This window comes from Streptomyces sp. 3N207 (genome assembly GCF_052246355.1).
Taxonomy (GTDB): Bacteria; Actinomycetota; Actinomycetes; order Streptomycetales; family Streptomycetaceae; genus Streptomyces.
The window spans coordinates 401,189-516,531 of sequence record NZ_JBQQBV010000002.1 but is presented as its reverse complement, the minus strand read 5'-3'; the positions used below and the strand labels follow the sequence as shown (position 1 = coordinate 516,531).

The window sequence follows — 115,343 nt, the reverse complement described above, 5'->3', positions numbered from 1 at the left end:
GGGGCGGGCAAGGAGAGCTGCGCAGGGGGATACGAGGAGGCCACGGGTGAACGCCTTCCGTCTACCTGTGAGGGGAGGGGACGGCTGCCGGGAGGTGCTCCGCACAGGGCCCGGGAGGGCCTGCACACGCGCGCACCCGGGGGGCCATCGCCGGCCGGCCCTCCGGTGACGCGAGAGATACTGTGCGGCTCTGGTGCCGGAGCCTCATGAGCTGGGTCACGCTGTTCACTATGCGCAGCATCTTTCACAGATGGCAAGGGGAGTTCTGCAATTCGCAGAATCGCACGGGCAGTATGGCTGCTGCATTGGAGCCATGGCACACTGCTGACGCCAGGGTCCGCCAGGGGAGGCAGTCAAGGAGGCAATAGTGGCCGAGGCTCGTTCCGCGCCAACTGTGGGGCAGATAGTGCTCGGTCTACGCCTGCGTGATCTCCGTGAGCGGGCAGGTTGTTCCTTTTCAGAGGCCGCATATGCACTCAGTGTCAATACGACCACGGTGCGTCGTATGGAGAAGGCGGAAGTCGGCCTCAAGCCACCGTACGTCGAGAAGCTGCTGCGTATGTACGGCCTCTCCGACGAGGAGACGGCCTCGTTCCTGTCCCTGGTGGACGAGGCCAACCGGCCCGGCTGGTGGCACAGCTTCCGCGACGTCCTGCCGTCCTGGTTCAGCCTCTACGTGAGCCTGGAGGGCGAGGCCAGCCTGATCAGGGCGTACGAACCGCACTGCGTCCCAGGGCTGCTCCAGACCGAGGCATACGCGCGGGCTCTGCTGCACACCGGCTTCCCCGCGGCCGACGAGGAGGAACTGGACCGACGGGTTCAACTGAGGATGGGGCGCCAGCGGCTCCTCCACGATCCCGACGCTCCGGTTCTCTGGGCCGTACTCGACGAGCAGGTGCTGCGCCGCCACGTGGGTTCCCCTGCGGTTATGCGGGAGCAGATCGACCGGCTCATCGAGCTGTCCAAGCAGCAGAACATCACGATTCAGATCATCCCGTTCACTTCAGGTGCGCACCCCGGAATGTTCGGGCCCTTCCAGCTCTTCCGTTTCGATATTCCGGAACTCCCGGACATCGTCTACACGGAGGGCCTGACGGGCGCCACGTACCTGGATCAGCGTCCCGACACCGCCGCATATCTGGAGGTGCTGGACCGCATGGGCGCGCAAGCCGCGCCGGTACCACACACCGAGGCTGTTCTCGGTGAGATCCGCAAGGAGTTCTGAAGTATGGGTCATTCAGGCCACCCCCCACACATATACAACGGCATGCCTGCGAAGCACCTCGGTAACGAGGGCTGGCAGAAGCCCTGGAGCGGCACCAACGGCGGCAGTTGCGTCGAAGCGATGAAGCTCGGCGACGGCCGGGTCGCACTGCGGCAGTCCACAGATCCGGAAGGTCCGGCACTCATCTACACCACCCACGAGTTCGAGACCTTCCTGAAAGGCGCAAAGCAGGGCGTGGCCGACTTCCTGCTGGCCTCCGACTGACCGCACCACGACCTGGACCGGAGAACGGAGAGGCTGCATGACTGCAGAGGGGAACCTCCCCGGTATAGACACCACCAAGCCACACTCGGCCCGGATGTACGACTACTACCTTCGGGGCAAAACCCACTACGAGGCGGACGTGCAGGCGGCCGAAGCGGTCGTCGCGACCGTGCCGTTCGCCGGTGCCATGGCCCGCGCCAACCGTGACTTCATGATCCGGGCCACCCGCTGGCTGACGGCCGAGGCGGGCATAAGACAGTTCCTGGATATCGGCAGCGGCATTCCGACCGAGCCCAATCTGCACCAGGTGGCACAGTCGGTGGCCCCCGAGGCGCGGGTCGTCTACACCGACAACGACCCCATCGTGCTCCAGTACGCACAAGCACTGCTGCACAGCACGCCCGAAGGCCGTACCACCTATCTGCAGGCGGATGCCGCCAAGCCGGAGACGATCGTCGGCTCCGACGAGCTGCACTCCACGCTCGACCTCGGCCTGCCGGTGGCGCTCTCGGTCAACGCGCTGTTCCACTTCGTCCCCGACGAGTGGGGCCCGTACGAGATCCTCACCGGTCTGCTGGACCGGCTGCCCTCCGGCAGCTATCTGTGCCTCTCGCACGCCACGGCGGACGTCGACGACCCCGCGCTGGAGGCGCTGGGCCGCGAGGTGGTGGAGATCTACGCGAAGGGCGGCACCGCGCTGCGGCCCCGGGACCGCGCCGAGATCGCCCGCTTCTTCGAGGGGCTGGAGCTGGTGGAGCCGGGCCTGGTGATGGCGCACGACTGGCGCCCGGAGCCCGGAGGGACCGCCGAGCTCGAGGAGGGCCTGCCGAGCATGCTCGCCGGCGTGGCCCGCAAGCCCTGACCAAGGACCACGACAGGACTGCTGAGGGGGAAACCGCGATGTCCGAGCAGGGCGACGCACCACCGATCGACACGGCAAAACCGCACTCCGCACGCATGTACGACTACTACCTCGGGGGCAAGACCCACTACGAGGCGGACGTACAGGCGGCCGAAGCGGTGGTCGCCAAGCTGCCGGAGATCGTCACCGCGGCCCGCGCCAACCGCGATTTCATGGTCCGTGTCACCCGCACGCTGGCGGCCGAGTACGGCGTGCGGCAGTTCCTGGACATCGGCAGCGGCATTCCGACCGAGCCCAATCTGCACCAGGTGGCACAGTCGGTGGCCCCCGAGGCGCGGGTCGTCTACACCGACAACGACCCCATCGTGCTCCAGTACGCGCAAGCACTGCTGCACAGCACGCCCGAAGGCCGCACGACCTATCTGCGCGCGGACGTTACCCGGCCCGACAGCGTGCTGGAGGCGGCGGAACTGCACCACACGCTCGACCTGGAGCGCCCCGTCGCCGTTTCGGTCAACGCGCTGTTCCACTTCATCCCGGACGAGCAGCACCCCGAGCGGATACTGCGTACGCTGCTGGACCGCCTCGCACCGGGCAGCTTCCTGGCGCTGAGCCACGGCATCGCCGACGTGCCCGAGCAGGAGGGAGTCGACCGGATCAAGGAGGTCGTCGAGATCTACAAGCGGAACGGTACGGTCCTTGCGCCGCGGAGCCGTGCGCAGGTCACCGGGTTCTTCGACGGGCTGGAACTGCTGGACCCCGGCATCACCCAGGTGCACCTGTGGCGCCCCGACACCGACCCGCACGGCGGGCTGCCCGAGGGCACCATGACGTTGTACGCGGGGGTGGCGCGCAAGCCGTGACATGGGATGGCGCGGCGCAAGCCGTGCCGCGGGCGCGGCCCCCGGGCTGGTCCCGGGGCCGTTGACAGGGAGGGCCCCCGGGGCGACCATAAGCAAGCGCTTAGGAACCGAGCGCTCCATGCTCGCTGCCCCCGGGGATCGGACCACCCTCATGCCCTCACCCTCTCTGCTGCTCTCCCGCCGCGACCTCGAATTCCAGCTCTACGACTGGCTGGACGTCGAGTCGCTGACCCGGCGCGCACGCTACGCGGAGCACTCCAGGGAGACCTTCGACGACGCCCTGGAGCTGAGCGAGCGGATCGCCACCCGGCACTTCGCGCCGCACAACAAGAAGAACGACCAGGAGGAGCCCTGGTTCGACGGCGAGCAGGTGCACACCGCCAAGGAAGTGTCCGAGGCGCTGGGGGTGTTCGCCGAGTCGGGACTGCTGGCGGCAGCCATGGATGAGGAGTTCGGCGGCATGGGGATGCCGCAGACCGTCGAGACCGCCTGCTTCTCCTACTTCCAGGCCGCCAACGTCGGCACGTCGGCGTATCCGTTCCTCACCCTCGGCAACGCGCGCCTGCTGTGCGCCCACGGCACCCGCGAACAGGTCGACGCCTACGTCCGGCCGATGCTCGAAGGGCGCTTCTTCGGCACCATGTGCCTCTCCGAGCCGCACGCCGGCTCCTCGCTGGCCGATGTCACCACGCGCGCCGAGCGGCAGCAGGACGGCACCTACCGGCTGTTCGGCACCAAGATGTGGATCTCCGGCGGTGACCACGAACTGTCCGAGAACATCGTCCACCTCGTGCTGGCCCGCGTCCCCGGCGGACCGGCGGGCGTCAAGGGCCTCTCGCTGTTCATCGTCCCCAAGTATCTGGTCGCGCCGGACGGCACGCTCGGCGAGCGCAACGACGTGGTGCCGGCCGGGCTCAACCACAAGATGGGCTACCGGGGTACCACGAACGCACTGCTCAACTTCGGCGAGGGCGCGCACCACCGTCCCGGCGGCGAACCGGGCGCCGTCGGCCATCTGGTGGGCGAGGAGCACCGCGGACTGGCGTATATGTTCCACATGATGAACGGCGCCCGGATCGGCGTCGGCGCGGGCGCGATGGCGCTGGGCTACACCGGCTATCTGAAGTCCCTCGCCTACGCCCGCGAACGGCCGCAGGGCCGCCCGCCGACAGCGCGCGGCAAGGACGCCACGGCGCCACAGTTGCCGATCGTCGAGCACACGGACGTACGGCGGATGCTGCTCGCCCAGAAGTCCTATGTGGAGGGCGCGCTGGGGCTGCTGCTGTACTGCTCCCTGCTGGTGGACGAGCAGCGCTCGGCCGCCGCCGAGGAGGACCGGGCCCGCGCCGGGCTGCTGCTGGACGTGCTGACGCCGATCGCCAAGAGCTGGCCCTCGCAGTGGTGCCTGGAGGCCAACAGCCTCGCCATCCAGGTGCACGGCGGATACGGCTACACCCGCGAGTACGACGTCGAGCAGCACTACCGCGACAACCGCCTCAACCCCATCCACGAAGGCACCCACGGCATCCAGGGACTCGATCTGCTGGGCCGCAAGGTGGTGCAGGACGGCGGGGCCGGGCTGCGTGCGCTGGAGGGCGCGGTACGGGAGACGCTCGAGCGCGCCGAAGCCGCGGGCGGTGAAGCCGCAGAACTGGCGGCGACACTGCGCACGTACTGGGAGCGGGTCACCGCCGTGACGGCACGGCTGTGGGAGAGCAGCGATCCGTCGGTGGCGCTGGCGAACTCGACGGTCTATCTGGAGGCGGTCGGGCACGTGGTGGTGGCGTGGATCTGGCTGGGGCAGTTCCTCGCCACGCTGTCCAGCGGTTCGGGCGCCGAGGACGACGCTTTCCTCCAGGGCAAGCGGCAGGCGGCACGCTACTTCTTCCGCACCGAACTGCCGCGTACGGGCCCGCAGTTCGACCTGCTGGCGGCGTTGGACACCGTCGCGCTGGAGACCGACCCGGACTGGCTGTGAGCACGGCCGGACGCGGGGCGTGACCCGGACCGGGCATGCCCCGGCCAGTAGCGTGACCCGGACGGGCTCACACCTCGCCCAGGTCCCGCTGCTCCAGCGGCCGGGTCGCCGGGCCCTGTATCACCGAGCCGTCGGTACCGAAGCGGGAGCCGTGGCAGGGGCACTCCCACGCCGACTCCGCGTCGTTGAACCGCACCAGACAGCCCAGATGCGTACAGCGCGGCGAGACAGCGCGCAGCTCGCCCTCGGTCGTGCGATGCACCGCGCAGCGCCGCCCCTGCACCCGCACGATGGCGCCGGTCCCCGGCGGGATCTCGTCCACCGAGTCGACGTAGCTGGGCCGTAGCCGGTCTCCCACGAAGCGCCGGGCCACCGCCGACTGGAGACGCAGCAGCGCGGGCGCCTCACGGGGCCGCAGCCGCACCGGGTCGTACAGCCGCGCCCACGGCGGCAGCTGCTCACCGGTCAGATGTGCGGCCAGCAGCTGCCCGGCCAGCACTCCCGAGCTCATCCCCCAGCCGCCGAAGCCGGTGGCGACATAGACGTGCTGGGCGCCCGCGTGGAAACGGCCGATGTAGGGCACGCGGTCGGTGGTCTCGTTGTCCTGGGTTGCCCAACGGTGGGCGAGCCGGGCGCTGGGAAAGCGCTCGTACGCCCAGGCCGCCAGCCGTTCGTAGCGGGCGCCGACCGAGCCGATGCCCGGCATCCCGGGGGTGAACTTCTCCCCCGTGACGATCAGCAGCCGCCGCCCCGTGCCGAACGGGTACGGCGCGGTACGCACCGAGCGGGTGCCGCGCTCCGGCGAGAGATAGGTGCCGCCCGGGTCCTCGTCCTCGGGCAGCAGCGCGGAGATGACCAGCTCCCGGCGCGGCTCCAGCCGGGAGAACATCAACGCCCTGTCGAAGACCGGGTAGTGGGTGGCCACCACCACGTCACGGGCGACGACCTCACCCCCGTTCTCCGCACCGAGCAGGCATGGATCGCCCTCGTCGAGCGCGACGATGCGGGTACGTTCGAACAGCAGCCCGCCGTGTCGCAGGATGTCGTCCGCCAGTGCCAGCAGGTACTTGCGCGGGTGGAACTGTGCCTGGTTCTCGACCCTGACGGCAGCACGCACCTGGAAGGGCAGCCCTGTGTCGGTGACGAACGAGGCGGCCAGGCCCGCCTCGGCGGCGGCCTCCGCCTCGGCGCGTACCTCGTCCACATGGTCCGCCGACTCGACAAAGGTGTAGGCAGGCACCCGCTCCAGCTCGCACTCGATCCCCAACTGCCCGCCGACCGCGGCCAGATGATCGACGGCACCCTGCTGCGAGAGGGCGTAGAGCTGCGCCTCCTCCGCGCCCCGGTTGGCCCGCAGCCAGCTGTAGGTCAGCCCGTGCAGCGCGGAGAGCTTGGCCGTGGTGTGTCCGGTGACGCCGGCCGCCAGCCGGTCGGACTCCAGCACGGCGACGCTGCGGCCCGCGCGGGCCAGCTCCCAGGCCACCGAGAGACCCGCGATGCCGCCGCCCACCACGGCGACATCGACCTCGATCCGGCTGTCGGGCGGCAGCGGGGGGCAGGGTGCTCCCGCCGCGGAGAGCATCCAGTAGGACTCGTATCCGACGGGCAGTGTCGTCACCGCCGCCTCCCTTCAGCCGCGGATCGTCGTACCTGTGGTTCCCGTTGGCATGCCGCTCACCCCCGACGTTCCTCCGGCATAACGCATGGATTCGGCTGAAAAAGCGCTTCGCTGAAGGGTTTCCGGCAGCGGAATTCCCCCAACTCCTCCCCCACGGCGCTGTGGGGGCGCTACGGTTTGTGCGCGCGGGGACGGTCGGTTGTTTGCTGCACGCCGGGAGGGTTCCGCGATGGGCAACAAAGGGCACCTGACGCCTGTTCAGCACCTCGAAGAGCTGCTGACCCGCGCCCAGAACCCGTTCGACGTCCGCGACGAGGTGCTCGACCGACTACGCAGCGCTGTGATGTTCCAGGTGGAGCTGTACGGCTGGCGCCACCGCAATTCCCCGCCGCCCGCCTTGCGATGCAGCAGTTTTCGCCATGTCTTCCTGCTCGCCGACGGCAGCAGTCTACTGCTGTGGGAGCTGTGCTACGACAGCCCCGACAGTGCGGGCGAGCTGCACGAGGTGTACGACGACGCCGAGGCGCTGCGCCGCTCCGAACGCCGGGTGCACCGCCGGATGGGCGAGGAGTGCGAACCGGACGGTGCGGGCCATGGCGCCGTCTCGTTCGACTTCCTCACCGGCGCTCCGGGCACGGCCTACCCACGCCGGGAGTACCCGGAGGGCGACTCGGCCGAGCACGCTCGCAGGCTGCTGCGCCGGGCCGAGAACCCCGACCGGCCGGGCGAGGAGACGCTGCGGCTGCTCTCCTCGGCGCTCGGGCACCACATCATGCACGTGCCCGGGCCGCGGGTGCATGCCGGTGACTGCCAGGTGTGGTGCTCCGTCTACGAACACGCCTTCCTGCTCGCCGACGGCACCGAGCTCAGCCTGTACGAGCTGGAGCACAACATGACGGGCAGCGGGCGTCTGAAATGCGAGGTGTATCTGGACGAATCAGTCGCCGACCAGGCAGCGCACCGCCTCGCCAGGGAGCGGGGCTTGGACCTGTAGATCCCCGGCCACGGTTGTCCGTAGGCCGCCGACCAGCGAATCAACGGAGGTACCCCCCATGTCCATACGTGGACGCCACCGCCGCTATCAGCCTCGCGCCGTCTCGCGCGCCACCTTGAAGGTGACCGCGGGTGGCGCGGGGATAGCCATGCCCCTCGTCGGGGCCCAAGTCGCAGAGGCAGCGCCCGCAGACGTGTGGGACAACGTCGCCGAGTGCGAGAGCAGCGGCAACTGGAGGATCAATACCGGCAACGGCTTCTTCGGCGGGCTCCAGTTCACCCAGAGCACCTGGGAGGCATACGGCGGTACGGCCTACGCCGCACGGGCCGACCTGGCCACCAAGAGCCAGCAGATCGCGATAGCCGAGAAGGTGCTCAAGGGCCAGGGGCCGGGCGCCTGGCCCAACTGCGGCCCTCGGGCCGGGCTTTCGCGCGGCGACGCGGATCCCGGCGGCGCCCCTGCCGGCGGTTCGCAGGCCGGTGACGGGCAGGCGGGTGACAAGGCCGAGAAGTCGGAGTCGGAGAAGTCACAGGCCCAGAAGGCCCGCGCTGAGCAGGCTCGGGCGGCGAAGGCCAAGGCGGACCGGGCCAGAGCCGAGCGCAGCAAGAAGCAGACCACTTACGAGGTGGTCAGCGGCGACACCCTCTCCAGCATCGCCGATGAGCTGGGCCTTCAGGGTGGCTGGCGCTCCCTCTACGACGGGAACCGCACCACCATCGGCGACGACGCCGACCTCATCATGCCCGGCCAGCGGCTGAGCGTGAACGGCGCCCCGCAGGGCGAGGAGCGCGAGAAGTCACAGCCCACGAGGTCCGAACGCGCCTCCAAGACACCGTCCGCACAGCAGCAGACGCCGCAGAAGCAAGCCCCCAAGACGCAACCGCAGAAGCCGGCGCCGAAACCGGCCCCCAAGCACAGGGCCCCCTCCTCCGCCGCCACCGCGCCGGTCGCCGGCGTCAGCCCCGGCACTCCGTACGGTGCGTCGGGCGGCAGCTGGTCCTCCGGGTACCACACAGGCGTCGACTTCCCTGTCGGCACCGGCACTCCCGTCAAGGCCGTCACCAACGGCACGGTCGTCTCGGCGGGCTGGGGCGGCGCCTACGGGTACGAGGTGGTGGTGCGGCACAAGGACGGCAAGTACAGCCAGTACGGCCATCTGTCGGCCCTCTCGGTGCGCTCCGGACAGGCTGTGGAGACCGGGCAGCAACTCGGCCGCTCCGGCTCGACGGGCAACTCGTCAGGGCCCCATCTGCACTTCGAGATCCGCACCGGCCCGGCCTACGGCAGCGACATCAATCCGCTGACGTATCTGCGGGCACACGGAGTGCGGATCTAGGAGCCGTACCGCCCCGGGCGCCGACCGGCTGGTCCAGTTCGACCGTGCGGTCGCACCAGCGCTCCAGCAGTGTGCGGTCGTGGCCGACGGCCAGCAGTGCCGCGCCGGAGCGCTGCCGGTAGTCCTCCACCACGGCGACGAGCGCCGCCGTGGTGGAGGCGTCCAGCATCGCGGTCATCTCGTCGCAGACCAGCACCCGGGGCCGCAGCACCAACGCGCGTGCCACGCAGGCGCGCTGGAGCTGTCCGTCGCTGACCTCGTGCGGGCGGCGGCCCAGCAGGTCGCCGCCGAGGCCGACGGCGTCCGCCAGCTCCGCGACACGCTCGGCCGCCTCGGCGCGGCGCCCCGTGGCGCGCAGCGGTTCGGCGATCAGCGGGGCGAGGGTGAGGCGGGGATCGGCGGCGAGCCGGGGCTGCTGGAAGACGACGCCGACGGCGGTGCGCTGGGCGCGCGGCGCCCGGTGCCGCCAGCCCCTGGCCGGTTCACCGCCGAGCCGTACGGTGCCCGCGTACGGGCGGTGCAGCAGTGCCGCGACCTTGGCCAGGGTGGACTTGCCGCAGCCGCTCGGCCCCAGCAGGCCCACCGCCTCGCCCTCGCGCACGCTCAGCGAGACCTCGCGCAGCACGGGCGCGCGCCGCTCGTACCCCGCGGTGATGTCGTGCAGTTGCAGTGCGGGATGGGGTGCCTTGGTCATACGCCGCTCCCTTCGCGCACGCCGGAGGGGCAGCCGTCCATGACCGGGTGGTGGCAGGCCACACCGTCGGCCGGTACGGGCACCTGGGCGCACTCGGCGCTCGTGCGGGTGCAGCGCGGTGCGAACGCGCAGCCGTCCGGGAGGTCGCCCAGCTCGGGCGGCATACCGGGGATGGGGGTGAACGCGCGGTCCGGCAGCGCCGCCAGCAGGCCGCGGGCGTAGGGGTGGCGGGGTCCCGGCTCGCCGAAGAAGTCCCGCGCTGCGGCGAGTTCGACGACGCGGCCCGCGTACATCACCGCCACCCGGTCGGCGACGCGCTCGGCCGCCGCCAGGTCGTGGGTGATCAGCAGCAGGCCCCGCCCGTCGTCGGTGTGGGCGCGCAGCTCGTCGACGGTGCGCTCCACCAGATCGCGGTCGAGTCCGGTGGTCGGCTCGTCGGCGAGCAGCAGCGGTGCGTCGCCGACCAGCGCCAGTGCGGTGGCGGCCCGCTGGGCGAGCCCGCCGGAGAGCTGGTGCGGATACCGGTCCAGATGGTCGGCGGGGAAGGCGGCGCGGGCGGCTGCCGCAAGGGTCGCCTCGGTCAGCTCCCTGCCCCGCGCTCCGGTCAGCTCCCGTACGGTCTCGGCGAGTTGGGAGCGGACCGTGCGGACGGGGGTCAGATGGGCCGCCGGGCTCTGCGGTACGAGGCCGATGCGCCGTCCGCGCACCGTACGGGCGAGGGTGGCCTCGTCGGCCGCGAGCAGATCGAGGGGCTTGTCCTCTCCTGCCCGGCCGGGAGCGGTGTCCTTGCCGGGGCCGTGCAGCAGTGCGCTGCCGCTGGTGCGGGAGTTGGCCGGGAGCAGCCCCAGCAGTGCGGAGGCGAGCACCGACTTGCCGCAGCCGCTCTCCCCCACCAGGGCCAGGCACTCCCCCGCCGCCAGGTCGAAGGAGACGTCGCTGACGGCGGCGATCTCGCGACCGCCCCGCATCCGGAAGCGTACGGACAGCTCCCGTACCCGCAGCAGCGTGCGCACGGTTGCGCCCTCCCCGCTCACAGCATCAGCTCCGATCGGCGCCTGGGGTTGATCCGTTCCCGCCACACGCCCGCCAGCGAGGCGATGGCGAGGGTGGGCAGGATGAGGAACAGACCGGGGAAGAGCGTCGGCCACCAGTCGCCGGCCAGCAGGGTGCCCCGCGCGCTCTGGATCATGTTGCCGAGGCTGGCGCGGTGGGTGGGCAGTCCGAGCCCGAGGAAGGAGAGCGCCGATTCGTGCCAGATGGCGTGCGGCACCATCAGTACGGCCGCCAGCCCCGCCTGCGGCAGCACACCGGGCAGCAGATGGCGTACGGCGATCCGCCGGCGCGAGGCTCCGCCGGAGACGGCGGCGTCGATGAAGTCCCTGGAGCGCAGGGACAGCACCTCGGCCCGGACGATCCGCGCGGTGGACAGCCAGTGGGTGAGCCCGACGGAGGCGACCACGGGCCAGACGCCGGGGCGGAACATCGCCACGATGAAGATGCCCAGCAGCAGGTGCGGTACGGAGGAGAAGACATCGACGACGCGCATCACCAGCCGGTCCGTCCGACCGCCCGCGCCACCGGCAGCCGCGCCCACGGCGGTGCCGATGACGGTCGCGGCCAGTGCGGCGACGACGCCGACCAGCAGCGAGACCCGCAGTCCGTAGACGCAGCGCAGCAGCACGTCGCGGCCCACATCGTCGGTGCCGAACGGATGGGCGGGCGAGGGCGGCTGGAGCTTGTTGGCCAAGTCGACGGCCTGCTCGTCCAGCGGGAACAGCAGCGGCACAAGAAGTACCGCCCCGAGCACGGCCACCAGTACGGCTGCCGAGGCGCGCAACCGCAGGGTGCGACCCGTCCCGGCTCCCGGTGCCGCGCCGCCCTTCAGTACGGCGCTCACATCTCCTCCAAGGCGACGCGCGGGTCGGCCAGTCCGTACAGCAGGTCGGAGAGCAGGTTCCCGGCGAGCACCGCCACCGTGGCCAGCGTGGTGAGGGCCGCCAGCAGCGGGAAGTCCGTCGCGGTGGCGGCCTTGACGGTGGCCGAGGCGATGCCGGGCCAGCTGAAGACGGTCTCCACCAGCAGTGCGCCCGTGATGAGTTCGGGCACCCGCGAGCCGACCAGCGTCAGCAGCGGCAGCAGCCCCGAGCGCAGCGCGTGCCGCAGCAGCACCGTGCGCTCGGCCAGCCCCCGGGCGCGGGCCCCGCGTACGGCGTCCTCCTCCAGCGCGTCGCCGACGCCCTGTCGTACGTACAGCAGGAACCACGGCACCTGCGAGATGCCCAGCACCAGTGCGGGCAGCGCGAGATGGCGCACCAGCGCGCCCGCGGTGACCAGGTCGCTGCCGGAGTCGGTGAGCCCGCCGGCGGGCAGTACGTCGAGCTGGACGGCGAACAGCCAGATGCCCAGCAGCCCGAGCCAGAACGGCGGTGCGGCCTCCAGGGTGTAGGCGAGCGAGGTGACGGCCCGGTCGAACACGCCGCCCCTGCGGCGCGCCGCGGCGACCCCCAGGGCCGTGCCGACCAGCACGGCGAAGGCGAAGCCCACCGCGCACAGCAGCACCGACCAGCCCAGCCGTTCGCCGATGACCTGCGCGACGGGCTGCCGCAGCGAGGTGGAGTCCCCCAGGTCCCCCACCAGCGCGCCGGTCAGCCAGTCCCACCAGCGCTGCGGAAACGGCCCGTCGACGTTCAGGTTGCTGCGCAGCTGGTCCAGCGTCTCCTGCGAGGCACTGAGTCCGGCGGAGCCGGCGTACTGCTGTACGGGGTCGAAGGGCGATGCGGCGGCAACGGCGAACACCCCGAAGGTGACCGCCGCCAGCACGGGTATCGCGGCGAGCACTCGCCGCCCCACCAGCCGTGCGGCGGCGCGTATGACTGTGTCAGTCACTTCTCCGGCTGCCAGTCCTGGAGGTCCCACCAGGGGCCCGCGCCGATGCCGTGGTCGTGCGGTTCCAGCTGGGTGGTGAGGCCGCGCCATTTGTCGTCGATGACGTAGACGTGATCGATGTGGGTGAGGAAGGTGTAGCCGGGGTTCTTCGCCAGAGCGCGCTGCACCTTGTCGTAGGCGGCCTTGCGCACCCCCGCATCGCGGCTGCGGCGGCCCACGTCCAGCTGTTCGTCGACGGTCTTGTCGTGGTAGTGGGCGAGGTTGTTCCAGCCGTCGCCGATCTGCGAGGAGTGCAGGGTCGGGTAGAGGTCGAAGTCGGGATCGGCGGGGAAGCCGTTGCCCATCAGCATCGCGTCGTGCTTGAGCTTGGGGCGGACGACCTCGCGGCTGCCGGCCTGGACCTTGATGTCGATGCCGGCTTTCTTGGCGTCGGAGGCGTACGCCAGGGCGTGGTCCTGGCGGAGCTTGTCGCCGGAGAAGTACCAGAGGGTGAACGCGGCGCGCCTGCCGCTCTTCTCGCGGATGCCGTCCTTGCCCGGCTTCCAGCCCGCGTCGGCGAGGATCTTCTTGGCGCGGGACAGATCGTGGCGGCGTTCGGTGCCCTTGGCGAACCAGGGGCTGTCGGTGGGCAGCGGGCCGTACGCGGGCTTGCCGGCGCCACCCAGGACGGACTTGACCATGGCCTTGCGGTCGACGGCGAGGTCGAGGGCGCGGCGGACGGACTTGTCCTTCGTGACGGGGTTGCCGCTGGGCAGGGTCACGGCGCGGTAGTCGGCGGTCTGGGCGCTGAAGGTGCGCTTTTCTGGGTCCTTCTCGTACGGCTTGGCGAGGTTGGGCGGGAGGATGGCGCCGTCCAGGTCGCCGGAGCGCAGCCGGGTGGCGCGTACGTCGTCGTCCTCGATGACGGCGACGGTGAAGCGCTTGATCTTCGGCTTGCCGCCCCAGTAGTGCGGGTTGGCCTTGAAGCTGAGCTTCTCGCCCTTGCGCCAGCTGGTGAGGACGTACGGCCCGGTGCCGACCGGCCTGGTGTTGTAGGAGCCGGTGTTGACATCGGTCTTCGCGGCGACGGCCCGGGAGGCGATGGGCAGGACGGTGCGCTCGGCGAACGCCGCGTAGGGGTACTTGAGCCGGAAGACGACCTGGTGTCTGCCCGCTGCGCGGACGCTCTCGACGGCGTCCAGCTCACCCTTGGAGGCGTTGTTGGTCTTCTTGTCGAGGATCGTCTCGTAGGTGTAGACGACGTCCTCGGAGGTGAAGGGCTTGCCGTCGCTGAAGGTGACGCCCTTGCGCAGCTCGTAGGTGTAGGTCCGGCCGTCCTTGCTCACCTTGGGCAGGTGGGCGGCGAGTGCGGGCTTCAGATTCATCTTGGCGTCGTGGGTGAGCAGGCCGTCGAAAATCTTCGAGTTGCCCTCCTTGCCGTACCCCAGCAGCGGGTTGAGGGTCTCCGGCTCCTGCGCCACACCTACCGTGAGGGAGTCCGTGCCGCCGGGACCGTCGCCGTCGCCGGGCGCGGAGCACGCCGTGGCCGCCGTGAGGACGACGGCGGCGGTGGCCATCGCGGTGGCTGTCCGTACCGTCCGGGCAGTCATGTGTGGCACACTCCTTGTTAAAGACCACTCGCTCTTGCAATCGATTCGCAATTGGCTTCGATTAAATCATGGCCCGTGCGGTGCGCTATGCCCCGATACCTCCCGGCACAGTTGTCAAGGGCGGGGCAAGATCCAGCCCCAGTAACGCTGTTTCCTTCCACGCGCCGCTTCTCGGTCAGTAGCCTCATGGGCCCGACCGGAACTCCCCGGTGAATGAAGCGAGCTGGAGACCCCTCGATGCAACGTCCCGCCTGGGCCCCGCAGGGCATCGATCTCACGGTGCCGAGCGTGTCGCGGATGTACGACTACTACCTGGGCGGTTCGCACAACTTCGAGGTCGACAGGGAGACGGCGCGGCAGGCGATCAAGGCGTGGCCAGGACTGCCGAAGATCATGCAGGCCAACCGGGCCTTCATGCGCCGGGCGATCCGCTTCGCGGCCCAGGAGGGGCTCACCCAGTTCCTCGACATCGGCTCGGGCATCCCCACCTTCGGCAACGTCCATGAGGTGGCCCATGCGTTGGACCGCGGCGCACGGGTCGTCTACGTCGACAACGATCCGGTCGCCGTCGCGCACAGCCGCGCGGTACTGGAGGGCGACAGCAGGGTCGGCATCGTCTCGGCGGACTTCCGCTCGCCGCAGGACATCCTCGAGAGCCCCGAGGTCGAGGACCTGCTGGACCTGGACAAGCCGCTGGTGCTGATGCTTGTCGCGCTGCTGCACTTCATCGAGGACCGCGACGAACCCCGCAAGTGCGTCGCGGAGCTGGCCCGCCATCTGGCGCCCGGCAGCCTGCTGGTGCTCTCCCACGGGTCCACCGAGGGCGGGCCCGTACGGGACGGCGGCCTCGCCCTGCAGGAGGTCTACAGCAGTGCGAGCGCCCCGCTGATCATCCGGTCCAAGGACGAAATCGCGCAGTTCTTCGAGGAGTTCGAGATGGTGGAGCCGGGTCTGGTCGCGCTTCCGCGCTGGCGCCCCGACAGTCCCATGGAGCACGAGGACCCCGTCGTCTTCAGCGGGTTCGCCGGAGTCGGCCGTAAGGCGGGACTCGCCGAGTGACCTCCCAGGACGAGACCGACGAACACGAGGGGCATACCAGCCCGGCCCAGGACGGCACCGGCGCGGCGAAGGGAGAGGACGGCCTACGCCGCTTCGCGCGGATCTGGAGCCGCGCCGTCTACCCCGCCACCCAGACCTCGCTCTCCCGCGCCGAGTTGGAGGACTTTCTCCATCCGCTGGCCGGCATGCTCGGAGAGGCCCTGCACGCCTACCCGTTCAGCCCCATACCCGGCCGGGAGGTCGGCGAGGTGCTGGTGAAGGAGGCACACTGCACCAGTTCCGACGCGCTGCCGCACATCCTCGGCGTCGTCGAGTCGTATCTGGTGCTCTACGCCGGAACCCCCGGCACGCTCGGCGTCGACGAGGCCCGCTCGCGCTGTGCCCGGCTCCAGCACGCCATCGCCGCCGGGTTCACGCTCGCCGTACAGGAGCGCACCCTGGCCGAGCAGGAAGCCCTCTCGCGTGCCGCGCTGGCCGCGCAGACGGCCGTCGAGGAAGCCCTGCACGCTTCGGAGACCCGGTTCCGCGCCGTCTTCAAGGAAGCCACGATCGGCATCGGCATCGCCGACATGAACGGCCGGCTGCGGGACGCCAACGGCGCCCTCGCCAGGATGTTCGGGCACTCCGAGGAGGAGATGCGCCGCCGCAACATCAACGACTGGGTGCACCCGGACGACGCCCCCGACGTCTGGCGGCTGCACCGCGAGCTGGCCGCCGGCCGGCGCGACCACTTCCGGGTGGAGAAGCCCTACCAGCGCCCCGACGGCACCGTGCTGTGGACCAACCTGACCGTCTCGCTGCTGCGGGACGCCGAGGGTGAACCCCGCTATCAGCTCGCCCTGATGGAGGACATCACCGAGCGCCGCCTGCTGCATCTGCGGCTGCGCTACGAGGCGACCCACGACGAGCTGACGGGGCTGCCGAACCGCACCCTGTTCGCCGAGCGTCTGGACCGCATCCTGACGCCGGGCAACGGGGTCGGCCGGTTCGGGCTGTGCTATCTGGACATCGACGGCTTCAAGACGGTCAACGACAGTCTGGGGCACGCCGTGGGCGACCAGCTCCTGGTCGCCGTCGGTGAGCGCCTGCAGTCCTGCACCACCGCGCCCGCGCATCTGGTCGCCCGGATCGGAGGTGACGAGTTCGCCGTGCTCATGTCCGACCCCGAGGGTACGGAGGAGGTCACCTGCCTGGCCCGGGCCCTGTTGGCGACGCTGGCGACCCCGATCTCGGTGGACGGGCGCGAGCTGTCCGTCCGCGCCAGCATCGGGATCGTGGAGGGCGCCTCGGGGCAGCTGGAGCCGGCCGAGGTGCTGCGCAGCGCCGACATCACCATGTACCGGGCCAAGGACGCGGGCGGCAACCGCTACGAGCTGGCCGACCCGGACTCCGAGGCCCGCGCGATAGACCGGCACAGCCTCACCAACCGGCTCCCCGCGGCACTGGAGCGGGACGAGTTCTTCCTGGAGTACCAGCCGCTGATCCGGATGAGCGACGGGAGTGTGGACGGTGCCGAGGCGCTGGTGCGGTGGAAGCACCCGGTGCACGGGCGGCTCGGCCCCGACCGGTTCATCCCGCTGGCCGAACACACCGGGCTGATCGTGCCGTTGGGCCGCTGGGTGCTGGAGCAGGCCGTGGCGCAGACCTGCGCCTGGTCGACCGGTCAGCCGCTGCGGGTCAACGTCAATCTCTCCCCCCGGCAGCTGCACCACCCGGACCTGGTGCCGGACACCATCGCCGTACTGGAGTCGGCGGGCGTGCAGCCCTCCTCACTGTGCCTGGAGGTCACCGAGAGCGCGCTGATCGGTGCGGACGAGGACGAGCTGAAGCCGCTGTGGCAGCTGGCCGAGATCGGCGTCGACATCGCGCTGGACGACTTCGGCACCGGCTACTCCAACCTGGCCAACCTGCGGAAGCTGCCTGCCACCACGCTCAAGCTGGACCGCTCCTTCACCCAGGGGCTCCAGCAGCACCCCGCCGACCCGGTCGACCTCACCTTCGTGGAGGGCATCGTCTCGCTCGCCCACGCGCTCGGCCTCGCCGTCACCGTCGAGGGGGTGGAGACCGAGAGCCAGGCCGACCAGTTGCGCGACCTGGGCTGCGACACCGCGCAGGGCTGGTACTACGCGCGCCCGTCCTCGCCCGGGGAGTTCGCCAAGGACTGGGCGACGGCGGGCTGACGGCCGACCGCCCGGGGCTAGGGCGCCAGGTCCAGGTGGCTCTCGAACCACTCCACGAGATCGGCCTCGACCTCGTCCCGGACGGTTTCGTTGAGGATCTCGTGCCGCGCGTCCTCGTACGCACGCCAGCTCAGATCGTGCGTGCCCAGGTGGCGGAAGTCCTCCAGCAGCTCGTAGACGAGCGTCATGCGCTGGTTGCACGGGTCCTGGTCGCCGACGGCGATGTGGACCGGCAGTGCGCGCGGAATGCGGGCGAACTGCTGCGGGTCGTTGATCTTGCGGGAGCCGAGCACCCAGTCCAGCGACAGCCCCGCGCTGAACGGGAAGCCGCAGCGCTCGTCCTGGGCGTAGATGTCGACCTCGACCTCGTCGCGGGAGAGCCACTCGAAGCCGGTGCGGTGCTCGAAGGGGTCGTTGAAGGAGCTGAACAGTACGGCGGTGAAGTCGGACGGTGCGTCCCTGCCCCGCTCGGCGATCTCCCGCTCCAGCTGCTGCACAGCGGTTTCGGTCTCGCAGCCGGGCAGCGAGCGGAACGTGCCCGACAGCACCAGCCCGGACAGCCCGGCGCCGTACTCCTGGGCGTAGTCACGGGCGAGCTGCGAGCCCATGCTGTGCCCGAGGAGGAAGAACGGGGCGTCGGAGGGCAGATGGGCGCGGGCCCGGTCGCCGATCTCCTTGAGATCGTCGACCGTGGCCCGCCAGCCCTCGGCACCCACGGCGCCGTAGCCGCCGGTGTGGGACGCCGTCGCACCGTGCCCTCGGTGGTCGGAGGCGACGACGGCATATCCGCCTGCCGTCAGCCGCCGGGCGAACCGGTCGTAGCGCAGCGCATGTTCGGCGGCGCCGTGTGCGATCTGGACCAGGGCGCGTACATCACCCTCCGGCAGCCAGGTGTAGGTCGCCACCGGTGTCCCGTCCGCCACGGTCGTGAAGTCGTCCCGCCGTTCCGCCACGCCCGGCTCCTTCCTTCTCGTCCTGCCTGCCGTGTGTGCTGCCGCGCGCGGATCACGGCACCGCGCGCAGGCGGTAACCGTAGCGGTAGGTGCGGTCGGCGTGAAGGAGGTGCTTCTCCAGCGCCGCTGCGCCCCGCGAACCGTGCGGCCTCAGGGCTGGACGGACTGCCGGGCGGGCGCCGTCAGAAACGGCCGCACCCGCTTGATCAGCATCGTCATCTCGTACCCCAGCACCGCGGGGTCCGCCTCGCGGGCGGCCAGTACGGCGAGGCGGGTCCCCTGGCCCGCCCTCGACACACACAGCAGCGAGTGGTCGAGCTCCACCACGACCTGCCGGACCCCGTCGCCCCCCGCCATCCGCAGCCCGAAACTTCGGGCCAGCGAGTGCAGTCCGGAAGCGAGTGCCGCCAGCTGGTCGGCGGCGTCGGGCTCCAGCCCGTGCGCGGACTGCGTCAGCCCGTCCGCCGAGAGCAGCAGCGCGCCGGTTGCATGCGGTACCCTCCGCACCAGATCGGCCAACAGCCAGGAAAAGTCGGTGTTCCGCCCGCTGTCCCGCTCGCCGCTCCGCCGCTGAGGGGCCTCATTCACCATCATCGCGCTCTTCTCCTTGAGGGCGCGCATGCCGCGCCACGGCCGTACGGTGGCGGCGGGGCGACTCCCCCGCCGCCACGGCCTCTTCGGGGTGAGGGTCGGTGTTGTCCGCCAGACTGCTGCCCCGCCGGAATGCGGCCATCAGCCCTGGATCGTGCGGCTCTTCGGACGGGCTGCCGTCAGCCCGACGCGGCCGTCCGGGCTTGCCCAGCTCCGGGAAGAGATGCTTGTGACGGCTCCGTACGGGCAGCGGCGGGCGATCCGCCTCGGCCCCGCCTTCCGTACGAGCACCGGGCGGCCCCAGCGGCAACGGTGTGGCAGGCCCCCGCTCCTTCCCACGGACCCGGGCCCGCGGCCGCGGATCGGGCCCGGACTCCGCGCCCGGTCGCGGAGCCGTCTTCGGGCCGGAGCCCGGGGTGAGCTCCGTATCCGGGCCGGGGGCGGTTTCGGGCGGCAGGGGGGCGCCTTGGTCGCGGCGCCGGCCGAGGATGCGCCGGGGCAGTACGGCGACGGCCTGCACTCCGCCGTAGATGTTGCTCTGCAGCTGGACGACGATGCCGTGGCGGCGGGCCAGCGCCGAGACGACGTAGAGGCCGATGCGACCGCCCCGCACCAGCTCGGGGACGTTGATCCGGTCCGGTTCGGCGAGCACCGCGTTGAGCCGGTTCTGTACGCCTGGGTCCATGCCTGGCCCCCGGTCCTCGATCTCGACCGCGAGCCCGGCGGTGACGCACTGGGCGCGCACCAGTACCTGGGTGTCCGGTGCGGAGAACACCGTGGCGTTCTCGACGAGTTCGGCCAGCAGATGGATGACGTCGGCGACGGCGTACCCGCGCACGGTGCCCTCGATCGGGGGCACCAACTGGGTCCGGGTGTAGTGCTCGACCTCCGCGACAGCGGAGCGCAGCACTTCGGAGAGGGAGACGGGGCGCGTCCAACTGCGGTGTGCGACGGCGCCGCCGAGTACGGCGAGGTTCTCCGCGTGACGCCGGGTGCGGGTGGCGAGGTGGTCGACGTGGAAGACGCCTTTGAGCAGTTCCGGGTCCTCGACCTCGTTCTCCAGCTCGTCGATGAGCTCGATCTCCCGGTACACCAGGGACTGCAGCCTGCGGGCGAGCCCGAGGAAGACCTGGGCCCGCTCCTCGTTGCCGCCGCGCGCCCCCTCCGCCGTCAGCGCGACGGCCTCGACGACAGCGGACTCCGCGGTGCACTGGGCGAGTGCGGCCTGGTGGCAGAGCAGGTCGAGCGAGTCGCCGACCGGCTCGGTTTCGGTCACACGGGTGCGGGTCACGGGGCGTTCGCCGTGCCGCAACGCCCACAGCATGGAACGGAGTTCGGCCTGTCCCCGCACCAGGGATTGCCGCAGTGCCGCACAGCGCGCGGCCGTACCGCGTGCTTCGGCCGCGGCGAGCACTCCCGCAGTGCCGAGCACCCCGCACACCACCAGTGCACCGACGGCCAGCACGGCCCACAGCGCGGCGCCGATCGGGTCCGAGCCGTCGCGGTCCGCCAGCAGACACCCGACGACGACGGCGCCGGTGACCGCGACCAGTCCCGAGGGCAGCACGGCGAGCCGTACCAGTCGGTGGCGTACGGCGGCGTCGCCCACGCTCTCGCGCGCCCGGGCCTGCGCCGGGGTCCTGCCGTGCCGCCGCCGCGCCGGAACGTTCCCCTCGGGAGGGCCGGACGGTGGGGCGGTCATGGAAACGGAGTTGGACGATCCTCTTCCGTTTTGCGCCGCGTTACTGGGGGGTTCGGCCATGGGTTCCTCGGGAGAGTTGAGGCAGGTGAGATGGGGAAGCGACAGGACGGGGAAGGCAGCGGGGCGTCGACGCCGTGGTCACGCTAGCCCGCGGCCCGGCCCCTCCCTGACCCCTACAACGAATTCGCCACGGTTCGCCAGCTCCCAAAGAGTGAACCCGTCCGGCTTCCGCTTGACAGGCCGCACGCGCTCAACTCGCCACGCCCCGCGCCCATTTCGTACGCGGCTCCGGCGGTCAGTACGCCCGGACGGTGACGTTCACCCGCCCCCGCAGCCCCAGTTCGGGCGGCGCCGAACCGGGCTCGGTGCGGGGGACGCCGTGGTACGCCGGCCGGGCCGGCCCGCCGAAGACGAAGGCGTCCCCGCTGCGCAGCTCCACGTCCCGCCACGGCCGGCCCCGCCCCTCGGTGTTCCCGAACCGGAAGACGCAGGCGTCCCCCAGGCTGAACGAGACGACAGGCGCGGCGGAGCGCTCGTCGCTGTCCCTGTGCATGCCCATGCGTGCACCGTCACCGTAGAAATTGACCAGCGCGATGTCGTACGGGACAGCACAGGGCCCCGCGCCGTACACCGGCTCCCCGGCCACCTCGGCCGCGGCGTCCACCGCGGCCCGCGCCCACTCCCCCAGCCAGCCGGGGAACGGCTTCACGGGCTCGCCGCCGCCGTCCACCACGGTCGGCGCGTAGCCGTACGGATACCAGTGCCGCCCCAGGCTCAGCTGGCGTACCGACATCTCGCCGCCGCTCGGCAGTCGCACGGTTCGCAGCCCGGCGGGCGGCTTCGACCACTCCCGGCACGCCGCAAGCAGCTTGTGCTGCTCCTCCTCGGACAACCGGTCCGGCAGGTGCACCGCGCCAGGAGCGACCTCCTCCGCTTCGCGCGGGAACAGATCACCTCGACCCATCCGTCGATTCTGCCGCAGCTGACGTCGAGCCGTTTTCTCGGACCTCGTCCTCCCCCGGCTTGAGCAGTGCCGGCAGCGCAGTCTTCGGTCGGTCGGTGGCAGTGGCCAGCAGCCGCGTGAATTCCTGAGCCCAGAACGCGATCGTCGCGGCGTCGAAGAGGTCTGTGGAGTACTCGAAGGTCACGGTGATGCTGCCGTCCCGGGGTTCGAGGACGACATACAGCTCGTTGCGGGCGACTCCGACGGTGGGCAGGCTCCGGATGGTTGTGGAGACTCCTCTCAGGTCGAGGGCCGGTGGCGGGGTGGTGACCACGGTGAACAGAACGGTGGGGTAGAGCCCGTCCGCCTCCTCGGGCGCCAGCAGCCGGACGACCTCGTTCAGCGTCAGTGCCTGGTGGTCGAGGGCGTTGAAGAGAGTCGGTCCCAGACTGGTGACGAGGTCCGCGAAGTCGGTGGCTTCGGAAAGGCGTGCGCGCAGCAGCACGGCGTCTCCCAGCAGGCCCACTGCTTCCTCGTGTTCCCGGCGGCCTGCGCGGTTGGCGCTGGAGGCGGCGAACACCACGTCGGTGGCGTGTCCGCAGAGCCGGGCGGCCCAGGTGGCGAACGCGGCGGCGAGGACCGTGTAGGGCGTGGTGCCGAGACGGGTGGCGGTCTCCGCGACGCGGCCCGCTACCGCGCCGTCGATGACCTGCTGGTGCAGGGCTCCCGCACCGGAGAGGGTGTCAGGGCGTGGGTGGTCGCAGGGCAGCTCCAGGCGCAGGGGTACGCCGTCAAGTTCGGACCGCCAGAATGCCTCGAGCCGTCCTCGGCGCTCGCCGTCGAGCTGTTCCCGTTCCCAGCGCGCATAGTCCGTGAACTGGGCGGCGGGCGGCGGGAGCTGCTGTGCGGAGCCGCCGTTGTAGAGCGTCTGCAGTTCCTGCCACAGGACGCCCATCGACCAGCCGTCACAGATCGCGTGGTGCAGGACGACGACCAGGACCCATCGGTCGTCGGCCGCTCTGCCGAGCCGGAAGCGGAACAGCGGCGCCTGGTCCGTCGCGAACGGGCGTCTCGCGTGGTCCTGGCACCATTGGTCGATCCCCGGGGAGTCGAGCCCGGTGAGGTCGCTGACGGGGAGTTCGACCGGCACCTCGGCCAGCACCTCGACCGCGAGCTCACCGTCGCGCCGCGCGGCCCTGCTGCGCAGCGCGTCGTGCCGTCGTACGAGTTCTTCGAGTGCGCGGGACAGAGCCTGCGGGTCCAGCGCACCCCGTAGATCGACCCGGTGGGCGACGTTGTAGACGCTGGGGTCGGCGCGCTCGTGGTGGCGGCGCCACAGCCTGCGCAGTGTGGCGGGCATGGGGACCGTCTCCGCCGGCCGCCGCGGTCCGGGATCGACGCGGTGGGCGACGGCGCGGATGGTCGGTGCGCGGAAGAAGTCCGCCATGGACAACTCGATACCGTGTTCCGTGGCCATCCGGTTCAACAACCGTACGGCGCTCAGGGAATGGCCACCGAGCTCGAAGAACGAGCGGGTCAGAGGCACACGGCGGGAGCCGAGTTCGGTGCACCACAGGTCGTGCAGTGCTTTCTCCAGCGGGCCTGCCGGTTCCTGGTACTCCTTCTCCGGCCCGTCCGCGGTGTCGTGGGGGTCGGGCAGTCGGCCGCGGTCCAGTTTCCCGGCGGCGTTCACCGGCAGCCTCGCCAGCCGTACCCAGCGCCGGGGCACCAGATGGTCGGGGAGCTCGGCGGCCAGGGCGGTGCGCAGTTCTTCGGTGGCGTCCGGGCGGTCCGGGCCGGCGAGTGCGACGTAGGCGACGAGTTCGCTCTCGCCGTGGCTGTCGGCGCGGGCCAGCACTGCGGCCTCGCGTACGCCGGGCTGCCGCGTCAGTGTCTGCTGGACCTCGGCGGGTTCGACGCGATGGCCCCTGATCTTGACCTGGTCGTCGATGCGGCCGAGATACTCCAGCGTCCCGTCGCTGCGCCATCGGGCCAGGTCTCCGGTGCGGTAGTACACCTCCTCGCCGGCGCCGAGCGGCTTGAAGGCAGCGGCCGTCTCCGCGGGGCGGCCGTGATAGCCGTACGACACCGCCGTACCGCCTACGTGGAGCTCACCGACGGCGCCCACCGGGACTTCCCTGCCCTCCGCGTCGAGCAGCCGGATCCGCACCCCGGGGATCGGTGTGCCGATGGGCGGGCGCGTCCCGTGGGCGGGGTCGACCTGGTGCGAGGTGACGATGACGGAGGTCTCGGTCGGCCCGTACTGGTTGAAGAGGGCGCACTCGGGATGGGCGGTGAGGAAGTTGTGGAACGCCGGCGTGAGCCGCAGTGCCTCGCCCGCGGAGAACAGCTCGCGCAGGGCGGGCATCCGGGGGGCGGTCTCCATCAGATACGTCAGCGGCGTGCAGGGCATGAACATCCGCTGCACGCCGTGGCGGCGTACAGCCTCGGTCAGTGCCGCGGGGTCGTGGCGCAGTTCGTCGTCGATGAGCACGAGAGCCGCCCCGGATGCCAGCGTCGTGAAGATCTCCTGGACGCTGACGTCGAAGGCGGGCGAGGTCCACTGCAGGGTCCGCAGCGCCGGATGCTGCTCGAGGTGGCGCAGCACCAGGTTGACGGGGCCTCGGTGGGGCACGACGACGCCCTTGGGACGCCCGGTGGAGCCCGAGGTGTAGATGCAGTACGCGGAATCCTCAGGGCGTACGGCGCAGACGTCCTCGTCCGGACTCCGGTCCGGTGTCTGCTCCTGGCGGGCTGCCTGCTCCATGGTGCGTACGGGCCACCGCTGGAGTGCGGGATGCCGGGTGAGCAGTGCCTCGGTCGTCAGGACCAGGACGGGACGGCCGTCGTCCAGGAGCTGTTCGATGCGGGCGGACGGCAGCGAGGCGTCGAGCGGCAGATAGGCCGCACCGCTTTTGAGCACGCCCAACAGCGCGCCGATCAGCTCGGGGCCGCGCGGCAGCAGGACCGCGACGCGTTCGCCACGGCCTGCCCCGTGCGGGCGGAGCCACTGGGCGAGCCGGTCGGCACGCTGGTCGAGCTCCCCGTATGTGAGCTGCCCGTGATCACAGAGCAGCGCGACGGCGTCGGGTGTCCGGCGCGCTTGCGCTTCGAACAGCCCGTGCAGGGTCTCCTCGACGGCGGGCAGGGGCTCCTGTTGCCGGCCGAGCCGCGCCAGGGTGCTGCGGTCGGCGTCGGTGAGCGCGGTGAGCGCCGAGAGCGGGGCACCGGGGTCGGCGAGGGCCCGCCGCAGTACGTGCTCCACATAGTCCACGAGCCGTCTCACGTCGCTCTCCCCGAACAGCTCCGTGTCGTACTCGACCATGAACCGCACGCCCTCGCTGTGGTGCGTCAGATAGATGCCGAGGTCGAAGGGTGCGCGTGCGGAAGGCGTGTCGAGAAGTGTGGCGGTCAGCTGCGGCGGGTCGAAGTCCACCTGCCTTTCGTTCTCGTACTCCACCATCACCTGGAAGAGCGGGTTCCGGCTGGGGTCGCGACGCGGATTGAGCGCGCTGACGAGTTCGTCGAAGGGGACGTCCCGGTGTTCGTACGCCGCCGTGCTGCGCTCGCGCACGCGGTGCAGCAACTCGGTGAAGTCCGGGTCGCCGGACAGGTCGAGACGCAAGGCCACGGTGTCGAGGAACATCCCGATCTCGTCCGCGGCCTCCTCCGGCCTGGCGGCGACAGCCGTGCCCACCACGATGTCCCGCTGCCCGCTGAACCGGCCGAGCACGGCGCCGATCGCACCGGTCAGCACCATGAAGAGGGTGGCGTGCCGCTCGGCGGCGAACTCCCGCAGCCGGGACGTCAGCCGGGCGTCCAGCTCATGTGTGAGGCTCTCGCCGGTGCCGGAGCGCACGGGTGGCCGGGGCCGGTCCGAGGGGAGGGTCAGCTCGGGTGCGTCCGTCAGCTCGCGCCGCCAGAAGGCGAGCGCCTCGGCCACCCGGGCAGGGTCTGCGGGCACGATCGGCCGCGCGACGAGAGGCCGCAGGCCGGGGTCGCCGTCCGGCCCGCAGCGGTAGTGGGCGGCAAGCTCGCGGGTGAACACCTCCGTGGAGGAGGAGTCGAAGATGATGTGGTGGGCCAGCAGGAACAGCAGGTGCCGCTCGTCGGACAGGCGCAGCAGCCGGGCCGAGAACAAGGGCCCGGTGCTCAGGTCGAAGATCCGGCGGCCCTCGGTCTGCAGAACGGCGCGCAGGGCCTGCTCCTCGGTCGCTCCGCTGTGGTCCTCCACCGGGCAGTCGACCGCGACGTCCTCCCGCGTCTCCTGGTACGGGACCCCGTCGGCGGTGCCGAAGACGGTACGCAGAGCGGGCTGGCGGGCCACGGTCCGGCGCAGGGCCCAGCTCAATCCCGGTACGTCCAGCGGGCCTTCCAGCCGGATCGCCTTGGGCTCGTGGTACATGCTGGTGCCGGGGTGCAGCTGCTCCATGAACCAGATCCGTCGCTGCGCGGGCGACAGGCACCTTCTGGCAGGCTCCACCGTGGCCGCGGGCGCCGCGCGGCCAGTGCGGGCGCGTAGGCGGTCGATCCTGGGAAGGGCGGCGAGCACCTTGTCCGCCGGGACACCGAAGTCCACGAAGCAGGCGATCTCGTCCGCTCCGGCTTCCGTCAGCCGCCGTACCGTCCCGGCCGCCGACTCCTCATCGCCGATCAGTGCACGCGAGTCGCAGTAACGCTGATAGGCCCGGCCGAGCAGGAAGTCCACATCCTCCTCCGGGGTGTTCTCCAAGTCGACTTCGAAGCCGAGACTGTTGGTGACCTGGTCGAAGAGGGAGAGCGAAGAACGAAGGTAGGAGACGAACGGCCGGTACGCCTCGGCACGTGCGGTCTCGGTGTCCGCGCCGAGGTAGGTGTGCACCAATACCACCACTCGCCCCGCGGCGGGATCATGACCGTGCTCGGCCCGGGTGCGCCGGTAGAGCGCGATGTTCTCGGTGAGCTGTTCCACCGACTGCGCCATCAGATTGGTGACGATTCCGAGGCCCTCCGCCGCGGCCCGGCGGTAGCTGTCGGGGTTGCCCACCACCGCGATGTACAGGGGCGGTTGGTCCTGTACGGGGCGGGGGCGCAGCTGGATCTCGACGGGTTCGCCGTCGCCGCCGGTCAGGCTCAGCGGCTTCCCCGACCAGAGGGTGCGTACGGTCTCCAGCTGCTCGTACAGCACCTCACGGTGCCGGCCGAAGTTCTCCGGAGCGAGCGCGAAGTCCGCGGCATGCCAGCCACTGGCGAAGCACAGGCCCGTGCGGCCGCCCGAGAGGTTGTCGACGACCGACCACTCCTCGGCAACGCGCACCGGATGGTGCAGCGGCAGCACCACGGAGCCGGCATGCAGCCGGACCCTGCTGGTGCGCGCGGCCAGTGCGGCAGCGAGCACCGAGGGGTTGGGGAACGGCGCACCGAAGGAGTTGAAGTGCCGCTCAGGAAACCACAGGGCGTGCAGACCATGGCTGTCCGCGAACTCGGCGGCCTCCATGATCAGTGCGTAGGTATCGGCTGTGCCGGTCTCGGGGTAGTCGCCGAAGAAGTAGAGGCTGAAATCGCATCCGGCCGAGGCGGATCGGGCCGGAGCGGACGAGGGCCGTGGCTCAGGGACTGCGCGTGGCACCTGCGGTACGGGGGCGGCGGTTGAGGGTGTCGTACCCGAGATGATCTCCAGTTGGCGGGACATCAGGCCGGTGACCTGGTCGACAAGCTGCCCGGCGAGCCGCAGCTGCTGCGTCAGGACGTCCTGAAGCTCGGCATCGTCGCCGCGTGCGGGTGCCGGTACTGATGCGGGTGCCGGTACCGATGCGGGGGCGTTGCGCGCGGTTCCGGTGTCCGGGGCCGGACCGCCGCGCTGTCGTACGACGAATTCGGCGAGCTTGCGCGGAGTGTCGGACTCGGTGAACAGCTCCCGGACCGGGACCCGCACTCCATACAGCCGCTGCAACTCCGTGGTCATGCCCAACAGGGCCAGTGAGTCGGCGCCCAGCGCGAAGAAGGACGTATCAGGCGCCACGTCCGCCTGGGTGGATCCCAGCTTCTGCGCTGTCAGTTCGCGAATGCTCTCCACGGCCTCGTCCAGTACCGGACTCCCGGCAGCCGGCGCCGCCGCCGATTCGGACACCGGTGGTGCGGCCGCACTCGCGGCTGCGCCAGCAACCGGGAAGCGGCGTCGGCGCAGGGGATGGCCGGGCAGCGGGACGCGACCGCCGTCGCGGGTCACCGCCCGCCAGTCGATGTCGGCGCCCCGGCTGTAGAGCTCGCCGAGCGAGGCCAGCACACCGTGCCACTGCCCCGTACCCGTACCGGTCTCCGGATCGGTGCCCTGGCCGGGCAGCCAGCGGCTGTCGGGCAGGCAGTGCATGCCCAGGCCGGTGAGTACGTTGCCCGCGCCGATCTCCAGGAAGTCCGTACAGCCTTGCCGGGACGCGGTCGCCATTGCCAGGTCGAAGCGCACCGGTTCGCGCGCCTGGCGTACCAGGTAGTCGGTATCGGCGGTCCAGCCGACCGGACGCAGTACGCCGTCGAGCGCGCCGGCCAGCGGAACCCGCAGCGGGTGCAGATCCAGCCGCTCGACGTATGAGCGGAGTTCGGGCAGTACGGGGTCGAGCGCGGCGGAGTGGAAGGCCCGGTCCACGGGCAGCGACCGCCATCGAATGCCCTCCTGGTCGAGCAGGCGCTCCGCCTGCCGCAGGGTTTCCGCCGGGCCTGAGAGCACGTGGGCGCGCGGCCCGTTGACCGCCGCCAGTTCGGCTCCGGCCGCCTGTGCGATGCGTCGCGCGGTCGCTGCGTCGGCGCGTACTGCCAGCATCGCCCCGGGCGGGCAGCCGTGCTGCATCAGCCTGCCGCGCCAGGCGGTGATCCGCAGCCCGTCCTCGACGGACAGCGCACCGGCCGCGCAGAGCGCCGCGTACTCCCCGGCGCTGTGTCCGAGCAGCAGTGCGGGGCGGATCCCGAAGGCGCGCCACAGCTCGGTGAGCGCCATCTGGTGGGCGAAGAGCGCGGGCTGGGCGGTCTCCGTCGGCCAGGGCGTATCGGGGTTCGCATCGGGTTCCGCGCCGGAGTCCGCATCGGGGTCCCCGGCGTTGTCGTCGAGGAGCGGAGACAGCAGGGTGCCGCCGAACTCCTCGGCGTAGACCTGCTCGCACAGGTCCAGGACCCGGCGGGCCTCGGGGTGGGCGGCGTAGATCTCGCGAGCCATGCCGGCGCGGGCACTGCCCTGCCCCGGATATGCGAGGGCCTGCGGTCCCAGCGGAGGGAGGGTGACGGCCGGACGTTCCAGAGCCCGGGTCAGCTCGCTGCCCGTGCGCCCCACCGCCGCCGTCCGGTGCTTGTGGTGGGGTCTGCCGAGGGCCAGCGTGGCGGCCAGGTCGGAAGGGTCGAGCCCGGGGTGTTCCCGGAGGTGTGCGCGCAGTGCGCCGAGGAGTTCGGCCAGGGCCTGCGGGTCCCGCGCGGAGACGGGCACGACCACCGGGCGGGCGGGAGTTCGCGGGTGGTGCCGGGGCGGTGCCTCCTCCACTACGACGTGCGCGTTGGTCCCGCCGACGCCGAGCGCGCTGACCCCCGCCCTGCGCGGCACGCCTGGCCGCGCGGCCCAGGGTTTCAGTTCCGTGCCGAGCACGAACGGGCTGCCGTTCAGCCGGAGGCCCGGATTGGGCCGGCGCAGGTGGAGCGTCGGTATGAGAGTGCGGTGCTTCAGCATCAGTACGGTCTTGATCAGCCCTGCCATGCCGGCGCAGCTGTCGAGGTGGCCGATGGACGGCTTCACCGAGCCGAGGGTGCAGAACCCGGTGCGGTCCGTGCCCTCGCCGAAGGCCCGCGACAGTGCCTCGAACTCCACCGGATCCCCGAGCTGGGTGCCGGTGCCGTGCGCCTCCACGTACGACACGGTGTCCGGCGGGACCGCGGCCTTGCCCAGCGCCTGCCGTACGACCTCGATCTGGCCCGCGACCCCGGGGGCGCTGAACCCGGCCTTGCCCGCCCCGTCGTTGTTGACGGCCGAACCGAGGATGACCGCGTGCACGGTGTCACCGTCGGCCAACGCCCGGTCGAGCCGCTTGAGCAGTACGGCGGCGACTCCGTTGCCGCCCACCGTGCCGTCGGCGTCCGCGTCGAAGGCCCGGCAGCGCCCGGTCGGGGACAGGATGGAGCCCGGGTGGCTGCGGTAGCCGGATTCCTGCGGGGTGTGCACAGCGGCAGCTCCGGCGAGCGCCAGGTCGGCGTCACCGCTGATCAGGGCCTGCGCCGCGAGATGGACGGCGACCAGGGAGGTCGAGCAGGCGGTCTGCACGCCGATGGCGGGCCCTGTGAGGTCGAGCCGGTAGGCAACTCTGGTGGCGAGAAAGTCCGGTTCGCGTCCCATGGCCGTCAGCAGGCCGGTGGCCGGGTCGCCGTCCGGGGGCGGGGATGTGGCGCCCGGCGCGTCCTGGTGGTCGTACAGATTCATGCCGGAACCCGCGAACACACCGATGCGGGTGCCGGGCGCCGAAGCCGCGTAGCCCCCTTCCTCCAGCGCCTGGTGGCAGCATTCGAGGAAGAGCCGGTGCGCGGGGTCGGTGAGCTGGGCCTCCTTGGGGCTGATGCCGAAGAAGTCCGCGTCGAAGCCCTCGATGTCGTCGAGGACACCGCCGACGGGTACATGATCCGGCTCGCTGCCGCGCGCGGTGAACGCGCTGACGCTGTCGACGCCTTCGCGGAGGTTCGCCCAGAACGCGGCGACGGACGGCGCCCCGGGAAAGCGCGCGGACATCCCGATGACCGCGATGCGCTGCTCCGGCGCTTCCGGGTCCGAGGTCTGGAACCGGGGCACTTCCGGGTCCGATACCGGGCCCCGGGGAGGTTCCGGCTCGGCCGCGGCCAGATACGCCGCGAGCGCGCCGACCGTGGGGTGTTCGAAGAAGGCCGACTGCGGTATCGGCCGGGCCAGCCGCGACTCCAGCCGGCCACGGAGCCGGGTGAGCGCCGGGGAGTCCATGCCCAGTTCGTAGAACGGCGTGTCGGTGTCCACCGCGTGCCCGAGCAGGGCGGCGGCGTCTTCGCGTACCGCGTGCAGCAGCTCGGTCCCGTCCCCCGGACCCGTGTCGAAGGCACCTGCCAGCAGCCGGTCACGCAGCTCCGCACGGCGTACCTTCCCCGCCGGGGTGCGCGGGAACTCGGCAGCGGCGGTCGGCACGGCGCGGGCGACGGTGAGCCGGAGTCCGGTGAAGACGGCCGCCTTGATGCCCCGGGCGATGCGCTCGTCCGCCTCCGCATCGCCGTGGCTGACGAAGAACACGACGAGCGACTCACTGCCGGTGTCCGGGTCGGGCACTCCGCAGGCGGCAATCTCCCCCGCCCGTACGCCGGGCACGGCGGCGGCCGCGTCCTCGACCTCGTGGCCGTAGACGTTGTGCCCGTTGAGAATGATCAGGTCCGTGCTTCTGCCGGTGATCGTCACCTGGCCGTCGGCGAGGAAGGCCAGGTCGCCGGTGTCGAGCCAGTCGGGTCCGTCAGGGAACGCGGCCCGGTCCGCCTCGGGGTTGTTGACGTATCCGGGGGTGACGCGGGCCGCCGACCGTATCTGGAGTCTGCCGATCCGCTCCTCCGGGAGGGGCTCCCCGCTGTGGTCGACGACGCGCACCTCCGCCCGGTGTGCGGGGGCTCCCACGGCGACGAGGGTCACGCGGTCCCGTTCCTCGGTGTCCTCGCCGACGCGCACCAGATCCCCGCCGAGACTGTCCTTGCGCACATGGTTCACGCCGCCCGCACCGCTGAGCCTGCCGTGGGTGATGGCCGTGACCGTCTCCGCCATCCCCCAGACGGGCACGATGTGTTCGTCCCGCACGCCGAACGGTCCCGTGGCGGCGAGGAACCGTTCCATCACCGGCAACGGGATCTGCTCCCCGCCGGATACCAGCGTCCGTATCCGGCCCAGGTCCCACCGTCTGTCCGGGTGTTCACCGACCGCGTCGGCGATCATCCGGTACGCGAAAGCGGGCGCCCAGCCGTGCTGCGCTCCGTGCTCCTCCAGCAGGTCCAGCCAGCGCAGCGGTGCGGCCAGCACATGGCCGGTCGTCGCGTGGACATTGGTGCAGCCCACGAACACCTCGAGGAGGTGGTAGAGCAGCAGCGCCCCGCTGTGATCCGCCGGAAGCCAGTTCACGGTCGTATCGCCGGGCCGCACATCCAGGATCCGCCGGCTGCTCGCCGCGAACTCCGTCAGCCCTCGGTGCGTGAGCTGGGCCGCTTTGGGCACGCCGGTGCTGCCCGAGGAGAGCATCAGCAGCGCCACATCGCAGCCGTCCGGCTCCACCAGATCCTCCGCGGGCGGGTGGCCCAGACAGTCCTCGGCAACCACCACCCGTACGGACACGGCTGCCCCGGCCACCATGGCCGCGCCCGCGCGGTCCGTCACCACCAGCGGATCGCCGAGCAACTCACAGGTGTGACCGAGGCGTTGCAGGGCCGGGGAGTCCGCCTCGGCCCGCTCCGCGATGGCGACCGGTCTGGCGCCGCCGAGCACACAGGCCCAGAACGCGGGAAAGAACTCGTCAAGGGGTAACCCGCACAGCACGATGTCGGCGCCGGGACGCAGGCCCCGTTCACGCAGCCCTGTGAGCATCCGGCGTGCCGTGGACAGCAGTTCCGGATACCTCTGAACGGTCGTGCGGCCGTCGTCCGCTACGGTCACGACGCCCGCGTCCGCAGAGCGCTCCGCCGCACGCAGCAAGGCGCTGACCGCGTTCTGCGGATCGTCGTCGGTCAGCTCCAGCTCAGGCCCTCGGTACAGAGCCGGTCCCCGTGCACGGGCCATGGATGTTCGCTCCTTCACTGTGTGACGGCTGTTCATACGGTTGCTCGTACGGTTGCTCGATCACCCGGCGCCGGGCGGCGGCGAGGGACAGCAGGAGAAACGCCAGCGCCCCGCAGAGCGCCACTCCGTGGAAGAGGCCCACGACCGCGAGCGCCGGCCAGGTCTCCAGCGCTGCCGCCGCGGCCACCATGCCGAGGGCGAATCCGGAGGTCTCCGCCGCGGCGGACAGCCCGAACAGCCGGCTGCGTTCCCGGTCCGGAGCCGCCTGCAGCCGTGAGGTGTACACGATCTCCGTGAACCCGTCGGCCAGCCCGGCCAGCCCGGCGACGGCCACGAGTACGAGGGGCGCCGGACCGGTGAAGGCCAGCACGAAGGAGAGCGACATCACGCAGGTGCCCACCGCGAAGGCATACGCGCCCCACCGGCCCTCCGACCACGACGCGTGCCGCCGCTTCAGTAACTGGTGGGCCAGGAAAGTGCCCACCGCCCAGGAGGCCCAGAACTGCGTCATGAACATGGCCGGGTCCCCCGGCGACTCCACCTCGGCCACCATGGGAAGAGCCACGTTGTGTGACGAAGAGGCGAGCGCGTCGACGCCCCGCAGCAGGACCATGCCGAGCAGCAGGGCGGGCACCGCGCTCAGCACCTGCCGCAGAGATGCGGCTCCCGGCTTCGGCACGGTCTGCGGAGCCGACCGGTCTTCCTCCATACGGGGCCGCAGCAGCGACAACGCCACCGCGGACACCAGGAAACTGGCCGCGTTCACGGCGAACGCGGCGCTGTGGCCTGCCAATTCGATGACCGGGGCGGCCGAAGCGAAACCCGCCACGGTGGCAAGAGAACGAGCCGTAGCCAACTGCCCGTTGGCCCGAACCCGCGCCTCCTGCCCCACAATCACCGGGACCGCGCTGCGCAGTCCGACGGTGAAGAACGTGTTTCCGGCACCGAGCACCACCACGACGACAGCCAGCAGCCACACCGGAGCCGACCCCGTCGCACACAGCGCGAGAACCACCATGGCCGCCGCCTGGACGAGATCCGCACCGATCATCAGGACTCTGCGCCCCACCCTGCCCGCCAGCGCCCCGGCCCCCAGCCCCGCCAGCACACCCGCGAACAACCGCAGCGCCATGAGCAGGCCCAGACCGAGACCGCTCCCCGTGACCTCGTAGGTGAACAGGCTCAACGCGATCAGATTGAGAAAATTGCCGTAGACGGACACCGCATACGCGCCCACAAGAGCGCGCACACGCCAATGCAGGTGACTCAATCCAGACTCCTCGCATGTAGGGCGTGAGCCGAATACGCGGCAGTGCAAAGGGAGTTGGGCGATACGCGGAGGCTACCGCGAGCCCGGCGTTCTGCCGCCGATGCTCATGGAATTGTTCACATCCGAACCACTGCGGCATGGGGGTGGTGAGCGTGGCTGTATCGCCATCGATCGGCGCCGCGTACGGGGTGAATCACACCCGGCCTCATCATCACCCTGAGTCACCGTCAGGCTACGGTCGGGTGCACGCATCCAAGGGCTGATCGCCTCAGGCATCCATGCCTTATGGTCGAACGGACGGTCGTCGCAAATGCTAGGAGCGCGCGTGAGTGTGGAGTCCGCCGATACGGTGCTGACCGGGGTACGGAATTTCCGGGACGTCGGGGGTCTGCCGACGGTGGACGGGCGCCGAGTGCGGCGCGGGATGCTCTTCCGCAGCGGGCACCTGGCACACGCGACGCCGGAGGACGCCGCCTTCCTCGGCGAGCTCGAACTGCACACGGTCTTCGACTTCCGCAACTCCACCGACCAGGCGCTCGACGGCCCCGACATCGAGCTTCCGGGCGTCCGCAACGTCAATCTCCCGCTCTCCGACCCGGCCGACGGGGCCGAGTTCTGGCGGCTGGTGCGGGACGGCGAGCTGGACCAGCTGCGGGCGATACTCGGGGACGGCCTCGCCGCCCAGCGGATGACCGACTCCTACCGCACCATGATCCGCGAGCGCACCGCCGAGCACAGCCGCATCCTGCATGCCCTCGCCGAGGACAGCGTGCCCGCCCTGATGCACTGCGCCGCGGGCAAGGACCGGGCCGGTCTGTCGATCGCCGTCACGCTGCTGGCGCTCGGCGTCGAGCGGGCCGCCATCGAGGAGGACTACCTCCAGTCCAACCAGCCGCACCGGCGCTACAAGATCTACCGCAGCAGCAAGTCCAAGGCCGGAATGTCCCCCGAGGTCCTGGAACTCCTCGCCCCTCTCTTCGACGCCCGCGCCGCCTACCTCCACGCGGCCTTCGCCACCATCGACGAGACCTGGGGCGACGCGGACACCTATTTGACGGAGGCCCTCAAAGTCTCCCCCGCCACCCGCACCAGGCTGCAGTCCCGCCTGCTGGAACCCTGAGCCAACTAGCTTGTGGGCAGGCGTTCCGCAACGGGCGGAACGGGTGGGCACAAGCGGCCGCACCCGCGCGACGGCCGCACCCCGCACCCCGCAGCGGGCGCCCCTCGGGTGCGGCCCGGTGGCCGGTGCTGCGCTTGCCCACCCTGCGCCCTGGGGGCACCTCCCGGCCGGAGGCTGGGGGAGCAGACTGCCCAAGCGCAGCAGGGGGCGACCCCGCACGGGAATCGCGGGCCAGCCCTCCCGCGACGGCCCCCCAGCTATGCTGGGCCGCGCAGCTGGTTCGCCCCGTCCGCCAGACGGGAGGCGTCGTAAGAGGGAACCCGGTGCAAATCCGGGACTGCCCCGCAGCGGTGAGTGGGAACGACCGCCGTCATACGCACTGGACCGACGGTCCGGGAAGCGACGGCCAGTAGGTGCCCGCCGGGAGACCGGCAGGCGCGCCCGCGAGTCCGAAGACCTGCCCGCTGCCCGTACGCGTCCACACGCGTACGGTCCTCCCGGAGACCTCGAGGGCGGGTCGGAGAGCACAGCGCACAAGGCGGCGGACACCAGCCACGCGTCGGCTCCGTCTTCCGTGCGGTCTCCCCCTTCGCATCCTCGTCCCGTTCTTCCGGGAGCGCTGGAGACATCTCGCGAAGGAGAGTTGCGTGACAGCGACAGCAGCGAACCCGGCCACCACTCCCCCGCCCGCACCGGTGCGTGCCACGGTGCACGGCTATCCCCGCCAGGGGCCGAACCGCGAACTGAAGAAGGCGATCGAGGGCTACTGGAAGGGCCGCGTCACCGCCGAGGCCCTGCACTCCACGGCCGCCGGACTGCGCAGCGCCAACTGGCGGCAGCTGGCGGAGGCGGGCATCCACGAGGTGCCCACCGGAGATTTCTCGTACTACGACCACATGCTGGACACCACCGTCATGGTCGGCGCCCTCCCCGAGCGGCACCGGGAGGCCGTGGCGGCGGACCCGTTGGCCGGGTACTTCGCCATGGCCCGCGGCACGCAGGACGCCGCGCCGCTGGAGATGACCAAGTGGTTCGACACCAACTACCACTACCTGGTGCCCGAGCTCGGACCGGGCACGGTCTTCCGCGCTGACGCGAGCAAGCAGACCGCCGAGCTGAAGGAAGCCCTCGCGCTGGGCCTGAGGGCGGCCCGGCCGGTGCTCGTCGGGCCCGTCACCTACCTTCTGCTGGCCAAACCGGCGCCGGGCGTCGCCCCCGACTTCGAGCCGCTGACACTGCTGGAGCGGCTGCTGCCGGTCTACGCCGAAGTGCTCGCCGACCTGCGCGCCGCGGGCGCCCAGTGGGTGCAGCTTGACGAGCCCGCGCTGGTGCAGGACCGTACGCCTGCCGAGCTGGAGGCGGCAGCACAGGCATACCGAGCGGTCGGTACGCTCAGCGACCGGCCCCGCCTGCTGGTCGCCTCCTACTTCGACCGGCTCGGCGAGGCGCTGCCGGTGCTGGCGAAGGCACCCGTGGAGGGCCTGGCGCTGGACTTCACGGGCCCGGCCGCCGGCAACCTGGACGCGCTCGCCGCGGTCGGCGGGCTGCCCGGGAAGCGGCTGGTCGCGGGCGTGATCGACGGCCGCAATGTGTGGATCAACGACTACGAGCGGTCCATCGCCACCCTCGCCACTCTGCTGGGCCTCGCCGAGCGGGTGGATGTGGCGGCCTCCTGCTCGCTGCTGCACGTGCCGCTGGACGCCCGCGCCGAGCGCCATATCGACCCGCAGGTGGCCCGCTGGCTGGCGTTCGCGCGGCAGAAGGCGGCCGAGGCGGTCACGCTGGCGCGCGGGCTGTCCGAGGGGACCGGCGCGATCGGCGCCGAGCTCGCCGCCAACCGCGCCGATCTGGCCTCCCGTGCGGCCTCACCGCTCACGCACGACAAGACCGTACGGGCCCGCTCAGCCGCCGTAGCCGACGCGGACACCCGGCGGGCGCTGCCGTACGCACAGCGCACGGCGGCGCAGCGCACCCGGCTCGGTCTGCCGCCGCTGCCGACCACCACCATCGGGTCGTTCCCGCAGACGGCCGAGCTGCGTGCGGCCCGTGCCGACCTGCGGGCCGGCCGGATCGACGAGGCCGCCTACGAGGAGCGGATCGCGGCCGAGATCCGCGAGGTGGTCGGCTTCCAGGAGCGCGCCGGGCTCGATGTGCTGGTGCACGGTGAGCCCGAACGCAACGACATGGTGCAGTACTTCGCCGAACAGCTCACCGGCTACCTCGCCACCCGGCACGGCTGGGTCCAGTCGTACGGCACCCGCTATGTGCGCCCGCCGATCCTCGCGGGCGACGTCGCGCGCCGGCGGCCGTTGTCGGTCCGCTGGACGCGGTACGCCCAGTCGCTGACCTCCCGCCCGGTCAAGGGCATGCTCACCGGCCCGGTGACCATGCTCGCCTGGTCGTTCGTACGGGACGACCAGCCGGTGTCCGAGACGGCGCGCCAGGTGGCCCTGGCGCTGCGCGACGAGGTCTGCGAGCTGGAGGCCGCGGGGACCGCCGTCATTCAGGTCGACGAGCCGGCCCTGCGCGAGACGCTGCCGCTGCGCACCGCCGACCGGCCCGGTTATCTGGCGTGGGCGACGGCGGCGTTCCGGCTCACCACCAGCGGTGTGCGCCCGGACACCCAGATCCACACCCATATGTGCTACGCGGAGTTCGGCGACATCATCGAAGCGATAGCCGCCCTGGACGCCGATGTCATCAGCCTGGAGGCCGCCCGCTCCCATATGCAGGTCGCGGACGAACTGGCCGGCCACGGCTACCCGCGTGAGGCGGGCCCCGGTGTGTACGACATCCACTCACCGCGGGTCCCGGGAGCCGAGGAAATGGCGGCGCTCCTCCGCAAGGGCCTGGAGGCCATCCCGGCCGAACGGCTCTGGGTCAACCCTGACTGCGGCCTGAAGACCCGCGGCTGGACCGAAACCAGGGCCTCACTGGAAAACCTGGTGACCGCGGCCCGCACGGTGCGGAAGGAACTCCCCCGCCAGAGCTGATCCCCTGCTCTGCTGGCGCAGTTCCCCGCGCCCCGAAGGGGCGCGGGGAACTGCGCGACCAGCCACGAACAACCCGCAGCCCGCAACCGACCGCCAGGGGCAGCCCCCTCAGCGATGGGCCACCGCTTGGCGGACCAGCGTGCGCCCGAAGTCCCACATGAGGCCGCCACCACTGTGCGCATCGTCCATGACCTGGGTGAACGCGTCCACAAAGCGGTCCACTTCCTCCTCGCCGATCACCAGCGGCGGGATCAGCTTGATGACCTCCAGATGGTCCCCGGAGACCTGGGTGAGGATGCGGTGCTTCTGCAACAGCGGGACCACGACCATCTGCGCGAACAGCCCCTTGCGCGCGGCCTGGAGCATCGCCCAGCGGCTGCGCAGCTTCAGCGACCGGGGCCTGCCGAACTCGATGCCGATCATCAGCCCGCGGCCGCGCACCTCGTGCAGCAGCTCGTAGCTGTCCACGAGCGCCGCGAGCCGGGTGCGCAGCAGATCGCCGGTACGGCGGGCGCTCTCGGTGAGGCGTTCGTCGTCCATGACGGCGAGGGTGGCCAGGCCCGCCGCCATGGCCTGCGCGTTGGAGCCGAAGCTGGCGGAGTGGACGAGTACCCGGTCCATGGACGAGTAGACCTTCTTGAAGATCCACTCCTTGCCGAGCGTCGCACCGACCGGGACGTAGCCGCCGGAGAGCGACTTGGCCACACACACCAGATCGGGGTCGACGTCCTTCTCGTACTGGTAGGCGAAGAAGTCGCCGGTGCGGCCCAGCCCCGTCTGCACCTCGTCGGCGATCAGCAGCGCCCCGTACTTGTGCAGCAGTTCGCGGGCAGCGCGCAGATAGCCGGGCGGGGCCGCGTGCACGCCCTTGCCCTGGATGGGCTCGACGACCAGCGCGGCCACGTCCTTCTTGCGCAACTCCCGCTCCAGCGCGGCCAGGTCGCCCAGCGGAACGGGGGTGTCGGGCAGCAGCGGTGCGAACCCGTCGCGGAAGCCGTCCTCGCCGTTGACGGAGAGCGAACCGGTGGTCAGCCCGTGGAAGGCGTGGGCGCAGTACAGCACTCTGGGCCTGCCGGTGGCGTAGCGGGCGAACTTGAGCGCGGTCTCCACGGCCTCGGTGCCGCTGTTGCCGAAGAAGACCCGGTCGAGCCCGGGCGCGTACGAGAGGAGTTTCTCGGCCAGCAGCCCGGGCAGCGGCTGGCAGTCGAAGCGGGTGAGGTCGGCCAGCTGCGCGTCCAGCACATCGTGCAGCGCCTGCCGTACGACGGGATGGTGGCGGCCCACTCCCATGACGCCGAACCCGGCGAGCATGTCGAGATAGTCGTTGCCCTCGGCGTCGTAGAAGTAGGCGCCCTCGGCACGCTCGTAGACCTTGTCGAAGCCGATGGTGTGCAGCATGCGCGGCAGCTGGTGGTTGAGATGGCGCATGTGCAGCTCGTAGCGCTCGGCGCTCCGCTCGGCCAGCAGCTTCGTCAGGTCGAAGCCGGTCACGCCATACTCCCCTCACCCGTGCGCGCCACGCCCACCCGTGCCGCGCCCCGCCGGCCGCTCCCCCGCTCCAGCTCCCGGTGGGCGCGCCGGGCCCGGTCGCGCTTCTCCAGCTGCTCTTCGGACAGTGCGTCGAGGTCGCGTGGCCCGTCGATGGACTCCAGCAAGGACATGGTCGGCCCCCCTGCTCCGGCGAATTGTCAGTGTGACGCGCTGCCTGCAGTCTCGCGGGCAGCGCGCAGGGACTCCCTGAGGGAGCCCATGGTGGCCAGCACAGCGGTCGGCTCGTATCCGCAGTGCGCCATGCAGTTGGCGCAGCGGGGGTCCTTGCCGCGGCCGTACTTCTCCCAGTCCGTCTCCTCGACCAGCTCCCGGTAGGTGGGCACATAGCCGTCGCTCATCAGATAGCAGGGGCGCTGCCAGCCGAAGAGGGAGTAGTTGGGGATGGCCCAGGCGGTGCAGTCGAAGTCGGCCTTGCCCTCCAGGAAGTCGAGGAAAAGCGGGCTGTGGTTGAGCCGCCACCGCTCCCTGTTGCCCCCGGCGAACGCCTTCTTGAACAGCTCCCTGGTCTGCTCGACGCCGAGGAAGTGCTCCTGGTCGGGTGCCTTTTCGTAGGCGTAGGCGGGCGAGACCATCATCTCGTCCACCTTCAGTTCGTCGTTGAGGTAGTTGAGTACCTCGATGACGGTCTGCGCGGTGTCGGTGTTGAAGAAGGTGGAGTTCGTGGTGACGCGGAATCCGCGTCGCTTGGCCTCCTTCATCGCCGCGACCGCCTCGTCGAACACGCCCTCCTTCGCCACGGATTCGTCGTGCCGCTCACGAAGGCCGTCGATGTGCACAGCGAACGCGAAATAGGGAGAAGGCTTGAACTCGTCCAGCTTCTTGCGGAGCAGCATGGCATTGGTACAGAGAAAAACGTATTTCCGCCGGGCAACCAGCTGCCGCACGATTTCCCCGATCTGCGGGTGCATCAGCGGCTCGCCGCCCGCGATGGAGACCATCGGCGCCCCGGACTCCAGTACGGCCCCCACCGCCTGCGCCACCGGCATCCGCTGCTTGAGCACCCCGGCCGGGTGCTGGATCTTTCCGCAGCCCTCGCACTTGAGATTGCACGCGAAGAGCGGCTCGAGCTCGACGATGAGGGGGAACTTCTCCCGCTTGCGGAGCTTCTGCTGAAAGAGATACGTCCCGATACGGAGTGTCTGGCGGAGCGGCATGGCCATTTCTGGCTCACCTCCAGGGGAGCAGCAGGGATCGGTGCCATTCAAGGAATGCGGGCAGGACACCGCGAAGGACGCGGAATGCCGATATTCCACCCCGCAGTGTCCCGATGCGGATCAGTTCATGGCCCGGAGCGTCCACCACCACCCGTACGGCCGCAACCGGACGCCGGGCCGTGCCCGCGGCGGCGGCGTCCAGGGTGGCGGCGGACTCCATATCGGCGGCAATCGCTCCGGTCTCGTGCAGCGCGGCCCTGGCCCGGCCCCGTACCACGTGGTCGGTGCCGGCCAGCGGGCCCACATGGACGGTGCCGTACCCGGAAAGCGCGGTGGCCAGCAGTTCGGTTCCGGTGCAGGGCGTGTGCCCGTGCGGGTCGCGGGTCTCGGCGGCCACCACCAGGTCGCCGGGGCGCATTCCGGACACCAGCCCCGCGCAGAAACCGGTGGCCAGCACGGCGGTGCCGCCGTGCACGGCCTCCTGGACGAGAGCCCTGGTCATGGCGCGCCGGGCGGCCTGCGCGCCCATGCCGGTGCGGAGGAGCCGCACGTTGTCGGGGCCAGTTCCCCCGTTCGGGTCGTCAGGGCCCGGGCGGCGCCCCGGCCCGCGCCGCAGTGCAAGGTGCTCGATGCCGAGCGCACACGTCAGCAGCAGCGGGTCCGGGGCTGCCGGGCTCGCCATCAGACCTCACGCCTCACGACCCGCTCCAGTCCGTCACCGTGCAGATAACGGCCCAGTGCCGTGAGCGGGAAGACCATCCGGTAGAGGTGGTAGTTGATGGAGAAGTCCCAGGGGAAGCCGGTGCCGGTGAAGTACGGCTCGTCCCAGTAGCCGTCCTCGCGCTGGGTCTCGGCCAGCCAGCCGATGCCCCGTTCGACGGCCTTGCTGTCCTTCTCGCCGGCCGCCAGCAGCGCCATCAGCGCCCAACCGGTCTGCGAGGCGGTCGAGGCGCCGCCTGCGATCCACTCGGCGTCGATGTAGGAGCGCAGGTCCTCGCCCCAGCCTCCGTCGTCGTTCTGGACCCTCTCCAGCCAGCTGACGGCGCGCCGGACGGCGGGGTGGGAGGTGGGCAGTCCGGCGGCCACCAGCGCGGGAACGACCGACCCGGTGCCGTAGAGGTAGTTGACGCCCCAGCGCCCGAACCACGAGCCGTCGGCCTCCTGTTCGGCCAGCAGCCAGGAGATCGCCTTGCGGGTGCGCGGATCGTGCTGCTTGCCCTCGGCCGCCAGCATCTCCACCACGTGCGCCGTGACATCGGCCGACGGCGGGTCGATGACCTCGCCGAAGTCGCAGAACGGCAGCCGGTTGGGGAACTTGCTGGTGTTGTCGACGTCGAAGGCGCCCCACGCGCCGTTGCCGGACTGCATACCGAGGTTCCAGCGCACGGCCCGGCTGATCGCCCGCTCGACCCGCTCGGGGTCGGGGTGCTGGATGCGGCGCAGCGCGAGCGCGACCTCCGCGGTGTCGTCGGTGTCCGGGTAGTTGTCGTTGTGGAACTCGAACGCCCAGCCGCCCGGGATCAGCTGGGGTCGGCGTACGGACCAGTCGCCGGGGCGTACGACCTGCTCGCCCAGCATCCAGTCGGCGGCCTTCACCAGTGCCGGGTGGTCGCGGGGCAGTCCGGCGTCGGCCAGCGCGATGGAGGCCAGGCAGGTGTCCCAGACCGGGGACTGGCACGCCTCGATCATCCTGGTCTGTTCGTCGGGCCAGACGGCGAAGCGGTCCAGCGATTCCAGCCCGGCCCGCATCACGGGGTGGTCGAGGTCGTAGCCGAGCAGCCGCAGCGCGATCAGCGAGTAGACGGCGGGCGGCTGGATGCCGCCCCAGCAGCCGTCGTTCTCCTGGCGCTCGATGATCCAGCGCGAGGCTTCCTTCAGGGCCGCGCGGCGCAGCCTGCGGGACGCCACCTTGCGGTAGGCGTGCAGGGCGCGGTCGATGCGCTGGAAGGCGCCGTCCCAGGTGGTGGCGGGCGCCATCGGGCCGGGCGGCAGCGGGCGCGCCGGATCGCGGTGCAGCTCGTCCAGGCGGAAGCCCGCGGGGTGGACGGGGCGGAAGGCGGAGACGACGGTCAGCGGCACGATGGTCTGCCGGGCCCAGCAGCCGAAGTCGTAGATGTTGAGCGGCACCCAGGTGGGGAAGTAGATGATCTCCGGGGGCAGTTCGGGCAGGTCCTCCCAGCGCCACCAGCCGAACAGTGCGAGCCAGATCCGGGTGAAGACCCTGCTGCGGGCCACTCCCCCGTGTTCGCGCACCCACTGCGCGGCGCGCGTCATATGAGGGGCTTCGGGATCGTCACCGGCGAGCTTGAGCGCGACGTATCCCTCGACGGTGGTGGACAGGTCGCCAGGGCCGCCGTAGAAGGTGGCCCAGGCGCCGTCCTCGCGCTGCTGGGAGCGGATGAACCGGGCGGCGGCGGAGAAGGTCCGCTCGTCGCGGATGCCGAGGAACTCGCGCAGCAGCAGGTCCTCGGCATCCATGGTGATGTTGGTTTCCAGGTCGCCCTTCCACCAGCCGGCCTCGTCCTGACGGGCGAGCAGATGGTCGACGGCGCGGGCCGCGGTCCGCTCCGCCAGGGCTGTGATGTCGCCGGTGCCCGTGGGGGCAGAGGCGGGAGTTTCGCGTTCTTTGTTCTTCGTTCCGGAGACGCCGGGTCCAGCGGGTCCGTCCGTGGTGGCTGTCATCCCTTCTCCTTCCGAAGTGTCCGATTACTCGGAGCCGCGAGTGGGAGTCGGCTCACCCCCGCCGTACGACGACGAAGTCGGCGAGCGCGGCGAACCGGTCGCGCACCCGGACCGGCATCTCGACCGAGTCGAGCGCCGCCAGAGCCGTGGTGTGCTGGCGCTGGGCCTCCTGCGAGGTCCACTCGCGGCCCCCGGCCTCCTCGATCAGCGCGGCCCGCTCGGCGAACTCCGCCTCGTGGAAGTCCTCGAACTCCGCCTGGCTCTTCTTCGCGTCCTCGGTCATCAGCTTCGCGAGCCGCGCCGCGGCGGGGCCCGGGGAGCCGAGTGCGGCGGCGACCGGGAGCGACTTCTTGCGCTGCCGCAGATCGCTCCAGGTCTGCTTGCCGGTGGCCTGGGGGTCGCCCCAGATCCCGAGCAGGTCGTCGACGGCCTGGAAGGCGAGACCCAGGTGGTGGCCGTACGCCTCCAGCGCGTCCGCCGTGCGGTCGTCGGCGCCGGCGAGCACCGCACCGATGGAGGCGGCACAGGCCAGCAGCGCGCCGGTCTTGTTCCCCTCCATCTCCAGGCACTCCTCCACGGTCACCAGATCGCGGTGTTCGTAGGAGATGTCCTGTGCCTGGCCGTCGATGAGCTTGCGGGTCGCCAGCGTGAGCCGCCGGGTGGCACGCCCGGCCTCCGCCGTGCCCAGCTCCAGCAGTATCTCGCCGGCGAGTGCGAACAGCGCGTCACCGACGAGGATGGCCTGGGCCGGCCCGTGCACCTTCCAGACGGTGTCACGGTGGCGGCGCTGCTCGTCCCCGTCCATCAGATCGTCGTGCAGCAGGGAGAAGTTGTGCACCAGCTCCACGGCGACCGCACCGGGGATACCGGTCTGCGGTGCGCCACCGGTCACCTCCGCCGACAGCAGCGCGAGCGCGGGCCGTACCGCCTTGCCGCCCGCAGCGTCCGAGGGGCGGCCCTCGGCGTCGATCCAGCCGAAGTGGTAGGCGGCGACGGTGTCCATCGGGGAGGCCAGCCGCTCGACGGCCGCGCGCAGTACGGGGGTGGAGAGCGTGCGCCCACGCTCCAGCAGTGCGCTTACGTCCCTGCTGCCGGCCTCTTCGCCCTTCACGCCCTCGTCGTCCTCGTTCACGAGTTGTTGGTTCGGCGGGGTCACAGGGTCTCCTCTGTGCGGTGCTGTGGTGCTGGCTGTACCGCCCGTGCTGCCTGGGCCGGCCGGACGTTCTGCGTCAGTGGTGCTCATGGGCCCTTCCTTCGATGCCGGGGACCGGTTCCGACCCGTACGGGCGGCCCAGTGCGACAAGGGCTTCGTGCGCGGCTGTCACCCCGCTGCGGACAGCGCTCTCCATGGTCGCGGGCCAGCCGGTCGCGGTCCACGCCCCCGCGAGGAAGACGCCGGGAGCCAGGGTGCGCGCCGGGGGGCGCAGCCGGCCGACTCCGGGCGCGGGCGCGAAGGTGGCGGTGCGTTCCCGGGTGACGAAGAAGTCCCGCACCCCGGCGCCCCTGGCCGCGGGCAACAGCCGCTCCAGCTCGGGGAGGTAACGCTCGCGCAGTGCGGCGACCGGCTGGTCGATCTCCTCGTGCGCGACCGACTGGGAGAGCGCCAGGTACTGGCCGCCGCCGGTGAGCCCGGAGGCGGTGGTGCGGTCGAAGACCCACTGGACCGGGGTGCCGAGCGCGGCGAAGAAAGGTCTGCGCAGCACCTTGCGGTCGTAGATCACATGCACGTTCAGGATCGGCTCGGTGCCGATGTCCAGCAGCCGCCCGGGATCGGCCAGCGCCCCTGGGGGCAGCAGCCGGTGGGCCTCGCGCTGCGGTACGGCGAGCACGACCGTGCCCGCCGCCAACTCCTCGGCGCCGCTGCCGCCCTGCTCGACCGTCACCCGCCAGCCGCCCTCCCCTGCGGGCTCGACGGCTCGCGCGCGGGTACGCAGCAGGGTGCGCACCCCGGCCTTCCGCAGCGCCGCATAGGCGAGGGTGTCGTGGATGTCGCCGAGCGGGACATGCGCCCAGCCGATGTCGGCGGCGCCGGGCTCGGAGAGCAGTCCGGTCTTGAAGACCATCGCCGCGAGCCCCATGGACGCCTGGGGCGCACGCGCGTTGAGGGTGGCGGTGCCGACCAGGTCCCACAGCGCCTCGACGGTACGGGCCGACTGACCGTGCCGGTGCAGCCAGGTGCCGAAGTCGATGGCGTCGAGCGCCGGGTCGGCCGGGTCGAGCCCATTGAGGGCGAGCGCCGCACGGACCACCGCGCCCCGCTCGGCGAGCGAGAGGTGCGGATAGGTCGCCAGGCTCGCGGCCAGATGCAGGGGTACGGGCAGCGCGGTGCGGCGCAGCCGTCCGAGCCGGGGGCGGCTGCCGCCGACGTCGAGCACCGGTACGTCCAGTCGGTCCTGGAGCGGGGCGAGCCCGGCGGCGCCGACCCGGTGGAGGAACCAGCTGTAGGCGGTGCAGCAGCGCAGATAGACGTGCTGGCCGTTGTCCACGGTCAGTGGCCCCGCTGCGGAGTCGCGCCGGAAGGAGAAGGCGAGCCCGCCCAGCCGGGGGCGGGTCTCGACGAGGGTGGTCTCCAGGCCCGCCTCTGCCAGCCGTAGCGCGGCCGTCGTACCCGCGAGGCCGCCGCCGAGAACCACGGCGCGCCGTGCGGCGCCGGGCCGCTCACCGGACCGCACATCGTCCGCCGTCATGGACGCTCCTCCCCTGAGTACGGTGCGTGGGTGTGGTCCGTACCCGCTGGGACGCCCCCGCAACGGCGGTGGGTTGCCCGGCGCGGCAGCGGCATCAGGGCCATCAGGCGCTCCGCCGCGACGCCTGGCGGGAGACCAGCCGCGCGTCGAAGCCGGACAGGCCGCGCACCGCCACGTACGCCTTCTCGTGTCCCGGCAGCGAGACCCGGCCGCGCAGCACAGCGGCGGGGTCCGCCGCGATGCGGTCCAGCAGCCGGTGGTAGATCCCCGCCATGGCCGCGACGCAGGCGCCCGAGCGCCGGTCGAGCATCGGCAGCAGTCGGTATCCCTCGGCGAACAGCGCACGTGCGCGGCGCACCTCGAAGTGGACCAGTCCGGTGAAGTCGGCACCGGGCGGCACCGAATCGGTGGTGAAACCCGCGGCGCAGCCAAATTTCTCGAGATCCTCCGAGGGCAAATACGTTCTTCCGCCCTCCGCGTCTTCCCGTACGTCCCGGAGGATATTGGTCAGTTGGAGGGCGAGCCCCAAGGTGTCGGCGTACTCGGAGGCGCGGGACGTCTCGCGTGCGCCGGGTACGGTGCCGAAGACCCCCAGCGAGAGTCGGCCGATGGCGCCGGCCACACAGCGGCAGTACACCCTCAGGTCGTCCCAGGTCTCGTAGGTGGTGCCGCGGACGTCCATCAGCACGCCGTCGATGAGTTCGTCCAGCGCGTCGAGCGGGATCCGGAACCGCCCTGCGGCGTGGCTGAGCGCGACCGCTACCGGGTCGGTGTCGTCCCAGGAGATCGCGCGGCTCTTGATCCGGGCGAGCAGTGCCCGGGTCTCCTCCAGCCGCTGCTGCTTGGCCTCCCCGGACAGTTCGCCGTCGCCGATGTCGTCCACCCGCCGGGAGAACGCGTACAGCGCGGACATGGCCTGCCGCTTGGGTGCGGGCAGCAGCCGGATGCCGTAGGCGAAGTTGCGGGCCTGCGCTCCGGTGACGGCCTCGCAGTAGCGGTAGGCGGCGGACACCTGCGCGGGGAGCTGCAGCGAGGACCCGGCCTGGGCCCGGTCCGCTCTGGCGGCCTTCTCCGTCTTCCCCACCGTCCCGGTCACCCCTCTCCTCGCAGGCTCGCCCAGGACTCGCGCAGCACGCTCGCGGTGCCGGCCCTGGGAGCCCCTGCCAGTACGTCGTACCGTGCGGCTCGCAGGGCTGAGGCGGCAGCGCGTCCGCCGCCGGTGAATCCGGCGAGCAGCAACCGGAGCCTGCCGTGGACGCTGCGCGCCAGCGGCGTGCCCTCGTCCAGCAGACCCAGCGCGCGCTCGGTCTCGTAGGCGATCAGGGCACGCACCGAGGCACTGGCGGTCGGCGCCGCGAGGTCGGCCTCGCTGACGCGGAACCGCGCCATGTCCTCGGCCGGCAGGTAGATCCGGTCGCGGCCCAGGTCCTCGGCGACGTCCTGGAGGTGTTCGATGATCTGGAGCCCGGTGCAGACCGCGTCCGAGCGGCGCACCCGCTCAGGTGTCATGGTGCCGGTGATGGCCAGGACGAGACGGCCGACCGGGTTGGCCGACAGCTCGCAGTAGGCCAGCAGTTCGGCATAGGTGGCGTAGCGACGGACCTTCTGGTCCTGCCGGTTGGCCTCGATCAGGGCGAGAAAGGGCTCCGGGGTCAGCCCCCGGCGGCGGACGGTGGGGACCAGGGCACGCAGTAGCGGGTGGCCGGGCCCGGGCCGGTCGGTGGACGGGCCGCTCGGCGCGGGGCCGCCCCACGAGGTGTTTTCGAACACCCGGTGGACATCGGCCTCGAACGCGTCCAGCATGGCGAGCGGATCGTCGGCCTGCTCAGGTGCCAGGCCGAGGGAGGAGGCGTGCGCGGGGCCGGAGGCTCCCAAATCACCGTCGCCGATGTCGTCGACCAGGCGGGCGAATCCGTAGACGGCCATCAGATCGTCCCGCCACGCGCGGGGAAGGAAGCGGGGCGCCACCGGGAAGTTCTCCGTCTTGGCCTTGGAGAGCACCGCGCTCGCGTGCGCGTCCTCCTCCGCGGTCACCACGTGCTGCCCATGGCCATTGCCGTCACATCTCCGTTTCTACACCGCTGCACCAGAAGATCCTATTTCGGACACGCCGCACGCGCTGGCCTGCGAAAGCGGCCGGCGGCGCAGTCCGACCGGGCCCTGTTCGCCCGACTTACCGCGAATCAGCACCGAAACAGCTTACGCCGTACATCAACCCGGTGTGCGAGGGGTGACGACGCCGGACGGGCACGGGTCGACGCCGGTCCTTGCCCTGCCGAAGCCCCGCCGAGGGCCGGATCGCACCCGGCCGGGCGCCCCCGTCCGGGCGGCTCCGTCCGGGCGGCTCCGAGCCCGGTGCGGCCCTTGGCCCCGACCGGCCCGAACCGCCGTCAGCCGGAGAGCGGGCACCGCCGGGCTCCGGACGTCACCGGGGGCTTGGCCGGCGGGTTGGGCTCCGGCCGCGGATGCCGAGCGCGCGGGTGGGCTGCTCTTACGGCGGGTGCTGCTGCGGCAGAGCCCGTACGCCCGGCAGGTCCGCCGGGCACGGCCGGGTCAGGGGGCCAGCAGGCCGGCGAGGACGTCGTGCAGGGTGCGCTCGATGACGTAGCCCGCTTCCTCCTCGGAGAGCACGTTCAGCGGCCCGTCGAGGAAGAGCATCGCCGTGCCGTGCACCATGGCCCAGGCGCTCAGCTCGGCTCCCGGTCTGCGCTCGGGGGTGATCAGGCCCACGTCGACGGCCTCGTCCAGGGTTTCGGTGAGCATCTCGAACGAGCGCGCCTCCCAGCCCGGCTCCTCGTCGGCTTCCACGACGGCGCCCTCCTCGGTGATGCCGAAGGCGCCGAGGGCCTTGCGGCAGAAGGCCGTGCGGTAGAGGCCGGGTTCCTCCCTGGCGAACCGGATGTAGCCACGGCCCAGCCCTTTCATCCGCTGCTTGGTCGCCTCCGGGCCCTCACCGTGCACCTCGCGGCCACCGGCCTCCATGCAGGCGACGAGGCGCTGCTGGCCGTAGTCCTTGACGGCGCCCAGCAGGTCGCTGTGGCTGTCGAAGTGCCGGTAGGCCGCGGTGGCCGAGACACCGACCTTCCGCGCGGCGGCGCGCAGCACGACGGCGTCCGGGCCGCCCTCACCGGCCAGTTCGATGGCGGCCTGGATCAGCGCGTTGCGCAGGTCCCCGTGGTGGTAGCGGTCTTTGCCGCGCCGGCCTGCCGCCTTGCCGGCCGGCACGGAGGGTTCGTCCGCGGCCCCGCCCGTCGCTTCGGTGTTCGCGTGCATACTCCTATCCTGCCCGATGTTGACAGCACTAACATCCCTGGCATCATTCATGTTGACGCCGTGAACATCTTCGGCGTCCGCTTTCTGCTGCCACATCTGTTTTCCATCCATCGCGCCTCCCGGGGGAATTGACGTGCTCCAACGCATAGCCGATCTGACGTATCGCAGGGCACGAACCGTGCTCCTGCTCTCCCTGCTGGCGGTGGTGGGGCTGGCTGCCGTCGGCTTCGGCGCCTTCGGCAAGCTCCAGGGCGGCGGGTTCGACGACCCGGACTCGCCCTCCTCGCGCGCCGCCGCCGTGATCGACGAGAAGTTCCACGGCGAGGACAACCTCGTACTCCTGGTCCGCGCCAAGGACGGCAATCTCGACTCCCCCGCCGTCGAGCAGGCCGGACAGAAGCTGACCCAAGGACTGCGCAAGGAGCCCGGCGTCTCCCAGGTGACCTCCTACTGGGCGCCCGGCGGCTCGGCCCTCACCTCGCGCGACGGTGCCCAGGCGCTGGTGCTCGCCCACATGGACCAGGAGGACACCGAACGCGTCACCGCGGTGACCGAGAAGTGGACCGGCGAGCGGGGCGCGGTCTCGGTGCGCGCCGGCGGCGGAGCCGCGCTGAACGAGCAGGTCAACGCGCAGGTCTCGAAGGACCTCGCGGTGGCCGAGGGCATTGCCGTACCCGTGACGCTGGTGCTGCTCATCCTCGCCTTCGGCAGCGTGGTGGCGGCACTGCTGCCCCTGGCCATCGGGCTCATCGCGATCCTGGGCACCTTCGCCGAGCTGTACGTCCTCGGCAGCGTCACGGACGTCTCCGTCTTCGCGATCAACCTCACCACGGCGCTGGGTCTCGGGCTCGGAATCGACTACGGGCTGCTGCTCGTCAGCCGCTTCCGCGAACGGCTCGGCGCCGGTGACGAGACGGCCCAGGCGCTCCGTACGACCGTACGCACGGCCGGGCGGACCGTCCTGTTCTCCGCCTCGACCGTGGTCGCGGCGCTCGCCGCGCTGCTGCTCTTCCCGCCGTACTTCCTGCGCTCCTTCGCCTACGCGGGCATCGGCGTGGTCGCCATCGCCGCGCTCTCCGCGCTGCTGGTCGTCCCGGCGCTGCTGGCCGTGCTCGGGCCCCGGGTCAACAAGGGACGGCTGCCGTGGGCCGACGCGGTCCGCAAGCCGGAGGCCCCGATGTGGGGCACGCTGGCCCGTACCGTGATGCGGCGGCCGGCGCTGACCGCGCTGCCGGTGCTGGCCGTACTGCTGCTGGCCGCGAGCCCGCTGCTGGGCGCCACCTTCGGCACCCCGGACGAGCGGGTGCTGCCCGAGAGCGCCGAGAGCCGCCAGGTCTCCACAGCGCTCCAGCACGACTTCGCGGGCAACGACGCTGCGGGCATCTCCGTCGTCACCGAGGGGCGGGCCGCCGACCAGGCCGTGGGCCGGTACGCCACGCAGCTCTCCAAGCTGGAGGGCGTCACCCGCGTCCAGGCGGCGACCGGCACCTACGCACAGGGGCACTCGGTGCGCGGGCCCGGCGCCGCGAGCGCCGCGTTCGAGCAGCAGGGCACCCACCGGCTGTCGGTCACCAGCAGCCTGACCCCCGCCTCCGGCAAGGCGCAGGACCTGGTGCGGGAGATCCGCGACCTGCGCGGGCCCGGCGGCACCAACACGCTGATCGGCGGCAAGGACGCCCAGCTGATCGACGCCAAGAAGGCCATCGCCGACAAGCTGCCCACCGCCGTGGCCTGGGTCGTCGGCTCGACGTTCGTCCTATTGTTCCTCTTCACCGGCAGCATCGTGCAGCCGCTGCGCGCCCTGGTGCTCAACGCGGTCAGCCTGACCGCCGCGATCGGCGCCATGGTGTGGGTCTTCCAGGACGGGCACCTCTCCTCGCTGCTGGGCTTCACCGCGATGCCGATGGACACCTCGATGACGGTGCTGATGTTCTGCATCGTCTTCGGTCTGTCCATGGACTACGAGGTCTTCGTGACCAGCCGCATCAAGGAGCTCCACGACGCCGGGGCCGGCAACCACGAAGCGGTGACCGGCGGGCTCTCCCGCACCGGGCGGATCGTGACCATGGCCGCCGGGCTGCTGGCGGTCAGCTTCTTCGCCTTCACCACCAGCAAGGTCTCCTTCATCCAGATGTTCGGCCTGGGCAGCGGCCTGGCCATCCTCATCGACGCGGTGGCGGTACGCGGGGTGCTGGTTCCCGCCGCGATGCGGGTGCTGGGGCGTACGGCCTGGTACGCGCCGGCTGTGCTGCGCAGGCTGCACGCGAGGGCGGGCCTGAGCGAGGGGGCTGACGCCGATGTCGCGGAGCGCCGCGAGGGGGAGCCCGGCGAGCGGGAGCCTGCTCGCACCGGGGTGTGATCCCGGGCCCCTGCACACGTTGAAGCGGCCCGCTTCACCGGCTGATGCTGGTGAAGCGGGCCGCTTCGGTGTTCTTCCGCGTCCCGGTGAGGGGGTGCGCCTGACCGACGCTTCCGAGCTGCGGGCGCGTTCCGGCTGGTCGCGCAGTTCCCCGCGCCCCTTCGGGGCGCTACTTGCTGGTGAACTTCTCGTACTCCTTCAGGACCTCTTCGGTGGGTCCGTCCATCAGCAGCTTGCCCTTTTCCAGCCACAGCACCCGCTCACAGGTGTCGCGGATGGACTTGTTGTTGTGGCTGACGAGGAAGACCGTGCCGGCTTCCTTGCGCAGCTCGCGGATGCGGGCCTCGGAACGCTTCTGGAACCGCTTGTCGCCGGTGGCCAGCGCCTCGTCGATCATGAGGACGTCGTGGTCCTTGGCGGCGGCGATGGAGAACCGCAGCCGGGCCGCCATACCGGAGGAGTAGGTGCGCATCGGCAGGGTGATGAAGTCGCCCTTCTCGTTGATGCCCGAGAAATCGACGATGCCCTGGTAGCGCTGCCCGACCTCCTCGCGGGACATGCCCATCGCCAGGCCGCCCAGCACGACGTTCCGCTCGCCCGTCAGATCGTTCATCATGGCCGCGTTGACGCCCAGCAGCGAGGGCTGACCGTCGGTGTAGACCTTGCCGCTCTCGGCCGGCAGCAGACCCGCGATGGCCTTGAGCAGCGTGGACTTGCCGGAGCCGTTGGAGCCGATGAGGCCGATGGCCTGGCCCTTGTAGGCGGTGAAGCTGACACCCCGCACCGCGTGCACCTCGCGCATGCCGCCGCCCGGCTTACGGCGGATGATGCGGTTGAGCGCTGCCGTGGCGCTGCCCCGGCCCTTGGAGCCGCCGTAGACGCGGTAGACGATGTGCAGGTCCTCGGCGATGACGGTGGGCACCCAGGGGCCCGGGGTCTGCTCCGCCTGGGCCTCGGTCTTCTCGCCGGCCTCGGCGGAGGTTCCGCTCTGCTCGGTCTGCTCAGCCACGGCCATAACGCTCCTCCGCCTTCCAGAAGAAAACAAATCCGCCGACCCCGACCAGCAGCGCCCAGCCCAGCGCGAGGGCCCAGACGTGCGGCGGAAGGTCCTGACCCGTGTAGCCGTCGATGAAGGCGAAACGCATGAGGTCCATGTAGACGGCGGCCGGATTGGCCTGGAGCACGTCGACGACCCAGGGAGCGGCGTTCGCCTTCTGCAGCATGTGTTCGAGCGGGAACATCACGCCGGACGCGTACATCCACGTCCGGGTGATGAAGGGCATCAGCTGCGCCAGGTCCGGCGTCTTGCTGCCGAGCCGGGCCATGATGAGCGCCAAGCCCGTGTTGAAGCCGAACTGGCAGGCCAGCGCGGGGATGATCAGCAGCCAGGACCACTGGGGGAACTGCCCGAAGGCGAGCAGGATGATGACCAGCACGATCATGGAGTACAGCAGCTGCTGGAGCTGCTGGAGCGAGATCGAGATGGGCAGCGAGGCACGCGGGAAGTGCAGGGCGCGCACCAGCCCCAGGTTCGAGGAGATGGCCCGGACCCCGTTGAGCGCCGAGGTCTGGGTGAAGGTGAAGACGAACACCCCGGTCACCAGGAACGGGATGTAGTTGTCGGGCCCGCCCGGGGTGCCCTTACGGCCACCGAGGAGGATGCCGAAGATGAAGAAGTAGACCGCCGCATTCAGCAGCGGCGTGGCGACCTGCCACAGCTGGCCCAGTTTCGCCTGGCTGTACTGCGCCGTCAGCTTCGCCCGGGAGAAGGCGAGAATGAAATGCCGCCGCGCCCACAGCTGCCGCACGTACTCCGGCAGCGAAGGACGTGCTCCGCTCACCGACAAGCCGTATTTGGCCGCGAGTTCGGCCGGGGCCAGACTGTCGTCCGGTGACGGCGGGGGCAGCACGCCGACCGACCTGTCGGCACTGTCCTGGGTTGTCTCGCTCACGTTGGAAACTTTCGTCCTCACACTGCGCAAGTGATTCCGGGGCTGATGCTCTCAGACACGAGCTTGTCAGATCACGGGCGGGCGACCCAGCCGCGTCAGACGCCATACCGTACGCCACCGCATCGGCCTGCGCGCTCCGGCCGACGTGGTCCAGCCTTCCTTGAAACCGCCCAGCCAGGCCCGCAACGCCGGCATGGAGGGCCGCCGGGCGAGGGTGAGCAGCAGCCATACGCCCAGATACACCGGGACGAGCAGCGCGGGAAGGTTGCGGCGGGCGAGCCAGACGCGGTTGCGGGCCACCATCCGGTGGTAGACGGCGTGCCTGCTGGGAGCCGTGGTCGGGTGGTGCAGCACCATATCGGCGCGGTACTCGATGCCCCAGCCGGCGTCGAGGGCACGCCAGGCCAGGTCCGTCTCCTCATGTGCGTAGAAGAACTCGTCGGGCAGGCCGCCGACTTCGGCCAGCACCTTGGTACGTGCGGCGTTCGCGCCGCCGAGAAAGGTGGTGACCTTCGAGGAGCGCATCGGGTCGGAGGCGCGTAGCCGGGGTACGTGACGCCGCTGGGTGACGCCCGTTTCGGGGTCGGCGATCCGGAAGCTGATGATCCCGAGCCGGGGGTCGGCCTCGAACGCCTCACGCACCAGCTCGGCCGTGTCGGACGAGGGCAGCAGCCCGTCGTCGTCCAGGAAGAGCAGTGCGTCCACCTCGGCGCCCGAGGGGCCGAACGCCTCGATGCCGACGTTCCGGCCACCGGGGATGCCGAGATTTTCCGGAAGCTCGACCTTCCGTACACCCTCCGGCAGCTCGGGCAACGGCGCGCCGTTACCCACCACCACGACCTCGATCGCCTCGCCGTCCTGCTTGGCGACCGACTCCAGCAGTGCGCGCAGCTCCTCTGGGCGGTTGCCCATGGTGAGCACGACGGCACCCAGTCGCATAGCTTTCCTGCCCTCCGTCTTGTCACCCGTCACTTGAGCCTGCTCGAGGCGAGGATGGACACCAGGTGCAGCAGCGTCTGGAGCACTGCGATGGCCGCGAGGACGACGACGCCGAGCCGGGTGAAGAACAGATCGCCCCGGATCTGGTCGACGATCGCGAGCACGAGGATCAGCAGGGACGCCTCGATGCCCAGCACCAGCCGGTGGAACTTCAGCGCCGCGGCGGCCTTGCGCGCCAGGGCCAGCCCCGAGGAGCGCGGCTCGGCGGCCGACTCCTTGACCGGCGGCAGTCCGCCCTGGTGGCGGGCGACGCCCACCAGGTCGGACTCCGCCTTGATCAGGATGGCGCCGAGCGCGGCCAGCGTGCCCAGGAAGGCCCACAGCCAGTCCACCCGGCCGCCGCCCCACAGGTCGGCGGCGCGCAGACCGAGGCCGACCAGTACGGCGGCGTCGCACAGGTAGGCGCCGACCCGGTCCAGATACACCCCGCCCAGCGAGAACTGCTTCTTCCAGCGGGCCACCTCGCCGTCGACACAGTCGAGCAGCAGATAGAGCTGGACCATCACCACACCCAGGACGGCGCCGCCGACCCCGGGCACCAGCAGTGCCGGCGCGGCCAGCACGCCGGCGACCGTCATCACGTACGTCAGCTGGTTGGGGGTGACCCGGGTGTTCACCAGGTGCCGGTCGACACGCAGCGAGAGCTCGCGCATGTAGAGCCGGCCCGCCCAGTGCTCACCGCTCCGCCGGTCCTTCACCCCGGCGGGGTGAACGACCGGCCGGAGTTCAGCTACCGATGGTTTGTGCATAGTCCGCGTACGCGTCCCTGATCTGGTCGGTGGACAGGTCGAGGTGTTCCAGGATCGTGTACCGCCCGGGGCGGGTCTGCGGCGCGTATGCGACGGCCTCGACGAACTCGTCCCGGTCGAAGCCGATATCGGCGGGCAGCACCGGCAGCTTGTGCCGACGCAGCACCTCCACCATCAACTTGGCCGTGTCCTTGTCCCCGCGCAGATAGGTGGCGAAGGCGGCGCCGAGGCCGCACTGCTCACCGTGCGGAGCGGCGCGCTTGGGGAAGAGCAGGTCGAAGGCGTGGTTGATCTCGTGGCAGGCGCCGGACGCGGGGCGGCTGTCCCCGGCGACCGACATCGAGATGCCGGTGAGCACCAGGCCCTCGGCGAGCACCTGGAGGAAGCCGTCGTCGCTGACGTCGCCCGGGTGGTGCAGGATCGCCTCGCCGGCCTGCCGTGCCATGGCGGCGGCCAGTCCGTCGATGTCCTCGCCGCGCACCTCGTGCCCCAGCTCCCAGTCCTTGACGGCGGAGATGTTGGAGATCACGTCACCGATGCCGGAGCGGATGTAGCGCTCGGGGGCCTCGCGGATGACGTCGAGGTCGATGACCACGGCGATCGGGTTGGGCACCCCGTAGGAGCCGCGGCCCGCGTCGTTGTCGAGGGTGGCGACCGGCGAACACAGGCCGTCGTGCGAGAGGTTGGTCGCGACCGCGACCAACGGCAGCCCGATCCGCGCCGCTGCGTACTTCGCACAGTCGATGATCTTGCCACCGCCGAGCCCGACGACCGCGTCGTAGCGGCCGGACTTCATGGCGTCGGCGAGCTTGATCGCATCGTCGATGGTGCCGCCGCCGACCTCGTACCAGGAGGCGTTGGGCAGCAGCGGCGCGAACCGCTCGCGCAGCGCGGCACCGGAGCCGCCGCTGATGGCGAAGGCGAGCTTGCCGTTGGTGGAGATCCGTTGATCGGCCAACAGGCCCGCCAGGTCGTCCAGTGCGCCGCGGCTGATGTCCACGACGACCGGCGACGGAATGAGGCGGGTCAGTACTGGCATGCGATCTCCCGGCCCTTGGCGAGGTCGTCGTGGTTGTCGATCTCGACCCACTTGACGTCGCCGATGGGGGCGATGTCGACCTTGAAGCCGCGGTTGACCAGCTCCTGGTAGCCGTCCTCGTAGTAGAGCTGCGGGTCCTTCTCGAAGGTGGCCTTCAGCGCGTCGGCCAGCTCCGCGCCTGCCTCCGGCTCGATCAGGGTGAGGCCGATGTACTCGCCGGTGGCCTCGGCGGGGTCCATCAGCTTGGTGATGCGCTGGACGCCCTTGTCGGGGTCGACGACGACCTTCATCTCCTCGTCGGCGAGGTCCTTGACGGTGTCGAGGGCGAGGATGATCTTCTGGCCGTTGCCGCGCGCGTCCAGCAGCGTCTTCTCGACGGAGACGGGGTGCACGGTGTCGCCGTTGGCGAGCAGCACGCCCTCCTTGAAGACCTCACGGGCGCAGTAGAGGGAGTAGGCGTTGTTCCACTCCTCGGCCTTGTCGTTGTCGATCAGGGTGAGCTTGACGCCGTGCCGGGCCTCCAGGTCGGCCTGCCGCTCGTAGACGGCCTCCTTGCGGTAGCCCACGACGACCGCGACATCGGTGAGACCGACCTGTGCGAAGTTGGCCAGCGCGATGTCGAGGACGGTGGTTTCACCGTCCACGGGCACCAGGGCTTTGGGCAGGGTGTCGGTGTAGGGGCGCAGACGCCGTCCGGCGCCGGCAGCCAGCACGAGGCCGATCATGCGGGTTCTCCTGTTTCGTCGTGTACTGCGGGTGCTTGCGACGACACCCAGAAACGGATGCTCTCGACGAGCACCACTACCGCGATGGCCACGGCAAGCGTGGTCAGCGCGAAGATGAAGCCTTGCGTGTGACCGCCGTCGCCCAGCCAGAGGGCTGCGGCGACGGTGACCACCAGGGTCCGTCCTTCATGCCCCCCGACCGCCCGCACCAGCCAGTGCGGAGGCGCTCCGGTGCCCCCGCGGATGCGGTACACCGTGTCGTAGTGATGGTAGGCGAGAGCCGCTACCAGCCCGAATGCCGCGGGCAGCGCGCCGTCGGTCTGGGTACGGGCGGCCAGCACCAGAATCGTGCCGTATTCCGCGATACGGAAAAATGGCGGCAGCAGCCAGTCCAGCGGGCCCTTGAGCGGCTGGGCGAGCGCGACCCCGGCACAGAGGGCGTAGACCGCGGCGGCCGGTACGGGCCAGGGGCTGCCGAGTGGCGCGGCCCACGCGGTGGCAAGGATCACGGCGCCGCCGAGCAGCGCGACGGCCGGCACACCCAGCCGGGGCAGCGGCAACGGGCGCAGCAGCCGGGCGGCGAGCTCCGCGAGCGGGCCGCTGTCGGTGAGGGCGCGGACGCCCTCGGCCGCGCGGTCGGTGCGGGCCCTGCGGTGCAGGGAGCGCAGCAGCCGCCCCGTGGTGGTGTAGCAGGCGGCGAGGGTGCCGGCCGCGAGCAGCACGAGGAAGGTGATACGCGGCGTGGTGGCGGCCGTCAGCACGGCGATGAGGGCCCAGCGCTCCCCGATGGGCAGCACTATCATCCGCCGGGCCCATACGGTCCAGCCCGCGCTGTCCAGCCTGCTGGAGAGCACGGCGGTGCGGCTGGTGTTGGCGGCGACGTCGTGGCTTGCCTCGCTGAAGGAGAAGTCGACGGTGTGCCGCGCGGTCATCAGCAGCATGGCGCCTAGCGCCAGGGCCCATACGTCGTCGCCGCCGCGGGCGGCACCGAGCGCCAGGCCCGCGTAGTAGGAGTACTCCTTGGCCCGGTCGAAGGTGGCGTCCAGCCAGGCACCGAGCTTGGAGTACTGGAGGTCGTAGCGGGCGAGCTGGCCGTCCGTGGCGTCCAGCACGAACGAGGCGATCAGCAGCACTCCGGCTGTCACGAAGCCCCACCGCTGGCCGCTCGCCGCGCACCCGGCGGCGATCAGTGCGGTGATCAGCGAGGCGGTGGTGACCTGGTTGGGGGTCAGTCCGCGGCGGGCGCACCAGCGGGCGACGTACCGCGAATAGGGGCTGACGCAGAAGGTGGTGAAGAAGCCGTCCCGGGACTTGACCGCGGAGCGCAGCCGTACCGCCTCGTCGTCGACCGCGGCGACCGCGGCCTCGGCCTCCTTGCGCGCCGTCTCGTCGGCGGGGACGGTCGCCACGAGGGTCCCCAGCTCGGGCCGGTGCACCTCGACGCCGGCCGCCTCCAGCCCGGCGGCCGCTTCCTGGGGGCTGCCCGTCAGCTCGTGCGGCAGCGCGCGGCGCGCCTCCGGGGTGACGCCGAGCACTCCGGGCAGGGCGCCCGCCTCGAAGCGGGGGTCCTTCAGGGCGAGCCGCAGCGCGTGGGTGTGGCCGACGAAGCCGGGGTCGATCAGGGCGAGCCGTTCGTTCGCCGCCGTGGCGGCCAGATGGGCGCTGACCTCGGCAGGCCGGGAGGCTACGCGCACCTCGAAGCCGAGGGAGCGCAGGTCGGCCTCGAGCGACGACCCGGCAACCGGCGGACCGGTGAGGATGGCGGTCGACAGAACGAACTCACTCCTTGGAAGCTGGCATACCCGCGCGAGAGAGGACAACTAAGGCAGCGGGCAGGGTGCGCCGTCACCCGCAAGGGTCGGCAGCACGTCGGCAGAGAGTATCGGATCGCCAAAGGGAGCCTTCACCGAGCGTTCACCGCCCCGGTGTTGCCCGGGAAGCGCCCGCGGGCCCCAGCATGGTGGATCATGGGCTCATGCCACAACCGAGGCCGATAGGGTTCGGGACATGACGTGGTTGATCACAGGCGGTGCGGGCTACATCGGCGCGCACGTCGCACGGGCCATGACAGCCGCCGGCGAAAGCGCCGTCGCGCTGGACGACCTCTCCAGCGGGCTGGCCGAGCGGCTGCCCGCCGAGGTGCCACTGGTGCGTGGCTCCGTACTGGACCGCCCGCTGCTGGACCGTACGCTCGCCGCACACGGCGTAGGCGGTGTGATCCATCTCGCGGCCAAGAAACAGGTCGGCGAATCCGTCGAGCAGCCGCTGTCCTATTACGAGGAGAACGTGCACGGCCTGGTCACCCTTCTGGGGGCCGTGGTCGACGCCGGAGTGGGCCGCTTCGTCTTCTCCTCCTCGGCCGCCGTCTACGGAATGCCGGACGTGGACCTGGTCACCGAGCAGACCCCGACGGTACCGATGAACCCGTACGGGGAGACCAAGCTGGCCGGCGAGTGGCTGGTGCGGGCGACGGGCCGGGCCCACGGGCTGTCCACGGCCTGTCTGCGCTATTTCAACGTCGCCGGGACCGCCGAGCCCGAGCTGGCCGACACCGGCGTCTCCAACATCGTCCCGATGTTCTTCGATGCGCTGACCCGCGGCGAGTCCCCCCGGATCTTCGGCGACGACTACCCGACGCCGGACGGCACCTGCGTACGGGACTACATCCATGTGCGGGACCTGGCCGAGGCGCATGTCGCGGCGGCACAGGCGCTGGCCGGCTTCGCCGAGCCGGGCCCGGAAACCGGGGGGAACGACCTGACCCTCAACGTCGGAACGGGCGAGGGCGTCTCCGTGCGGGAGATGGCCGAGCTGGTCGCCGAGATCACCGGCAAGCGGGAGCCCGCACCCCGGGTGGTTCCGCGCCGCGCCGGTGACCCGGCACGGGTGGTGGCCTCGGCGGAGCGGATCCGCAAGGAGCTGGGCTGGGAGCCGCGCTTCGGAGTACGCGAGATGGTCGCCTCGGCGTGGGAAGGCTGGCTGCTGCGTCACCCGGAGGCACGTACGCCGTCGAGTTGAGGCCGCACATCGACAGCAATGGGCACAAATGTGAGCGATATAGACAGAACCCTGCAGAATGCGGAGTAACCGCGCTGCCTGCGGCACACTGGATCACGCTGCCCACAGGCCCACCAGAAGGATCACCATGGCGAACAGCTCAGCGGCCCCGATCATGCTCGAACTGGTCGACGAGGACGGGACGACGATCGGCACCGCGGAGAAGCTCTCCGCCCATGTGGCCCCCGGGCGCCTGCACCGCGCCTTCTCCGTCTTCCTCTTCGACGACGAGGGCAGATTGCTGCTCCAGCGCCGGGCCATGGGCAAGTACCACTCGCCGGGTGTGTGGTCCAACACCTGCTGCGGCCATCCCTATCCGGACGAGCCGCCGTTCGCCGCCGCAACCCGGCGGGTCGTCGAGGAGCTGGGAGTGGCGCCCTCGCTGCTGCGTGCGGCGGGCACCGTCCGCTACAACCACCCGGATCCCGCGTCGGGCCTGGTCGAGCAGGAGTTCAACCATCTGTATGTGGGCCTGCTGCGCGACGCGCCACGGCCGGATCCGGCGGAGATCTCCGAGACCGTGTTCGTGACCTGGGACGAGCTGGAGAAGCGGCACGCGACGGACATGTTCTCCACCTGGTTCATGACCGTGCTGGACGCGGCCCGTCCCGCCATCCGCGAGCTGACGGGCGGCGCCGGGAGCTGGTGACCGCCCCGGGAACCGCCGGCCGGCGCCGGGGACGCCAGGCTTTTCCGGCCCTGCTTCAGCCGATCGGCAGCGCGGCCCAGATGATCTTGCCGCCCGCACTTGTCTGCTCCACGTCGCAGACGCCGCCCGCCTCCCCTGTGAGCGCCTTGACCAGCAGCAGACCCCGGCCGCCTGTGTCCTCCCGGAACGGCTCGGCCTCCAGCGCCTTGGGCCGGTAGGGATGACTGTCCTCCACTGCGACCCGGAGCCAACCACCGCCCAGTGAGACCTCGACCCCGATCTCCGGCGAGAGCAGCGCCGCGTGCTGTACGGCATTGGTGACCAGCTCCGAGAGGATGAGCAGCGCCCCTTGCAGCACGTCCTCCGGCACCCGGACGGGCTGCCGCCCGAGCAGATCCCGTACGGCGTGCCGCAGCCGGGGAACCGAGGAGGCGGCGGCAGGTGCGGTGAACCGCCAGGCTCCCTCCTGCGCCGGACCCGGCGTGCTGGCATGTGCGTACCCCAGCGAGCCCTCCTGCCCACAGCCGAGCGTTCTGGGTTCGGACCGTCGTTTCCGCTCCGCGCGGTCCCGCAGCGGCAGGACGGCGGAGACCGCACGCGCCGCTCCCGTCGCCGCTCCGCCGCGCACCGCACTCAGGGACCCGTCTCTCTCCCCGACTGGTGGAGCCTCGTCGACAACGCCGGACAGCTGCCCACCGCGGCTCTCCATCTGAGCACCCACTTCCCTGCTCGGTACCTCTCAGCACCTGGATGTACTTGCAGATGTACTTGCATTGCATGGTGGTACCGCGCGGGGCGGACCTGGCCGGGTGACTGCAACTTGGCACGTATCGATGGCATTTGACAGAAGACTTACGCCACAGTCAGCTCCGTGACAGATCGTGGTCCGCCCTGGATACGATCACGCTCATGGAGCCGACCCTGCGCACGGCGCACGACGAGGGCGTCACGACCATCACCATCGACCATCCCGCCAAACGGAACGCGATGACGCCCGCCATGTGGCGCAGGCTGCCCGTACTGCTGGCCGAACTCGCGGGCGATCCCGGGGTACGCGTCCTGGTGCTGACCGGGACAGAGGGAACCTTCTGCGCGGGCGCGGACATCGGCGCCCTGCACGACGCGGCACGGAGCGGACCGCGGGACGGTGGTGAGCCCGGCGGGGCCGCGCGGGAGCATCAGACACTGGCCGTGGCCGCGGAGGAGGCGCTGGCCGCCTTCCCCAAGCCCACGCTCGCCGTGGTGCGCGGGCACTGCGTCGGTGGCGGCTGCCAGCTCGCCACCGCCTGCGATCTGCGGTTCGCGGCGGACGACGCGCTCTTCGGAATCACCCCGGCGAAGCTGGGCATCGTCTATGCGGCCTCCTCCACCGAGCGCCTGGTGCGCCTGGTCGGTCCCGCCACCGCAAAGTTCCTGCTCTACTCCGGGGAACTGATCGACGCCGCACGCGCGCTGCGGACCGGGCTGGTGGACGAGGTGCACTCCGGGGACGAACTCGACAAAAGGGTCGCCAAGTTCGCAAGGACGCTGACGGCGCGCTCGGCGCTGACCCAGGCGGCGGCCAAGGAGTTCGCGGACGGGCACACCGGTCCCGACCGGGTCGAGCACTGGCAGCGCGAGGCCGCCGCGAGTGGGGAGGTGGCCGAAGGGGTGGCGGCGTTCATGGAGCGGCGCGCTCCGCGATTCCGCTGGCCGCGGGGCTGAGCCGGGCCATCCCTGGGCTGGAGAGGGGGTGCCCCTGCCCGGCTCTCGCAGGCTGCGAGTGAGCTGTGGCTGGGCGCGCAGTTACCCGCGCCCCTTCGAGGCGCGTTCCCCAGCCTTCAAGGGTGATGTACCGAGCGGTAGCGTACGTGCATGACGCCACTTCCCGAACGCGCCGGGCGGCGCTGCCACAACGCCCTGAACGCCCTGCACTCCGCGCTCTACTTCTCACCCGCGCTGGGGAAGGAACTCTCGCCCTACGGCATCGACGACCCGCATGCGGTCAACCTGGCCTCGCGGTCCGCGCCGCTGGGCGCCGTGAGCGCGGGGACGGTGACGGCCACCTTCTTCAACTACAGCCACGCGCTGGTCGCCCGCTTCGTCCCCGAGGTGTGGGACGCGGCGTCGCCGGAGACCGTACTGGCTGCGCGGCTGCGCGCCGTCGACACGACGCTGCGCACGCTGCTGGGCGAGGAGACCGTCCACTCGGCGGAGATGGCCGAGGCCGCGCGGCTGGCGCTTCGCGCGACCGAGGGCTGCACCCGCTCGGGACGGCCGCTGCACTCCGCCAACGCGGACCTGCCCGTGCCGCCGGTCGAGCAGTCGCCGCACCTGGCGCTGTGGCATGCGGCGACTCTGCTGCGCGAGCACCGCGGGGACGGCCATATCGCGGCTCTCCAGAACGCCGAACTCGACGCGCTGGAGGCCCTGGTGAGCCACACGGCCAGCGGGCGCGGGATGAACCCCAAGTGGGTGATGAGCACCCGTGGCTACAACGAGCAGGACTGGTCGGCGGCCCAGCAGCGGCTGAGCGGGCGCGGACTGCTGGACGGCGAGGGGGAACTGACCGAGCAGGGCGTCGAACTGCGTAAGCACCTGGAGGAGGAGACCGACCGGCTGGACCGCCGTCCCTACGAGTTCCTCGGCATCGAGGGCGTGGCACGGCTGACCGAACTGGCCGGCGGGTTCGCTCGGACGGCGACCGAGGCCGGTGCCTTCCCCGCCGACCTGCTCGGCAAGGGCTGACGTAGAAGGGCCGGCGTATCAGGGCTCGCGCACCGGCGGAGCGGCCGGAACGGCAGCCTACGGGCGCCGCCGTCGCGCCCGCCTGCGCGGGGCTGTCGGACCCGCCTGCCACAATGCATGCCTACCGGGGGACCACAGCACCGAGAAGGCGGAACGAACCATCGTGACGACGACGATCGAAGGCAGGATCGCCGAGGAACTCGGCGTACGCGAGCGGCAGGTCCGCGCCGCTGTCGAGCTGCTCGACGGCGGGTCGACCGTGCCGTTCATCGCGCGCTACCGCAAGGAAGCGACCGAGATGCTCGACGACGCGCAGCTGCGCTCCCTGGAGGAGCGGCTGCGCTATCTGCGGGAGCTGGAGGAGCGGCGCGAGTCGATCCTGGAGTCCGTGCGCGGGCAGGGCAAGCTCACCGAGGAGCTGGCGGCGCAGATTCGCGCCGCCGATTCCAAGGCGCGCCTGGAGGACATCTACCTGCCATACAAGCCCAAGCGGCGCACCAAGGCGCAGATCGCCCGCGAGGCCGGTCTCGAACCGCTCGCCGAGGGGCTGCTCGCGGACCCCACGGTGGAGCCGTCCGCCGCGGCTGCCGCGTTCGTCGACGCCGACAAGGGCGTCGCGGACGCCGCAGCAGCCCTGGAGGGGGCGCGCGCAATCCTGACCGAACGCTTCGGCGAGGACGCCGATCTCATCGGCGAGCTGCGGGAGCGCATGTGGGAGCGTGGCCGGCTGGCTGCCAAGGTGCGGGAGGGCAAGGAGGAGCAGGGCGCCAAGTTCGCCGACTACTTCGACTTCTCCGAGGGCTTCACCGAGCTGCCCTCGCACCGGATCCTCGCCATGCTGCGCGGTGAGAAGGAAGAGATCCTCGATCTCACCATGGAGCCCGAGCCTGCCGGGGAGGACGGCGCGGCCGAAGAGGGCCCGAGCTCCTACGAGCGCTCCATCGCACATCGCTTCGGGGTGCGCAACGAGGGGCGCCCGGCCGACGCATGGCTCGCGGAGACGGTGCGCTGGGCGTGGCGTACGCGCATCCTGGTGCACCTGGGCATCGATCTGCGCACCCGGCTGCGGACCGCGGCCGAGGACGAGGCGGTGCGGGTCTTCGCGGCCAACCTGCGCGACCTGCTGCTCGCCGCGCCGGCCGGCACCCGCGCCACCCTCGGTCTGGACCCGGGGCTGCGGACGGGCGTGAAGGTGGCCGTGATCGACGCGACGGGCAAGGTCGCCGCCACGGACACGATCTACCCGCACGCGCCGCAGAAGCAGTGGGACCAGTCACTGGCGAAGCTGGCCGCGCTCGCCGAGGCGCACAAGGTGGAGCTCGTCGCGATCGGCAACGGCACCGCCTCCCGCGAGACCGACAAGCTCGCCGGTGAGCTCGTCGCCGCCAAGCCGGAGCTGAAGCTGACCAAGGTGATGGTCTCGGAGGCGGGCGCCTCGGTCTACTCCGCCTCGGCCTACGCCTCGCAGGAGCTGCCCGAGCTCGATGTGTCGCTGCGCGGCGCCGTCTCCATCGCCCGGCGGCTCCAGGACCCGCTGGCCGAACTGGTGAAGATCGACCCGAAGTCGATCGGCGTGGGCCAGTACCAGCACGACTTGTCCGAGGTGAAGCTGTCGCGCTCGCTGGACGCCGTGGTGGAGGACTGTGTGAACGGCGTCGGGGTGGACGTCAACACGGCTTCGGCACCGCTGCTGTCCCGGGTCTCGGGCATCGGCACGGTCCTGGCGGAGAACATCGTCGCGCACCGCGACGCCAACGGCCCCTTCAAGAGCCGTCAGGAGCTCAAGGACGTGGCACGGCTCGGCCCCAAGGCGTTCGAGCAGTGCGCGGGCTTCCTGCGTATCCGGGGCGGCGACGATCCGCTGGACGCCTCGGCGGTGCACCCGGAGGCGTACCCGGTCGTACGCGACATGGTGGCGAAGACGGGCGCCGATGTGCCCTCGCTGGTCGGCAATGCGAAGGTCCTGCGCACGCTGGATGCGAAGGAGTTCGTGAACGGCTCGTTCGGTCTGCCCACGGTCACCGACATCCTGCGGGAGCTGGAGAAGCCGGGCCGTGACCCGCGGCCCGCATTCCGTACGGCGAGCTTCATGGAGGGTGTCGAGAAGCTGAGCGACCTCACCAAGGGCATGGTCCTGGAGGGCGTGGTCACCAACGTCGCCGCCTTCGGGGCTTTCGTCGATGTCGGGGTGCATCAGGACGGCCTGGTGCATGTCTCGGCGATGTCGAAGACGTTCGTGAAGGACCCGCGCGACGTGGTCAAGCCCGGCGACATCGTCAAGGTGCGGGTGCTGGACGTGGACGAGGCGCGTAAGCGGATCTCGCTCACGCTGCGGCTGGACGACGAGCCGGAGGCCCGAGCCGCCGGCAAGCGCGCGGGAGAGGGCGCCCCGCGGCAGCGCCAGGGCTCGCCCAAGGGCGGCGGGGGCCGCGGGGGCGGCAACAAGCGCCGCGGCCAGCAGGGGGCGTCCGCCCCGGCGCCGGCCAACAGCGAGATGGCGGAGGCCCTCCGCCGAGCCGGGCTCGCCTGACCGGTAACTCCGTTTCCGCCGGACCCTCGCCAGGACGGCGAGGGTCCGGCGGAGTGGTCGACTGGATCGGCCGGTCGCCATTCCGCCGGACGCCTGTTGTGGGTGGTTGCGCTCCCCAAGCCTTCGGCCGGGAGATACCCCAGCTGCGGCGGGTCAACAGTGCGGTCTCAGGTGTCCGTGCCCGGCATCTCGCCGTCCTGGCCGGAGCCGGCGGCGGCACCTGTCATGTCGTACTCGGTGCCGAGGAGCTTGGGGTTGCCCTTCGGAGGGATGTAGGCGCTGGAGACGTGCAGCCAGTCGACGAAGAATGCCGGTGCGGAGGTGTTGCCGACGTATACCTTCATGGAGTCGGACGGGTGGATCGTGGCCGATACCTCCGTACCGCGGTCGTGTTCCCGGACCTCGGTGCTGAAGACGGCGAACGTGCCGCCGTCCTTGGTACGGAGCGCGTGGATCTTCTCGTGGGTCGATTCGCCCCGGCTGAACACGGCCTCGCCGTGCGGGCTCAGCAGCTTGTTCTGCGACTTGGGAATCTTGCGGATCGCATTGGTGGATTTCGAGGTGCGGAAGCGGTTCTTGGCGGAGCCCTGCTTGTAGAGGTCCAGCAGGGAGTCGGAGAGCGCATCCGGTGCCATGGCGGAGCCGGACATCACCGAGGTGTCGGAGACGGGCTTGACGAAGCCGTCCTCGTCCTTGGCGAACTTCGGCAGCCACTTGGTCTCGCTGTAGCTGCCGGCGATCATCTTCCAGTCGCCGCTCTTCTGCTTCTCCATGACGAGAATGCCGGGGTATTTGCCCTTCTTCTCCCCGGGCGACTTGGAGTGCGCGACCATCGCGAACCAGTCGGCGGTCCCCTTCCGGGGAATGTAGAACTTCCGGTCGACGTAACGGAACGGATTGCGGTAGTCGGCGCGTTCCTTCGCCGACCAGGTCTTCTGCATCTTGAAGGTGGACTTGCTCTGCTCGAAGACCGCGCCGCCTTCGACGGTGGAGAGCAGCTTCGGGTCCGAGTTCTTGTTGGCCCGGTTGTTGACCTTCTCGTAGTGGTCGATGAGCTTGTCGGCCTGGGCGCGGCTGACTACGCCGACCCCCGCGGACTGCTCCTGCTTGTCATCGGTGGAACCCGAACCGTCGGCGGAGTCCTTCCCGGACCCCCCGCCGCATCCCGCCACCATGAGGACCAGACTGCTCGCGCAGGCTATGCCCGCGACCCCCCGTACCGCACTCTTCATTGCACGCTCCCGCTGTTCGCTGTTGTGCGCTGGGAGTATGCCGGGTCGCCCGGTTCCGGCCGACGGTGGGGTGGTTTCCGGCGCGCCCCTTACGGAGCGCACGTGCGCCGAAAACGGCTTGCGGGCGGCAAAAGCACAGGCGTATCGTCCCGGACGGCCCTGTCGCCGTCGATTGGAGAGGCCGTTGCGTATCTGAGGTCTGAGACACCGTGTGCCCTGTCTGTGTGCCACGTGTGTGACCTCGGAAGCGAGTCGGCCGGCCTCTTCGCCTTCTTCTCCTCCCTTCTGAATTCCGTCCCCAGGCGTTCTTGCCGGGGCCCGGTGTCTCCCGCGTTGTTCATCCCCCACCGCGATGCGACCAGGAGGCCCGTGTGCCAACTCCCTCTGCCCACTCTCTCGTCTGCTCCCGGCTGACCTTCAGCTGGCCGGACGGCAGCCCCGTCCTGACCGACTTCGAGCTGACCGTCGGCCCTGGCCGCACCGGCCTGATCGGGCTCAACGGCAGTGGGAAGTCCACCCTGCTGAAGCTGCTCGCGGGCGAGCTGCGCCCCGAGGCCGGGAGCGTCAAGGTCGCGGGCGAGGTCGGCTATCTGCCGCAGAGCCTCACCCTCGACACCACCCTGCGGGTCGACGAGGCGCTGGGCGTCGCCCGTACCCGGGCCGCGCTGCACGCCATCGAGGCAGGCGACGTCAGCGAGGAGCACTTCACCGCCGTAGGCGACGACTGGGACGTCGAAGAGCGGGCCCGCGCGACGCTGGACCAGCTCGGCCTCGCTCACGTGGGGCTGGACCGGACCATCGGCGAGGTGTCCGGCGGCGAGTCGGTGCTGCTGCGGCTGGCGGCGCTGCTGCTGGCCAGGCCCGATGTGCTGCTGCTCGACGAGCCCACCAACAACCTCGACCGGGCGGCCCGTCGGCGGCTCCACGACGCCGTCGCCTCCTTCAACGGCGTTCTCGTCGTCGTCAGCCACGACCGCGAACTGCTTGCGCTGGTCGACCAGATCGCCGAACTGCGCGGCGGCGAGGTCACCTGGTACGGCGGCAATCTGGCCGCGTACGAGGAGGCCGTCGCCGCCCAGCAGCAGGCCGCCGAGCGGATGGTGCGCGCGGCCGAGACCGACGTACGGCGGCAGCAGCGCGAACTGGCCGAGGCGCAGACCAAGCTGGCCCGGCGCGCCAGGCACGGCAACAAGGTGCAGGCCAGCGGGAGCGAGCCGAAGATCCTGATGGGCGCGCGCAAGCGCAAGGCGCAGGAGTCGGCCGGAAAGCACCGCATCCTGCACGAGCAGCGCCTCGAAGAGGCGAAGGAACGGCTGGAGGAGGCGGCCGAGCGGGTACGGGACGACGCCGAGATCCGTGTCGAGCTGCCGTTCACCGCGGTGCCGCGCGGGCGGCGGGTGCTGGAGCTGGACGAGGTGGAGCTGCGGCACGGCGCGGGTGTCTCGCTCGGCGTGGCCGGGCCCGACCGGATCGCGCTGGTCGGCCCGAACGGCGCGGGTAAGACGACACTGCTGCGCACCATCGCCGGGCAACTCCCGCCCATCGCGGGAGAGGTACGCACCCATGTGCCGCTGCGCTATCTGCCCCAGCGGCTGGATGTGCTCGACGATGCGCTGTCCCTCATCGAGAACGTCGCCGCGGTGGCGCCGGAGGCGACCAATCAGCAGATCCGCTCCCGGCTCGCCCGGTTCCTCTTCCGGGGCGAGCGGGCCGAGCGTGCCGTCGGCACGCTCTCTGGTGGGGAGCGTTTTCGGGCCACCCTCGCCGCTGTGATGTTGGCCGAGCCCGGCCCTCAGTTGCTCATGCTGGATGAGCCGACGAACAATTTGGACATGTCCAGTGTCCGACAGCTGCGGGAGGCGCTGTCCGGCTATGCGGGAGCGCTGTTGGTCGCCAGCCATGACGTCCCGTTTCTCCATGAGTTGGGGATGACCCGGTGGCTGGAGCTGCGGGAGGGGGAACTGCGGGAGGTGGATCCGACGGAGCTGTAGACCGGTGAGGGGGTGCCCCTGTCCGTCGGTCGCGGACTGCGGGTTGCTCCCCCAAGCTCTTCGAGCAGGGAGGTACCCCCATGGCTTGTCGCGCAGTTCCCCGCGCCCCTTACGGGGCGCGTCCCTCTACCGCACCGCCTGCTCCAGCAACTCCTGGAGCCGCAGCCCGCGCTGGGCGTCGATCTCACTGGAGCGACCACCACGTATGGCGGCTGCGAATTCCCGCCGCAGCACCGGCCAGCACTCCTCGTGGTCGAGGTCCGCGGTGTCGTAGACCAGCTCTCCCTCGGGCCCGTACAGCTCCACCCGGGTACGGGCCCGGGGCAGCGCGACCGCGCCGGAGAGCGAGGCTTGGCTGACGGCGCCGTTCTCGTGCTCGCAGGTCAGCTCGGTCCAGCGGCGCGGATCGCCGGTGCCGCGTACGGCGGTGACGGGGCCGACCGCGAGGTCGAGCAGGTCGAGAAGGTGCGCGCCCAGGTCGAGCAGGGCGCCGTGTTCCAGCCGCCAGGCGGTGGCGTGGTCGCCGCCGAGGAACGCGCCGTGCAGATAGCAGGAGCGGGCCCCGGTGACTGTCAGCTCGCGGGCCCGGGCGAGGAAGTGCCGGGTCACCGGGTGGTAGCGCTTGGTCAGCACCAGCTGGGAGACGACGCCGCTCTCCGCCACCGCGTCGGCGACTGTGCGGGCAGCCGCCAGGTCGGGCCCCAGCGGCTTCTCCAGCAGCAGCGCCCGGCCCGCGCGGGCGGCGCGCGGCGCCAGCTCGGCCTGGACAGCGGGCGGTACGGCGAAGGCCACGGCCTCGCAGTGTTCGAGGAGTTCGGCGAAGGACGCCGCGGTTTTCGCGCCGTGTTCCACGGCGATCTGTGCTGCGGCTTCGGGTCTGCGGGCCCAGACGGCGGTCAGCTCGGTCTCGGGCCCGGCGGCGAGCATCCGGGCGTGCATGGTGCGGGCCCACGGCCCGGCACCGACGAGCCCGACACGTATCGGAGGGCCGGGCCAGGGTGCACTCACGGTGCTGTCTCCTTCGCGTTGTGACGGTCGTCGGCCGACGCGGCCAGCCGGGCGTCGGCGCGGTCGGGGGCGTAGCGGTCCTCGACGACCATGGCGGCGGCGCCGATCAGGCCGGCCCGCTCGCCCAGTTGGGAGGTGACGACGTTGAGGTGCGCTGTGGTGCGGGGCATGGCGCGCTGGTACAGCAGCTCTCGTACGCCGGTCAGGAACGGGGTGCCTGCCAGGTCCCCGGCGATCATCAGGACGCCGGGGTTGAGCAGGGTGACGACGGTGACCAGCACCTCCCCCACGCGGCGCCCGGCCTCGCGGGCGAGCCGTACCGCTTCGGGCCGGCCGGCGGCGAGGTGGTCGCGGACGCCGGAGCCGGAGGTGGTGGGCACGCCGGCGGCGGTGAGCTGGTTGGCCAGCGCGCGCCCGCTGGCGACGGCGGCGAGGCAGCCGTGGTTGCCGCACATGCACAGCGCGTCCTGGCAGTCGTGCAGCCGGATGTGTCCGATGTCGCCGGCCCCGCCGTCGATGCCGCGGTAGGGCTGCCCGTCCACGACGACGCCCGCACCGATGCCGGTGGCCACCTTGATCAGCAGGAAGGCCGCACAGTCGGGGTGGCCGACGCGCTGTTCGGCGTAGGCCATGAGGTTGGCGTCGTTGTCGACGAGGACGGGCACGGACGGTCCCGCCTGGATGTGTGCCGCGTACGCCTCCTGCATCCGCTCGCGCAGCGGGTAGCCGTCCCAGCCGGGCATGATCGGCGGCTGGATGACCAGTCCGGAGTCGAAGTCGACGGGCCCCGGCACCGACAGACCGATGCCGCAGACCCGGGACGGGTCCGTGCCGTGCTCCTTGAGCAGCCCGGCGAACCACTGGCCGAGCCGGTCGAGCACCCGGTCGGGTCCGTCGCCGATGACCATCTCCCCCGAGCGTTCGGCCAGCACGTTCCCGGCGAGGTCGAGCACGCCCGCAGTGGCGTGCCGGGTTCCGAGGTCGGCGGCGAGGACCACGGCGTGCCCGGCGTCGAACTCCAGGCGTGCGGAGGGGCGCCCGCCGGTGGAGCCCGCCGCCGGCGTGGCCTCGCCCTCGCGCAGCCAGCCCGCCGCGAAGAGCTGGTCGAGGCGGTGGCCGACGGTGGACCTGGACAGCCCGGTGGCCTGTTGCAGTGCACCGCGGGTGGTGGCCCGGCCGTCCCGGATGAGCTGCAACAGATGGCCCGCGCTCGACTGGTTGCCGGTGGTACCGGTCATGCTCTCCTCAGCTCTTGTCCGCCGGGCGGCTCCAGGCCGCTCAGCTCTTGTCCGCGCCGCTGGTCAGGCCCTCGGTCAGGAGCCGTTCCATGGCGAAGAACAGCAGGACGACGGGGATGGTCAGCACCACCGATCCTGCCATCAGCACCGTCTTGGAGACCTCGACGCCGTTGGCGAGCTGCTGGAGTCCAAGCGAGACCGTCCACTTCTCCGGCTGCGCGGCCAGGAAGAGCAGCGCGAAGAGGAACTCGTTCCAGGCGATCATGAAGACGTAGAGCCCGGTCGCCATCAGCGAGGGCGCGGCGAGCGGCAGGACCACCTTGCGTACGGTCTGCAGCCGGGTACAGCCGTCGAGCGCTGCGGCCTCCTCGATGGAGTACGGGATGGTGACGAAGTAGTTCTTCATCATGTAGATCGACACCGGCACGGTCTGCGCGATGTAGACGATGGCGAGTCCGACCAGGCTGCCCTGGAGCCCCAGCTTCGCGAACATCACGAACAGCGGCACGGCCAGCAGCGTCGCCGGGAAGAGGTAGACCGCGAGGAAGAGGACGCTCACCTGCCTGTTGCCGAAGAACTTCAGCCGGCTGACCGCGTAGGCGCCGGGGATGGCGGCGAGCAGGGTCAGCACCACCGCACCGAGGGAGACGAGCGCGGAGTTGGCGAGCATGTGCACAAAGCCCTGGCCGCCCTCTTCGGTGGGCTTCAGCACTTCCTCGTACGTACTGAGCGTGAAGTCCTCGGCGGAGACCCACAGTTGGCCCGGATTCAGCAGCAGCGCATCGATGGGCTTCACCGACAGCAGCAGCATGTAGCAGAAGGGCACCAGGGTGATCAGTGCCAGGAAGGCGATCACCACCCGCCGGAGCACTCCGAAGAGCCGCTCCTCGAACTGCGCGCGGCTCGGCAGGGACGTACGGATGCCGCTCATCACGCCTCCTCCTCGACCTTCTTGCCGAAGAACTTGAAGTACACGCCCAGCAGCACCATCAGCACGACGGCGAGCACCAGTGCCTGGGCCGCGGCGGCACCCACGTCGAAGCGTGCCGTGAGGAAGTCGTAGACCCGTACGGCCACCACGTCGGTGCCGGAGCCGCCGCCGGTGAGCAGGTAGATGTCGTCGAACTTGTTGAACGTCATGATGAAGCGAAGTACGCACAGCAGCGCGATGACCGGCATCAGCTGGGGCAGCAGGACATAGCGGAAGCGCTGGGTGGGCGTGGCGCCGTCGACGGTGGCGGCTTCCTCCAGGACGTCGGGGACCGCCTGGAGACGGGCCAGCAGGAAGAGGAAGGCGAACGGGAAGTAGCGCCAGGTCTCGAAGGCGATGACGGTCAGCAGCGCCAGCGGCACCTCGAAGTGCAGCCCGAGCAGGGAGATTTCGTAGGAGCGGGTGGAGAGGAAGGCGATGGGGTCGTCCCAGCCCAGCAGCTTGCCGCCCCACTCGTTGACGATGCCGAACTGTGGGCTGAGCGCGATCTGCCACACGAAGGCGACGGCCACCACGGGCGCCACGTACGGCAGCAGCATCGATCCGCGCAGCAGGCCCCGGCCGCGGAAGGGCCGGCGCAGCGCGAGGGCCGCGACCAGACCGAGCAGCACGGATCCCGCGGTGGAGCCGACGGTGTAGAGCAGCGTCGTCCACAGGCTGGTCCAGAAGCCGGGCGAGGAGAAGACCCCGGCGAAGTTGTCCAGTGACCAGTTGCCGAACAGGCTCATGCCCTGGATGTCCACCAGCCGGGCGTGCTGGAAGGCCAGCAGCACCGTCCAGAGGATCGGCAGGACGACGACCACGAGGACGACGAGGAAGGTGGGGGTGACGAAGGCCAGCCCGGCGCGGTTCTCCCGTGCGGCGCCGGTCAGCGGGCGCCGGTCGGGACGACGGGACCCCGGATCATGCTTTTTATCCTTAATGCCTGCTTTGCCGGGTCTTTGTGCTTGGGTGGGCGCTGCGCTCGACGGAGTGGGGGATGTGGTGCTCATCGCAGGGACCTCCGCAGTGCGCCGACTTCCTCGTTGACCTTGCGGGCGGTCTCACCGGGCCCTGTCTGCCCGCTGGTCAGTTCGCCGACGGCCTTGGCGACCGGCAGCTCGCCGTTGGTGGCGCCGACCAGGGCGCCCTCGCCTTCGGTGATGCCCCAGCGGCGCAGGTGACCGACCCCCTCGGTCAGCTCCGCCAGCAGCTTCTCGGGGTAGATCTCGTCGAGCCGCTTACGGTGGGTGGCCTCGACGCCGAGCCTGCTGCTGCGCCAGGCCCGGGTGTACTTCTCCGGGTCGTCGGCGGTGCCCTCGCGGACCGGGATCTTGCCCTCCGGTGCCATGCCGTACCAGTCCTGGTATCCGGCGCCCATCATGTACTCGATGAAGCCGCGGGAGGCCGCCGTCTCGGCGGTCCTGGTCACCGTCCAGGAAGTGATCTCGCCGAACTGGCCGGCCTTCGCCGCGTCCGGGCCCTTGAGCGCGGTGGTGATACCGCTGTGCTCGGCGAGGAAGCCGGGGTCACGTTTGCACTGGGCGCAGCTGGGGCGGGCGTCCGCGCGCTCCCCGGCCAGCTCGTCCAGCAGGAAGGAGGACCACATCACCATGGGTGAGCGGCCCGCGAAGTAGGTGGCGCGGGTCGAGTCGACCGTCTGGGTGCCCACCGGCCCATGATCGTGCGCGAGCGTCCGGTACGTGGCGAAGGCACGGCGGCAGGCGGGCGAGTCGAGCGCCGCCTCGCCCTTGGTGATCAGTTGGCAGTCGTCGGCCAGCGCAAGGTTCTCGAAGCTCTGCTGGGTGAAGGCGTCGCCGGGGTCGGTGGCCAGCGAGATGCCGTCCATCCGACCCTTGTCGAGCTTCCGGGCGGCCTTGGTCATGGTGGCGTAGCTGGTGGGCGGCTCGAGGCCCGCCTTCTTGAACAGGTCCTTGCGATAGACGAGCAGCTGGAGCCAGGCGTCGGAGGGGACGGTCAGCCGGGTGCCGCCGTCGGCGGTGAGCCGGAGCGCGTTGGCGTTGAAGGTGCGAGGGCCGAGCTCCTTGACGATGTCGGCCGGGATCTTGGTGTTGAGCAGGTCGTTCTCGTACATCTGCCAGACCTGGCCGAGCGGGAGCGCGGCGATCACGTCGGGCAGGTCACCCGCGGCGGCGGCCGACATGATCAGCTGCGGCAGCTGGCCCTCGTCGACGCCGACGAGCTTGACCTGGACGCCGGTCTTCCGCTCGTAGCGGGAGACGATCTTCTTGGTGGCCGCCATGCGCGCCGGGAGGTTCTCCAGCGTCCATACGGTCAGTTTTTTGTCCGGTTTGTCCGGGCCTGCCGCGGCATTCCCGGAGCAACCGGCGAGGAGACCCACCCCGAGCACTCCGGCGAGCCCGGCCGCGGTCACCTTCGACCGCCGCGTCCACGTCTGCATGCCTCACCCTCGGTTCCGACTTCGGTTCGTTCCGAATTCAGCTTGTGAGTTACGCATCTCAACACCAGTTCTGTCTGTTCACAAGACGTAACCCCGATGTATCTTCTACGAAACCGCCGAAGCCGAGCCGCCCGGAGTCCCTTGTGGAGCGAGTTGTCCAGTTCACCGGCCCGCGAGCGGTCGAGGTGGCCGAGCTCGAGAGCGCGCCGCTGCCGCCCGGCCACTTGCGCGTCCGCACCCGCTTTTCGGGCATATCGGCGGGCACGGAACTGACCGCGTACCGGGGCACCAATCCCTATCTCACACGCAGCTGGGACCCCGAGGCACGACTCTTCCGGGAGGGCGCGGCGGGCATCGCGTACCCGGTGACAGGCTGGGGCTATTCGGAGGTCGGCGAAGTCACCGAGGTCTCCCCCGAGTTGGCCGACACACCGGACATCCCCCGCGTGGGCGATCTGGTGTGGGGCATCTGGGGCCACCGCAGCGAAGGCATCGTCCCCGCCGAGCGGATGGCCGGGCACACCCTGCCGGACGGGCTCGACCCGCTGGCCGGAGCGTTCGCGCGGGTCGGCGCCATCGCCTACAACGCCGTTCTCGGCGCCGACATCCACCTCGGCGAGGACGTCGCCGTCTTCGGCCAAGGCGTCATCGGCCTGCTGGCCACCCGGCTCGCCCAACTCAACGGGGCCCGCGTGACGGCCGTCGACACGCTGGACGTACGGCTGGAGCACGCGAAGCGCCATGGCGCGGCGCAGCTGCTGAACGCGCGTACCGACGCCGTCGCTGAGCGGATCCGCGAGGCGACCGACGGGCGCGGTGCGGACGCGGCGATCGAGATCAGCGGTGCGTACCCCGCGCTGCACGAGGCGCTGCGGTCGGTCGCGGTCGGCGGGCGCGTGGTGGCCTCCGGCTTCTATCAGGGGGACGGGACCGGGCTGCGGCTCGGCGACGAGTTCCACCACAACCGGGCCCAGCTGGTCTGCTCGCAGATCGGCGGCGTCCCGCAGGCACTCTCCGGCCGGTGGACCGTCGAGCGGTTGCAGCAGACCTTTCTGCGGCTGGTCGCCGAGGGACGGGTGGACGTCAAGCCGCTGGTCAGCCATGTGGTGCCGGTGACCGAAGCGGCAGAAGCGTATGTGCTGCTGGACGAGCGGCCGGGGGATGCGTTGCAGGTGGTGCTCGAGTTCTGACAGCTCCTCGTGTCAGGGCCCCCCGGTGCTCCGCACCGAGCCCCACCGCAACCACCCTCCGACCTCCCGAAAGGCGAACCATGTTCAAGACGGCCTGCCAGGAGCAGCTGCTCCCGGGCGAAACCCTCCAGCAGAAGTGGGAGTTCGCCCAGGAGGCCGGATTCGACGGCATCGAGCTGCGCGGCAAGGGCGGCTTCCACTTCCGCGACCGGCTGCCCGAACTGCGCCGGGCCATGGCGGACGGCGTGGTGATGCCGACGGTCTGTGTCGACATGCTGCACTTCTTCGCGGCGTTCGACGCGGGCCAACGCCGCGACGCGCTCGCCCAGTTGAGGTCCCAGCTGGCCGTCATCGCCGAGCTGGGCGGTGTGGGGGCGCAGACCCCCGCCTCGTACGGGATGTTCTCGCGCCGGCTGCCGCCCTTCACCCCGCCCCGCAGTGCGGAGGAGGACCGCGATGTGCTCCTCGACGGGCTGACGACGCTGGGTGAGCATGCCCGGGCCGAGGGCGTCACCCTCTTCCTGGAGCCGCTGAACCGCTACGAGGACCACATGGTCAACCGGCTGGAGCAGGCGGCGGAGCTGATCCGTACCGTCGGCCTGGACTCCGTCCGGATCGGGATCGACAGCTACCACATGAACATCGAGGAGGCCGACCCGCCGGCGGCGATCCTGGCGGCGGCCCCGTACATCGGGCACGCGCAGGTCAGTGACTCCAACCGGTACCAGCCGGGTGCCGGGCATCTGGACTGGTCCGCATGGCTGGGCGCCCTGGACAGTGCCGGCTACAGCGGCTGGCTGGCCGTGGAGTGCCGGCTGTCTCCGGAGTCGGACCCCGCGGAGGCCCTCAGGTCCATACCGCCGTTCCTCGCCGCCCGCACCGGTGGAGCGGCGCGGTGACGCCTCCCCCGGCGCCGGCCGGCACCGCGTCCACCCCGGCGTCCGACTCCGCGCCGTCCCGCCCCCCGGACTTGCCGCAGCTGCCCGAAGCCCGCCGCGCCCTGCGCCGCGCCGCCTGCCAGGTGCTGCTCGGCAACTGGACCGGCAGCTCCACCGTGCCGTCCCACGGGCTGTATCCGCACCAGTGGAGCTGGGACTCGGCGTTCATCGCCATCGGGCTGCGCCATCTCTCCCCGGTGCGGGCGCAGCAGGAGGTGGAGACGCTGCTGGGAGCGCAGTGGGGAGACGGGCGGGTGCCGCACATCGTCTTCAACCGCGCGGTGCCGCTCGACGCGTACTTCCCCAGCCCCGACTTCTGGCGCTCGTCCTCGGCGGGCGCCACCGCCGGTGCGCCGCGCACGGTGGAGACGTCCGGAGTGGTGCAGCCGCCGGTGCACGCGCTGGCCGCCTGGCTGGTGCACAGCGCCGATCCGGGTACGTCGGCGCGGCGCGGCTTTCTGGCCCGGGTGTATCCGCGGCTGGTGGCCTGGCACCGCTATCTGGCCGACCATCGCGACCTGGGCGGACACGGGCTGGCCGCCGTGGTGCACCCCTGGGAACCGGGGATGGACAACAGCCCGTGCTGGGACGGTCCGCTGGCCCGGATCGAGCCCGCCGCCGCCGGCACGTTCCGGCGCGCCGACCTGGTGCACGGAACGGCAGCCGACCGGCCCACCGACCTGGATTACGGGCGCTATGTGCGGCTGGCCGCCGAGTACCGTGACCACGGCTACCGCGACGCCGAGGCCCCGCACTCCTTCGCCGTGGAAGACCCCGGGTTCAACGCGCTGTTCCTCGCCTCCGAGTACGCACTGGCCCGGATCGCCGAGGTGCTGGACGGCGACCCCGGCCTGCACCGGCAGCGGGCTGCGGCACTGACCGAGGCGCTGGTGGAGCGGCTGTGGTCGCCAGAGGCCGGGCAGTTCCTCTGCCGCGACCTGCGCGCGGAAGCCGTCGGCGACGCGGCGGTGGACGGACACGGCGGGCGGCTGGTGGCCGAGCGCAGCGCCGCCGGGCTGCTGCCGCTGGTCGCCCCGGAGCTGCCCCGGCACATCGTGGAGACGCTGCTGCATACGGTCTCGGGCGAGCACTACGGCCTGGGTACCACCGTGCGGCTGCTGCCCAGTTACGACCTGCGCGGCGCCGCCTTCGACCGGTGCCGGTACTGGCGCGGTCCCGCCTGGTTCAACGTCAACTGGCTGCTGGAGCGCGGACTTCGGCAGCACGGTGAGAGCGCGTGCGCCGACGCGCTGGCCGCCGAGGTGCTGCGTGCCGCGGCGGCCAGCCGCTTCGCGGAGTACCTCGACCCGTACACCGGGCAGGGCCGTGGTGCCCGCGACTTCAGCTGGACGGCCGCGCTCGCCCTGGACCTGCTCGCCCGGGACCCGGCCTGCGCGGCGCCCGCTCCCCGTACGGGCGTTCCGGCGGCGGCTTCCGGCGCCGCCCCGCACATTCCGGCGCCCGCGCCGGTGCCCGCGCCCGAGAAGGGACCGGTGAACCGATGACGGGGACCGAGCACCGGTTGCTCGTACACGACGGCACCTTCGCTGTGCTGGCCCCTTCCGGGAACATCGCCGGAACCCCCGGTACGACGACGCCGGACGGGCTCTTCCGCCGTGACACCCGCCATCTGAGCCGCTGGCAGCTGACGCTCGACGGGTCGGCTCCGACGGTGCTCGTCCCGGCCCCGGAGCCCGACCGGGACGACGGCCCGGCCGCTGCCGTACTGACCCCGCGCGGAACCCGCGAGGCGCCGCCCGGGTGCACTCTCTTCCGCGAACAGGCCGTGGCGGACGGGGTACTGACGGAGCGCATACGTGTCGTCAGCAACCAGGGCTCGGCGGCGCCGGTACGGCTGAGTCTGACCGTGGACGCCGACTTCGCCGACCAGATGGAACTGCGCTCGTCGCACGAGTACCCGCGGCCGGACGCCGTACGCAGCGCCGTCAGCCGCCCGGACGGTATCGAGTTCCACTACCGGCGCGGCCCGGACTGGCACGCCCGTACGGTCATCACAGCCGATCCCGCACCCGTCGAGACCGTGGCCGCCGAGATGACGGAGACCGACGGCACGGCACGCAGGCTGAGCTGGCTCCTGGAGCCGTCGCCGCACGGCGCGGTCGAGCTTCGGCTGCGGGTGGCGGCGCTGCCGCACGGCGCGCCGGAAGCCGGCTCGCCCACCGGAGCGGACGGAGCCCGGGGCCCGGCGTCCATACGCTCCGAACTGGCCGCCGCGCGGCATACGTTCGTGACGGCCGAGCCGTGCCCGAGCCGGCGTACCGCCCGTCCTGAGCTTGCCCGCGCCTGTGAGCAAGGGCTGGCCGACCTGGCCGGACTGTGTGTCACCGTCCCGGGACCCGACGGGGTGCCGCTGCGGGTACCGGGTGCCGGAGTGCCCTGGTTCCTGGCGTTGTTCGGCCGGGACTCGCTGCTCACCTCCTTCTTCGCCCTTCCCTTCCGCCCTGAGCTCGCCGAGGCCACCCTGCTGGCGCTGGCAGCCACCCAGGCCGAGACGACCGATCCGAAGCGGGTGGCCGAGCCCGGCAAGATCGTGCACGAGGTGCGGCACGGCGAACTGGCCGCCTTCGGACAGGTGCCCTACGGCCGCTACTACGGATCCGTCGACTCCACACCGCTCTTCCTCGTCCTCCTCGGTGCCTACGCGGAACAACAGGGCGCCGAAGGCCAGAAGCTCGCCCGCCGCCTGGAGCCGCAGGCGCGGGCCGCGGTGCAGTGGATGTTCGCCCATGGCGGCCTGGAGGACCTGGGCTACCTCGCCTATCGGCCGGACAGAGGCGGTCTGGCCAACCAGAACTGGAAGGACTCCCCCGGTGCGATCTGCGCGGCCGACGGCACCCTGCCGACCGGCGCCGTGATGGTCGCCGAGGTGCAGGGGTACGCGTACGACGCGCTGTGCCGCACCGCCGAGCTCGCCCGTACGGCCTGGGACGACCCTGGCTACGCGGGCCGGCTGGAGCGGGCCGCGGCCGGGCTGCGCGAGCGTTTCGGGGCCGACTTCTGGCTGCCGGACCGCGGCTTTCCGCCGCTCGCGCTGGACGAGACCGGGCGCCGTCTGGACGCGCTCGCCTCCGACGCGGGGCATCTGCTGTGGTCGGGCATCCTGGGACAGCGCCGGGGCGAGACGGTGGGACGGCGGCTGCTGGAGCCGGACTTCTTCTCCGGCTGGGGCGTGCGCACGCTGGCCGCGGGCCAGACCGCGTACCATCCGCTCTCCTACCATCGCGGCAGCATCTGGCCGCAGGACAACGCGCTGATCGCCCTCGGCCTGGCCCGCTACAGCCTGCGGGCCGAGGCCGCGCGGCTGGCGGAGGGGCTGCTGGCCGCTGCCGCGCGGTGCGATCACCGGCTGCCGGAGGTGCTGGCCGGGTACGACCGCGAGGACTTCTCGGAACCGGTCCCCTACCCGCACGCCTGCTCACCGCAGGCATGGGCGGCGGCCACCCCGCTGGCGCTGCTGACGGCGCTGAGCCGCTGACCGGGGGCGTTCCCGCGGCGTAGTGTCGCGGCATGGGTGAGGTGACACATGAGTGAGGCGGGGCAGCGCGGAGGCGGCGCCGGGGGCGTGGTCGTTCTCGGCGGCGGGGTCATCGGGCTGACGACGGCCGTGATCCTGGCGGAACGCGGCATGGACGTACGGGTGTGGAGCCCGCAGCCTCCCGGTGGCACGACCTCCGCAGTCGCGGGCGGGCTGATCTGGCCGTACCGCATCGAGCCGGAGAAGCAGGCCCTCGACTGGGCGGTCCGCTCGTTCCGGCACTTCTCCTGGCTCGCCGAGCAACCGCCGACCACAGGGGTACGGCTGGTGCGCGGGCGGATGCCGGGCAGCACCCCGCCCGCGGAGTGGAGCGCGCTGACCGGCACGCCGCCCCGGGCTCCGCTTGTCGATATGCCGAGCTATCTCCGTTATCTGGCGGGCAGGTTCGAGGCCGCGGGCGGGCGTTGGGAGCAGCGCGCGGCCCGCTCCCTCACCGAGGCGGCAGCCGCGGCGCCCATCGTCGTGAACTGCACCGGACTCGGCGCCCGCGAACTGGTGCCCGACCCGGCGGTGCGTGCCGTACGCGGTCAGATCCTCGTCGTCGAGAACCCGGGCATCGAGGAGTGGTACGTCGCCGCGAGCGACAGCGCCAGCGAGACGACGTACGTCCTGCCGCAGCCCTACGGGCTGGTCCTCGGCGGTACGGCGGAGGACGGCGCCGAGGAGCGCGAGCCGGACCCGGCGACGGCCGCGGCGATCGTCCGCCGGTGCGCCGCTGTACACCCTCAGCTGGCGACCGCCACCGTCCTCGAACACCGGGTGGGGCTGCGCCCGTTCCGGCCCAGTGTCCGGCTGGAGGCCGAGCGGGTGCCCGACGGGCGGGGCGGTACGTCGCTTTGCGTGCACAACTACGGGCACGGTGGCGCGGGCGTCACCGTCTCCTGGGGCTGCGCGGTGGACGCTGCCCGGCTGGTCGGGCCGCCGGGCTCGGTAGCCGGGTGACCGGCCGGGGGCCCGGTCACCCGCAGGTCTCCACCGGCATCCCCGCCGTCAGCCCGAACTTCGCGCGCCCGTCCAGCAACAGCGGCACCAGCGCGCGCTGCGACTGGCGCAGCGGCACGAACGCGCCGTCGCCGCGCCGCTCGGCCCGCACGCCGTGCAGCCGGAGCGTTGAGCTGACGTCGTGCCACTGCGCGGCGGTCAGCGCATAGCCGCAGGGAGGGTCGGTCAGCACCTGGTCGTCGGCGGGCTCGTCGTTGTCGGCGCCGTCGAGATAGACCGGCCCGCGGTCGGCCGACCCCGCGCCGCGGGCCTTCGCGGTGGCCGCCTCGATACGGCCGCGGTGGGTGTCGGCGAAGTCGAACGCGCCGTCGAGCGCGGCCAGCTGGGAGCCGACGCGGCGGCGGTTGTTGGCGGCCTCGTCCGACTTCTCCTGGTCGGTGAGGGGGTCGGTGCGGGTCTCGACGAGCAGGCCGACGGAGTGTTTGACGCCCACGGTGTTGCGGAGAATGCGCTCCTGCCCGTCACCCGCGACCTGGTTGACGGGCTCGCCGGTCTCCGGGTCGGTCCAGATGCCGTAGATGCCGGTGCTGTGGCCCGCGTCCTGGGCGGCGGGGCGTACATATTGCTCGGACAGCGCCGTGGACTCCCGGTGCAGAGCCCGCGCGGTGTTGAGGTTGCGGGGCCACAGGGAGAGCAGGTCCTTGACGTAGTACGGCGCGTGGGCGCTGTATTCGTGCAGGTCGTAGACGATGTCGGGGCGCCGGTCGCGGAGGACGGCCGCCAGGGCGCGGGACTCGGCGGTCCGGAGGGCGAGGTGGTCGCGGTTGATGTCGGTGCCCGCGGAGTTGCCCCGGGCGTCCGCGGCCCGGCCGTCGGGGTTGGCGGTGGGGATGACCAGCACCGTCGTACGGGAGAGAAAGCGCCGGGTGGCGCGGTCCTCGGCGAACGCCAGATCCCGCACGGTGCTCAGACACGCCTCACGGCCCGCGGGCTCGTCGCCGTGCTGGGAGCAGACGAGCAGCACGGAGTTGCCGTCTCGCACCCCCTCCGGACGTGGCGGCGCGGGGGCGCCGACGCTGATGAGTTGGAGGGGGCGGCCCTGCTCGGTGCGGCCGATGGTGTCGAGGGTGACGTGGCGGCCGGCCCGGTCCACGGTGCGGAGGAAGTGCTGTTCCTCGGGCTGCGTCGTCCAGCGCGCACCGTGGGAGCGCTCGAACCCGGTGCGCGGGGCCGGGGAGTTCGCCGCGGAGCCCGGGGTGGCCCGCGCGGAGGTAGTGGCGAGCAGCGGAACGAGCAGCGCCACCGAGGTCAAGGCGGCGGTCTTCCACCGGGAGCGGCCGGGCCGCGGGCGAATCACCATATGAGGGACGGTAGTCGTACGAACTCCCGTGCAGAAGGGGGCGTATGTCGTCCGGATGACGGCCGGATGACAAGGGGTGCTGTGGACATGCGGTGTGACGCGTGAGTACATACGCTCCGGACGAAGTGACTCCTGCCGCGGAAGAAGTGGCTCCTGTCACAGAAGAGTTGGAGGACTCGTGCGTCACAGACTGATCGTCCCGGGTGCGATAGCGACGGCCTCACTGCTGCTCGCGGTCCCGGCCTCGGCGGCCGAACCGACCCCGGGAGCCCCGGGCGTGGGCGACCCCTACTACCCGGCCTACGGGAACGGCGGCTACGACGTCTCCCACTACGACCTTCAGCTCACCTACCAGCCGAAGACGGACAAACTCACGGGCACCGCCACCCTGCTGGCCACCGCCGAACAGGACCTGTCGCGCTTCAACCTGGACTTCGCATTGGACGTCAGCGAAGTGCGGGTGAACGGGAAGAAGGCCCGCTTCGACACCTCGGGTGCACACGAGTTGGAGGTGACCCCGGCCGAGCCGCTGGCCAAGGGCGAGAAGGCCACCGTCGTGGTGCGCTACCAGGGTGTCCCCTCCAAGGTCGAGGTGAACGGCTTCACCTCGTGGCTGCGCACCAAGGACGGCGGCGTCGCTGCCAACGAGCCCGAGTCGGCCTGGTGGTGGTTCCCCAGCAACGACCACCCCACCGACAAGGCGAGCTACGACATCAGCGTCGCCGTGCCGGACGGCACCCAGGCGATCAGCAACGGCACCCTCCAGTCGCAGCGCTCGCAGGCCGGCTGGACGCGCTACAACTGGCGCTCCCGCGCCCCGCAGGCCACCTATCTGGCCACCCTCGCGCTCGGCAAGTTCGACATCACCAAGTCGAAGACCGACTCCGGACTGCCCGTCATCAACGCCTACAGCAAGGACCTGGGCGAGCACGAGGGCGCGGCACGGGCCAGCGTCGAGCGGACCGCCGAGCTCACCGAATGGCTGGAGGGCTACTTCGGCGAGTACCCCTTCGAAGCGCTCGGCGGCTATGTGCCGGCCACCGACACCACGTACGCGCTGGAGACCCAGACCCGTCCCTTCTACAGCCCCGACGACTTCGCGGACGGCTCCAACACCTCCGTCGTCGTCCACGAGATGGCCCACCAGTGGTACGGGGACAGCGTCTCCCTGAAGGGCTGGAAGGACATCTGGATCAACGAGGGCTTCGCGCGGTACGCACAGTGGCTCTGGTCCGAGGAGCAGGGCGAGGGCACGGCGCAGGAGCTGGCCGACTACGCCTACGCCTCGCACCCGGCCGACGACGCCTTCTGGACGGTCAAGCCCGGTGACCCCGGCCCCGACAACCAGTTCCACCGCGCGGTCTACGACCGGGGCGCCATGACCCTGCAGGCGCTGCGGAACGAGATCGGCGACAAGGACTTCTTCGCCGTGCTCAAGGGGTGGCCGCAGAAGCACAAGGGCGGCAACGCCGCCGTGGGCGACTTCGTCGACTACGCGGAGAAGGTTTCCGGCAAGCCGCTTGCCGAGCTCTTCGACACCTGGCTGTACCAGCCGTCGAAGCCTTCAGCGGGGGCCGCGTCCTTCGCTGCCAAGAACACCCCGAAGCAGCCCCGCTCCTGGAAGCAGATCCACACCGCGGACCACCACCGCCACTGAGGCAGTCCCCGTCGCGAGCGGGGGTGTCCGCCCCCGCTCAGCGGCGGGCCGCACGCGCCTTCCGGGCGTAGGGGAGGTAGCGGAGCCGCTCCGGAACCAAGGGCAGGGTCCAGGCGAGGACGCGGCCGAGGCGGCGCAGCCGGCGTTCCTGACGCGGCGTCCAGGGCAGCCGCAGCACCTCACGTGCGTCGGGCGGCAGCAGTCCGACGGTCAGGAAGCGCCGCAACCGGGCGAATCCGGGAACGACGAGCGGCCAGACCATCCGCAGCGCCCACCGCACGGCCCGCGGCCCGTAAGGCGGCGGCGGAATATCGGTGTTCACCGTGGTGAGCTCACGGACGACCTTGGTGGGCTCGATCTCCTCGGCCAGCATCCGCCGCCAGTAGGGCCAGAACTCCTCCCGCGTACGGGGCATGTCCCTCTCGTGGATGCCCAGGACGCGGCCGACCTGGAGCCACTCGGCGTACAGCCTGCGCTCCTCCTCGTCCGTGTAGGGCCGGCGGCCGAGATACCGCTGGGCGTTCTGATAGGTGGGGAATCCGGTGGCATGCACCCACGCGTAGTAGGCGGGTGTGAGCGCGTGGTAGCGGCGGCCGTGCGCGTCGACGCCCTGGATGGATTTGTGCAGCTCACGCAGCCTGCTCCCCTCGGCGATGGCTTCCTCGCCGCCGTAGACCCACAGCAGGAAGCTCTGCAGCGAGCGTTCACCGCGGCCCCAGGGGTCGGTACGGAAGACGGAGTGCTCGTCCACTCCGGCACCCACGGCGGGGTGGGCCACCTGGAGGGTGAGCGCGGCGGGCAACATGAGCAGCTGGCGGACCTCCCCGACGACGTCCCACAGGATGCCGTCCGGGGGCGGGGGCTCAGGCCCGGTGCGCGCCAGGCGGTCTCTTTCGCTTGCTTGCACTCTTCTCATGATGCCTCCGCGGCCCTCATGATGCCTCCGGTGCCCCGTCCGGCGCGGCGCGCGGAGATTCTGTGCTGAACCACCACACCCCTCTGCTGCTTGGTGATCACTAACTGGCCTATATTGGTGCGACGTTGATCGGAGGGCTGCGGCTCAGCTCTCGCCTCTGCCCGGTTCCGTCCCCTAGGACCTGATTGATGACCTCCCCCGAGATATCACCGCCTCCGGCCGCAGGCACGGGCCAACCGGCAGTCGGCACCGCTCAGCCGGTCGCGAACCCCGCACAACCGGTCGCTGACGCCGCACAACCGGTCGCGAACGCCGGTCAGCCGGTCGCAAACGCAGGTCAGCCGACCACGGGCACCGCTCGGCCGGCCGCCGCCCCTGGCGGGACCGCCAGCGGCACGGCGCTCGCGCTGCTGATCTCCGTCGCGGTTGCGGGCATCGCATGTCTGATCGCCGTATACGCCAGTGCCGAATCGGCACGTGCCGCGGTCGCCTGGAGCGCCGGCGCGGCCGGTGCGGTGCTGTGCGCGGCTGTCACGGTGGCGGCCCACGCCCGGCTCACCAGCCGCTCGCTGCGTGCGGCGCTGGCCGCGGGCGACGCCCGGGCGGCCGAACGGGACGCGGCCGACAACTACTTCGCCGACGCGACCGTGCCCGCCATGGTGGAGCGGCTGCGGCACGGCGGCTCGGCCGAGGCCGCGCTGGCCGCGGCGCCGCCGGTGGCCTCCGAGGCACAGCGCCGGGTGCTGATCACCGTGGCGAACGAGGTCCACAGGGGCGAGAACATACGTGCCGCGGCAATGTCGGCGTGCGCCAACGCGGCCGGCCGGGTGCAGGCCCTGGCCACCAGCATGGCCGCCGACCTGCGCGAGATGGAGCACCGGCACGCGGACGAGGATGTGCTGGCCGACCTGTTGCAGTTGGACCACAGGAACGCGCAGATGGGCCGGATCGCCGACTCGATCGCCGTTCTCACCGGCGCGCGTTCGGGCCGCCGCTGGGCCAAGCCGATCGTGATGGAGTCGATTCTGCGCGGCGCCATGGGCCGGATCAGCGGCTACCAGCGCGTGCGGCTGCACTCGACGAGCGAGGTCGCCATCGCGGGCCACGCGGCCGAGGGTGTCATGCACCTGCTGGCCGAAGTGATGGACAACGCGGCGAACTTCTCCCCGCCCACCTCCGAAGTGCACGTCTACGTCGAGGAGGTGGCGGCCGGCGTGGTCATCACCGTCGAGGACGGCGGCCTGGTGATGGGGGAGGTCGCGCTGCGCCGCGCCCAGCAGGCCGTCTCCGCCGACCACGGTGACCTGACCACGCTGTCCGGTACCCGGCTGGGTCTGCCCGTGGTGGGGCGACTGGCCCGCAAGCACGGCCTGTCCGTCTCCTTCCGGCCCTCCGCGCACGGCGGCACCGGCGTGCTCGTCCGCGTCCCGCGCGAGCTGCTCACCGAGCCGCGCCGCGAGGAGCCAGCGCCCCCGGTGGCCGAGTCCGCCCGGGCAGCGACCCTCCCCCAGCCTCCCGCCGGGGGAACCCCCACGTCGCTGAGCGCCACCCAGAGCGCCCCACTGCCGACCGCCGAGCAGGCCCGCCCGGCCGTGGGCCAGGCCCGTACGACGGCGGAGCAGGCCCGCCCGGCGGCGGATCACGTACGTGGCGCCGCGGATCACATCCGTCCGGCCGCGGATCACATCCGTCCGGTCGCCGATCACGTCCGTCCGGCCGCCGATCACGCCGGGCAGCCGGAGCCCGCCGTCCCCGCCCAGCAGGGCGCCCAGGGCCACGACCAGCGGGAGGGCGGCGACTACGCGACCGCGGCGCCGCCGCCCCAGCAGTACGGCGAGAGCGGGCTGCCCAAGCGGCGGCGGGGCCAGACCCTCGCGGCCGTCGCCCGGGCCTCGGCCACCTCGTCGCGGACGGAGAGCTCCTCGTCCGGGGCGGAGCGCGAGGCCGCCGAGGAGGCGACCGCGGACGGCAAACGCCCGGCCGGCCGCACGAAGCGTCCCTCCGGCACCCGGTTCGGCGACTTCCGCCGGGCCGTCCAGGGCGCCGGCGACTCGGAAGAAACCGGCCAGAACGCCATGCCTTCCGCCTCCCCCCCCACCCCCTCCTCTTCCCTCTCGGAGGACGACACCGAATGATCACTGACAGCAAGCTCGACTGGCTGCTGGAGAACCTCCTGGAGCGCACCCCCGGGGCGCGGCACGCTCTCGTGCTCTCCCGTGACGGCCTCAAGCTGTGCCGTACTCCGGAGCTCTCCATCGACCAGGCGGACCAGCTCGCCGCCATCTCGGCCGGCATCCAGAGCCTGTCGCACGGGGCTTCCGTGGAGTTCGGCGACGGCAACGGCGGGGTGCGCCAGGCGATGGCGGAGTTCTACGGCGGCATCCTGTTCGTCGTGGAGGCGGGCGACGGCGCGCATCTGGCCGTCGTCGCCGAGGAGGACTCCGACGTGGGCCTCATCGGCCACAACATGAACGAGCTGATCGAGCAGCTCAGCGAATACCTCAGCGCCCCGCCGCGCCGGTCGGCCGCGGGCGACGTCCGCAGCGGCGTAGACGGAGGCGGAGCAGTATGACTCGGCCGGGCCGGGACGAGGACCCGGACCGGCTGTACACCGTGACCGGCGGGCGCAGCCGTTCCACGACCGGAGCCGACACCTTCGACCTGGTGACGCTCGTGGTCAGCGAGAGCGCCCCGGTGCGTGGCATGCAGTCGGAGCACGCCGCGATCCTCCGTATCTGCCGCTTCCCCACGGCGGTCGTGGAGTTGGCCGCCGATCTGGGACTGCCGGTGAGCGTCGTCCGCATCCTGCTGGGCGACCTGCTCGCCCAGGGGAAGATCACCGCTCGCCATCCGCGGCGGGCCCAGAACGCTGACGCACTGCCCGATCCCGACCTCCTGAAGCAGGTGCTCGTTGGACTCCGCAACATCTGAAGCGAACCCGGTGACGACAGCTGGCACCGATGCCCGCCCGCCGCTGCTCAGTACCGCGGCCCAGGGGCTGAAGATCGTGATCGTCGGCGGCTTCGGTGTCGGCAAGACGACCATGGTGCGGGCCGTCAGCGACATCCGTCCGCTGAACACCGAAGAAACGATGACCCGCGCCGGCGAGGGCGTCGACGACCTCTCGGCCGTGCAGGGCAAGACGACCACCACCATCGCCTTCGACTTCGGCCGGATCAGCCTCAACGACGAGACGGTGCTGTACCTGTTCGGTGCGCCGGGTCAGGAGCGGTTCTGGTTCCTGTGGGACCGGCTCTTCTCCGGCACCCTGGGCGCCGTCGTCCTGGTGGACACCCGGCGGCTGGAGGACTCCTGGTACGCCATCGACCGGCTGGAGGCGCACGGCACCCCGTTCATCGTCGCCCGTAACGACTTCGGTGGACCCCCGCACACCGCCGAACAGGTGCGCGATGCTCTGGACCTGCCCGAGGACATCCCGCTCGTCGAGTGCGACGCGCGCTCCCGCGAGTCCAGCAAGGAGGTGCTGCTCGCCCTCGTCCAGCACCTGTACACCCTGTCCACCGCGCGTTCCGCCCCGGAGAACACCCCTTGACACCCGCTCAGCAGTACAGCATCACCTCCGCACCACCCCCCGGCTGCCCCGCACACCCGAGTCCGGACGCCGTTCCCCTGCTGGGTCCGCGCTTCCAGAACGACGACCGTGCCCGGCTCTACCGGGAGATGTACGAGCAGCACGGGCCGCTCGCGCCGGTCGTCCTGCCGGGCGACGTGCCCTGCTGGCTGGTGCTCGGCTATCGCGAACTGCACCAGATCACCTCCGACCCGGTGCTCTTCAGCCGTGACTCGGGGCTGTGGAACCAGTGGCCGAACATTCCGGCGGACTGGCCGCTGCTGCCGATGGTGGGCAAGCAGCCGTCGATCCTCTACACCGTCGGTGAGCGGCACCACCGCCGCGCGGCGCTGATCAGCGACGCGCTGGCCGCCGTCGACCCGTTCGAACTGCGCGAGAACTCCGAGCGGTTCGCCGACCGGCTGATCGACGAGATCTGCGGACGCGGCTCGGCCGACCTGATCGCCGAGTACGCCAAAGTGCTGCCCGCGCTGGTGCTCGCCCGGCTCTACGGCTTCTCCGACGAGGCCGGGGCCGCCCTGGTGCCCAGCATCAACGCGCTGGTCGACGGCGGGGCCGGAGCGCTGGAGGGCAGCGACCGGGTGAACTCGGCAATGCGCTCCCTGCTCGCCTCCCGGCGCGACGCACCGGCCGCCGGGGTGGCCTCCCGGCTGCTGCACCACGACTTCTCGGACGACTTCTCCTTCGAGGAGATCGTCGAGGACATGATGGTGAACTTCGTCGCCGGCCACCAGCCGACCGCCGACTGGATCGGCAACTCGCTGCGGCTGATGCTCACCGACGACCGCTTCGCCGCCTCCCTCTCCGGCGGTCGGCACAGCGTCGCCGAGGCCATGAACGAGGTGCTGTGGGAGGACACCCCCACCCAGAACATCGCGGGCCGCTGGGCGACCCGCGACACCCAGCTGGCCGGGCGGCACATCTCCGCCGGCGATCTGCTGATGCTCAGCTTCGCCGCGGCCAACGGCGACCCCCAGGTGCGTCCGGACCGTACGGCGTTCACCGGCGGGAACAGCGCCTTCCTCTCCTTCGGGCACGGTGAACACCGCTGCCCCTACCCGGCCCAGGACATCGCCGAGGGCATCGCGCGTACCGGCATCGAGGTCCTGCTGGACCGGCTGCCGGACGTGGATCTGGCGGTCGGCGCGCAGGCCCTTGCCTGGCGTCCGTCGCCGTTCCTGCGCGGTCTGACGTCGCTTCCGGTGCGCTTCTCCCCGACCCCGACCAGCAACGCAGGAGGGCATGGATGACGTCGTGTCCCGTCACCGGCACGGGCACGGGCACCGGCACCCGCTCCGGCACGGGCACCGGCTCCGGCTCGGATGGCGAGGGCGCCGCCGGCGAGGTGATCGTGCTCGACCCGTTGGTGCGCGACCTGGTGGGCGAGGGTGCCCGGCTGCGTGCCGCGGGCCCCCTCGCCCCCGTCGAACTGCCGGGCGGCGTACGGGTGTGGGCGGTCACCCACCACGCGGAGGCCCGCAAGCTGCTGACGGACAGCAGGCTGGTCAAGAACATCGACCACTGGGCCGCCTACCAGCGCGGAGAGATCCCGCAGACCTGGCCGCTGATCGGGCTGGCCGACCCGGGCCCCAGCATGCTCACCTTCGACGGCGCCGAGCACCGCAGGCTGCGCACGCTGACCGCACAGGCGCTCACCCCGCGCCGGGTGGCGGCGCTGCGGCCCCGTATCGAGGAGATCACCCGCGAGTTGCTGGACGGCCTGGAGGCGTCGGCCGACGCGGCGGGCCGCGTCGATCTGAAGGCCGGCTTCGCCTACCCCCTGCCGATGGCCGTCATCGGTGACCTGCTGGGCATCGACACCACCCAGATCCCGCGGCTGCGCACCCTGTACGACGGCTTCTTCAGCAGCGTCACCCCGGCCGAGGAGGTCCAGGCCATCATCGCCGAGCTGGGCTCGCTGTTCAGCGCCGTGGTCGCGCAGAAGAAGGAGTCCCCCGGCGACGATCTGACCAGCGCACTGCTGGCGGCTGCCGAGGAGGGCGACTCGCTCAGCGACGAGGAGATCGTGGCCACGGTCCAGGTGCTGATCACCGCCGGGCACGAGACGACGATCAGCCTGATCGTCAGTGCGGTACGGGCGCTGCTGACCCACCCCGGACAGCTCGCCCTGGTCCGCTCGGGCGAGATGAGCTGGGAGGCGGCCATCGAGGAGACGCTGCGCTGGGACGCGCCGACCACTCATGTGCTGATTCGCTTCGCGACGGAGGACATCGATGTGGGCGGCACCGTGATGAAGCAGGGCGACGCCGTGATCATCGCCTACGGTGCGATCGGGCGGGACGAGCAGCAGCACGGGGCCGATGCGGGGCGCTTCGACGTTACGCGTACGCCGCCGAGGCGGCATCTGGCCTTCGGCCACGGCCCCCATGTGTGCCCCGGCGCGCCGCTGTCCCGGCTGGAGGCGCTGGTTGCTCTTCCCGCGCTGTTCGACCGGTTTCCCGGTCTGGGGTTGGCTGTCGACCCCGCGGAGCTTCGTAATAAGCCCGCGATCACTCAGAACGAGCTGTACGAATTGCCTGTGCGGCTGCACTAGTTCTGATGAGGGGGTGCCCCTGTCGGTTGCCGGCAGGCTGCGGGTTGCGTTGTGGCTGGTCGCGCAGTTCCCCGCGCCCCTTACTTGGTTGCCCCGCAAGCTTGGGCAGTCTGCTCCCCCAGCCTCCGGCCGGGAGGTGCCCCCAGGGCGCAGGGTGGGCAAGCGCAGCCCCCCGTGCGGGGTACGCAAACGCCTCCGCCCCCACCCCGGAGGGGCGAGGGCGGAGGGGCGGTGGAAAGTTACCGCTTCAGTTGGTCCTCGGCGGCCAAGGCGCGCACGCGCCCTCGTACGGCGAACCAGCCACCCACCAGCGCGGCGGCGATCAATGGCACCAGCATCACCGTCTTGCGTCCCACATCGGGGTCGTTCCACATCAGGGCGACGACGCCGATGAGGAAGGCGATGGTCACCCACTCGGTGACCGGCGAGCCCGGCAGCTGGAAGGACGGCCGCTCGATGAGCCCGGCCTTGGCACGCCGTACGAACACCCAATGACACAGCATGATGGTGCACCAGGTACTGACGATGCCGAGTGCAGCGATGTTCAGCACGATCTCGAACGCCTTGCCCGGCACGACGTAGTTGAGCCCGACGCCGATGACGCAGACGGCGGAGGTCAGCAGGATGCCTCCGTAGGGCACCTGGCTGGCGTTCATCCGGGCGGTGAACTTCGGTGCCGTGCCGGCCATCGCCATGGAGCGGAGGATGCGCCCCGTCGAGTACAGCCCGGAGTTGAGGCTGGACATGGCGGCCGTGAGGACGACGAGGTTCATCACGTCGCCGGCGCCGTCCACGCCGAGCTTGGACAGCACGGTCACGAACGGGCTCTGCCCGTCCTGGTACTTGTCCCACGGCAGCAGCAGCGCCAGCAGCAGCACGGAGCCGACGTAGAAGAGGCCGACGCGCCACATGATCGCGTTGACGGCCTTGGGGACGACCTTTTCCGGCTCGGCGGTCTCCCCCGCCGTCACGCCCACCAGCTCGACGGAGGAGTAGGCGAAGACGACGCCCTGCATGACGATGATGACGGGCATCAGGCCGGTGGGGAAAACGCCGCCGTGGTCGGTGATCTGGCCGAGCCCGGGGGTATCCCCGCCGACGGGGTGCTGGGTGGCCAGCAGCACGATGCCGATGACCATGAAGACGACCAGCGCCGCCACCTTGATCACGGCGAACCAGAACTCCAGCTCACCGAAGATCTTCACGGAGATCATGTTGATGGCCAGCACCACGGCCAGCGCGATCAGCGCGAGCACCCACTGCGGGATGTCGGTGAAGAAGCTCCAGTAGTGCGTGTAGAGCGCGATGGCGGTGATGTCGGCGATGCCGGTCGTCGACCAGTTCAGGAAGTACATCCAGCCGGCGACGTAGGCGCCCTTCTCACCGAGGAATTCACGCGCGTAGGAGACGAAGGAGCCGGACGAGGGCCGATGCAGCACCAGCTCACCGAGCGCCTTGACGACGAAGAACGCGAAGAGACCGCAGACGGCGTAGGCGATGGCGAGCGCGGGCCCGGCGGAGGCGAGGCGTCCGCCTGCACCCAGGAAGAGCCCCGTACCGATCGCCCCGCCGATGGCGATCATGTTGATATGACGTGCTTTGAGGTCTTTGCTGTAGCCGGCGTCACCGGCATCCGCAGCCGCTCCGTGCGGGGGCGGCGGTGCGACCTGGTCGCCTCCGCCGGATTGCGACGGGATGGCGTCCTGGACGACATCGTTGCTCACAGTTGGTCCAACTCACTCTTGAAATGGGCTTTGCCGGGTCGGCGGCCGCCGTGATCACGGCTGCGGACCAAGGCGTCACCTAACCCCGGAGGGGCCGACTACGCGGTGAGACACCTCACACCAGGAGGTTTCTCACACATGATCTTCGTATAGCCCCTCGATGACATCCCGGTAACGACCGCGTACGACCTCCCGGCGCAGCTTCAGCGAGGGCGTCAACTCGCCCGTCGCCGGGGTCCACTCCCCCGCCAGCAGCCGGTGGCGCCTGACCTGTTCGGTGCCGCTCAGCCGGGCGTTGGCGGCGGCCACCGCACGGTCGACCTCGGCACGAACGGCGGGGTTCCTCGCCAGTTCGCCGGGCGGTACGTCGATCCCGTTGCGGGCCGCCCAGGCCGGTGCCGTCTCGCCGTCCAGGACCAGCAGGGCCACCAGATAGGAGCGGCCGTCCCCGTGCACCAGGGCCTGGCCGATCAGCGGGTGCTCCTTGAGGGCGTTCTCCACCAGAGCCGGTGAGACGTTCTTGCCCGTGGAGGTGACGATCATCTCCTTCTTGCGGTCGGTCAGCCACAGGAAGCCGTCTTCGTCGATCCGGCCGATGTCCCCGGTGGCGAACCAGCCGTCGGCGTCGGTGCCGGGCTCGACCGAGCCGTCGGGGCGCAGATACCCCGCGAAGAGAGTGCTGCCGCGCACCAGGATCTCCCCGTCCCGGGCCGTACGGATCTCGGTGCCCGCCAGCGGACGCCCTACGGAGCCGAGCCGGAAGGCGGCGGGACCGTTGACGGTGAGCGCCCCGGTCGTCTCCGTCAGCCCCCAGGCGTCCATGATCACGATGCCGAGTCCGGCCCAGAAGTCGAGCACGTCCTGCGGCATGGGTGCCGAGGCGCTGGCCGTCCACACCAGCCGGTCGAAGCCGACGGGCGCGAGCAGCGGCCGGAGGACCTCGCTCCGTGCCTTCTCGTACGCCGCCGCCAGCTCGGGGCCCGCCGGGATGCCGCGCTCCCGGCAGCGCACATGGGCGCGGGCCACCTTCGCCGCCTCGGCCACGGCGGCCCTGCGCTCGCTCGGCAGCGCCTCAAGCCCGGCGCGGACGGCGGCGGCCAGCTTCTCCCACACGCGCGGCACCCCGAAGAACTCGGCGGGGTGCAGCTCGCTCACGCGCACCGCGACCTTCGCGGGGTCGGCGCACAGGTGGACGTGCGAGGCGCGGAAGACGGGCAGGTAGATGCCCAGCATCCGCTCGGCGATATGGGCGAAGGGCAGATAGCAGATGTGGTCGGCGTGGTCGGGCAGTTCGGCGACGCTGTCGAGTGCGATGCCGTTGAGGACCACGTTCCGGTGACTGATCACCACGCCCTTGGGGTCACCGGTGGTGCCCGAGGTGTAGACGACGGTCACCGGGTCGCCGGAGCGCACCCGGCGCCACCGCTCCTCGAAGGCGGCGGACTCGTACGGGCGTGGCAAGGTGCGCCACGCGGTATGCGGGCCGACGGCGTCCTCGTCGGCCACCACGAGCTGCCGGATCCGTCCGGGAGCCTCCCCTTCTGCCGCCAGCAGCGGCTCCCAGAGCGCCCGTTCCTCCGCTCCTCCGACGACGGCGAGGCGGGCCCGGGAGTGCCGGACGATATGGGCGATCTGCTCGGGCGCTGCCGTGCCGTACACGGAGACCGGAACGGCGCCCAGATGGACCAGGGCGAGGTCGGTCAGCCAGTGCTCGGGCCGGTTGGCCATCATGAGGAGCACGTGTGCGCCCGGAGTGACGCCCAGCGCGTCGAGTCCGGCGGCCAGTTCGGCGATCCGGTGGCGGGCCTCGGCCCAGCTGAGGGTGGTGCGCTTGCCGTCGGCGTCGTCTCCGTCATCGGTGTACCAGGAGAGCGCCGGGAGGTCGCCGTGGTCCTGCACGTTACGCAGCAGCAGGTCCGGGACGGTCAGCTCGGACGGGTCCTTGGGGAGTCGCAGGATCGTCGTCATGGCGCCTCCGCGCGTGAAGGTGGGCCGAAGGTTTCACAGGAGTGGTGAGACAGCAATACTGTTGAACTTGATCGGTACGGACGGCACCCGGGTGGTGCCGCGGTGAGAGGGGCGCGGCAGATGGAGCGACAGGACGGGACGGTGGGCGAGCCCACCGACCAGCTCACCGTCGACCAGCTCGCAGCCCGCGCAGGCGTGACCGTACGTACGGTCCGTTTCTACAGCACCCGGGGCCTGCTGCCGCCGCCCACGATCGGCCCCCGCCGTGTCGGCCTGTACGGCCCCGAGCACCTCTCCCGGCTTGCGCTGATCGAGGAGTTGCAGAACCAGGGCATGACGCTGGCGGCCATCGAGCGCTATCTGCAACGGCTCCCCGACGACATCAGCGCCCACGATCTGGCGATCCACCGTGCGGTGGTCACCTCCTGGATGCCGGACACCGTGGACGAGACGACGCGGGCCCAACTGGAGAGCCGCGTCGGCCGGGAGCTGACCGACGACGACCTCGAGCGGCTCGCGGCGATGAGCGTCCTGGCCCGCACGGACGACCCGGACGTCTTCCGTGTCGATCCGGCGCTGGTGCAGCTCGGGGTACGGCTGCTGGACGTACCGATCTCGCAGGAGGCGATCCTGGCCGCGCGCGAGGTGATGATGGAGCACACCCGCTCGGCGGCTCGGGAGCTGAGTCGGCTGTTCAAGCAGGAGGTGTGGGACCCGTACCGGGAGCTGGAGTCGGACCCGGAACGGCTGGAGCGGATGAAGGCGCTCTCCGCGCATATGCAGCCGATGGTGGTGCAGGCCCTGGTGACCGCGTTCCAACGCTCGATGAAGGAGGAACTGCGGGAGGTCTTCCCGCTGGAGCGTGCCCCGCGGACGGCCGCGGACCCCGCGGCGGAGTGACGCGGGGTCCGGTGTCGGCAGACCGACCGGTCAGTCGGTGAAGGTCTCGCCCCTGGCCGCCTTCTCCTCCAGCAGCGCGGGAACCGCGAACCGCTCCCCGTAGCGCTCGCTCAACTCCCGGGCGCGGGCCACGAAGCCGGGCAGTCCGCCCTCGTAGCCGTTGATGTACTGGATCACGCCACCCGTCCAGGCGGGGAAGCCGATGCCCATGATGGAGCCGATGTTGGCGTCGGCGACGGTGGTGAGCACGCCCTCCTCGAAGAGCCGGACGGTGTCCAGCGCCTCGGAGAAGAGCATCCGCTCCTGCATGTCCTTCAGCGGGATGTCGGCGCCGCCCTCCTTCGCGCTCGTGCCTTCAACGAAGTGCTCCCGCAGGCCCGGCCACAGCCCTGCCCGCTTGCCGTTCTCGTCGTAGTCGTAGAAGCCCGCACCACCGCTGCGCCCGGTGCGGCCGAACTCGTCCACCATCCGGTCGAGTACGGCGTCGGCCGGGTGCGCGGGCAGTTCCTTGCCCTCGGCGCGCAGGGCCTGCCGCGTCTCGTCGCGGATCTTGCGCGGCAGGGTGAGGGTGAGCTCGTCCATCAGGGAGAGCACCTTGGCCGGATAGCCGGCCTGCGCTGCGGCCTGTTCCACGGTGGCGGGGTCGACGCCTTCGGCCAGCAGCGCGACGCCCTCGTTGATGAAGTGGCCGATGACGCGCGAGGTGAAGAAGCCACGCGAGTCGTTGACCACGATCGGCGTCTTACGGATCTGCCGTACGAGGTCGAAGGCGCGGGCCAGCGCCTCGTCGCCGGTCTCCTTGCCCCTGATGATCTCGACCAGCGGCATCTTGTCGACGGGCGAGAAGAAGTGCAGCCCGATGAAGTCGCCCCGGCGCTCGACCCCTTCGGCGAGCGAGGTGATCGGCAGGGTGGAGGTGTTGGAGCACAGCAGAGCTTCGGGCGAGACGATGTGCTGGATCTCCTGGAACACCTTGTGCTTGAGCGCGGGGTCCTCGAACACCGCCTCGATGACGGCGTCGCAGCCCGCCACGGCCTGCGGGTCGGCGGTGGGGGTGATCCGCGCCAGCAGCGAGTCCCGCTCGGCCTCGGTGGTCCTCCCACGCGAGAGCGCCTTCTCCAGCAGTCCCGCCGAGTACGCCTTGCCCTTCTCGGCCGCCTCTTGGCTGACGTCCTTGACGACGACCTCGATGCCCGCCTTGGCGCAGGAGTAGGCGACGCCGGCGCCCATCATGCCCGCGCCCAGCACGGCGACCTTGGCGACCTTGCGCTCGGCGATCCCCTCCGGCCTGCTGCGGCCCGCGTTGACGGCCTGGAGGTCGAAGAAGAACGCCTGGATCATATTGGTGGAGATCTGCCCGCAGGCCAGTTCCACGAAGTAGCGGGCCTCGATCACCTGCGCCGTCTCGAAGTCCACCTGGGCACCCTCGACGGCGGCGGCCAGGATGTTGCGCTGCGCCGGGTAGGGCGCGCCGCCCGTCTGCTTCTTGAGGTTGGCGGGGAAGGCCGGCAGGTTCTCGGCGAACTTGGGGTGCGCGGGCGTCCCGCCGGGGATCTTGTACCCCTTGGCGTCCCAGGGCTGCTGCGCGGTGGGGTTGGCCTCGATGAAGGCGCGGGCCGCCGCCAGCATCTCCTCAGGCGTCTGTACGACCTCGTGGACCAGGCCGATCTCCTTGGCCTTGCCGGGGTGGTACTGCTGGCCCTGGAGCAGCACGTTCAGCAGCGCGTCGGTGATGCCGAGCAGCCGTACCGTACGGGTGACACCGCCGCCGGCCGGGAGCAGCCCCAGCGTGGCCTCCGGGCAGCCGATCTTGGAGCCCTGCGCATCGAGCGCGACACGGTGATGGCAGGCCAGCGCGATCTCCAGCCCGCCGCCGAGCGCGGCCCCGTTGATCGCCGCCACGACCGGGATGCCGAGGGTCTCGATACGGCGCAGATCACGCTTGATGCGCATCCCGTTGTCGAAGACCTCCTGGGCGTTCTCGGGCCGTGCCTGGATGAGCAGCCGCAGATCGCCGCCCGCGAAGAACGTCTTCTTGGCGGAGGTCATGATGACGCCCCGTACGCCCTCCCGCTCCGCCTCCAGCCGGTCGGCGATCGCGGTGAGGGAGGTCTGGAAGGCCGCGTTCATGGTGTTCGCGGACTGGTCCGGATCGTCGAAGGTCAGCGTGACGATCCCGTCGCTGTCCTTGTCCCAGCGGATGGTAGTGGGTTCAGGCATGGGTGGTCTCCTCCTTTTGCCCGCCGCACCGGCGAGCAACGACAACGGCGTGGGTACGGCGGCAGCTACACCCGCTCAACAACGGTGGCGATCCCCATGCCACCCCCCACACACAGCGTGACCAGCCCGTACCGCTGATCCGTCCGCTCCAGCTCGTCGATGCACGTACCGAGCAGCATCGCGCCCGTGGCCCCCAGCGGATGCCCCATGGCGATGGCACCGCCGTTGACGTTCACCTTCTCCAAGGGGAGGTCCATATCGCGCGCGAACCGCAACACCACCGCAGCGAACGCCTCGTTCATCTCCGCGACAGCGATGTCGTCGACCGTCAGCCCGGCCTTGGCGAGGGCCTTGCGGCACGCGGGCGCCGGGCCCGTCAGCATGATGGTCGGGTCAGCACCGGAGACGGCAGCGGAAACAACCCGCGCACGGGGGCGCAGCCCGTACCGCTTGCCGACCTCTTCGCTGCCGATGGCGACCAGCGCCGAACCGTCCACGATGCCCGAGGAGTTGCCGGCGTGGTGCACATGGTCGATCTTCTCGACCCAGTGGTACTTCTGGAGTGCGACGGCGTCGAATCCGCCCATCTCCCCGATGGCGGCGAACGACGGCTTGAGGCCCGCGAGGCTGTCGGCTGTGGTGCCGGGGCGGATGTGCTCGTCGTGGTCGAGGACGGTGAGCCCGTTGCGGTCCCGTACCGGCACCACGGAGCGCTCGAATCGGCCCTCCTTCCACGCGTGTGCGGCCAGCTCCTGCGAGCGCGCCGCGTACTCGTCCACGTCCCGGCGGCCGAAGCCCTCCAGGGTGGCGATGAGGTCGGCACCGATGCCCTGGGGGACGAAGCCGGTCTCGAAGCTGGTCATCGGGTCGTTGAACCAAGCGCCGCCGTCCGAGCCCATCTTCACCCGCGACATGGACTCCACACCGCCCGCCAGCACGAGGTCCTCCCAGCCGGAACGGACCTTGGCGGCGGCCATGTTGACCGCCTCCAGGCCGGAGGCGCAGAAGCGGTTCTCCTGGACACCGGCGACCGTGTCGGGCAGCCCGGCGGCGATGGCGGCGATCTTCGCGATGTCCGAGCCCTGGTCGCCGACGGGGCTGACGACGCCGAGCACGATGTCGTCGACGGCCTGCGGATCCAGGTCGGGCATCCGGCGGCGCAGTTCGTCGATGAGGCCGACGACGAGGTCGACGGGCTTGGTGCCGTGCAGGGCGCCGTTGGCCTTCCCGCGCCCGCGTGGGGTGCGGATGGCCTCGTACACGAACGCTTCTGAGCTCACGAGGGGGTGCCTTTCATGCGGGTGCGGGAGGTACGGGTTGCGCGAAGGGCTCGGCGGCCGGCCCGGCGGGTCAGTTCAGCAGCGACCGTCCGATGATCTCCTTCATGATCTCGGTGGTCCCGCCGTAGATGGTCTGGATACGGCCGTCGGTGAACGCCTTGGCGACCCGGTACTCGTTCATGTAGCCGTAGCCGCCGTGGAGCTGGAGGCAGCGGTCGGCAGCACGCTTCTGCAGTTCGGTGGCCCACCACTTGGCCATGGAGGCGTGTACGGCGTCCAGTTCGCCCCTGGTGTGCTCCTCGATGCAGCGGTCCAGGAAGGCACGGGTGACGGCGCACTCGGTGGCCAGTTCGGCGATCTCGAACCGGATGTGCTGGAGCTTGGCGAGCGGTCGGCCGAACGCCGTGCGCTCCTTGACGTACTCGGTGGTGAGCTCCAGCAGCTGCTCGGCACCGGCGATCCCGGCGACGGCGATGGCCATCCGCTCCTGCGCCAGATTGATCATCAGGTGTGTGAAGGCGCCGTTGAGCTCACCGAGCAGGTTCTCCTTGGGCACGCGTACGTCGGTGAAGAACAGCTCGGCGGTGTCCTGCGCCTTCTGGCCGATCTTGTCGAGGTTGCGGCCGCGCTCGAAGCCCGCCGTGCCGCGCTCGACGACGAGCAGGCTCAGCCCGTGCGCGCCGCCCTCTGGGGTCGTTCTGGCCACGACGACGACCAGGTCGGCGAGGATGCCGTTGGAGATGAACGTCTTCGAGCCGTTCAGCAGCCAGTGGTCGCCCTTGTCCTGAGCGGTGGTGCGGATGCCCTGCAGATCGGAGCCGGCGCCGGGCTCGGTCATGGCGATGGCGGTGATGGTCTCGCCGGTGCAGAAGCCGGGCAGCCAGCGGCGCTGCTGCTCCTCGGTCGCCAGCCCGGTGAGGTAGGGGCCGACGATGTCGTTGTGCAGCCCGACCGCCAGCCCTGGGGCACCTGCACGGGTGAACTCCTCGGCCAGCACGGCGGCGTAGCGGAAGTCCGGCTCTCCCCCACCGCCGTACTCCTCGGGCACTGCGATGCCGAGCAGCCCCTGCCGCCCCGCGGCCCGCCACACGTCGCGGGAGACGACGCCGTCCCGCTCCCACTGCTCGTAGTACGGCTCCACCTCCTTGGCCAGGAAAGTGCGCACGGTCTGCCGGAAGGCCTCGTGGTCCTCGGTGAAGATCTGCCGCTTCATCTGATGCTTCATGAGGTGGGGTGGTCTCCTTCGCGCGGTGCGGCGGGGGTGGTGGGTGCGGCGCCTGCGGTGGGTTCGGCGGATGCCCGGTCGGCCGCGGCGAGGTCCGGTACGTCCCAGTCGCGGGCGACCTCTGCTGTGTGCGCGCCGGGTCGGGCCGGGCCGGAGACGACGCGGGTGGGCGTCGCGGAGAACCGGGGCGCGGGCGCGGGCTGGGTGATACCGCTGTGTTCGAGGTAGGTGCCGCGCGCCGCCAAATGCGGGTGGGACGGCGCCTCGGTCAGTGAGAGCACGGGGGCGACACAGGCGTCGGTGTCCTGGAAGACGTCCGTCCACTCCGCACGCGTACGGGAGGCGAACCGGGCGGCGATCAGCTCCCGCAGCTCCCCCCACGCGGCGAGGTCCTCTCGGGGCGGTGCCTCGTCCGCAATACCGAGCAGGCGCACGAACTCCGTGTAGAACGCGGGCTCCAGTGCGCCGACGGCCATGAAACCGCCGTCGGAGGTGGCGTAGGTGCCGTAGAAGGGGCAGCCGCCGTCCAGCAGGTTGGCGGCGCGCCGGTCCCGCCAGCTGCCCGCCGCCAGCAGGCCCTGGATCATCGCTGTGAGGTGGCTCGTGCCGTCCACGATCGCCGCGTCCACGACCTGTCCCGCACCCTGCGGGCCGCGCGCGTGGTGCAGCGCCGCCAGGATGCCGATGACGAGGTAGAGGGAGCCGCCTGCGTAGTCGCCCAGCAGATTGCCGGGTGCGACGGGCGGCCCCTCGGCCGGCCCCGTCATGCCCAGGGCTCCGGTCACGGCGATGTAGCCGATGTCGTGCCCGGCCCGCTCGGCCAGCGGCCCCTCCTGGCCCCAGCCGGTCATCCGGCCGTACACCAAGCGCGGGTTACGGGCGAGACAGACCTCGGGGCCGATGCCGAGGCGCTCGGCGACGCCGGGCCGGAACCCCTCGACGAGCACGTCGGCGCGCTCGGCGAGCGAGAGGGCTGCGGCAACTCCCGCCTGCTGTTTGAGGTCGAGCATCACGGAGCGCTTGTTGCGGTTGGTGACGTCGTATTCCGGTGCGACGGCGAGCGCGCCGCCCCCGGGCCGGTCGACGCGGACGACGTCGGCACCCAGGTCGGCCAGCGTCATGGCGGCGAACGGCCCCGGTCCGATCCCGGCCAGCTCCACGACGCGCACCCCGGCCAGTGGGCCCCCGGCGGCGGCTCGGGCGTGTTCCTCCGCTGCTGCCATCGGGCCCCCAGCACTGTGACACAACTGATGTAACACCGGCGATGCTATGGACACCCCCGCCAATCCACAAGCCCACGCGGGACGACGCGGGCGCCCCGCGCCGGGTGGTGGGCGACGAGGGCGGCACCCCGCTGCGCTGCTGCCTGGAGCGGAGCAACCGGGCGAGCCCCTCGCCCGGTCGAGTTCGGCTGCGTCCACCTGGAGACACGGAGAGCCGTCACCGGCTGAGCCGCCGGGGGCGTTCACCCGGGAGTGGGATGGACAGCCACGGCTGGTAGTGCGTAAAGTTGCGTGAAAGTCAGAGATTTCACGCAACTTTGCGCAGCTTTACCAGTACCGGGCCGCAGGGGCTCCGGTCCAGGAGGGGGTCCCACGCATGGGCGAGACGGCATACATGGAGCAGGAGTTGCGCAGCCAGCCGGAGACATGGCGGGCAGCCGCGAAGATCGGCTCCGGCGCCACCCCGCTCCCGGCGGCGGGCGCACGCGTGGCCGTGGTCGGCTGCGGGACCTCATGGTTCATGGCCCAGTCCTACGCGGCGCTGCGCGAGCGGGCCGGGCTGGGCGTGACGGACGCGTTCGCCGCTTCGGAAGCCTTCCTCGGCGAGGCCCGCGGGTACGACGCGGTGGTCGCGATCACCCGCTCCGGCACCACGACGGAGGTGCTGCGCGTGCTGGAGGCGATGCGGGGGCGGATCCCGACCGTCACGGTGCTGGGCGACCCCGACACCCCGGCGACGTCACTGTCGGACGAGACGGTCGCGCTGCCGTTCGCCGACGAGAAGTCCGTGGTGCAGACCCGTTTCGCCACCTCGGCCCTCGCCCTGCTGCGCGCACACCTGGGCGAGGATCTGGCGGGCCCGGTGAGCGACGCGGAGGAGGCACTGGCCTGCCCGCTGGAGCAGCAGTGGCTGGACGCCGAGCAGTTCACCTTCCTGGGCACGGACTGGACCTTCGGCCTGGCCAACGAGGCGGCGCTGAAGATGCGGGAAGCGTCCCAGAGCTGGACGGAGTCCTACCCCGCCTTGGAATACCGGCACGGGCCGATAGCCATCGCAGCGCCCGGGCGGGTCACCTGGCTGTTCGGTGCAGCGCCGGAGGGGCTGGAGGGCGAAGTGACCGCGACGGGTGCCCGGTTTGTATGCCACGCCCGTGACCCGCTCGCCGATCTGGTGCTGGTCCACCGGGTCGCGCTGGAGCGGGCCCGGGTCCGGGGGCTCGACCCGGACAACCCGCGCAGCCTCACCCGCTCGGTGATGCTGGACGGCTGACGGGAGGGCGGCATGGTGGAGTGCGCCCCTGATGGCCGCGCCCCCGAGCTACCCGCTCCGCTGCCTCCTCTGCCCTCCGTGCCTCTCCCCTCCTGTCCTCCCCTCCCTCCTGTCCTCCCGTCGCTCCGTCTCCCGTCGCTCCCGCCCTCCCGTCCTTCTCCTGGTCAAGGAGTCCCCGATGCCCCTCGTTCCCACCGCCTGGATCCTCGCCGACGCCCGTGCGGCGGGCATCGGCGCCGCCGCCTTCAACGTCATCCATCTGGAGACCGCCGAGGCGCTGGTCGCGGCGGCCGACGACACCGGCCTCCCGCTCATCCTCCAGATCAGCGAGAACTGCGTGCGGTACCACGGCAGTCTGCTGCCGATCACCCGCGCGACCCTCGCGCTTGCAGAGGCGGCGCGGACCGATGTCTCGGTGCATCTGGACCACATCACCGAGGCGGAGCTGGTCCGCCAGGGTGTCGCGGCCGGGGTCGGCTCCGTGATGATCGACGCCTCCACGCTGCCGTACGCGCAGAACGTGGCCACGACCGCGCGGCTGACCTCCTGGTGCCACGACCGGGACGTGTTCGTCGAGGCGGAGCTGGGCGAGGTGGGCGGCAAGGACGGAGTGCACGCGCCGGGGGTGCGGACCGACCCGGAGGAGGCCCAGGCGTTCATCGCGGCCACAGGCGTGGACGCGCTGGCCGTCGCGGTGGGCTCCTCGCATGCGATGCGGGAACGCACGGCGAAGCTGGATCTGGAGCTGATCGGGCAGCTGCGCGAGAAACTGTCGGTGCCGCTGGTGCTGCACGGCTCCTCGGGGGTTCCGGACGAGGAACTGCGAGCCGCCGTCGCGGCGGGGATGACCAAGATCAACATATCGACGCATCTCGTCTCGGTCTTCACCCAGGGCGTGCGTAAGGTACTGGAGGCCGATCCCGCGCTCATCGACTCGCGCAAGTACGTCGCCCCGGCGCGGGAGGCGGTCCGGAGCGAGGCGGCGCGACTGCTGCGCGTACTCGGGGGCGAGGGGCGGGAGAAGGAGAAGACCTCAGGTGAAGCGCCATGAGCGGATGAACGCCCTGCTCGAACTGCTGGGAGAGCGCGGCAGCGTGGAGGTCGAGGAAGCGGCCACCGCACTGGAGGTCTCGGCCGCCACGATGCGGCGCGACATGGACGCGCTGGCCGAGCAGCAGCTGCTCACCCGCACCCGGGGCGGCGCGGTGCTCAGCGCGGTGACCTACGACCTGCCGATCCGCTACAAGCGCGGGCACCACGTGGGAGCGAAGCAGTCGCTGGCCCGGGCCGCCGCCGCGATGGTGGAGCGCGGCAACGTGGTCGGGCTGAGCGGCGGCACCACGACCACGGAGATCGCCCGCGCTCTGACCACCCGCCCAGACCTGGCCGAACCCGGTCCGCAGCCGCATCTGACCATCGTCACCAACGCGTTGAACATCGCCTATGAGCTGGCCGTGCGGCCGCAGATCAAGACGGTCCTCACGGGCGGGGTGGCGCACTCCCGGACGTTCGAGCTGACGGGCCCCTACAGCGAGCTGGTGCTGGGCGAGATCACCGTGGACATAGCCTTCATCGGCGCCAACGGTATGGACCCCAAGGAGGGTGCCACCGTCTACGACGAGTCGGAGGGCCGCATCAACGGGCTGATGGCCGAGCGGGCCGGGCGGGCAGTGGTCGTCACGGACTCCTCGAAGGTCGGCGTGCGCTGCTTCGCCCGGATCGGCGGCCCGGACCTGTTCGACACCTTCCTCACGGACAGCGGCATCCCGGACGCCGCACGCCGGGAGTTCGAGGAACAGGGCCTGACCGTAACGCTGGCGGAGCCGGACCCGGACGACTGACACCTCCGCGACCTGTTTCCCCTGTGCTGGGAGGGGGTGCCCTATCGGTGGCTGACGACGTTGACGATGCGCCCGTCGGGGTCGACGGCGAAGAAACGGCGTACCCCCCAGGGCTCGTCGCGGATGTCGTGCACGATCTCGGCACCGCTGTCGACCATCGCGGCGTAGGCGGCATCGACGTCGTCCACCTCGACGCTGAAGTCGGGCTGTACGTCCGCCGCCCGGTCGGCCGTCATCAGGATGATCTGCGCGGTCGGGTTGCTGGGGGAAGCCAGGTTGATGACCCAGCCCAGGTTCATCACCTCCTCGAAGCCCAGCCGGGCGTAGAACTCCCGGCATTTGTCGAGGTCTTCGGAGGTGAGATCGGGAACGACTCGGCGAATGGTCATCACGGCTCCAGAATTCGGCCTGGTGTTCGATTGCAGTGAGCATAGAACAACGCGGCGCCAGAGGGGCGGAAGCGCCGTGGCCCCATGGCTGTGGCCCCATGTACGGGGAGTCGGGCCAGGGTGGCACTGAAGCCGCAGCCGTAGTGACGCATCGTCAGCACTCAGCAGCACCATGGGAGGGACATCAGTCATGTACCCCGGAGTCCACGCGTCCGCAGGCCCGGACCCCAGGGCCAAGCCTGCCGTCCTCGTTCACCGACCGGCTGCTCCGCACCCCCCACGGGCGAGCTCGCCAAGGGGATGCTGAAGCGCCGGGAGCGGTTGCGGTGGTCAGCCGTTGACGAGGGCGGCGAGGGCGTCGCGCAGCGGGGTGGTGGGACGGCCGATCAGCTGGGAGAGGTCACCGGGGGTGTCGGCCAGGGTGCCGGCGGCGGTGTCGGCTTCCAGTCGGCCGAGGAACTGCGCCGTGTCCTCGGGGACTCCGTTGTCGGTGAGTGTGCGCACGAACTCCTCGGTCGGCAGGTCGCGGTAGACGACCTTGCTGCCCGAGACGTCGGTGAGAGCTTCGGCGAACTCCGTCCTGCTCCAGGCGGTGTCGCCGGACAGCTCATGGACCGTCTTCCGGTGGCCGTCACCGGCCAGCACGGCAGCCGCGGCGGCGGCGTAGTCGGCGCGGGTGGCCGAGGCGACCCGGCCGGCACCGGCAGCCCCCACGAACTCCCCGGTGGCCAGGGCCTGCTGGACGGTCTGGGCGTAGTTCTCGATGTACCAGCCGTTGCGCAGCAGGCTGTAAGGCAGCCCGGACGCGCGCAGGTACTCCTCGGTCGCCTTGTGCTCGGGGGCGAGGGAGAGGGTGGTGGTGTCGGCGTGCAGAACGCTGGTGTAGGCGAGCAGTCCGGCACCGGCGGCCTTGGCCGCGTCGATGGCGGCCCGGTGCTGCGCCACGCGCTGACCGACCTCGTTGCCGGAGATCAGCAGCACCTTCTCCGCGCCCTGGAAGGCGTTGTGCAGCGTTTCGGGCCGGTCGTAGTCGGCCTCGCGTATCTGCACCCCCCGGGCGGCGAGATCGGCGGCCTTGTCGGGCGTACGTACGGCGGCGACGATGCGCCCGGCAGGCACATCGCGGTCGAGCAGAGCGTCGATGACCAGGCGGCCGAGCTGGCCGGAGGCCGCGGTGACAACAAGCATGATCCGTTCCTTGGCTGTCCCCGGAAGGGCTGCGCCGGTCCGGTCCGGGGGTGCCGGGTCGACGTCGTCGGTTGAAGAGGCAATCAATTTCCTCGCCGCTTCATTCCCACGCGCGGCACTCAGCCCCCGGCCCCGGCCACCAGGGCCACCGCCAGCGCGGCGATGATCGCGCTCGACGCCAGTCCGGTGACGGCACGGCCCCGCGGCCCGGTGAGGGCGCGGCCCAGCGCCGCCCCGCTGGAGGCGAGCAGAAGCTGCCAGGTCACCGAGGCGAAGACGATCCCGGCGACGAAGGCCACCCGGCCGGGCCCGCCGGGCCCGCCGAGTCGCTGGTTGCCGAGCGTCAGCGCGGAGAAGTAGATGATCGCCCAGGGGTTGAGCAGGGTCAGACCGAGCAGCCCCAGGAATGCGCGGGAGGGAGTGCCCAGCGCCGCTTCTCCGGGGAGGACCGACTTGGCGGCGTCCGGCGCCGGACCGCACGGCCCGTCGGAGAACCGGTCACCGCACCCGTCGACGGACTGGTCACGGGGCCCGCCGACGGACTGGTCACGGGGCCCGCTGGCTGAACGGTCGTCCGACCCGTCGGCAGGACGGTCGTCGGGCCCGCGGACGAGTCGGCCGCCGCCGGGCGGTGCTGTTTGCAGCTGCAGCCGGTCCGCCCGCGTCTGCTGCCGCCGCCGGTCCGCCCGCACCTGCCGCAGCGCCCGTACGGCTGTACGAGCCGAGCGGGCGGCCATCAGCACCAGCACCGCGGAGGCCGTCCAGCGCAGCGGGTCTGCGATCGGCTCGACGGCCCGGGCAACGGCGGCCCCGCCCACCACCGCCACGGTGGCGTAGGCACCGTCGGCGACCGCCACTCCCAGGGCGCCCGCAACGCCCACCCGCAGCGAGGTCCTGGCGGTCAGGCTCACCAGCAGCACAGCGAGGGCCCCGACCGGAATGGCGACGGCGTACCCGGCCACCAGGCCCGCGACGACCGCGTCCGCCACAGAAGAAGCAGAGGCCACCGAGGACGCGGAGGATGTTGCCGAGGCTGCCCCGGCGTTCGCCGATGAAATAAGCCCATGAGTCATGTTCCGAAGCGTGGCTGTCGCACACCGTACGAGTCCATCGAAAGTTTTCGTACCGAATCGTTCGACTCAGCGACATGATGGGGAAATGATCGATCCCCGTCTCCAGACGCTTCGGGTGCTGCACCGGTGCGGCACGGTCACGGCCACCGCCGAAGCGCTGCATCTGACGCCGTCCACCGTCTCCCAGCAACTGCGCCAGCTCGCGGCCCGGTTGGACCTGCGGCTGCTGGAGCCGGTGGGCCGCCGGGTACGGCTGACTCCCGCTGCGCTGGCGCTGCTGGAGCACGCCGACGCGCTGCATGCCCACTGGGAAAGTGCGGCTGCCGAACTGGCCGCGCACCGGCGCGGCGGCGCCGGACGGCTGCGCTTCACCTCGATCTCCACCGCACTCGCCACGCTGGTCGCTCCTGCCGCAGCACAACTGCGGCAACAGTGGCCCCAGGCGGCGGTCGAGATCTCCGAGGACCCGGCGGAGGACCGCCACGGCCTGCTGCTGAGCGGCGCTGCCGACATCGCCGTCGTCCTGCCGTCGCCCGACAGCCCGCCTCCGGACGACCGCCAGTTCCGCCAGCACCCGTTGCTCACCGAGCCGCAGGATCTGCTGGTGCCCGACGACCACCGGTTGGCACGGCGCTCTCCGGAAGCCAAGGACGCCCAGGGCACCGCCGGGGTGACGCTGGCCGACGCTGCAGAGGATTCCTGGATCCGGGCGGGCGACCCGAACGACCAGCACCAGCTGCTGCTGGCCGCCTGCGCGGCGGCCGGATTCACGCCCCGGGTCGCGCAGGCGGCCGTCGACTGGACGGCGGTCGCCTCCCTCGTCGCGCACGGCTTCGGCATCTGCCTGATCCCCCGGCTGGCCCGCGTACCCGCGGGACTGCCGGTGACCCGCGTCCCGCTGTCCGGGCCGCACGCCCCGATACGCCGCATCCTGACCTGCGTACGCAGAGGCGCGGAGCAGCAACCCCTCATCGCCCACGGCCTGGCCGCGCTCCAGGGCGCCGCCGCGGAGTACGCCACGTCGACGCAGCCGTGGCCCGCGACGGCGGCCTGAGGGACGACCGGAGCTACTGGCGCGCTGCCTCCAGTCGCGCCACCCGTCCCTTTTCGCCCGCCGCCCAGCATCCGAGGTCCGGGGCGCAGTCGACCGTGTCGTAGGAGCCGCTGCCGAACGTCCGCCAGCTGCGCCCGCCGTCGAGCGTGAGGTCCGAACCGGTCGGGCCGACAGCCACCGCGGCCCGCCTGGTGTGCGGCAGCCAGGCGACGCCCGAGCGGTAGCCGGGAACGGGACGGGCGCTCGCCGTCCAGCTCGAACCGCCGTCCCCCGTCACGGCAGAGGCCCGCGGGGCCGGCTCGCCGGGTTCGTAGTCGCCCCCCACGGCCAGCCCGTGCGCAGGGTCTCGGAAGGCGAGCCCGAAGACGCCGCGGGCGGGTTCGGCGGCGGGTACGGGGGTCTCGGCAGCTTGCCAATGCCGTCCCCGGTCGGCGGTGCGGAAGACGCGTGAGGTGTCGGCACCGCCGGTCGCGAACCACGCGTGCCGTCCGCCCGCGCTGGTCAGGCACTGCCCGCCGGCGGCGAAGTTCGCCTCACCGCGCAGTGCCGCGGGCATACCGTCCGAGGGCAGCAGCCGCCAGTGGCGACCGCCGTCGCGGGTCGCGAGGACCTGGAACCTGCCGTCCACCGGGTCGCCGACGATCAGGCCGTTGCGGCGGTCGAAGAAGGTGACGCAGTTGTAGAAGGCGGCCGGGTCGGCGTTGCGGAAGGTCTCGTGCCAGTGCGCCCCGCCGTCCTGGGTGCGGAACACCCGGGAGGCGTCGCCCTCCCCGATCGCCAGCACCACGGCGCCGCGCGTACCGAACGTCTCGATGTCGCGGAACTCCAGCCCTTCGGCGCCCGGCGGGGAGACGTCGCGCCACGTCCGGCCGCCGTCCCCGGTGCGCAGTACGGTGCCGCCGGTGCCCGCCACCCAGGCGGCGGACCGGCTGACGGCCGACAGCCCGCGGAACCGGGCCGTGCTGCCGCTGTCCTTGCCGGACCAGCCGAACCCGGCGTCACCGGTAGTGGCCTTCCGCAGGGCATCGCCGACGCTGGGCGCCGGCGCGGCATGCTCACCGCCGTCCCGCTGCCCGGCCGTTGCCGGTCCCCCGCTCACGGCCGTACACACGGCCACCCCCGAGAGCACCACGGCCCACGTCCGCCGCATCGTCCCCACCCGCCTCCGTCATCTCGACGACCGTCCGGCCGACCAGCAGTCCGACGTTCCGACAACCGGCCGCCGCAACCTAAGCCCATCACCGCCCCGCCGTCACCCGATCCGGTGCCGACGGGTGTCAAAATGCGCGCTATGGATCAGTTTTCTGCGGCTGGGAAGCCCAGGGAGGCTCGGGATCTCGCCACGCGCGACTCCGCGAGCACCCCGAAGCCCGACACCGAGTTCGTACCCGGCGAGTTCGAGCGCGGCGGCAAGCCCGGCGGAGGCCGGTCCGGCGGGACCGCGCCGGCCACCGGCCCCGCGGCGTCCGCCACCGACGACGGCCCACCGGCCCTCGAAGGCACGGCCCCCGCCGGGCCCGCCGTACAGCAGTCCGGTACGGCGCAGGCGTGGACGGCGCTCGGCGGGGATCCGGCGCTGCTGGCCCGTGTCTCGCGGGAGCGCCGTCCGGGCCTGCTCCCCTCCGCGCTGCCCGTGCTGGAGCTGGCCTCCGCCACCGTGGCGGTGTGCTCGCTGGCGGCGGCCGAGTTCTCGTGCGTACGGGCCCGCAGCGCGCTGTTGCCGCCCGTCCGGGTGGACGACGGTGCCGTGGCCACCGCCTTCCACAGCGACCGGCTGGTACGCATCGACGGCCGGGCTCCGGTGACCTTCGCTCCGCTGTCCCGGTTCTGGCGTACGGCCGACGGCTGGGTACGCACCCACGCCAACTACCCGCATCACCGTGCCCGGCTGCTCTCCGCGCTCGGCATGCCCGACCACGGCCCCGCGGAGGACGAGGCGGCGGCCGGCCGGGTGGCCACCGAGCTGGCGGGCCGTCAGGCGCTGGACGTCGAGGAGGCGGTCTACGCGGAGGGCGGGCTGGCCGTCGCAGTCCGGGCCCCCGAGGAGTGGGCGGTGCACCCGCAGCGGGCGGCCGTCGGTCCCACCCCGCTGGTGGCCCTCAGCAGGCTGGACGGGGCCCCGACGCTCCCGCTGGACGGCCCGCCCGGGCCGGGAGGGCTGCGCGGCCTGCGCGTGCTCGACCTCACGCGGGTCCTGGCGGGCCCGGTCGCCACCCGTACGCTTGCGCTGCTCGGCGCGGACGTGCTGCGTATCGACGCGCCGGAGCGGCCGGAGTTCCTGGACACGCACGCGGACACGGACCTGGGCAAGCGCTCGACGCTGCTCGATCTGTCCAGCCGCGCGGGGCAGGCCACCTTCGAGGAGCTGCTGGCCTCGGCGCACGTGGTCGTGACCGGCTACCGGCCCGGCGCACTGGACCGGTACGGGCTGGCGCCCGAGTCGCTGATGGACCGTCGGCCCGGGCTGGTGGTGGGCCAGCTCAGTGCGTGGGGCGCCGGTGGGCCGTGGCAGCGCCGACGCGGCTTCGACAGCCTGGTGCAGGCCGCCACCGGCATCGCCTGCCTGGAGGCGGCGGGCAAGGCAGGCCCTGCGGGCAAGGTGACGAGCTCCCCCGATCTCGCCCCTGGCGCACTGCCGGCCCAGGCGCTCGACCACGGCTCCGGCTATCTGCTGGCCGCCGGACTGCTGCGGGCCCTCACCGAGCAGCGCACCGGCACCGCCGGGTCCCGGCTGGTACGGCTCTCGCTGGCCCGTACCGCCCACTGGCTGCTGCACGACCTGCCCGCCGCCGAACCCGGCGCCGAGCCGGGCCCCTCGGCGCGGGAAGCCGCGGGTGCGGAGCAGCCCTCGTTCGACCAGGCACCGTGGCTGACCGAGGCCGAAAGCCCGCTGGGACTGCTGCGGTACGCACTCTCCCCGGTGGGCTTCGGTCCGGCGGGCTCCGCGGCGCCGGGCACGGCCGGCAGCCCCCACGACTGGGCACGGGTCACCGGCCAGGTGGGCGGCGACGCCACCGAGTGGATCTGACGCCGCCCCGGCCCGCCGTACCGACTGACCGGTCGGTACGCGCCGGGTGGGCCGCGGCGAGACGCTGCTGGAACTCGTCCACGTCCAGCCGTACTTCGGCGACGACTTCGGCAGCACCTCGGCCGTCTGCTCGCATTCGGCGTCCGAGGCCCGCGTCTCCGGCGTCTCCGCTGCCATACCGCCGCCTACGTCATAACGGCCGGACGGATGAGCAAATCAGGGGCCGCCCGAGAAGCCCAGCAGCCACTCGCCGAACACGACGAGGACGAAGCCGAGCGCCAGTACCGCCGTCGCCACCCGGGTGCGGCCCCTGCGGCTGAGCGCGATGGCCGTTCCCGAGAGGATCAGCGCGATGCCGTAGAAGCCGACGGTGAGCACCGAGGGCGCCGAGCCCAGCCGGATGACCAGAGCTACGGCCACCGCGAGCATGACGACGGCGGAGACGACTATGCGTATGCGCCGCGCCTGGCGCGGTGTCAACGCCGGCCGCTCCGCCTCGCCTTCCCCGAGCTCCCCGTCGCGCCCGAACTCCCCGCCCGGCCCGGACTGCTCGCCCGCCCCGGACTGCTCCGTCGGCCCGGACTGCCCGCCTGCTCCGGCCTGTTCCTTCGGCGCGGGCCGATTGTCCTGACCCGGCCGCTCGTCCGCCCCGGGCCGGTCGTCCTGGCCGGAAGCCTTGCCGCGCCCCGAGGGTTCCTGTCGGGCGGAAGGTGCTTGCTGGCCGGAAGGCTTGCGCTGCGCAGCCTGCTCATCCGGCGTGCGCTGCCCGGACTGCCCGTCCGGCTCGGGCCGCTCCTCAGGCGCCGCGGCTCCGCCGGCTCCGCCGGCTCCGCCGGCTCCGCCGGGCTCACCGGCCCCGCCCGGCTCGTTCGACCGGTTCGCCTCGCTCGGCCTGCCCGGCTGGTTCGACCCGTGGGGTTCGGGCACGGCTCCGGGATCGTCGGTACGAACACTGGCGTCCGCACGAACGCCGGCGTCGGAGCGGGCGGCGCGGTCTTCGGTGCGGGCACGGGCTGGCGAGGAGGGGGAGTTGGCTTCCGGCATGTACGGGAGCGTATCCCTCCCCGGTGCCGGGCGGGACCCTAGGCCACCACCCGCGAAGACCGCACCCTGCTCACTTCTCTTGCGAGTCGCCCTTTTTGCCGCCCGCCCAGGTGCGCAGCGCCTCGCGACTGTCGAACTCGCCCAGGTTGGTGTCGATCGGGTCGCTCGTGTACTGGTGGAAGCGCCAGCGGTGCTTGATGTCGGGCTCGCCGGGCTTGCCGTTGTACTGCGCGATCCACAGGCCGTCGCCTGCGAACGACGTCTTGTCGCGGTTCAGCCAGAAGTCCCGGTTGCAGTACAGCAGGACCTTGTGGCCGTCGGCCTTCTCCTGCACGTACTTGATCCACTCGTCCTTCTCGTCGTTGCTGACCTTGGGGTCCTCCCAGTCCAGCGCGAGCATGTCGCCCGCGACGAGGTTGATCTTCGAGAGGAAGTAGTCGGCCTGGGTCTTCATGCTGCCCGGCCTGACGAAGTGGTAGAAGCCGGTGACCAGGCCCGCGTCGCGGCCGGTCTTTCGCTGCTTGACCCACTTGGGGTTGGTGTAGGACTTCCCCTCGGTGACCTTGATGAAGACGAACTCGATGCCCCGAGTGCTGTAGTCCTCGGGCTGGTACGAGGAGACATCGATCCCCTTGATCATAATTACGCGCCACCCACTCTCTTTTCACTCTCTGCACGATGCTGATTACGCTTTGATACCCGCTGAATGTCACACCGTACCCCCGCACGGGACCTCGTCCGGCCGGAAGTTGTTGAACGGGTTGAGCGGGATCGGGGCGCCTCGGCGCGTCAGAAGGTGCGGCGGGTGTGGTGGGAGCGCAGGATCGGGTACTGCGAGACTTGCGGGACCACTTGCCACTGTTGACATCGGCGTTACGGAGAGACATCACGATGGCCACCACACGCACCGCCCACACGGTCTGGAACGGCAACCTGACGGAGGGGTCGGGCACCGTCACCTTCGACTCCTCGGGCATCGGCCAGTACCCGGTCTCGTGGGCGTCGCGCGCCGAGGAGCCCGGCGGCAGGACCAGCCCGGAGGAGCTGATCGCCGCCGCCCACTCCAGCTGCTTCTCGATGGCGCTCTCCAACGGTCTCAACAGCGCGGGCACGCCGCCCACCAGGCTGACCACCAAGGCCGCCGTGGACTTCCAGCCGGGCACGGGCATCACCGGTATCCACCTGACCGTGGAGGGCGAGGTTCCCGGCATCGACCAGGCCGCGTTCGCCTCCGCTGCCGAGGAAGCCGCCCAGAACTGCCCGGTGAGCCAGGCGCTGAAGGCCACTCCGATCACCCATGAGGCCAAGCTGGTCTGACGACCCGCGTCCCGGCCGGGTCGCGTCCCGGGAGGAGACACCATGCCGGAGCTTCCCGAAGTAGAGGCACTGCGGGGCTTTCTGGCGGAACGGCTGACCGGGCGCACTGTCCGGCGCGTTCTGCCGGTCGCGATCAGCGTGCTCAAGACGTACGACCCGCCGCTGGACACGCTGGAAGGCCGGGCCTTCACCGAGGTCGTACGGCATGGAAAGTTCCTCGACCTGGCGCTGGGCGGGGAGCAGGACGGCAGTCGTCGGCCGGACGACGGAGTGCATCTGATCGTCCATCTCGCCAGGGCGGGGTGGCTGCGGTGGCAGGATGCCCTGCCCGCCGCACCGCCGCGCCCCGGCAAGGGCCCGCTCGCGCTCCGCCTGGAGCTGACCGGCGAGCCGGCCGAGGGGTTCGATCTGACCGAGGCGGGCACCCAGAAGCGGCTCGCGGTCTATGCCGTACGGGACCCGGAGGAGGTGCCCGGGATCGCGCGGCTCGGCCCCGACCCCCTCTCCCCCGCCTTCGACCGCGAGGCGTTCGCCGCTCTGCTGGCGGGCCGACGGCAGCAGATCAAGGGGCTGTTGCGGGACCAGTCGGTCATCTCGGGGATCGGCAACGCCTATTCGGACGAGATCCTGCACGCGGCGAAGATGTCGCCGTTCCGGCTCGCCGCCGAGCTGTCCGACGAGGAGGTCACCACGCTCTACACCGCGCTGCATGAAGTCCTCGTCTCCGCGGTGGAGCGGGCGCGGGGGCTGTCGGCTGCCGAGCTGAAGGCGGGCAAGCGGCTCGGGCTGCGGGTGCACGGCCGCGCGGGCGAGCCGTGCCCGGTGTGCGGGGACACCATCCGTTCCGTCTCGTTCCGCGACTCGACGCTGGAGTACTGCCCCACCTGCCAGACCGGCGGGAAGCCCCTCGCGGACCGGCGGCTGTCGCGTCTGCTGAAATGAGGGCCGTACCCGAACTACCCGTCGGTAAGGCCGGTAAGGGCCCTTGGGCCCGGAGAGGTTG

At 71.2% G+C, this 115,343-nt stretch carries 89 protein-coding genes and 1 riboswitch; of the genes, 39 read left to right on the top strand and 50 right to left on the bottom strand.

Annotated features, from left to right (window positions below; genetic code table 11):
* Positions 1–367: 367 nt before the first annotated feature.
* The 5 genes from ACTWP9_RS05010 to ACTWP9_RS04990 all read left to right on the top strand — a co-directional run bounded on the left by ACTWP9_RS05010 (position 368) and on the right by ACTWP9_RS04990 (position 5,192).
* Complete coding sequence (locus ACTWP9_RS05010; protein ID WP_443244727.1) at positions 368–1,225, top strand: helix-turn-helix domain-containing protein; 858 nt, start codon at positions 368–370, stop codon at positions 1,223–1,225.
* A 3-nt stretch (positions 1,226–1,228) separates the two neighbouring features.
* Positions 1,229–1,489 (top strand): DUF397 domain-containing protein, encoded by a 261-nt coding sequence (locus tag ACTWP9_RS05005; protein ID WP_443244726.1) that lies wholly within the window; start codon positions 1,229–1,231, stop codon positions 1,487–1,489.
* Between the two features lie 37 nt (positions 1,490–1,526).
* Positions 1,527–2,351, top strand: coding sequence for an SAM-dependent methyltransferase (locus ACTWP9_RS05000; protein WP_443244725.1), 825 nt, complete (start codon positions 1,527–1,529; stop codon positions 2,349–2,351).
* Positions 2,352–2,389: 38 nt separating this feature from the next.
* Positions 2,390–3,214: an SAM-dependent methyltransferase gene (locus tag ACTWP9_RS04995; RefSeq protein ID WP_443244724.1), complete on the top strand. Its 825-nt coding sequence runs from the start codon at positions 2,390–2,392 to the stop codon at positions 3,212–3,214.
* A 151-nt stretch (positions 3,215–3,365) separates the two neighbouring features.
* Positions 3,366–5,192 carry an acyl-CoA dehydrogenase gene (locus ACTWP9_RS04990; protein ID WP_443244723.1) on the top strand — a complete coding sequence of 609 codons (1,827 nt, stop codon included), beginning with the start codon at positions 3,366–3,368 and terminating at the stop codon, positions 5,190–5,192.
* 67 nt (positions 5,193–5,259) lie between these two features.
* On the opposite strand, the gene ACTWP9_RS04985 is transcribed toward ACTWP9_RS04990, so the two are convergent.
* Entirely contained in the window at positions 5,260–6,810 is a 1,551-nt protein-coding gene (locus ACTWP9_RS04985; RefSeq protein ID WP_443244722.1) for an FAD-dependent oxidoreductase, read from the bottom strand.
* Between the two features lie 229 nt (positions 6,811–7,039).
* Between ACTWP9_RS04985 and ACTWP9_RS04980 the strand changes: the two genes are divergently transcribed.
* Both ACTWP9_RS04980 and ACTWP9_RS04975 read left to right on the top strand, forming a co-directional pair.
* Complete coding sequence (locus tag ACTWP9_RS04980) at positions 7,040–7,804, top strand: DUF6227 family protein (protein WP_443244721.1); 765 nt, start codon at positions 7,040–7,042, stop codon at positions 7,802–7,804.
* A 58-nt stretch (positions 7,805–7,862) separates the two neighbouring features.
* Positions 7,863–9,140 (top strand): transglycosylase family protein, encoded by a 1,278-nt coding sequence (locus tag ACTWP9_RS04975; protein WP_443244720.1) that lies wholly within the window; start codon positions 7,863–7,865, stop codon positions 9,138–9,140.
* Here ACTWP9_RS04975 and ACTWP9_RS04970 read toward each other — a convergent pair.
* The 5 genes from ACTWP9_RS04970 to ACTWP9_RS04950 all read right to left on the bottom strand — a co-directional run bounded on the left by ACTWP9_RS04970 (position 9,097) and on the right by ACTWP9_RS04950 (position 14,309).
* On the bottom strand, positions 9,097–9,834 hold the full coding sequence (locus ACTWP9_RS04970; RefSeq protein ID WP_443244719.1) for an ABC transporter ATP-binding protein: 738 nt from the start codon (positions 9,832–9,834) through the stop codon (positions 9,097–9,099). The genes ACTWP9_RS04975 and ACTWP9_RS04970 overlap by 44 nt on opposite strands.
* Positions 9,831–10,802 (bottom strand): ABC transporter ATP-binding protein, encoded by a 972-nt coding sequence (locus ACTWP9_RS04965; protein ID WP_443244843.1) that lies wholly within the window; start codon positions 10,800–10,802, stop codon positions 9,831–9,833. Before ACTWP9_RS04965 ends, ACTWP9_RS04970 begins: the two co-directional genes overlap by 4 nt.
* A gap of 62 nt (positions 10,803–10,864) precedes the next feature.
* The gene (locus ACTWP9_RS04960) at positions 10,865–11,731 is read right to left on the bottom strand and encodes an ABC transporter permease (RefSeq protein WP_443244718.1); all 867 of its coding nucleotides are present in this window, start codon (positions 11,729–11,731) and stop codon (positions 10,865–10,867) included.
* Positions 11,728–12,720 (bottom strand): ABC transporter permease, encoded by a 993-nt coding sequence (locus ACTWP9_RS04955; RefSeq protein ID WP_443244717.1) that lies wholly within the window; start codon positions 12,718–12,720, stop codon positions 11,728–11,730. Before ACTWP9_RS04955 ends, ACTWP9_RS04960 begins: the two co-directional genes overlap by 4 nt.
* Positions 12,717–14,309: an ABC transporter substrate-binding protein gene (locus ACTWP9_RS04950; RefSeq protein ID WP_443244716.1), complete on the bottom strand. Its 1,593-nt coding sequence runs from the start codon at positions 14,307–14,309 to the stop codon at positions 12,717–12,719. Before ACTWP9_RS04950 ends, ACTWP9_RS04955 begins: the two co-directional genes overlap by 4 nt.
* A 237-nt stretch (positions 14,310–14,546) precedes the next feature.
* Here ACTWP9_RS04950 and ACTWP9_RS04945 point away from each other — a divergent pair, with 237 nt between their 5' ends.
* Both ACTWP9_RS04945 and ACTWP9_RS04940 read left to right on the top strand, forming a co-directional pair.
* Positions 14,547–15,368, top strand: a complete 822-nt coding sequence (locus ACTWP9_RS04945) for an SAM-dependent methyltransferase (RefSeq protein WP_443244715.1) — start codon at positions 14,547–14,549, stop codon at positions 15,366–15,368.
* On the top strand, positions 15,365–17,548 hold the full coding sequence (locus ACTWP9_RS04940; RefSeq protein ID WP_443244714.1) for a putative bifunctional diguanylate cyclase/phosphodiesterase: 2,184 nt from the start codon (positions 15,365–15,367) through the stop codon (positions 17,546–17,548). The genes ACTWP9_RS04945 and ACTWP9_RS04940 overlap by 4 nt, the downstream gene beginning before the upstream one ends.
* Before the next feature lie 17 nt (positions 17,549–17,565).
* Here the strand turns inward: ACTWP9_RS04940 and ACTWP9_RS04935 are convergent, their stop codons facing one another.
* The 6 genes from ACTWP9_RS04935 to ACTWP9_RS04910 form a co-directional block, all read right to left on the bottom strand.
* Positions 17,566–18,501 (bottom strand): alpha/beta fold hydrolase, encoded by a 936-nt coding sequence (locus ACTWP9_RS04935; RefSeq protein ID WP_443244713.1) that lies wholly within the window; start codon positions 18,499–18,501, stop codon positions 17,566–17,568.
* Positions 18,502–18,651: 150 nt separating this feature from the next.
* The gene (locus tag ACTWP9_RS04930) at positions 18,652–19,092 is read right to left on the bottom strand and encodes a roadblock/LC7 domain-containing protein (protein WP_443244842.1); all 441 of its coding nucleotides are present in this window, start codon (positions 19,090–19,092) and stop codon (positions 18,652–18,654) included.
* Entirely contained in the window at positions 19,082–20,794 is a 1,713-nt protein-coding gene (locus ACTWP9_RS04925; protein ID WP_443244712.1) for an ATP-binding protein, read from the bottom strand. The genes ACTWP9_RS04930 and ACTWP9_RS04925 overlap by 11 nt, the downstream gene beginning before the upstream one ends.
* A gap of 295 nt (positions 20,795–21,089) precedes the next feature.
* Positions 21,090–21,758, bottom strand: coding sequence for an alpha-ketoglutarate-dependent dioxygenase AlkB family protein (locus ACTWP9_RS04920; RefSeq protein ID WP_443244711.1), 669 nt, complete (start codon positions 21,756–21,758; stop codon positions 21,090–21,092).
* A complete protein-coding gene (locus tag ACTWP9_RS04915) occupies positions 21,745–32,514 on the bottom strand; it encodes an amino acid adenylation domain-containing protein (RefSeq protein WP_443244710.1) in 10,770 nt (3,589 codons plus the stop codon). Before ACTWP9_RS04915 ends, ACTWP9_RS04920 begins: the two co-directional genes overlap by 14 nt.
* On the bottom strand, positions 32,474–33,784 hold the full coding sequence (locus ACTWP9_RS04910) for an MFS transporter (protein WP_443244709.1): 1,311 nt from the start codon (positions 33,782–33,784) through the stop codon (positions 32,474–32,476). The genes ACTWP9_RS04915 and ACTWP9_RS04910 overlap by 41 nt, the downstream gene beginning before the upstream one ends.
* Before the next feature lie 310 nt (positions 33,785–34,094).
* Here ACTWP9_RS04910 and ACTWP9_RS04905 point away from each other — a divergent pair, with 310 nt between their 5' ends.
* On the top strand, positions 34,095–34,904 hold the full coding sequence (locus ACTWP9_RS04905; RefSeq protein ID WP_443244708.1) for a tyrosine-protein phosphatase: 810 nt from the start codon (positions 34,095–34,097) through the stop codon (positions 34,902–34,904).
* A gap of 259 nt (positions 34,905–35,163) precedes the next feature.
* Positions 35,164–35,383, top strand: a riboswitch (cobalamin riboswitch).
* 168 nt (positions 35,384–35,551) lie between these two features.
* Positions 35,552–37,897 (top strand): 5-methyltetrahydropteroyltriglutamate--homocysteine S-methyltransferase, encoded by a 2,346-nt coding sequence (metE, locus tag ACTWP9_RS04900; protein ID WP_443244707.1) that lies wholly within the window; start codon positions 35,552–35,554, stop codon positions 37,895–37,897.
* A gap of 108 nt (positions 37,898–38,005) precedes the next feature.
* Here the strand turns inward: metE and ACTWP9_RS04895 are convergent, their stop codons facing one another.
* From ACTWP9_RS04895 to ACTWP9_RS04850, 10 genes are all read right to left on the bottom strand, one after another.
* Positions 38,006–39,388, bottom strand: coding sequence for an aspartate aminotransferase family protein (locus ACTWP9_RS04895; RefSeq protein ID WP_443244706.1), 1,383 nt, complete (start codon positions 39,386–39,388; stop codon positions 38,006–38,008).
* Positions 39,385–39,558, bottom strand: a complete 174-nt coding sequence (locus ACTWP9_RS04890) for a hypothetical protein (protein WP_443244705.1) — start codon at positions 39,556–39,558, stop codon at positions 39,385–39,387. Before ACTWP9_RS04890 ends, ACTWP9_RS04895 begins: the two co-directional genes overlap by 4 nt.
* Before the next feature lie 27 nt (positions 39,559–39,585).
* Positions 39,586–40,608, bottom strand: a complete 1,023-nt coding sequence (hpnH, locus tag ACTWP9_RS04885) for an adenosyl-hopene transferase HpnH (protein WP_443244704.1) — start codon at positions 40,606–40,608, stop codon at positions 39,586–39,588.
* A 7-nt stretch (positions 40,609–40,615) separates the two neighbouring features.
* Positions 40,616–41,284, bottom strand: a complete 669-nt coding sequence (locus tag ACTWP9_RS04880) for a phosphorylase family protein (protein ID WP_443244703.1) — start codon at positions 41,282–41,284, stop codon at positions 40,616–40,618.
* Positions 41,284–43,284, bottom strand: a complete 2,001-nt coding sequence (shc, locus tag ACTWP9_RS04875) for a squalene--hopene cyclase (RefSeq protein ID WP_443244702.1) — start codon at positions 43,282–43,284, stop codon at positions 41,284–41,286. The genes ACTWP9_RS04880 and shc overlap by 1 nt, the downstream gene beginning before the upstream one ends.
* Before the next feature lie 52 nt (positions 43,285–43,336).
* Positions 43,337–44,527, bottom strand: a complete 1,191-nt coding sequence (locus ACTWP9_RS04870; protein WP_443244701.1) for a polyprenyl synthetase family protein — start codon at positions 44,525–44,527, stop codon at positions 43,337–43,339.
* Complete coding sequence (gene hpnE / locus ACTWP9_RS04865; protein WP_443244700.1) at positions 44,514–45,971, bottom strand: hydroxysqualene dehydroxylase HpnE; 1,458 nt, start codon at positions 45,969–45,971, stop codon at positions 44,514–44,516. Before hpnE ends, ACTWP9_RS04870 begins: the two co-directional genes overlap by 14 nt.
* Before the next feature lie 103 nt (positions 45,972–46,074).
* Entirely contained in the window at positions 46,075–47,001 is a 927-nt protein-coding gene (hpnD, locus tag ACTWP9_RS04860) for a presqualene diphosphate synthase HpnD (RefSeq protein WP_443244841.1), read from the bottom strand.
* 62 nt (positions 47,002–47,063) lie between these two features.
* Positions 47,064–48,008 (bottom strand): squalene synthase HpnC, encoded by a 945-nt coding sequence (gene hpnC / locus ACTWP9_RS04855; RefSeq protein ID WP_443244699.1) that lies wholly within the window; start codon positions 48,006–48,008, stop codon positions 47,064–47,066.
* 516 nt (positions 48,009–48,524) lie between these two features.
* Complete coding sequence (locus tag ACTWP9_RS04850; protein ID WP_443244698.1) at positions 48,525–49,244, bottom strand: TetR/AcrR family transcriptional regulator; 720 nt, start codon at positions 49,242–49,244, stop codon at positions 48,525–48,527.
* A gap of 133 nt (positions 49,245–49,377) precedes the next feature.
* On the opposite strand from ACTWP9_RS04850, the gene ACTWP9_RS04845 reads away from it, so the two are divergent.
* Positions 49,378–51,603, top strand: a complete 2,226-nt coding sequence (locus tag ACTWP9_RS04845; protein WP_443244697.1) for an MMPL family transporter — start codon at positions 49,378–49,380, stop codon at positions 51,601–51,603.
* A gap of 169 nt (positions 51,604–51,772) precedes the next feature.
* Here ACTWP9_RS04845 and ACTWP9_RS04840 read toward each other — a convergent pair whose 3' ends face one another.
* The 7 genes from ACTWP9_RS04840 to ACTWP9_RS04810 form a co-directional block, all read right to left on the bottom strand.
* Entirely contained in the window at positions 51,773–52,618 is an 846-nt protein-coding gene (locus tag ACTWP9_RS04840; protein WP_443244696.1) for an ABC transporter ATP-binding protein, read from the bottom strand.
* Positions 52,605–53,555 carry an ABC transporter permease gene (locus tag ACTWP9_RS04835; protein ID WP_443244695.1) on the bottom strand — a complete coding sequence of 317 codons (951 nt, stop codon included), beginning with the start codon at positions 53,553–53,555 and terminating at the stop codon, positions 52,605–52,607. The genes ACTWP9_RS04840 and ACTWP9_RS04835 overlap by 14 nt, the downstream gene beginning before the upstream one ends.
* A gap of 66 nt (positions 53,556–53,621) precedes the next feature.
* Positions 53,622–54,494 carry a glycosyltransferase family 2 protein gene (locus tag ACTWP9_RS04830; RefSeq protein ID WP_443244840.1) on the bottom strand — a complete coding sequence of 291 codons (873 nt, stop codon included), beginning with the start codon at positions 54,492–54,494 and terminating at the stop codon, positions 53,622–53,624.
* A gap of 29 nt (positions 54,495–54,523) precedes the next feature.
* Positions 54,524–55,303 (bottom strand): CDP-alcohol phosphatidyltransferase family protein, encoded by a 780-nt coding sequence (locus ACTWP9_RS04825; protein ID WP_443244694.1) that lies wholly within the window; start codon positions 55,301–55,303, stop codon positions 54,524–54,526.
* Positions 55,281–56,342, bottom strand: a complete 1,062-nt coding sequence (locus ACTWP9_RS04820; RefSeq protein WP_443244693.1) for an iron-containing alcohol dehydrogenase family protein — start codon at positions 56,340–56,342, stop codon at positions 55,281–55,283. Before ACTWP9_RS04820 ends, ACTWP9_RS04825 begins: the two co-directional genes overlap by 23 nt.
* Positions 56,330–57,067, bottom strand: a complete 738-nt coding sequence (locus ACTWP9_RS04815; protein WP_443244692.1) for a phosphocholine cytidylyltransferase family protein — start codon at positions 57,065–57,067, stop codon at positions 56,330–56,332. The genes ACTWP9_RS04820 and ACTWP9_RS04815 overlap by 13 nt, the downstream gene beginning before the upstream one ends.
* A complete protein-coding gene (locus tag ACTWP9_RS04810) occupies positions 57,064–58,839 on the bottom strand; it encodes a DUF5941 domain-containing protein (protein WP_443244839.1) in 1,776 nt (591 codons plus the stop codon). Before ACTWP9_RS04810 ends, ACTWP9_RS04815 begins: the two co-directional genes overlap by 4 nt.
* A gap of 235 nt (positions 58,840–59,074) precedes the next feature.
* Here ACTWP9_RS04810 and galE point away from each other — a divergent pair, with 235 nt between their 5' ends.
* Both galE and idi read left to right on the top strand, forming a co-directional pair.
* Positions 59,075–60,085: a UDP-glucose 4-epimerase GalE gene (gene galE, locus ACTWP9_RS04805; RefSeq protein ID WP_443244691.1), complete on the top strand. Its 1,011-nt coding sequence runs from the start codon at positions 59,075–59,077 to the stop codon at positions 60,083–60,085.
* 127 nt (positions 60,086–60,212) lie between these two features.
* On the top strand, positions 60,213–60,773 hold the full coding sequence (gene idi / locus ACTWP9_RS04800) for an isopentenyl-diphosphate Delta-isomerase (RefSeq protein ID WP_443244690.1): 561 nt from the start codon (positions 60,213–60,215) through the stop codon (positions 60,771–60,773).
* Positions 60,774–60,828: 55 nt separating this feature from the next.
* Here idi and ACTWP9_RS04795 read toward each other — a convergent pair whose 3' ends face one another.
* On the bottom strand, positions 60,829–61,278 hold the full coding sequence (locus ACTWP9_RS04795; protein WP_443244838.1) for an ATP-binding protein: 450 nt from the start codon (positions 61,276–61,278) through the stop codon (positions 60,829–60,831).
* A gap of 404 nt (positions 61,279–61,682) precedes the next feature.
* Between ACTWP9_RS04795 and ACTWP9_RS04790 the strand changes: the two genes are divergently transcribed.
* The 3 genes from ACTWP9_RS04790 to ACTWP9_RS04780 all read left to right on the top strand — a co-directional run bounded on the left by ACTWP9_RS04790 (position 61,683) and on the right by ACTWP9_RS04780 (position 66,030).
* The gene (locus ACTWP9_RS04790; protein ID WP_443244689.1) at positions 61,683–62,477 is read left to right on the top strand and encodes an enoyl-CoA hydratase/isomerase family protein; all 795 of its coding nucleotides are present in this window, start codon (positions 61,683–61,685) and stop codon (positions 62,475–62,477) included.
* A gap of 150 nt (positions 62,478–62,627) precedes the next feature.
* A complete protein-coding gene (locus ACTWP9_RS04785) occupies positions 62,628–63,500 on the top strand; it encodes an SCO6745 family protein (RefSeq protein WP_443244688.1) in 873 nt (290 codons plus the stop codon).
* A 163-nt stretch (positions 63,501–63,663) separates the two neighbouring features.
* Positions 63,664–66,030 carry a Tex family protein gene (locus tag ACTWP9_RS04780; protein ID WP_443244687.1) on the top strand — a complete coding sequence of 789 codons (2,367 nt, stop codon included), beginning with the start codon at positions 63,664–63,666 and terminating at the stop codon, positions 66,028–66,030.
* A 167-nt stretch (positions 66,031–66,197) separates the two neighbouring features.
* Here the strand turns inward: ACTWP9_RS04780 and ACTWP9_RS04775 are convergent, their stop codons facing one another.
* The gene (locus tag ACTWP9_RS04775) at positions 66,198–67,262 is read right to left on the bottom strand and encodes a hypothetical protein (RefSeq protein WP_443244686.1); all 1,065 of its coding nucleotides are present in this window, start codon (positions 67,260–67,262) and stop codon (positions 66,198–66,200) included.
* Between the two features lie 371 nt (positions 67,263–67,633).
* On the opposite strand from ACTWP9_RS04775, the gene ACTWP9_RS04770 reads away from it, so the two are divergent.
* Positions 67,634–69,253 carry an ABC-F family ATP-binding cassette domain-containing protein gene (locus ACTWP9_RS04770; protein ID WP_443244685.1) on the top strand — a complete coding sequence of 540 codons (1,620 nt, stop codon included), beginning with the start codon at positions 67,634–67,636 and terminating at the stop codon, positions 69,251–69,253.
* 126 nt (positions 69,254–69,379) lie between these two features.
* On the opposite strand, the gene ACTWP9_RS04765 is transcribed toward ACTWP9_RS04770, so the two are convergent.
* Genes ACTWP9_RS04765 through ACTWP9_RS04745 form a run of 5 tightly spaced genes read right to left on the bottom strand, consistent with a single transcriptional unit; the run spans position 69,380 to position 74,891 of the window.
* The gene (locus ACTWP9_RS04765; protein ID WP_443244684.1) at positions 69,380–70,261 is read right to left on the bottom strand and encodes a Gfo/Idh/MocA family protein; all 882 of its coding nucleotides are present in this window, start codon (positions 70,259–70,261) and stop codon (positions 69,380–69,382) included.
* Positions 70,258–71,499 (bottom strand): ROK family protein, encoded by a 1,242-nt coding sequence (locus ACTWP9_RS04760; protein ID WP_443244683.1) that lies wholly within the window; start codon positions 71,497–71,499, stop codon positions 70,258–70,260. The genes ACTWP9_RS04765 and ACTWP9_RS04760 overlap by 4 nt, the downstream gene beginning before the upstream one ends.
* A gap of 40 nt (positions 71,500–71,539) precedes the next feature.
* Positions 71,540–72,430, bottom strand: coding sequence for a carbohydrate ABC transporter permease (locus tag ACTWP9_RS04755; RefSeq protein ID WP_443244682.1), 891 nt, complete (start codon positions 72,428–72,430; stop codon positions 71,540–71,542).
* Complete coding sequence (locus tag ACTWP9_RS04750; protein ID WP_443244681.1) at positions 72,430–73,482, bottom strand: carbohydrate ABC transporter permease; 1,053 nt, start codon at positions 73,480–73,482, stop codon at positions 72,430–72,432. Before ACTWP9_RS04750 ends, ACTWP9_RS04755 begins: the two co-directional genes overlap by 1 nt.
* Positions 73,479–74,891, bottom strand: coding sequence for an ABC transporter substrate-binding protein (locus ACTWP9_RS04745; RefSeq protein ID WP_443244680.1), 1,413 nt, complete (start codon positions 74,889–74,891; stop codon positions 73,479–73,481). Before ACTWP9_RS04745 ends, ACTWP9_RS04750 begins: the two co-directional genes overlap by 4 nt.
* Positions 74,892–75,034: 143 nt before the next feature.
* Between ACTWP9_RS04745 and ACTWP9_RS04740 the strand changes: the two genes are divergently transcribed.
* The 5 genes from ACTWP9_RS04740 to ACTWP9_RS04720 all read left to right on the top strand — a co-directional run bounded on the left by ACTWP9_RS04740 (position 75,035) and on the right by ACTWP9_RS04720 (position 81,517).
* On the top strand, positions 75,035–76,081 hold the full coding sequence (locus ACTWP9_RS04740) for a zinc-dependent alcohol dehydrogenase (RefSeq protein ID WP_443244679.1): 1,047 nt from the start codon (positions 75,035–75,037) through the stop codon (positions 76,079–76,081).
* An 80-nt stretch (positions 76,082–76,161) separates the two neighbouring features.
* Positions 76,162–76,980, top strand: coding sequence for a sugar phosphate isomerase/epimerase family protein (locus ACTWP9_RS04735; protein WP_443244678.1), 819 nt, complete (start codon positions 76,162–76,164; stop codon positions 76,978–76,980).
* Positions 76,977–78,524, top strand: coding sequence for an MGH1-like glycoside hydrolase domain-containing protein (locus tag ACTWP9_RS04730; protein ID WP_443244677.1), 1,548 nt, complete (start codon positions 76,977–76,979; stop codon positions 78,522–78,524). Before ACTWP9_RS04735 ends, ACTWP9_RS04730 begins: the two co-directional genes overlap by 4 nt.
* Positions 78,521–80,515, top strand: a complete 1,995-nt coding sequence (locus ACTWP9_RS04725) for an amylo-alpha-1,6-glucosidase (protein WP_443244676.1) — start codon at positions 78,521–78,523, stop codon at positions 80,513–80,515. The genes ACTWP9_RS04730 and ACTWP9_RS04725 overlap by 4 nt, the downstream gene beginning before the upstream one ends.
* Before the next feature lie 48 nt (positions 80,516–80,563).
* Positions 80,564–81,517 (top strand): FAD-dependent oxidoreductase, encoded by a 954-nt coding sequence (locus ACTWP9_RS04720; RefSeq protein ID WP_443244675.1) that lies wholly within the window; start codon positions 80,564–80,566, stop codon positions 81,515–81,517.
* Positions 81,518–81,533: 16 nt separating this feature from the next.
* Here ACTWP9_RS04720 and ACTWP9_RS04715 read toward each other — a convergent pair whose 3' ends face one another.
* Entirely contained in the window at positions 81,534–82,877 is a 1,344-nt protein-coding gene (locus ACTWP9_RS04715) for a M14 family metallopeptidase (protein WP_443244674.1), read from the bottom strand.
* Positions 82,878–83,055: 178 nt separating this feature from the next.
* On the opposite strand from ACTWP9_RS04715, the gene ACTWP9_RS04710 reads away from it, so the two are divergent.
* On the top strand, positions 83,056–84,534 hold the full coding sequence (locus tag ACTWP9_RS04710; protein WP_443244673.1) for a M1 family metallopeptidase: 1,479 nt from the start codon (positions 83,056–83,058) through the stop codon (positions 84,532–84,534).
* 37 nt (positions 84,535–84,571) lie between these two features.
* Here the strand turns inward: ACTWP9_RS04710 and ACTWP9_RS04705 are convergent, their stop codons facing one another.
* Positions 84,572–85,450, bottom strand: a complete 879-nt coding sequence (locus tag ACTWP9_RS04705; protein WP_443244672.1) for an oxygenase MpaB family protein — start codon at positions 85,448–85,450, stop codon at positions 84,572–84,574.
* Positions 85,451–85,638: 188 nt separating this feature from the next.
* Here ACTWP9_RS04705 and ACTWP9_RS04700 point away from each other — a divergent pair, with 188 nt between their 5' ends.
* From ACTWP9_RS04700 to ACTWP9_RS04675, 6 genes are read left to right on the top strand one after another with little or no spacing between them, the layout of a single operon-like run.
* On the top strand, positions 85,639–87,585 hold the full coding sequence (locus ACTWP9_RS04700; RefSeq protein ID WP_443244671.1) for an ATP-binding protein: 1,947 nt from the start codon (positions 85,639–85,641) through the stop codon (positions 87,583–87,585).
* On the top strand, positions 87,582–88,022 hold the full coding sequence (locus ACTWP9_RS04695) for a roadblock/LC7 domain-containing protein (RefSeq protein WP_443244670.1): 441 nt from the start codon (positions 87,582–87,584) through the stop codon (positions 88,020–88,022). Before ACTWP9_RS04700 ends, ACTWP9_RS04695 begins: the two co-directional genes overlap by 4 nt.
* Positions 88,019–88,381, top strand: coding sequence for a DUF742 domain-containing protein (locus ACTWP9_RS04690; RefSeq protein WP_443244669.1), 363 nt, complete (start codon positions 88,019–88,021; stop codon positions 88,379–88,381). Before ACTWP9_RS04695 ends, ACTWP9_RS04690 begins: the two co-directional genes overlap by 4 nt.
* Positions 88,362–89,003 (top strand): GTP-binding protein, encoded by a 642-nt coding sequence (locus ACTWP9_RS04685; RefSeq protein WP_443244668.1) that lies wholly within the window; start codon positions 88,362–88,364, stop codon positions 89,001–89,003. The genes ACTWP9_RS04690 and ACTWP9_RS04685 overlap by 20 nt, the downstream gene beginning before the upstream one ends.
* Positions 89,000–90,292, top strand: a complete 1,293-nt coding sequence (locus ACTWP9_RS04680) for a cytochrome P450 (protein ID WP_443244667.1) — start codon at positions 89,000–89,002, stop codon at positions 90,290–90,292. Before ACTWP9_RS04685 ends, ACTWP9_RS04680 begins: the two co-directional genes overlap by 4 nt.
* Positions 90,289–91,596, top strand: a complete 1,308-nt coding sequence (locus tag ACTWP9_RS04675; RefSeq protein ID WP_443244666.1) for a cytochrome P450 family protein — start codon at positions 90,289–90,291, stop codon at positions 91,594–91,596. The genes ACTWP9_RS04680 and ACTWP9_RS04675 overlap by 4 nt, the downstream gene beginning before the upstream one ends.
* 239 nt (positions 91,597–91,835) lie before the next feature.
* On the opposite strand, the gene ACTWP9_RS04670 is transcribed toward ACTWP9_RS04675, so the two are convergent.
* A complete protein-coding gene (locus tag ACTWP9_RS04670) occupies positions 91,836–93,320 on the bottom strand; it encodes an amino acid permease (protein ID WP_443244665.1) in 1,485 nt (494 codons plus the stop codon).
* Between the two features lie 132 nt (positions 93,321–93,452).
* Positions 93,453–95,288: an AMP-dependent synthetase/ligase gene (locus tag ACTWP9_RS04665; RefSeq protein ID WP_443244664.1), complete on the bottom strand. Its 1,836-nt coding sequence runs from the start codon at positions 95,286–95,288 to the stop codon at positions 93,453–93,455.
* A gap of 120 nt (positions 95,289–95,408) precedes the next feature.
* Between ACTWP9_RS04665 and ACTWP9_RS04660 the strand changes: the two genes are divergently transcribed.
* A complete protein-coding gene (locus tag ACTWP9_RS04660) occupies positions 95,409–96,188 on the top strand; it encodes a MerR family transcriptional regulator (RefSeq protein WP_443244663.1) in 780 nt (259 codons plus the stop codon).
* A 30-nt stretch (positions 96,189–96,218) separates the two neighbouring features.
* Here the strand turns inward: ACTWP9_RS04660 and ACTWP9_RS04655 are convergent, their stop codons facing one another.
* The 4 genes from ACTWP9_RS04655 to ACTWP9_RS04640 form a co-directional block, all read right to left on the bottom strand.
* Entirely contained in the window at positions 96,219–98,408 is a 2,190-nt protein-coding gene (locus ACTWP9_RS04655; protein WP_443244662.1) for a 3-hydroxyacyl-CoA dehydrogenase NAD-binding domain-containing protein, read from the bottom strand.
* A gap of 65 nt (positions 98,409–98,473) precedes the next feature.
* Positions 98,474–99,688 (bottom strand): acetyl-CoA C-acetyltransferase, encoded by a 1,215-nt coding sequence (locus ACTWP9_RS04650; protein WP_443244661.1) that lies wholly within the window; start codon positions 99,686–99,688, stop codon positions 98,474–98,476.
* A 70-nt stretch (positions 99,689–99,758) separates the two neighbouring features.
* Entirely contained in the window at positions 99,759–100,901 is a 1,143-nt protein-coding gene (locus ACTWP9_RS04645) for an acyl-CoA dehydrogenase family protein (protein ID WP_443244837.1), read from the bottom strand.
* 8 nt (positions 100,902–100,909) lie between these two features.
* Entirely contained in the window at positions 100,910–102,136 is a 1,227-nt protein-coding gene (locus ACTWP9_RS04640) for a CaiB/BaiF CoA transferase family protein (protein WP_443244660.1), read from the bottom strand.
* Between the two features lie 376 nt (positions 102,137–102,512).
* On the opposite strand from ACTWP9_RS04640, the gene ACTWP9_RS04635 reads away from it, so the two are divergent.
* The 3 genes from ACTWP9_RS04635 (at position 102,513) to ACTWP9_RS04625 (ending at position 105,247) form a co-directional block, all read left to right on the top strand.
* A complete protein-coding gene (locus tag ACTWP9_RS04635) occupies positions 102,513–103,406 on the top strand; it encodes an SIS domain-containing protein (RefSeq protein WP_443244659.1) in 894 nt (297 codons plus the stop codon).
* A 178-nt stretch (positions 103,407–103,584) separates the two neighbouring features.
* Positions 103,585–104,457, top strand: coding sequence for a class II fructose-bisphosphate aldolase (locus ACTWP9_RS04630; RefSeq protein ID WP_443244658.1), 873 nt, complete (start codon positions 103,585–103,587; stop codon positions 104,455–104,457).
* Complete coding sequence (locus tag ACTWP9_RS04625; RefSeq protein WP_443244657.1) at positions 104,444–105,247, top strand: DeoR/GlpR family DNA-binding transcription regulator; 804 nt, start codon at positions 104,444–104,446, stop codon at positions 105,245–105,247. The genes ACTWP9_RS04630 and ACTWP9_RS04625 overlap by 14 nt, the downstream gene beginning before the upstream one ends.
* 41 nt (positions 105,248–105,288) lie before the next feature.
* Here the strand turns inward: ACTWP9_RS04625 and ACTWP9_RS04620 are convergent, their stop codons facing one another.
* From ACTWP9_RS04620 to ACTWP9_RS04610, 3 genes are all read right to left on the bottom strand, one after another.
* Positions 105,289–105,636, bottom strand: coding sequence for a VOC family protein (locus tag ACTWP9_RS04620; protein ID WP_443244656.1), 348 nt, complete (start codon positions 105,634–105,636; stop codon positions 105,289–105,291).
* 330 nt (positions 105,637–105,966) lie between these two features.
* Entirely contained in the window at positions 105,967–106,827 is an 861-nt protein-coding gene (locus ACTWP9_RS04615; protein WP_443244836.1) for an NAD(P)H-binding protein, read from the bottom strand.
* Positions 106,828–106,943: 116 nt separating this feature from the next.
* The gene (locus ACTWP9_RS04610) at positions 106,944–107,813 is read right to left on the bottom strand and encodes a LysE family transporter (protein WP_443244655.1); all 870 of its coding nucleotides are present in this window, start codon (positions 107,811–107,813) and stop codon (positions 106,944–106,946) included.
* Positions 107,814–107,982: 169 nt separating this feature from the next.
* Here ACTWP9_RS04610 and ACTWP9_RS04605 point away from each other — a divergent pair, with 169 nt between their 5' ends.
* Positions 107,983–108,951, top strand: a complete 969-nt coding sequence (locus ACTWP9_RS04605; RefSeq protein WP_443244654.1) for a LysR family transcriptional regulator — start codon at positions 107,983–107,985, stop codon at positions 108,949–108,951.
* Between the two features lie 13 nt (positions 108,952–108,964).
* Here the strand turns inward: ACTWP9_RS04605 and ACTWP9_RS04600 are convergent, their stop codons facing one another.
* Complete coding sequence (locus tag ACTWP9_RS04600; RefSeq protein ID WP_443244653.1) at positions 108,965–110,101, bottom strand: WD40/YVTN/BNR-like repeat-containing protein; 1,137 nt, start codon at positions 110,099–110,101, stop codon at positions 108,965–108,967.
* A gap of 132 nt (positions 110,102–110,233) precedes the next feature.
* On the opposite strand from ACTWP9_RS04600, the gene ACTWP9_RS04595 reads away from it, so the two are divergent.
* Positions 110,234–111,979, top strand: coding sequence for a CoA transferase (locus ACTWP9_RS04595; protein WP_443244652.1), 1,746 nt, complete (start codon positions 110,234–110,236; stop codon positions 111,977–111,979).
* Between the two features lie 46 nt (positions 111,980–112,025).
* Positions 112,026–112,175 (top strand): hypothetical protein, encoded by a 150-nt coding sequence (locus ACTWP9_RS04590; protein WP_443244651.1) that lies wholly within the window; start codon positions 112,026–112,028, stop codon positions 112,173–112,175.
* 20 nt (positions 112,176–112,195) lie between these two features.
* Here ACTWP9_RS04590 and ACTWP9_RS04585 read toward each other — a convergent pair whose 3' ends face one another.
* Both ACTWP9_RS04585 and ACTWP9_RS04580 read right to left on the bottom strand, forming a co-directional pair.
* Entirely contained in the window at positions 112,196–113,023 is an 828-nt protein-coding gene (locus tag ACTWP9_RS04585; RefSeq protein ID WP_443244650.1) for a hypothetical protein, read from the bottom strand.
* A gap of 70 nt (positions 113,024–113,093) precedes the next feature.
* On the bottom strand, positions 113,094–113,663 hold the full coding sequence (locus ACTWP9_RS04580) for a glycoside hydrolase family 25 protein (RefSeq protein ID WP_443244649.1): 570 nt from the start codon (positions 113,661–113,663) through the stop codon (positions 113,094–113,096).
* A 251-nt stretch (positions 113,664–113,914) separates the two neighbouring features.
* On the opposite strand from ACTWP9_RS04580, the gene ACTWP9_RS04575 reads away from it, so the two are divergent.
* Positions 113,915–114,340, top strand: a complete 426-nt coding sequence (locus ACTWP9_RS04575) for an OsmC family peroxiredoxin (protein WP_443244648.1) — start codon at positions 113,915–113,917, stop codon at positions 114,338–114,340.
* A gap of 42 nt (positions 114,341–114,382) precedes the next feature.
* Complete coding sequence (locus ACTWP9_RS04570; RefSeq protein WP_443244647.1) at positions 114,383–115,282, top strand: Fpg/Nei family DNA glycosylase; 900 nt, start codon at positions 114,383–114,385, stop codon at positions 115,280–115,282.
* The last annotated feature ends 61 nt before the right edge of the window (positions 115,283–115,343 follow it).

Bases quoted from the DNA above. Each gene is read 5' to 3' on its own strand.
- ACTWP9_RS04790 (WP_443244689.1), top strand. From the start codon at position 61,683: ATGGAGCCGACCCTGCGCACGGCGCACGACGAGGGCGTCACGACCATC.
- ACTWP9_RS04715 (WP_443244674.1), bottom strand. From the start codon at position 82,877: ATGGTGATTCGCCCGCGGCCCGGCCGCTCCCGGTGGAAGACCGCCGCC.
- ACTWP9_RS04580 (WP_443244649.1), bottom strand. From the start codon at position 113,663: ATGATCAAGGGGATCGATGTCTCCTCGTACCAGCCCGAGGACTACAGC.
- ACTWP9_RS04830 (WP_443244840.1), bottom strand. From the start codon at position 54,494: ATGCGACTGGGTGCCGTCGTGCTCACCATGGGCAACCGCCCAGAGGAG.
- ACTWP9_RS04995 (WP_443244724.1), top strand. From the start codon at position 2,390: ATGTCCGAGCAGGGCGACGCACCACCGATCGACACGGCAAAACCGCAC.
- ACTWP9_RS04755 (WP_443244682.1), bottom strand. From the start codon at position 72,430: ATGAGCGGCATCCGTACGTCCCTGCCGAGCCGCGCGCAGTTCGAGGAG.
- ACTWP9_RS04620 (WP_443244656.1), bottom strand. From the start codon at position 105,636: ATGACCATTCGCCGAGTCGTTCCCGATCTCACCTCCGAAGACCTCGAC.
- ACTWP9_RS04725 (WP_443244676.1), top strand. From the start codon at position 78,521: ATGACGGGGACCGAGCACCGGTTGCTCGTACACGACGGCACCTTCGCT.
- ACTWP9_RS04760 (WP_443244683.1), bottom strand. From the start codon at position 71,499: ATGACCGGTACCACCGGCAACCAGTCGAGCGCGGGCCATCTGTTGCAG.
- ACTWP9_RS04695 (WP_443244670.1), top strand. From the start codon at position 87,582: ATGATCACTGACAGCAAGCTCGACTGGCTGCTGGAGAACCTCCTGGAG.
- ACTWP9_RS04925 (WP_443244712.1), bottom strand. From the start codon at position 20,794: ATGACCGCCCCACCGTCCGGCCCTCCCGAGGGGAACGTTCCGGCGCGG.
- ACTWP9_RS04965 (WP_443244843.1), bottom strand. From the start codon at position 10,802: ATGCGGGGCGGTCGCGAGATCGCCGCCGTCAGCGACGTCTCCTTCGAC.
- ACTWP9_RS04660 (WP_443244663.1), top strand. From the start codon at position 95,409: ATGGAGCGACAGGACGGGACGGTGGGCGAGCCCACCGACCAGCTCACC.
- ACTWP9_RS04825 (WP_443244694.1), bottom strand. From the start codon at position 55,303: ATGCACAAACCATCGGTAGCTGAACTCCGGCCGGTCGTTCACCCCGCC.
- ACTWP9_RS05005 (WP_443244726.1), top strand. From the start codon at position 1,229: ATGGGTCATTCAGGCCACCCCCCACACATATACAACGGCATGCCTGCG.
- ACTWP9_RS04870 (WP_443244701.1), bottom strand. From the start codon at position 44,527: ATGAGCACCACTGACGCAGAACGTCCGGCCGGCCCAGGCAGCACGGGC.
- ACTWP9_RS04920 (WP_443244711.1), bottom strand. From the start codon at position 21,758: ATGGGTCGAGGTGATCTGTTCCCGCGCGAAGCGGAGGAGGTCGCTCCT.
- ACTWP9_RS04575 (WP_443244648.1), top strand. From the start codon at position 113,915: ATGGCCACCACACGCACCGCCCACACGGTCTGGAACGGCAACCTGACG.
- idi (WP_443244690.1), top strand. From the start codon at position 60,213: ATGGCGAACAGCTCAGCGGCCCCGATCATGCTCGAACTGGTCGACGAG.
- ACTWP9_RS04735 (WP_443244678.1), top strand. From the start codon at position 76,162: ATGTTCAAGACGGCCTGCCAGGAGCAGCTGCTCCCGGGCGAAACCCTC.
- ACTWP9_RS04585 (WP_443244650.1), bottom strand. From the start codon at position 113,023: ATGCCGGAAGCCAACTCCCCCTCCTCGCCAGCCCGTGCCCGCACCGAA.
- ACTWP9_RS04605 (WP_443244654.1), top strand. From the start codon at position 107,983: ATGATCGATCCCCGTCTCCAGACGCTTCGGGTGCTGCACCGGTGCGGC.
- ACTWP9_RS04880 (WP_443244703.1), bottom strand. From the start codon at position 41,284: ATGGCGAGCCCGGCAGCCCCGGACCCGCTGCTGCTGACGTGTGCGCTC.
- ACTWP9_RS04785 (WP_443244688.1), top strand. From the start codon at position 62,628: ATGACGCCACTTCCCGAACGCGCCGGGCGGCGCTGCCACAACGCCCTG.
- ACTWP9_RS04720 (WP_443244675.1), top strand. From the start codon at position 80,564: ATGAGTGAGGCGGGGCAGCGCGGAGGCGGCGCCGGGGGCGTGGTCGTT.
- ACTWP9_RS04665 (WP_443244664.1), bottom strand. From the start codon at position 95,288: ATGACGACGATCCTGCGACTCCCCAAGGACCCGTCCGAGCTGACCGTC.
- hpnH (WP_443244704.1), bottom strand. From the start codon at position 40,608: ATGGCCATGCCGCTCCGCCAGACACTCCGTATCGGGACGTATCTCTTT.
- shc (WP_443244702.1), bottom strand. From the start codon at position 43,284: ATGACAGCCACCACGGACGGACCCGCTGGACCCGGCGTCTCCGGAACG.
- ACTWP9_RS05000 (WP_443244725.1), top strand. From the start codon at position 1,527: ATGACTGCAGAGGGGAACCTCCCCGGTATAGACACCACCAAGCCACAC.
- ACTWP9_RS04890 (WP_443244705.1), bottom strand. From the start codon at position 39,558: ATGTCCTTGCTGGAGTCCATCGACGGGCCACGCGACCTCGACGCACTG.
- ACTWP9_RS04690 (WP_443244669.1), top strand. From the start codon at position 88,019: ATGACTCGGCCGGGCCGGGACGAGGACCCGGACCGGCTGTACACCGTG.
- ACTWP9_RS04630 (WP_443244658.1), top strand. From the start codon at position 103,585: ATGCCCCTCGTTCCCACCGCCTGGATCCTCGCCGACGCCCGTGCGGCG.
- ACTWP9_RS04570 (WP_443244647.1), top strand. From the start codon at position 114,383: ATGCCGGAGCTTCCCGAAGTAGAGGCACTGCGGGGCTTTCTGGCGGAA.
- ACTWP9_RS04915 (WP_443244710.1), bottom strand. From the start codon at position 32,514: ATGGCCCGTGCACGGGGACCGGCTCTGTACCGAGGGCCTGAGCTGGAG.
- ACTWP9_RS04950 (WP_443244716.1), bottom strand. From the start codon at position 14,309: ATGACTGCCCGGACGGTACGGACAGCCACCGCGATGGCCACCGCCGCC.
- ACTWP9_RS04750 (WP_443244681.1), bottom strand. From the start codon at position 73,482: ATGAGCACCACATCCCCCACTCCGTCGAGCGCAGCGCCCACCCAAGCA.
- galE (WP_443244691.1), top strand. From the start codon at position 59,075: ATGACGTGGTTGATCACAGGCGGTGCGGGCTACATCGGCGCGCACGTC.
- ACTWP9_RS04655 (WP_443244662.1), bottom strand. From the start codon at position 98,408: ATGCCTGAACCCACTACCATCCGCTGGGACAAGGACAGCGACGGGATC.
- ACTWP9_RS04850 (WP_443244698.1), bottom strand. From the start codon at position 49,244: ATGCACGCGAACACCGAAGCGACGGGCGGGGCCGCGGACGAACCCTCC.
- ACTWP9_RS04745 (WP_443244680.1), bottom strand. From the start codon at position 74,891: ATGCAGACGTGGACGCGGCGGTCGAAGGTGACCGCGGCCGGGCTCGCC.
- ACTWP9_RS04820 (WP_443244693.1), bottom strand. From the start codon at position 56,342: ATGCCAGTACTGACCCGCCTCATTCCGTCGCCGGTCGTCGTGGACATC.
- ACTWP9_RS04945 (WP_443244715.1), top strand. From the start codon at position 14,547: ATGCAACGTCCCGCCTGGGCCCCGCAGGGCATCGATCTCACGGTGCCG.
- ACTWP9_RS04775 (WP_443244686.1), bottom strand. From the start codon at position 67,262: ATGAAGAGTGCGGTACGGGGGGTCGCGGGCATAGCCTGCGCGAGCAGT.
- ACTWP9_RS04975 (WP_443244720.1), top strand. From the start codon at position 7,863: ATGTCCATACGTGGACGCCACCGCCGCTATCAGCCTCGCGCCGTCTCG.
- ACTWP9_RS04600 (WP_443244653.1), bottom strand. From the start codon at position 110,101: ATGCGGCGGACGTGGGCCGTGGTGCTCTCGGGGGTGGCCGTGTGTACG.
- ACTWP9_RS04705 (WP_443244672.1), bottom strand. From the start codon at position 85,450: ATGAGAAGAGTGCAAGCAAGCGAAAGAGACCGCCTGGCGCGCACCGGG.
- hpnE (WP_443244700.1), bottom strand. From the start codon at position 45,971: ATGACGGCGGACGATGTGCGGTCCGGTGAGCGGCCCGGCGCCGCACGG.
- ACTWP9_RS04840 (WP_443244696.1), bottom strand. From the start codon at position 52,618: ATGGCCGTGGCTGAGCAGACCGAGCAGAGCGGAACCTCCGCCGAGGCC.
- ACTWP9_RS04635 (WP_443244659.1), top strand. From the start codon at position 102,513: ATGGGCGAGACGGCATACATGGAGCAGGAGTTGCGCAGCCAGCCGGAG.
- ACTWP9_RS04990 (WP_443244723.1), top strand. From the start codon at position 3,366: ATGCCCTCACCCTCTCTGCTGCTCTCCCGCCGCGACCTCGAATTCCAG.
- ACTWP9_RS04815 (WP_443244692.1), bottom strand. From the start codon at position 57,067: ATGATCGGCCTCGTGCTGGCTGCCGGCGCCGGACGGCGTCTGCGCCCC.
- ACTWP9_RS04645 (WP_443244837.1), bottom strand. From the start codon at position 100,901: ATGAAGCGGCAGATCTTCACCGAGGACCACGAGGCCTTCCGGCAGACC.
- ACTWP9_RS04905 (WP_443244708.1), top strand. From the start codon at position 34,095: ATGCTAGGAGCGCGCGTGAGTGTGGAGTCCGCCGATACGGTGCTGACC.
- ACTWP9_RS04930 (WP_443244842.1), bottom strand. From the start codon at position 19,092: ATGGTGAATGAGGCCCCTCAGCGGCGGAGCGGCGAGCGGGACAGCGGG.
- ACTWP9_RS04700 (WP_443244671.1), top strand. From the start codon at position 85,639: ATGACCTCCCCCGAGATATCACCGCCTCCGGCCGCAGGCACGGGCCAA.
- ACTWP9_RS04640 (WP_443244660.1), bottom strand. From the start codon at position 102,136: ATGGCAGCAGCGGAGGAACACGCCCGAGCCGCCGCCGGGGGCCCACTG.
- ACTWP9_RS04595 (WP_443244652.1), top strand. From the start codon at position 110,234: ATGCGCGCTATGGATCAGTTTTCTGCGGCTGGGAAGCCCAGGGAGGCT.
- ACTWP9_RS04675 (WP_443244666.1), top strand. From the start codon at position 90,289: ATGACGTCGTGTCCCGTCACCGGCACGGGCACGGGCACCGGCACCCGC.
- ACTWP9_RS04980 (WP_443244721.1), top strand. From the start codon at position 7,040: ATGGGCAACAAAGGGCACCTGACGCCTGTTCAGCACCTCGAAGAGCTG.
- ACTWP9_RS04970 (WP_443244719.1), bottom strand. From the start codon at position 9,834: ATGACCAAGGCACCCCATCCCGCACTGCAACTGCACGACATCACCGCG.